This window comes from Gordonia prachuapensis, assembly GCF_036350515.1.
Taxonomy (GTDB): Bacteria; Actinomycetota; Actinomycetes; order Mycobacteriales; family Mycobacteriaceae; genus Gordonia; species Gordonia prachuapensis.
Map to the genome: position 1 here is coordinate 57,251 of NZ_JAZDUE010000004.1, position 115,343 is coordinate 172,593.

Annotated in this window: 98 protein-coding genes, 5 tRNA genes and 1 pseudogene (2 of these 104 running past the window's edge); 73 read left to right on the plus strand and 31 right to left on the minus strand. The window is 67.5% G+C overall.

Going from position 1 to position 115,343, the window contains the following annotated elements:
* Positions 1 to 8,449: the 3' portion of a fatty acid synthase subunit beta domain-containing protein gene (locus tag V1Y59_RS05950; protein WP_330503924.1), read on the plus strand. It extends 809 nt beyond the left edge of the window; the window shows 8,449 of its 9,258 coding nt (coding positions 810-9,258); its start codon lies off the left edge, out of view; it ends in the stop codon at positions 8,447 to 8,449.
* A 20-nt stretch (positions 8,450 to 8,469) separates the two neighbouring features.
* Complete coding sequence (gene acpS, locus V1Y59_RS05955; RefSeq protein WP_330504116.1) at positions 8,470 to 8,862, plus strand: holo-ACP synthase AcpS; 393 nt, start codon at positions 8,470 to 8,472, stop codon at positions 8,860 to 8,862.
* 103 nt (positions 8,863 to 8,965) lie between these two features.
* Here the strand turns inward: acpS and V1Y59_RS05960 are convergent, their stop codons facing one another.
* Positions 8,966 to 9,598, minus strand: coding sequence for a TetR/AcrR family transcriptional regulator (locus V1Y59_RS05960; RefSeq protein WP_330503925.1), 633 nt, complete (start codon positions 9,596 to 9,598; stop codon positions 8,966 to 8,968).
* Positions 9,599 to 9,622: 24 nt separating this feature from the next.
* Positions 9,623 to 10,096 carry a thioredoxin-dependent thiol peroxidase gene (gene bcp, locus V1Y59_RS05965; RefSeq protein ID WP_330503927.1) on the minus strand — a complete coding sequence of 158 codons (474 nt, stop codon included), beginning with the start codon at positions 10,094 to 10,096 and terminating at the stop codon, positions 9,623 to 9,625.
* A gap of 161 nt (positions 10,097 to 10,257) precedes the next feature.
* On the opposite strand from bcp, the gene V1Y59_RS05970 reads away from it, so the two are divergent.
* The 4 genes from V1Y59_RS05970 (at position 10,258) to V1Y59_RS05985 (ending at position 13,303) form a co-directional block, all read left to right on the plus strand.
* The gene (locus V1Y59_RS05970) at positions 10,258 to 10,479 is read left to right on the plus strand and encodes a DUF3618 domain-containing protein (protein WP_330503928.1); all 222 of its coding nucleotides are present in this window, start codon (positions 10,258 to 10,260) and stop codon (positions 10,477 to 10,479) included.
* 97 nt (positions 10,480 to 10,576) lie between these two features.
* Positions 10,577 to 10,649: transfer RNA gene (locus V1Y59_RS05975), tRNA-Lys, on the plus strand.
* 183 nt (positions 10,650 to 10,832) lie between these two features.
* Positions 10,833 to 12,050 carry a L,D-transpeptidase gene (locus V1Y59_RS05980; protein ID WP_330503929.1) on the plus strand — a complete coding sequence of 406 codons (1,218 nt, stop codon included), beginning with the start codon at positions 10,833 to 10,835 and terminating at the stop codon, positions 12,048 to 12,050.
* A 110-nt stretch (positions 12,051 to 12,160) separates the two neighbouring features.
* Positions 12,161 to 13,303, plus strand: coding sequence for an acyl-CoA dehydrogenase family protein (locus V1Y59_RS05985; protein ID WP_330503930.1), 1,143 nt, complete (start codon positions 12,161 to 12,163; stop codon positions 13,301 to 13,303).
* A 54-nt stretch (positions 13,304 to 13,357) separates the two neighbouring features.
* On the opposite strand, the gene V1Y59_RS05990 is transcribed toward V1Y59_RS05985, so the two are convergent.
* From V1Y59_RS05990 to V1Y59_RS06010, 5 genes are all read right to left on the minus strand, one after another.
* Positions 13,358 to 13,966 (minus strand): DUF8020 domain-containing protein, encoded by a 609-nt coding sequence (locus V1Y59_RS05990; protein ID WP_431309112.1) that lies wholly within the window; start codon positions 13,964 to 13,966, stop codon positions 13,358 to 13,360.
* A 105-nt stretch (positions 13,967 to 14,071) separates the two neighbouring features.
* Complete coding sequence (locus tag V1Y59_RS05995) at positions 14,072 to 16,120, minus strand: neutral/alkaline ceramidase (RefSeq protein ID WP_330503931.1); 2,049 nt, start codon at positions 16,118 to 16,120, stop codon at positions 14,072 to 14,074.
* A 56-nt stretch (positions 16,121 to 16,176) separates the two neighbouring features.
* Positions 16,177 to 16,797 (minus strand): TetR/AcrR family transcriptional regulator, encoded by a 621-nt coding sequence (locus V1Y59_RS06000; RefSeq protein ID WP_330503932.1) that lies wholly within the window; start codon positions 16,795 to 16,797, stop codon positions 16,177 to 16,179.
* Between the two features lie 29 nt (positions 16,798 to 16,826).
* Positions 16,827 to 18,302, minus strand: a complete 1,476-nt coding sequence (locus V1Y59_RS06005; RefSeq protein ID WP_330503933.1) for a flavin monoamine oxidase family protein — start codon at positions 18,300 to 18,302, stop codon at positions 16,827 to 16,829.
* Between the two features lie 203 nt (positions 18,303 to 18,505).
* The gene (locus V1Y59_RS06010; protein ID WP_330503934.1) at positions 18,506 to 18,667 is read right to left on the minus strand and encodes a hypothetical protein; all 162 of its coding nucleotides are present in this window, start codon (positions 18,665 to 18,667) and stop codon (positions 18,506 to 18,508) included.
* 290 nt (positions 18,668 to 18,957) lie between these two features.
* Between V1Y59_RS06010 and V1Y59_RS06015 the strand changes: the two genes are divergently transcribed.
* The gene (locus V1Y59_RS06015) at positions 18,958 to 20,346 is read left to right on the plus strand and encodes a nitrate/nitrite transporter (protein ID WP_330503935.1); all 1,389 of its coding nucleotides are present in this window, start codon (positions 18,958 to 18,960) and stop codon (positions 20,344 to 20,346) included.
* 51 nt (positions 20,347 to 20,397) lie between these two features.
* Here the strand turns inward: V1Y59_RS06015 and V1Y59_RS06020 are convergent, their stop codons facing one another.
* The 8 genes from V1Y59_RS06020 to V1Y59_RS06055 form a co-directional block, all read right to left on the minus strand.
* Entirely contained in the window at positions 20,398 to 20,559 is a 162-nt protein-coding gene (locus V1Y59_RS06020) for a hypothetical protein (protein ID WP_330503936.1), read from the minus strand.
* An 81-nt stretch (positions 20,560 to 20,640) separates the two neighbouring features.
* A tRNA-His gene (locus V1Y59_RS06025) sits at positions 20,641 to 20,713 on the minus strand.
* 103 nt (positions 20,714 to 20,816) lie between these two features.
* Positions 20,817 to 21,416 carry an oligoribonuclease gene (gene orn / locus V1Y59_RS06030; RefSeq protein WP_330503937.1) on the minus strand — a complete coding sequence of 200 codons (600 nt, stop codon included), beginning with the start codon at positions 21,414 to 21,416 and terminating at the stop codon, positions 20,817 to 20,819.
* A gap of 82 nt (positions 21,417 to 21,498) precedes the next feature.
* Positions 21,499 to 23,139, minus strand: coding sequence for an HNH endonuclease signature motif containing protein (locus V1Y59_RS06035; protein ID WP_330503938.1), 1,641 nt, complete (start codon positions 23,137 to 23,139; stop codon positions 21,499 to 21,501).
* A gap of 72 nt (positions 23,140 to 23,211) precedes the next feature.
* Complete coding sequence (cmrA, locus tag V1Y59_RS06040) at positions 23,212 to 24,021, minus strand: mycolate reductase (protein WP_330503939.1); 810 nt, start codon at positions 24,019 to 24,021, stop codon at positions 23,212 to 23,214.
* A 128-nt stretch (positions 24,022 to 24,149) separates the two neighbouring features.
* On the minus strand, positions 24,150 to 26,213 hold the full coding sequence (locus tag V1Y59_RS06045) for an NADPH-dependent 2,4-dienoyl-CoA reductase (protein ID WP_330503940.1): 2,064 nt from the start codon (positions 26,211 to 26,213) through the stop codon (positions 24,150 to 24,152).
* Between the two features lie 47 nt (positions 26,214 to 26,260).
* Positions 26,261 to 26,806: a PadR family transcriptional regulator gene (locus V1Y59_RS06050; protein WP_330503941.1), complete on the minus strand. Its 546-nt coding sequence runs from the start codon at positions 26,804 to 26,806 to the stop codon at positions 26,261 to 26,263.
* 68 nt (positions 26,807 to 26,874) lie between these two features.
* Positions 26,875 to 28,554, minus strand: a complete 1,680-nt coding sequence (locus V1Y59_RS06055; protein ID WP_330504118.1) for an ABC transporter ATP-binding protein — start codon at positions 28,552 to 28,554, stop codon at positions 26,875 to 26,877.
* Positions 28,555 to 28,964: 410 nt separating this feature from the next.
* Between V1Y59_RS06055 and V1Y59_RS06060 the strand changes: the two genes are divergently transcribed.
* Both V1Y59_RS06060 and V1Y59_RS06065 read left to right on the plus strand, forming a co-directional pair.
* On the plus strand, positions 28,965 to 30,257 hold the full coding sequence (locus V1Y59_RS06060; RefSeq protein WP_330503942.1) for a uracil-xanthine permease family protein: 1,293 nt from the start codon (positions 28,965 to 28,967) through the stop codon (positions 30,255 to 30,257).
* A 199-nt stretch (positions 30,258 to 30,456) separates the two neighbouring features.
* Positions 30,457 to 30,777, plus strand: a complete 321-nt coding sequence (locus V1Y59_RS06065; RefSeq protein WP_330503943.1) for a hypothetical protein — start codon at positions 30,457 to 30,459, stop codon at positions 30,775 to 30,777.
* 116 nt (positions 30,778 to 30,893) lie between these two features.
* Here the strand turns inward: V1Y59_RS06065 and V1Y59_RS06070 are convergent.
* Positions 30,894 to 30,967, minus strand: a tRNA-Arg gene (locus V1Y59_RS06070).
* A gap of 55 nt (positions 30,968 to 31,022) precedes the next feature.
* Between V1Y59_RS06070 and V1Y59_RS06075 the strand changes: the two genes are divergently transcribed.
* Both V1Y59_RS06075 and V1Y59_RS06080 read left to right on the plus strand, forming a co-directional pair.
* Positions 31,023 to 33,050, plus strand: a complete 2,028-nt coding sequence (locus V1Y59_RS06075) for a bifunctional copper resistance protein CopD/cytochrome c oxidase assembly protein (protein ID WP_330503944.1) — start codon at positions 31,023 to 31,025, stop codon at positions 33,048 to 33,050.
* A gap of 123 nt (positions 33,051 to 33,173) precedes the next feature.
* Positions 33,174 to 33,611, plus strand: a complete 438-nt coding sequence (locus tag V1Y59_RS06080) for a single-stranded DNA-binding protein (protein ID WP_330504119.1) — start codon at positions 33,174 to 33,176, stop codon at positions 33,609 to 33,611.
* A 4-nt stretch (positions 33,612 to 33,615) separates the two neighbouring features.
* On the opposite strand, the gene V1Y59_RS06085 is transcribed toward V1Y59_RS06080, so the two are convergent.
* Complete coding sequence (locus tag V1Y59_RS06085) at positions 33,616 to 33,804, minus strand: three-helix bundle dimerization domain-containing protein (RefSeq protein ID WP_330503946.1); 189 nt, start codon at positions 33,802 to 33,804, stop codon at positions 33,616 to 33,618.
* A gap of 281 nt (positions 33,805 to 34,085) precedes the next feature.
* On the opposite strand from V1Y59_RS06085, the gene ettA reads away from it, so the two are divergent.
* The 5 genes from ettA to V1Y59_RS06110 all read left to right on the plus strand — a co-directional run bounded on the left by ettA (position 34,086) and on the right by V1Y59_RS06110 (position 44,313).
* The gene (ettA, locus tag V1Y59_RS06090; RefSeq protein WP_330432388.1) at positions 34,086 to 35,759 is read left to right on the plus strand and encodes an energy-dependent translational throttle protein EttA; all 1,674 of its coding nucleotides are present in this window, start codon (positions 34,086 to 34,088) and stop codon (positions 35,757 to 35,759) included.
* Between the two features lie 150 nt (positions 35,760 to 35,909).
* The gene (locus tag V1Y59_RS06095; protein ID WP_330503947.1) at positions 35,910 to 40,733 is read left to right on the plus strand and encodes an NAD-glutamate dehydrogenase; all 4,824 of its coding nucleotides are present in this window, start codon (positions 35,910 to 35,912) and stop codon (positions 40,731 to 40,733) included.
* 86 nt (positions 40,734 to 40,819) lie between these two features.
* The gene (locus tag V1Y59_RS06100; RefSeq protein WP_330503948.1) at positions 40,820 to 43,045 is read left to right on the plus strand and encodes a molybdopterin-dependent oxidoreductase; all 2,226 of its coding nucleotides are present in this window, start codon (positions 40,820 to 40,822) and stop codon (positions 43,043 to 43,045) included.
* A 114-nt stretch (positions 43,046 to 43,159) separates the two neighbouring features.
* Positions 43,160 to 43,621, plus strand: a complete 462-nt coding sequence (locus V1Y59_RS06105) for an acyl-CoA thioesterase (protein WP_330503949.1) — start codon at positions 43,160 to 43,162, stop codon at positions 43,619 to 43,621.
* Positions 43,618 to 44,313 (plus strand): DUF8010 domain-containing protein, encoded by a 696-nt coding sequence (locus V1Y59_RS06110; RefSeq protein WP_330503950.1) that lies wholly within the window; start codon positions 43,618 to 43,620, stop codon positions 44,311 to 44,313. The genes V1Y59_RS06105 and V1Y59_RS06110 overlap by 4 nt, the downstream gene beginning before the upstream one ends.
* A gap of 18 nt (positions 44,314 to 44,331) precedes the next feature.
* Here V1Y59_RS06110 and V1Y59_RS06115 read toward each other — a convergent pair whose 3' ends face one another.
* Positions 44,332 to 46,386, minus strand: a complete 2,055-nt coding sequence (locus V1Y59_RS06115; protein WP_330503951.1) for an alpha-amylase family glycosyl hydrolase — start codon at positions 46,384 to 46,386, stop codon at positions 44,332 to 44,334.
* Between the two features lie 68 nt (positions 46,387 to 46,454).
* Complete coding sequence (locus V1Y59_RS06120; protein WP_330504120.1) at positions 46,455 to 46,895, minus strand: globin; 441 nt, start codon at positions 46,893 to 46,895, stop codon at positions 46,455 to 46,457.
* A gap of 154 nt (positions 46,896 to 47,049) precedes the next feature.
* Here V1Y59_RS06120 and V1Y59_RS06125 point away from each other — a divergent pair, with 154 nt between their 5' ends.
* The 3 genes from V1Y59_RS06125 to V1Y59_RS06135 all read left to right on the plus strand — a co-directional run bounded on the left by V1Y59_RS06125 (position 47,050) and on the right by V1Y59_RS06135 (position 48,582).
* Positions 47,050 to 47,715 (plus strand): HNH endonuclease, encoded by a 666-nt coding sequence (locus V1Y59_RS06125; protein ID WP_431309113.1) that lies wholly within the window; start codon positions 47,050 to 47,052, stop codon positions 47,713 to 47,715.
* 134 nt (positions 47,716 to 47,849) lie between these two features.
* A complete protein-coding gene (gene ctaJ, locus V1Y59_RS06130) occupies positions 47,850 to 48,098 on the plus strand; it encodes an aa3-type cytochrome oxidase subunit CtaJ (protein WP_330432380.1) in 249 nt (82 codons plus the stop codon).
* Positions 48,085 to 48,582, plus strand: coding sequence for a DUF5130 domain-containing protein (locus tag V1Y59_RS06135; RefSeq protein ID WP_330503952.1), 498 nt, complete (start codon positions 48,085 to 48,087; stop codon positions 48,580 to 48,582). Before ctaJ ends, V1Y59_RS06135 begins: the two co-directional genes overlap by 14 nt.
* A gap of 74 nt (positions 48,583 to 48,656) precedes the next feature.
* Here the strand turns inward: V1Y59_RS06135 and V1Y59_RS06140 are convergent, their stop codons facing one another.
* Positions 48,657 to 50,078 (minus strand): cation:dicarboxylate symporter family transporter, encoded by a 1,422-nt coding sequence (locus V1Y59_RS06140; RefSeq protein ID WP_431309114.1) that lies wholly within the window; start codon positions 50,076 to 50,078, stop codon positions 48,657 to 48,659.
* A gap of 142 nt (positions 50,079 to 50,220) precedes the next feature.
* Between V1Y59_RS06140 and V1Y59_RS06145 the strand changes: the two genes are divergently transcribed.
* Together V1Y59_RS06145 and V1Y59_RS06150 are read left to right on the plus strand one after the other, a co-directional pair.
* Positions 50,221 to 51,855, plus strand: a complete 1,635-nt coding sequence (locus tag V1Y59_RS06145; protein WP_330503953.1) for a sensor histidine kinase — start codon at positions 50,221 to 50,223, stop codon at positions 51,853 to 51,855.
* Entirely contained in the window at positions 51,852 to 52,550 is a 699-nt protein-coding gene (locus tag V1Y59_RS06150) for a response regulator (protein WP_330503954.1), read from the plus strand. Before V1Y59_RS06145 ends, V1Y59_RS06150 begins: the two co-directional genes overlap by 4 nt.
* 13 nt (positions 52,551 to 52,563) lie before the next feature.
* On the opposite strand, the gene pepN is transcribed toward V1Y59_RS06150, so the two are convergent.
* Entirely contained in the window at positions 52,564 to 55,170 is a 2,607-nt protein-coding gene (gene pepN, locus V1Y59_RS06155; protein ID WP_330503955.1) for an aminopeptidase N, read from the minus strand.
* A gap of 120 nt (positions 55,171 to 55,290) precedes the next feature.
* Between pepN and V1Y59_RS06160 the strand changes: the two genes are divergently transcribed.
* On the plus strand, positions 55,291 to 55,920 hold the full coding sequence (locus V1Y59_RS06160; protein WP_330503956.1) for a DsbA family oxidoreductase: 630 nt from the start codon (positions 55,291 to 55,293) through the stop codon (positions 55,918 to 55,920).
* Positions 55,921 to 55,933: 13 nt separating this feature from the next.
* On the opposite strand, the gene V1Y59_RS06165 is transcribed toward V1Y59_RS06160, so the two are convergent.
* A complete protein-coding gene (locus V1Y59_RS06165) occupies positions 55,934 to 56,959 on the minus strand; it encodes a M48 family metallopeptidase (protein WP_330503957.1) in 1,026 nt (341 codons plus the stop codon).
* 22 nt (positions 56,960 to 56,981) lie between these two features.
* Here V1Y59_RS06165 and V1Y59_RS06170 point away from each other — a divergent pair, with 22 nt between their 5' ends.
* From V1Y59_RS06170 to sthA, 4 genes are all read left to right on the plus strand, one after another.
* A complete protein-coding gene (locus V1Y59_RS06170; RefSeq protein WP_330503958.1) occupies positions 56,982 to 57,458 on the plus strand; it encodes a ribose-5-phosphate isomerase in 477 nt (158 codons plus the stop codon).
* A 22-nt stretch (positions 57,459 to 57,480) separates the two neighbouring features.
* Positions 57,481 to 58,305, plus strand: coding sequence for an Fpg/Nei family DNA glycosylase (locus V1Y59_RS06175; protein ID WP_330503959.1), 825 nt, complete (start codon positions 57,481 to 57,483; stop codon positions 58,303 to 58,305).
* Between the two features lie 85 nt (positions 58,306 to 58,390).
* A complete protein-coding gene (locus V1Y59_RS06180; RefSeq protein WP_330503960.1) occupies positions 58,391 to 59,323 on the plus strand; it encodes a PE-PPE domain-containing protein in 933 nt (310 codons plus the stop codon).
* Between the two features lie 488 nt (positions 59,324 to 59,811).
* Positions 59,812 to 61,263, plus strand: coding sequence for a Si-specific NAD(P)(+) transhydrogenase (sthA, locus tag V1Y59_RS06185; RefSeq protein ID WP_330503961.1), 1,452 nt, complete (start codon positions 59,812 to 59,814; stop codon positions 61,261 to 61,263).
* Positions 61,264 to 61,411: 148 nt separating this feature from the next.
* Here the strand turns inward: sthA and V1Y59_RS06190 are convergent, their stop codons facing one another.
* The 3 genes from V1Y59_RS06190 to V1Y59_RS06200 form a co-directional block, all read right to left on the minus strand.
* A complete protein-coding gene (locus V1Y59_RS06190; RefSeq protein ID WP_330503962.1) occupies positions 61,412 to 62,131 on the minus strand; it encodes a L,D-transpeptidase in 720 nt (239 codons plus the stop codon).
* Between the two features lie 354 nt (positions 62,132 to 62,485).
* The gene (locus tag V1Y59_RS06195) at positions 62,486 to 62,671 is read right to left on the minus strand and encodes a hypothetical protein (RefSeq protein ID WP_330503963.1); all 186 of its coding nucleotides are present in this window, start codon (positions 62,669 to 62,671) and stop codon (positions 62,486 to 62,488) included.
* 80 nt (positions 62,672 to 62,751) lie between these two features.
* Positions 62,752 to 62,825, minus strand: a tRNA-Gly gene (locus V1Y59_RS06200).
* Positions 62,826 to 63,039: 214 nt separating this feature from the next.
* On the opposite strand from V1Y59_RS06200, the gene V1Y59_RS06205 reads away from it, so the two are divergent.
* From V1Y59_RS06205 to proB, 16 genes are all read left to right on the plus strand, one after another.
* A tRNA-Pro gene (locus V1Y59_RS06205) sits at positions 63,040 to 63,113 on the plus strand.
* 80 nt (positions 63,114 to 63,193) lie between these two features.
* Positions 63,194 to 64,546 carry a trigger factor gene (tig, locus tag V1Y59_RS06210; RefSeq protein ID WP_330503964.1) on the plus strand — a complete coding sequence of 451 codons (1,353 nt, stop codon included), beginning with the start codon at positions 63,194 to 63,196 and terminating at the stop codon, positions 64,544 to 64,546.
* A 247-nt stretch (positions 64,547 to 64,793) separates the two neighbouring features.
* Positions 64,794 to 65,405, plus strand: a complete 612-nt coding sequence (locus tag V1Y59_RS06215) for an ATP-dependent Clp protease proteolytic subunit (RefSeq protein ID WP_330503965.1) — start codon at positions 64,794 to 64,796, stop codon at positions 65,403 to 65,405.
* Positions 65,406 to 65,458: 53 nt separating this feature from the next.
* Positions 65,459 to 66,163 (plus strand): ATP-dependent Clp protease proteolytic subunit, encoded by a 705-nt coding sequence (locus tag V1Y59_RS06220; protein WP_330503966.1) that lies wholly within the window; start codon positions 65,459 to 65,461, stop codon positions 66,161 to 66,163.
* A gap of 355 nt (positions 66,164 to 66,518) precedes the next feature.
* Positions 66,519 to 67,799 (plus strand): ATP-dependent Clp protease ATP-binding subunit ClpX, encoded by a 1,281-nt coding sequence (gene clpX, locus V1Y59_RS06225; protein ID WP_330432364.1) that lies wholly within the window; start codon positions 66,519 to 66,521, stop codon positions 67,797 to 67,799.
* Positions 67,800 to 67,887: 88 nt separating this feature from the next.
* Complete coding sequence (gene mobA, locus V1Y59_RS06230; protein ID WP_431309120.1) at positions 67,888 to 68,490, plus strand: molybdenum cofactor guanylyltransferase; 603 nt, start codon at positions 67,888 to 67,890, stop codon at positions 68,488 to 68,490.
* A 26-nt stretch (positions 68,491 to 68,516) separates the two neighbouring features.
* Complete coding sequence (locus V1Y59_RS06235; RefSeq protein WP_330503968.1) at positions 68,517 to 71,165, plus strand: valine--tRNA ligase; 2,649 nt, start codon at positions 68,517 to 68,519, stop codon at positions 71,163 to 71,165.
* A 113-nt stretch (positions 71,166 to 71,278) separates the two neighbouring features.
* Positions 71,279 to 72,718: a bifunctional tetrahydrofolate synthase/dihydrofolate synthase gene (gene folC / locus V1Y59_RS06240; RefSeq protein WP_330504123.1), complete on the plus strand. Its 1,440-nt coding sequence runs from the start codon at positions 71,279 to 71,281 to the stop codon at positions 72,716 to 72,718.
* On the plus strand, positions 72,715 to 73,116 hold the full coding sequence (locus V1Y59_RS06245; protein ID WP_330503969.1) for a DUF4233 domain-containing protein: 402 nt from the start codon (positions 72,715 to 72,717) through the stop codon (positions 73,114 to 73,116). The genes folC and V1Y59_RS06245 overlap by 4 nt, the downstream gene beginning before the upstream one ends.
* 119 nt (positions 73,117 to 73,235) lie before the next feature.
* Positions 73,236 to 73,718, plus strand: a complete 483-nt coding sequence (locus tag V1Y59_RS06250) for a hypothetical protein (RefSeq protein ID WP_431309115.1) — start codon at positions 73,236 to 73,238, stop codon at positions 73,716 to 73,718.
* Positions 73,719 to 73,766: 48 nt separating this feature from the next.
* Positions 73,767 to 74,183, plus strand: a complete 417-nt coding sequence (gene ndk, locus V1Y59_RS06255; RefSeq protein WP_330432359.1) for a nucleoside-diphosphate kinase — start codon at positions 73,767 to 73,769, stop codon at positions 74,181 to 74,183.
* Between the two features lie 412 nt (positions 74,184 to 74,595).
* On the plus strand, positions 74,596 to 77,892 hold the full coding sequence (locus V1Y59_RS06260; protein ID WP_330503971.1) for a translation initiation factor IF-2 N-terminal domain-containing protein: 3,297 nt from the start codon (positions 74,596 to 74,598) through the stop codon (positions 77,890 to 77,892).
* A gap of 353 nt (positions 77,893 to 78,245) precedes the next feature.
* The gene (rplU, locus tag V1Y59_RS06265; protein ID WP_330432357.1) at positions 78,246 to 78,557 is read left to right on the plus strand and encodes a 50S ribosomal protein L21; all 312 of its coding nucleotides are present in this window, start codon (positions 78,246 to 78,248) and stop codon (positions 78,555 to 78,557) included.
* A 35-nt stretch (positions 78,558 to 78,592) separates the two neighbouring features.
* The gene (gene rpmA, locus V1Y59_RS06270) at positions 78,593 to 78,856 is read left to right on the plus strand and encodes a 50S ribosomal protein L27 (protein WP_330432356.1); all 264 of its coding nucleotides are present in this window, start codon (positions 78,593 to 78,595) and stop codon (positions 78,854 to 78,856) included.
* Between the two features lie 110 nt (positions 78,857 to 78,966).
* Positions 78,967 to 80,439: a GTPase ObgE gene (gene obgE, locus V1Y59_RS06275; protein ID WP_330503972.1), complete on the plus strand. Its 1,473-nt coding sequence runs from the start codon at positions 78,967 to 78,969 to the stop codon at positions 80,437 to 80,439.
* Positions 80,436 to 81,551 (plus strand): glutamate 5-kinase, encoded by a 1,116-nt coding sequence (gene proB, locus V1Y59_RS06280; protein ID WP_330503973.1) that lies wholly within the window; start codon positions 80,436 to 80,438, stop codon positions 81,549 to 81,551. Before obgE ends, proB begins: the two co-directional genes overlap by 4 nt.
* Before the next feature lie 18 nt (positions 81,552 to 81,569).
* Here the strand turns inward: proB and V1Y59_RS06285 are convergent, their stop codons facing one another.
* The 5 genes from V1Y59_RS06285 to ectA form a co-directional block, all read right to left on the minus strand.
* The gene (locus tag V1Y59_RS06285) at positions 81,570 to 83,228 is read right to left on the minus strand and encodes a CotH kinase family protein (protein ID WP_330503974.1); all 1,659 of its coding nucleotides are present in this window, start codon (positions 83,226 to 83,228) and stop codon (positions 81,570 to 81,572) included.
* 93 nt (positions 83,229 to 83,321) lie between these two features.
* On the minus strand, positions 83,322 to 84,227 hold the full coding sequence (locus tag V1Y59_RS06290) for a Sir2 family NAD-dependent protein deacetylase (protein WP_330503975.1): 906 nt from the start codon (positions 84,225 to 84,227) through the stop codon (positions 83,322 to 83,324).
* Between the two features lie 89 nt (positions 84,228 to 84,316).
* Positions 84,317 to 84,754 (minus strand): ectoine synthase, encoded by a 438-nt coding sequence (locus V1Y59_RS06295; RefSeq protein WP_330432351.1) that lies wholly within the window; start codon positions 84,752 to 84,754, stop codon positions 84,317 to 84,319.
* Positions 84,751 to 86,022 (minus strand): diaminobutyrate--2-oxoglutarate transaminase, encoded by a 1,272-nt coding sequence (gene ectB / locus V1Y59_RS06300; RefSeq protein ID WP_330503976.1) that lies wholly within the window; start codon positions 86,020 to 86,022, stop codon positions 84,751 to 84,753. The genes V1Y59_RS06295 and ectB overlap by 4 nt, the downstream gene beginning before the upstream one ends.
* A 122-nt stretch (positions 86,023 to 86,144) precedes the next feature.
* Entirely contained in the window at positions 86,145 to 86,672 is a 528-nt protein-coding gene (gene ectA / locus V1Y59_RS06305) for a diaminobutyrate acetyltransferase (RefSeq protein WP_330503977.1), read from the minus strand.
* A 187-nt stretch (positions 86,673 to 86,859) separates the two neighbouring features.
* Here ectA and rsmD point away from each other — a divergent pair, with 187 nt between their 5' ends.
* The 31 genes and pseudogenes from rsmD to V1Y59_RS06460 all read left to right on the plus strand — a co-directional run bounded on the left by rsmD (position 86,860) and on the right by V1Y59_RS06460 (position 114,897).
* Positions 86,860 to 87,462 (plus strand): 16S rRNA (guanine(966)-N(2))-methyltransferase RsmD, encoded by a 603-nt coding sequence (gene rsmD / locus V1Y59_RS06310; RefSeq protein ID WP_330503978.1) that lies wholly within the window; start codon positions 86,860 to 86,862, stop codon positions 87,460 to 87,462.
* Positions 87,449 to 88,516, plus strand: a complete 1,068-nt coding sequence (locus V1Y59_RS06315) for an NAD(P)H-dependent flavin oxidoreductase (RefSeq protein ID WP_330503979.1) — start codon at positions 87,449 to 87,451, stop codon at positions 88,514 to 88,516. Before rsmD ends, V1Y59_RS06315 begins: the two co-directional genes overlap by 14 nt.
* Positions 88,517 to 88,597: 81 nt before the next feature.
* The gene (coaD, locus tag V1Y59_RS06320; RefSeq protein ID WP_330503980.1) at positions 88,598 to 89,086 is read left to right on the plus strand and encodes a pantetheine-phosphate adenylyltransferase; all 489 of its coding nucleotides are present in this window, start codon (positions 88,598 to 88,600) and stop codon (positions 89,084 to 89,086) included.
* Positions 89,087 to 89,217: 131 nt separating this feature from the next.
* The gene (locus V1Y59_RS06325) at positions 89,218 to 90,036 is read left to right on the plus strand and encodes a DivIVA domain-containing protein (protein WP_330503981.1); all 819 of its coding nucleotides are present in this window, start codon (positions 89,218 to 89,220) and stop codon (positions 90,034 to 90,036) included.
* A 69-nt stretch (positions 90,037 to 90,105) separates the two neighbouring features.
* The gene (locus V1Y59_RS06330) at positions 90,106 to 90,750 is read left to right on the plus strand and encodes a YceD family protein (protein ID WP_330504124.1); all 645 of its coding nucleotides are present in this window, start codon (positions 90,106 to 90,108) and stop codon (positions 90,748 to 90,750) included.
* A 24-nt stretch (positions 90,751 to 90,774) separates the two neighbouring features.
* Complete coding sequence (gene rnc, locus V1Y59_RS06335) at positions 90,775 to 91,521, plus strand: ribonuclease III (RefSeq protein WP_431309116.1); 747 nt, start codon at positions 90,775 to 90,777, stop codon at positions 91,519 to 91,521.
* Between the two features lie 12 nt (positions 91,522 to 91,533).
* A complete protein-coding gene (gene mutM, locus V1Y59_RS06340) occupies positions 91,534 to 92,586 on the plus strand; it encodes a bifunctional DNA-formamidopyrimidine glycosylase/DNA-(apurinic or apyrimidinic site) lyase (protein WP_330503982.1) in 1,053 nt (350 codons plus the stop codon).
* Positions 92,587 to 92,664: 78 nt separating this feature from the next.
* Positions 92,665 to 92,898, plus strand: a complete 234-nt coding sequence (locus V1Y59_RS06345; protein WP_330503983.1) for a FitA-like ribbon-helix-helix domain-containing protein — start codon at positions 92,665 to 92,667, stop codon at positions 92,896 to 92,898.
* Positions 92,895 to 93,317, plus strand: coding sequence for a type II toxin-antitoxin system VapC family toxin (locus V1Y59_RS06350; protein WP_330503984.1), 423 nt, complete (start codon positions 92,895 to 92,897; stop codon positions 93,315 to 93,317). The genes V1Y59_RS06345 and V1Y59_RS06350 overlap by 4 nt, the downstream gene beginning before the upstream one ends.
* Before the next feature lie 88 nt (positions 93,318 to 93,405).
* On the plus strand, positions 93,406 to 93,864 hold the full coding sequence (locus V1Y59_RS06355) for an OsmC family protein (RefSeq protein WP_330503985.1): 459 nt from the start codon (positions 93,406 to 93,408) through the stop codon (positions 93,862 to 93,864).
* A 5-nt stretch (positions 93,865 to 93,869) separates the two neighbouring features.
* Positions 93,870 to 94,154, plus strand: a complete 285-nt coding sequence (locus V1Y59_RS06360; RefSeq protein ID WP_330503986.1) for an acylphosphatase — start codon at positions 93,870 to 93,872, stop codon at positions 94,152 to 94,154.
* A gap of 75 nt (positions 94,155 to 94,229) precedes the next feature.
* Positions 94,230 to 97,835 carry a chromosome segregation protein SMC gene (gene smc, locus V1Y59_RS06365; RefSeq protein ID WP_330503987.1) on the plus strand — a complete coding sequence of 1,202 codons (3,606 nt, stop codon included), beginning with the start codon at positions 94,230 to 94,232 and terminating at the stop codon, positions 97,833 to 97,835.
* Between the two features lie 24 nt (positions 97,836 to 97,859).
* A complete protein-coding gene (gene ftsY / locus V1Y59_RS06370) occupies positions 97,860 to 99,458 on the plus strand; it encodes a signal recognition particle-docking protein FtsY (RefSeq protein ID WP_330503988.1) in 1,599 nt (532 codons plus the stop codon).
* 255 nt (positions 99,459 to 99,713) lie between these two features.
* Positions 99,714 to 101,060 carry an ammonium transporter gene (locus tag V1Y59_RS06375; protein ID WP_330503989.1) on the plus strand — a complete coding sequence of 449 codons (1,347 nt, stop codon included), beginning with the start codon at positions 99,714 to 99,716 and terminating at the stop codon, positions 101,058 to 101,060.
* 49 nt (positions 101,061 to 101,109) lie between these two features.
* Positions 101,110 to 101,448, plus strand: coding sequence for a P-II family nitrogen regulator (locus V1Y59_RS06380; protein ID WP_004572306.1), 339 nt, complete (start codon positions 101,110 to 101,112; stop codon positions 101,446 to 101,448).
* Positions 101,445 to 104,097, plus strand: a pseudogene (locus V1Y59_RS06385) ([protein-PII] uridylyltransferase). Before V1Y59_RS06380 ends, V1Y59_RS06385 begins: the two are co-directional and overlap by 4 nt.
* A 51-nt stretch (positions 104,098 to 104,148) precedes the next feature.
* Positions 104,149 to 105,726 carry a signal recognition particle protein gene (ffh, locus tag V1Y59_RS06390; RefSeq protein ID WP_330503990.1) on the plus strand — a complete coding sequence of 526 codons (1,578 nt, stop codon included), beginning with the start codon at positions 104,149 to 104,151 and terminating at the stop codon, positions 105,724 to 105,726.
* Between the two features lie 8 nt (positions 105,727 to 105,734).
* Entirely contained in the window at positions 105,735 to 106,823 is a 1,089-nt protein-coding gene (locus tag V1Y59_RS06395) for an amidohydrolase family protein (RefSeq protein ID WP_330503991.1), read from the plus strand.
* A 434-nt stretch (positions 106,824 to 107,257) separates the two neighbouring features.
* Complete coding sequence (rpsP, locus tag V1Y59_RS06400; RefSeq protein ID WP_330503992.1) at positions 107,258 to 107,755, plus strand: 30S ribosomal protein S16; 498 nt, start codon at positions 107,258 to 107,260, stop codon at positions 107,753 to 107,755.
* On the plus strand, positions 107,752 to 107,994 hold the full coding sequence (locus tag V1Y59_RS06405) for an RNA-binding protein (protein ID WP_330432333.1): 243 nt from the start codon (positions 107,752 to 107,754) through the stop codon (positions 107,992 to 107,994). The genes rpsP and V1Y59_RS06405 overlap by 4 nt, the downstream gene beginning before the upstream one ends.
* 16 nt (positions 107,995 to 108,010) lie before the next feature.
* The gene (gene rimM / locus V1Y59_RS06410) at positions 108,011 to 108,529 is read left to right on the plus strand and encodes a ribosome maturation factor RimM (RefSeq protein WP_330503993.1); all 519 of its coding nucleotides are present in this window, start codon (positions 108,011 to 108,013) and stop codon (positions 108,527 to 108,529) included.
* Positions 108,530 to 108,531: 2 nt separating this feature from the next.
* A complete protein-coding gene (trmD, locus tag V1Y59_RS06415; RefSeq protein WP_330503994.1) occupies positions 108,532 to 109,236 on the plus strand; it encodes a tRNA (guanosine(37)-N1)-methyltransferase TrmD in 705 nt (234 codons plus the stop codon).
* Positions 109,237 to 109,313: 77 nt separating this feature from the next.
* Positions 109,314 to 109,652, plus strand: a complete 339-nt coding sequence (locus V1Y59_RS06420; RefSeq protein ID WP_330503995.1) for a YbaB/EbfC family nucleoid-associated protein — start codon at positions 109,314 to 109,316, stop codon at positions 109,650 to 109,652.
* A 20-nt stretch (positions 109,653 to 109,672) separates the two neighbouring features.
* On the plus strand, positions 109,673 to 110,032 hold the full coding sequence (locus V1Y59_RS06425; RefSeq protein WP_330503996.1) for a hypothetical protein: 360 nt from the start codon (positions 109,673 to 109,675) through the stop codon (positions 110,030 to 110,032).
* Entirely contained in the window at positions 110,029 to 111,093 is a 1,065-nt protein-coding gene (locus V1Y59_RS06430; protein ID WP_330503997.1) for a hypothetical protein, read from the plus strand. The genes V1Y59_RS06425 and V1Y59_RS06430 overlap by 4 nt, the downstream gene beginning before the upstream one ends.
* Positions 111,090 to 111,533: a hypothetical protein gene (locus V1Y59_RS06435; RefSeq protein WP_330503998.1), complete on the plus strand. Its 444-nt coding sequence runs from the start codon at positions 111,090 to 111,092 to the stop codon at positions 111,531 to 111,533. The genes V1Y59_RS06430 and V1Y59_RS06435 overlap by 4 nt, the downstream gene beginning before the upstream one ends.
* 23 nt (positions 111,534 to 111,556) lie before the next feature.
* Positions 111,557 to 112,546 (plus strand): hypothetical protein, encoded by a 990-nt coding sequence (locus V1Y59_RS06440; protein WP_330503999.1) that lies wholly within the window; start codon positions 111,557 to 111,559, stop codon positions 112,544 to 112,546.
* Between the two features lie 80 nt (positions 112,547 to 112,626).
* On the plus strand, positions 112,627 to 112,968 hold the full coding sequence (gene rplS / locus V1Y59_RS06445; protein WP_330432325.1) for a 50S ribosomal protein L19: 342 nt from the start codon (positions 112,627 to 112,629) through the stop codon (positions 112,966 to 112,968).
* Between the two features lie 18 nt (positions 112,969 to 112,986).
* On the plus strand, positions 112,987 to 113,871 hold the full coding sequence (gene lepB, locus V1Y59_RS06450) for a signal peptidase I (RefSeq protein ID WP_330504000.1): 885 nt from the start codon (positions 112,987 to 112,989) through the stop codon (positions 113,869 to 113,871).
* A gap of 32 nt (positions 113,872 to 113,903) precedes the next feature.
* Complete coding sequence (locus V1Y59_RS06455; protein ID WP_330432323.1) at positions 113,904 to 114,596, plus strand: ribonuclease HII; 693 nt, start codon at positions 113,904 to 113,906, stop codon at positions 114,594 to 114,596.
* Positions 114,586 to 114,897, plus strand: a complete 312-nt coding sequence (locus tag V1Y59_RS06460; RefSeq protein WP_330432322.1) for a DUF2469 domain-containing protein — start codon at positions 114,586 to 114,588, stop codon at positions 114,895 to 114,897. Before V1Y59_RS06455 ends, V1Y59_RS06460 begins: the two co-directional genes overlap by 11 nt.
* 48 nt (positions 114,898 to 114,945) lie before the next feature.
* Here the strand turns inward: V1Y59_RS06460 and V1Y59_RS06465 are convergent, their stop codons facing one another.
* A protein-coding gene (locus V1Y59_RS06465; RefSeq protein ID WP_330504001.1) for a DUF3558 family protein crosses the window boundary here: on the minus strand, positions 114,946 to 115,343 show its 3' portion. Its footprint extends 253 nt past the window's final position; the window shows 398 of its 651 coding nt (coding positions 254-651); the start codon falls outside the window, past its right edge; it ends in the stop codon at positions 114,946 to 114,948.

Below are 115,343 nucleotides of genomic sequence, written 5' to 3' on the forward strand. Positions count from 1 at the left end.
GCGCAAGGTCACCGGTGGTGCACCGTTCGCCCCGAAGTTCGACGATCTCAATGTCAGTGTCGCGTTCCATCATCCGACGATGGCCGAGGCCGTCGACCTCGTCGCACGCTGGGCGGAGGAGTGCGGGATCGACCGTGACACCGCCGTGACGCATGCGCGTGCGGTGCTGGTGGACCCGGTCGACTGGGTCGCGACCGTCGACGACGTCGTCGCGTCCGGTGCGACGTGGATCCTCGACTTCGGCCCCGGCGACCTGGCGACCCGCCTGAGCTCGGCGCTGGTCCGCGGCCAAGGCGTCGGCCTGGTGCCGGCCGCACTGCGGGTCGGACAGCGAAACCTCTTCAGTCCCGGCGGTATCCCGGAAATCGCCCGGCCGTGGCATCAGTTTGCGCCGCAGCTGATCGCACTGCCGAACGGGCGGACCGCAGTGGACACCGCCTTCACCCGACTCACCGGCCGTTCGCCGATGCTGCTCGCGGGAATGACCCCGACGACCGTCGACCCGGCGATCGTCGCGGCCGCCGCCAACGCCGGCCACTGGGCCGAACTCGCCGGCGGCGGGCAGGTCACCGAACAGATCTTCGCCGACAACGTCGCGCGCCTCACCGACATGCTCGACGACGGGCGGCAGGCGCAGTTCAACGCGCTGTTCCTGGACCCGTATCTGTGGAAGCTGCAACTCGGCGGCAAGCGTCTCGTGCAGAAGGCGCGCGCCCAGGGCGCCCCGATCGACGGCGTGGTCGTGTCGGCGGGCATACCCGAACTCGAGGACGCCGTCGCCCTCGTCGACGAGTTCGTCGAGGCCGGACTGCATTACGTCGCTTTCAAGCCCGGCACCGTCGAGCAGATCCGCGCGGTCGTGCGCATCGCGGCCGAGGTCCCGCATCACCCCGTGATCGTCCAGATCGAGGGCGGGCGCGCCGGCGGCCACCACTCGTGGGAGGACCTCGACGACCTGCTGCTGGCCACCTACGGTGAGCTGCGGGCCCGCGACAACGTCGTCATCTGTGTCGGCGGCGGGATCGGCACCCCGGAACGTGCCAGTGAGTATCTGACCGGCACCTGGTCGGCGGTCTACGGCTACCCGGCCATGCCGCTGGACGGCATCCTGGTCGGCACCGCCGCGATGGCCACCAAGGAGGCCACCACCGCACCCGAGGTCAAGCAGCTGCTCGTCGACACCGTCGGGTGCGACGGCTGGATCGGTGCAGGTCACGCCACCGCCGGAATGGCATCCGGGCGTAGCCAACTCGGCGCCGACATCCACGAGATCGACAACACCGCATCGCGCTGCGGCCGACTGCTCGACGAGGTCGCCGGCGACGCGGACGCCGTCGCCGAGCGCCGCGACGAGATCATCGCCGCGATGGAGGGCACCGCCAAGCCGTACTTCGGCGACATCGCCGACATGACCTACCGGGAATGGCTCGACCGCTACGCGACCCTCGCCGTCGGCGACGGACGCTCCGATCAGATCCCGTGGGCCGACATCACCTGGCAGCAGCGGTTCGTCGAGATGCTGCAACGCACCGAGGCCCGCATGAACCCGGCCGACTCGGGCGAGATCCCGACCATGTTCGCCGAGATGGGTTCCACCGACGACCCGCACTCGGCCATCGACGCCATCGGCAGCGTCTACCCGCAGATCGAGACCGATGTGCTGCACCCGGCCGACGTGGCGTTCTTCCTCGAGTTGTGCCGGACCCCCGGCAAGCCGGTGAACTTCGTGCCCGTCATCGACAAGGACGTGCGCCGCTGGTGGCGCAGCGACTCCCTGTGGCAGGCCCACGACGCCCGCTACCCGGCCGACGCCGTGTGTGTGATCCCGGGCCCGGTCGCCGTCTCCGGTATCACCCGGGTCGACGAGCCGGTCGGCGACCTGCTCGACCGTTTCGAGGCGCAGGTCGTGACCGACCTGCACAACACCGGCGTCGAGGCCCTGGCCGTGGACTCCCGCAAGCGGGTCGGTCTGGTCGGCGACGAGGGCGCGATCGTCGCGGTCCTCGAGGCCGAGGACGTGGACTGGGCAGGTCGGATGGTGTCGAGCCCGATCGCTCTGCTCGGCGACGTAGACCGCTGGGACGTCGTCGATCCCGGCCGCGCAGAGCACGAGCCGACCGGCTCGGTCCTCGAACGCGTCGCGGGCGCGCCCGACCAACTCGACGGCTCACGCTTCGACCTCGTCACCCCTATCTCCGGATCCTCGGTGCGTATCCCGCTGCACATCGATGCCACGATCCTCGACGGCGGCAGCCCTCGGGTCGGCATCGACGAGGCGTCGGCCGCGATGACCGAGATCCTCACGGTGGCCGCCGGTGGCGCCCTCGCCGAGGTCACCGACAAGGTCTCCACCACGACCGTGGCGTGGGACCCCGACGGCGTCGCCGACCACGCGGCGGTCACCGGCTACACCATGCCGGCCCACCTGCGTCCGACGACCCCGACCGCGCCGTTCGGCTTCGCGGTTCCCGACACCCTCGTCGGTGCGTCCTGGCCGAGCGTGTTCAGCGTCATCGGCGCGGCCCGTACCGATGACGGAAGGCCCGTCGTCGAGGGGCTGCTGGACCTGGTCCACCTCGATCACGCGATCCACATCGTCGGCGAGATCCCTGCCGACGCCACCGAACTGACGGTGACCGCCCGCTGCGGGGCGGTGACCGACACCGAGGTCGGCCGGGTCGTCGAGGTGAGCGTGGACATCGCGGGGGCGACCGGTCCGGTCGCGACCCTGGCCGAGCGATTCGCCATCCGCGGACGACTCGGTGCGGCGGAGCTCGCCGATCCCGCCCGCGGCGGCGGCGCCACCGACGACGAGACGTCGGCGACCCGAAAGCTGCTGCGCCAGGCCACGATCACCGCGCCGAGCCGGATGACCGGCTTTGCCGCGGTGTCGGGCGACCGAAACCCCATCCATACCGATGCCGCCGCCGCGAAACTCGCCGGTCTGGGCGAGCCGATCGTGCACGGGATGTGGCTGTCGGCAGCCGCACAGCAGGTGGTCACGGCCACCGACGGCAAGCAGCCGATCCCGTCGCCCCGCCCGCTGGTCGGCTGGACCGCACGGTATCTGGGCATGGTGCGGACCGGCGACGAGATCACCGTGCGGGTGGACCGTGTCGGGCTGGACGCGGGCCGCGAGGTCGTCGAGGTCAGCGCCAAGGTCGGCGATGACCTCGTGATGAGTGCGACCGGTCTGCTGGTCGCGCCGCGCACCGTGTACGCGTTCCCCGGTCAGGGCATCCAGAGCAAGGGCATGGGCCTCGACGCCCGGTCGCGCTCCAAGGCCGCCCGCAAGGTGTGGGATCGCGCCGACAAGCACACCCGTGCAGCGCTCGGGTTCTCCATCCTCGCGGTCGTGCGCGACAACCCGACCACGCTGGTGGCGAACGGGACCACCTACAACCACCCGGACGGCGTTCTCTACCTGACGCAGTTCACCCAGGTTGCGATGGCCACGTTGGGCGTCGCCCAGATCGCCGAACTCAAGGAGTCCGGCGGATTCGTCGAAGGCGCCATCACCTGCGGACACTCGGTCGGTGAGTACAACGCGCTCGCCGCCTGCGCAGGCGTCCTCCCGCTGGAGGCTGTGCTCGAGGTCGTGTTCCAGCGTGGCGAGGCCATGCATCACCTGGTGCCGCGAGACGAGTTGGGCCGCAGCGACTACCGGATGGCCGCGATCCGTCCGAGCCAGTTCGGACTCGCCGACGCCGACGTCACCGGCTTCGTCGCCGATGTGGCCGCCTCGGTCGGAGAGTTCCTCGAGGTCGTCAACCTCAACCTGCTCGGCTCCCAGTACGCGATCGCCGGAACGGTCCGCGGCCTCGAGCACCTCGAGGACGAGATCGAACGTCGCCGACTGGAGTTCGGCGGGAAGCGGTCGTTTATCCTGGTACCCGGCATCGACGTCCCGTTCCACTCCAGTGTGTTGCGCGCCGGTGTGCCGGAGTTCCGCTCGAAGCTCGAGGATCTGCTGCCCGAGCACTTCGATCCGGCCATCCTCGTCGGCCACTACATCCCGAACCTGGTGCCGCGGCTGTTCAACCTCGGACGTCCGTTCGTCGAGGAGATCGCCGCGCTGGTCCCGTCCGATCCGCTGAACGCGGTTCTCGCCGACTGGGATTCGTGGGCGGCCAAGCCGAGCGACCTGGCCCGTGTCATCCTCATCGAGCTCCTGGCGTGGCAGTTCGCCAGCCCGGTGCGCTGGATCGAGACCCAGGAACTGCTCTTCGCCGGCCCGGAACGCGGCGGACTCGGCGTGCAGCGGTTCGTCGAGATCGGCCTCAAGGGCGCCCCGACGCTCGCCGGTCTGGCGACCAACACGCTGAAGCTCGACGACTACTCCGCGGCGACCACCGAGGTGGCCAACGTGGAGCGCGACTCCGACCTGATCCTGGCCAAGGACTCCGGCCCGGAACCCGAGGACGACGTCGACGAAACCGTTGCCGAGGCCCCGGCCGCACCCGAGGCGCCCACTGCCACTGCGACACCGGCGGCTCCCGCCCCGGCGCCGGCAGCCGCGGCGGGGCCGCGTCCGGACGACATCGCCTTCGGTCCGGCCGACGCGGTCAAGTCCGTGATCGCCCTGTGGACCAAGATGCGCACCGACCAGATCGGCTCCGCCGACACCATCGAGGCGTTGTGTGACGGCGTGTCGTCGCGCCGCAACCAGCTGCTGCTCGACATCGGTGGCGAGTTGGGTCTCGGTGCGATCGACGGTGCCGCGGAAGCGGACATGACCGCACTGTCGTCCACCGTCGACACCCTCGCCCGCGGATACAAGCCGCTCGGCCCGGTGCTGACCGACGCTGTGGGAGACCAGATCCGCAAGGTGCTCGGCCCGGTGGGCAAGCGTCAGTCCTACATCACCGATCGCGTATCGAACGTCTGGCAGCTGGGTCCGGGCTGGGGTCTGCACACCACGGTCGCCGTCGCACTCGGTACCCGCGACGGTGCCAGCGTGCGCGGTGAGGACCTCGGCAACCTGCTCGACGGGCCGCTCACCAACGCCGACTCGCTCGACGCGCTGATCGACCGCGCGGTGACGACCGTGGGTGCCGCGCGCGGCATCTCGGTCGCCAAGCCGGCCGCCGAGGGCGGGGGCGGCGCGACCGTCGACGCCGCGGCGCTCGGCGAGTTCACCGAACAGATCACCGGACGGTCCGGGGCACTGGCCTCGGCGGCCTACACGGTGCTCGCCAAACTCGGCCTGGCCGACGAGGTGTCGACCGCGGAGATCGTCGAGGACCCGAATGCGGCGGTGGCCGAGCGGGTCAGCACCGAGCTCGGTTCCGATTGGGCGCGTACGGTCGCACCTGCGTTCGACGTCGCGAAGGTCGTCCTGGTGGACGACCGGTGGGCCACCAGCCGCGAGGACCTGGTCCGGCTGTGGTTGGCCGACGAGCATGATCTCGACTCCGACTTCGACAGTGTCGTCGGCCGTTTCGACGGTGCCGGTCGTACCGTCGCCCAGCACGCGACGTGGTGGCAGGGCAAGGCGCTGGCCAACGGAAATGCGGTGCACGCCCGGACCTTCGCGGCGATCGCCGAGGCAGCCGAGAAGCCGGCTGCGGGTGAGTACGCCGACGACATCGCGGTCGTGACGGGTGCGGGCAAGGGATCGATCGCCGCATCGGTGATCGGCGGCCTGCTGGCCGGCGGCGCGACCGTCATCGCCACCACCTCGCGGCTCGACGATGCGAAGCTCGCGTTCTACAAGAAGCTCTACCGGGAGAACGCGCGGTTCGACGCCGCTCTCTGGGTGGCACCGGCCAACATGGCGTCGTACACCGACGTCGACGACCTCGTCGAGTGGATCGGCGCCGAGCAGACCGAGAACCTGGGTGGCACGACGTCGGTGATCAAGCCGGCCATGAAGCCCACCCTGCTGTTCCCGTTCGCGGCGCCGCGCGTCGCCGGTGACCTCACCGATGCCGGTGGTCGCGCAGAGCTGGAGATGAAGGTCCTGCTGTGGTCGGTCGAGCGGATGATCGCCGGACTCGGCGAGATCCACGCCGATCACGACATCGCCGCCCGCGTCCACGTCGTCCTGCCCGGATCCCCGAACCGCGGCATGTTCGGCGGCGACGGGGCCTACGGCGAGAGCAAGGCCGCACTGGACGCGCTCGTGACCCGTTGGGCCGCAGAGGAATCCTGGAGCACGAAGATCACTCTCGCCCATGCCCTGATCGGCTGGGTGCGTGGTACCGGACTGATGGGCCACAACGACGGCATGGTCGACGCCGTCGAGGCTGCGGGTGTCCGGACCTGGAGCACCGAGGAGATGGCCGACAACCTGCTCGGCCTGTGCACCCCGGAGCACCGCGCCGGCGCACGCAGTGAGGCCATAGTCGCCGACTTCACCGGCGGGCTCGACCCGTCCGTCGACCTCAAGGCGCTCGCCTCTGCTGCCGCGGATTCCGCGGTCGCCGAGGACGAGGAGTCCGAGACGCAAGACGTGGCAACGGTGTCGGCGTTGCCGGCCCCGGCTCGCGCTCCGCAGGGGATGACCCCGCAGTGGCCGTCGATCGACGCGCGCCCGGAGGATCTCGTCGTCATCGTCGGCGCCGGTGAACTCGGGCCGTACGGCTCGGCGCGCACCCGCTTCGAGATGGAGGTCGACGAGAAGCTCTCCGCCGCAGGCGTCGTCGAGCTCGCCTGGAACACCGGCCTGATCCACTGGGACACGGCACCGAAGCCCGGTTGGTACGACACCGAGACCGGAGACCCGGTGCCGGAGAGCGAGATCGCCGAGCGCTACCACGACGAGGTCGTCTCCCGCTGCGGTATCCGCCGCTACGCCGACGACGGCGCCATGGTGGACAACACCTCGCCGCTGCTGACATCGGTCTTCCTCGATGAGGACCTCACCTTCACGGTGAGCTCCGAGACCGAGGCCCGCGCATTCGCCTCGGCGAACCCGGAGAAGACCCGCGTCGCCGAGAACGCGGAGACCGGCGACTGGCAGGTCACCCGACTGGCCGGCACGGAGATCCGTGTGCCGCGGCAGTTCTCGCTCACGCGGACCGTCGGCGGGCAGATCCCGACCGGATTCGACCCGACACGCTGGGGTGTGACCCCGGACATGGCCGAGTCGATCGACCGGGTGGCCCTGTGGAACCTGGTTGCGACCGTCGACGCGTTCCTCTCGTCGGGCTTCACCCCGTCGGAACTGATGCGGTGGGTGCACCCCGGTCTGGTGGCCAACACCCAGGGCACCGGCATGGGCGGCATGACCTCGATGCGTGAGCTGTACATCAACACCCTGCTCGGGGAGTCGAAGGCCAACGACATCCTGCAGGAGGCGTTGCCGAACATCGTCGCCGCACATGTCGTGCAGTCCTACGTCGGCAGCTACGGTGCGATGATCCACCCGGTCGCCGCGTGCGCCACAGCGGCGGTGTCGGTCGAGGAGGGGGTCGACAAGATCCGGCTCGGCAAGGCGATGTTCGCCGTCGCCGGCGGCTTCGACGATCTCGGTATCGAGGGCATCGTCGGATTCGGTGACATGTCGGCGACCGCGGACTCGGCCAAGATGGCCGAACGTGGCATCGATGAACGCCGGTTCTCCCGGGCGAACGATCGTCGCCGCGGTGGATTCGTCGAATCCGCCGGTGGCGGAACGATTCTGCTCGCCCGCGGTGACGTGGCCGCACAGATGGGTCTGCCGGTCCTCGGTGTGGTCGCGTGGGCGCAGAGCTTCGGTGACGGCGTGCACACCTCGATCCCGGCTCCCGGGCTCGGCGCATTGGGCGCGGCGCGCGGCAACGATGCCTCACCGCTGGCTCTGTCGCTGAGCGCGCTGGGAGTCACCGCCGACGACGTCGCGGTGATCTCCAAGCACGACACGTCCACGCGGGCCAACGATCCCAACGAGTCCGAGTTGCACGAGCGGATCGCGTCGGCCATCGGCCGCGGCGACGGTGCACCCCTGTTCGTGGTGTCGCAGAAGACGCTGACCGGTCACGCCAAGGGCGGCGCTGCCGCCTTCCAGCTGATCGGGCTGTGCCAGCTGCTCCGTGACGGCGTGATCCCGCCGAACCGCAGCCTCGACTGTGTGGACGAGCAGATGCGGGAGTACCCGCACCTGGTGTGGCCGCGGGAGACCCTGCATCTGGGTGAGCGGTTCCCGCTCAAGGCGGGTCTGCTGACCAGCCTCGGCTTCGGCCACGTGTCCGGGCTGATCGCCGTGGTCCACCCGGAGGCGTTCGTCGCGACCCTGGACGCCGAGCAGGCCGCGCAGTACCGGCGGGTGTCCGCCGAGCGCGCTCGCAAGGGCAACCACCGTCTCCTGGAGGCGATGTGCGGTGTCGAGCCGGCCTACCGGCGCCCGGCCAACCGTCGCTTCGACGAGGCCGTCGACGAGCACGATGCCGAGGCAGGCCTGCTGCTCGATCCGGCGGTCCGTCTGGCCGCCGACGGCAGTTACGGCCGCGCAGGCGAGGTGGTGTGACCGCCGGGGCAGATGCGGCGATGAGCGTTCTGGGTGTGGGCATCGACATCGTGTCGATCCCTGAGTTCGGCGAGCAGTTGCGCCAGCCCGGCACGACGTTCGCGGATCGGTTCACGGTCCGCGAACGTCGCGACGCCGCCGCCGGGACCGGTGACGAGGCCCGTCATCTCGCCGCTCGCTGGGCCGCCAAGGAAGCCGTTGTGAAGGCATGGTCGGTGAGCCGGTTCTCCCGTCAGCCGCTGCTGCCGCTGATCCGGCACAGCGACATCGAGGTGGTCACCGACAACTGGGGTCGTCCGGCCATCCGCCTGGGCGGCGAGATCGGCGAGATCCTCGTCGACACCCGAGTCCACATCTCGTTGACCCACGACGGTGACACCGCCGCCGCCGTCGCGATCCTCGAAGGCGTCTGACGCCTTTTCGCGCCCGCCGGCTGCGGGAGAACGCGGTTCGGCGTGGCTCCCGCGGCCGACCCGCGTCGGCTGGCCAGACCCGCGTGACGGCGCGAACGGGGGTTCAGTCCTCGGCCGTCGTCTCTTCGAGCAGCAGATAGCCGGCGAGCATCCGTTTCAGCTCGGCGACCGACTGATCGTGGTCGTGGCCGTCCTGCACCGAGAAGCTGAGCACCGAGTAGGCCGTGTGCACCAGCACCTGCGACATCATCTCGCGGCGGGTGCGCTGGGTCGGGGTCAGCGGCGCCAGGATCTTCGCGACCTGGTCGGCGAGCACCCGTTCGTTCTCCGAGGCCGTCGCACGCGTCGCGGGAGTCGACTGCACGGCCAGCCAGACCGCCCGGCGCGACGGATCGTCGCGCCACAGGGCGGCGAGATGGTCGAGGAACTTCTCCAACAGGTGGGGCCATTCGAGCGACGGGATCTCCGAGGCGAACGCGGCGAGTTCCTCGCGCACCCCGACCGTGTCCTGACGGTCGAGCTCGCAGACGATGACGTACTTGTTCGCGAAGTACTGATACAGGGTGCCGATCGGCACCTCCGCCCGCGACGCGATCTCCTCGCACGTCAGGGATTCGAAGCCGACCTCGGTGAGCAGGTCGCGCGCGGCGGCCAGCATCGCCGAGAACTTCTTCTTGCTGCGCTCCTGGGTCGGCCGCTTACGCGGGACGAGGGGCTCGGCGAGCGGCGCGGACATCGTCGTCGGACCTGCGGACGACACTCACACCGACAAGTCGCGTCGGAGCTTGGCGACGTGGCCGGTGGCACGGACGTTGTACTGGGCGGCGGCGATCTTTCCGTCCTCGTCGACGAGGAAGGTCGACCGGATCACCCCGGTCACCGTCTTGCCGTACATCTTCTTCTCCCCGAACGCCCCCCACTCGGAGAGCACCTGCTTGTCCGGGTCGGACAGCAACGGGAAGGTGAGGCCCTCGTTCTCCACGAACTTCGCCAGCTTCGCCGGCTTGTCCGGGGAGATGCCGACGACATCGATCCCGGCGTCGTTGAGTTCGGCGAGATTGTCGCGGAAATCACACGCCTGCTTGGTGCAGCCGGGCGTCGATGCCGCGGGATAGAAGTAGACGATGACCTTCCGGCCGGCGTAGTCGGCCAGCGATACCGGGTTGTCTGCGGCGTCGCTGAGGGTGAAGGTGGGGGCGGGGTCTCCGACGGACAGCCGCGTGGGTGCTGGCATACCGTCAGGCTAGTCGATTGACTCACGGGACCCGAGTGCACTCACGGGACCCGAGTACGCGGGCCGACATGCCGTACGCTCGGAAGGTCGAGTCACGCTGTCGTTGACACGTCGAGACACTCTGTCGTCATGTATGTCGTCAAAGCGCTGGGAGGAACCACGTGTCCGGGGATACCGAACGGATCGAGCAGGAGATCGCGCAGGCGCGAGAGGACCTCGCCAAGACCCTCGACACGCTGGCCGAACGAACCAGCCCGCAGCGGCTGGCGGCAGACGCGAAGGGCAAGGCCGTCGCCACCCTGAGCAAGCCGGCGGTCAAGTACGCTCTGGCCGGTGTCGGGGCCGTGGTCGTCGCACTGGTGGTGCGAAAAATCCTGCAGTGACGGCCACGATCGCGACACGTTCGTGTGCGATGACGGCCGGTCGGGGCGATTTCACTTCTGTCGTCCCGACATGTAAGGTTCCTTCTCGCACCGGCAAGCGCCATTAGCTCAATTGGCAGAGCAGCTGACTCTTAATCAGCGGGTTCGGGGTTCGAGTCCCTGATGGCGCACAGGATTCCGAAAGACGCCCCGCGGCATGTGGGGCGTCTTTCGTGTTCGGTCGGGTGTCCGACCGACTCGGACAATCCGGTCGTGAGATGTCTCGTACACTTGTGGCCAGCCGTGCGTAACAGGGGGAGTCTCCTCGACGACATCGCATGGTGAGTTCTTCGGCGTTTCCAGGATGGAGGATCATGCGGATCGGTCGTACCCGCGCAGGCGCTCGTTCGCCGCTCGCGATCATCGGCATTCTTGTCGCAGTAGTCGCCATGGTGTCGGCCTGCTCGCAGGAACCCACCTACTCGTCGAATGTCAGTAGTTCCAACCTCTTCGACGACATGCTGCGGCCCGGGATGGTCACCGAGGTGGGCAACCAGCCGCTCAACGACCAGACCATCGGCGTGCAGCCGGGCGCCCCGATCAAGGTCGCAGCGACCGAGGGGTCGATCACCGGGGTCCGGATCGACAAGTCGGACGGCAAGCCGGTCAAGGGTGTTCTGTCCGAGGACGGCACGACGTGGACCAGCGCCGAGCCGCTCGGCTACAACCGCACGTACACGTTGCAGGCCGACGCCGTGGGCATCGGTGGGCGGACCACCAAGCGCGTGTCGTTCACCACGCAGGCACCGAACAATCTGACGCTCGCCTACCTGACTCCCTCGCCGGGCGAGACAGTGGGCGTCGGCCAGCCCGTCGCCATCAAGTTCGACGAGCCGATCCCGAACCGCCGGGCCGCGCAGGACGCCATCCGGGTCACCACCGATCCGCCGGTCGAGGGCGCGTTCTACTGGATCAGTGACTCCGAGGTCCGGTGGCGCCCCAAGGATTACTGGCAGACGGGCACCAAGGTCGACGTCGCCGTCAACACCTACGGCATCGACCTCGGGGACGGTCTCTTCGGTCAGGAGAACTCGAAGACCAACTTCACCATCGGCCGGTCGATGGTCATCACCGCCGACAACAACACCAAGCAGGTCACGTTCAACCGGGACGGCAACGTCATCCGGTCCATGCCGACGTCGATGGGCAAGCCCGGCCACGACACGCCCAACGGCGTGTACCTGGTGTCGGACAAGCACGAGCACATCATCATGGACTCGTCCACCTATGGCGTGCCGATCAACGCCGCCGAGGGTTACCGCACCCCGGTCGACTACGCGACCCGGATGTCCTACAGCGGCATCTTCTTCCACTCGGCTCCCTGGTCGGTGTGGGCGCAGGGCAACACCAACACCAGCCACGGATGCCTGAACCTCAGCCCGAACGACGCGCTGTGGGTCATGCAGAACACGCTCCGAGGCGACCCGGTGATCGTGAAGAACACCGCCGGCGAGACGTTGTCCGGCGTGGACGGGCTCGGTGACTGGAACATCTCCTGGCAGGAATGGTCGAAGGGCAACGCGGACGCCTGACCTGGCGTCGTTCGACGGTCGGTCTCGACCGTCGGCGCTCGCGTCCAGACGTTGACATCAGCCACTGTTACGATCGTCGGTGAAATGAACGCCGACCGTAAGGGTGCCAGATGACCGACCGCTCCTCGTGGGAAACCGACGACCTCACCGCATTGCGCGATCTCGCCCGCAGCTTCTGCGAGAAGGAGATCAAGCCGAACATCGAGAAGTTCATCGAGCAGCATCATGTCGACCGCGACCTGTGGAACAAGGCCGGTGAGCTCGGTCTGCTGTGTATGTCGATCCCGGAGGAGTACGGCGGGGGTGGCGGAACCTTCGCGCACGAAGCCGTCCTGATCGAGGAGCAGGCGCGGATCGCCGACTCGTCGTGGGGAGCGAGCCTGCACAACGGCATCGTCGCGCACTACCTCCTCGAGTACGGCTCCGAGGAGCAGAAGCAGACCTGGCTGCCCAAGATGGCAAGCGGGGAAGTGGTCGGGGCCATCGCGATGACCGAGCCGGGCACCGGGTCGGATCTGCAGAACGTCAAGACCAAGGCGGTTCGCGACGGCGACGACTATGTCATCGACGGCGCCAAGACCTTCATCACCAACGGCGGGCAGGCCGACCTGATCATCGTCGTCGCCAAGACGGACGTCGGCGAGGGCGCCAAGGGGATCTCACTGATCCTGGTCGAGGGTGACCGCGACGGCTTCCGGCGCGGACGTGTCCTCGACAAGGTGGGGCAGCGCGGCCAGGACACCTCCGAACTGTTCTTCGACGGTGTCCGGGTGCCCACCTCGAATCTTCTCGGTGCCGAAGAAGGCCAGGGATTCATCCAGCTGATGCAGCAACTGCCGCAGGAACGCCTGATCATCGCCGTCGCATCGGTCGCCGGGATGGAGACCGCGGTGGCACAGACGATCGAATACACCAAGGACCGCACGGCATTCGGGCGACCGATCTTCGGCTTCCAGAACACCAAGTTCAAGTTGGCCGAGGCGGCCACCGAGACCCGGATCGCGCGGGTCTTCGTCGACGACTGCATCGTCAAGCATCTCGACGGCGCCCTCGACATCCCCACCGTCGCGATGGCCAAGTGGTGGACCAGTGATCGTGCGATGGTCGTCGCCGACGAATGCCTGCAGCTGTTCGGCGGGTACGGCTACATGAACGAGTACCCGATCGCGCGGATGTGGGCCGACAACCGGGTGCAGAAGATCTATGCGGGTACGAACGAGATCATGAAGGAGATCATCGCGCGTTCGCTGTGAACAGACGACAGACGGGTCGGAGTCCGCGGATCGCGGACTCCGACCCGTCCCGTATCACGGGGTGTTGATCCAGTTCAGGATCGCCTGGCCGGCCCGGGGATCGCCGTTGTTGATCCCGACGACGGCTCCGATCGCGGCGCCCACACCGGCGCCCCAGATGCAGCCCACGATCACCAGGCAGCCGACGATCAGTCCGACGATCGCACCGACGGCGGTGGCGACGCCGCCGCCACGGTTCCATCCGTTGTTGATGTGCCAGATCATCCGGTTCCAGGCGCGGTCCTTCTGGGCGGACGCGGGGTGCATGCCTGCGGCGATCGCGGCCCGCATCTCCGGGCTGATCATCGGCGTCAGGGTCGCGGTCGACCGATCGGCACTCACCTCGGCACGCAGCGGTACCTGGACCCCGTTGAGCGGGATGGACAGCCCGACGCTGTCGATTGTCCGGCCGTTGTCGTCGACCACGGTCAGGGCGTTCGCGTCCCGGGCCACGAAGGACGCGTTCTGCAGCACCGACGTGATGCTCATCCCGCCGGGTGACGCCGAGGTCAGATGAGACGGGGCGGTCGATACCGGCGCGCCGTGCGCGGTTGCGGTCGACACGGTGAGGAGCGCGGTGACGACGCCGGCGAGCGTCAAGAGGGTGAGCCTGAGCAGCTTCATCGTTCTTTGTTCCGATCTTCGAGTTGCGTTCTCAGCAGGGGCAATCCCGTCTGACCTTATCGTTGCCGGGCGTTGTGGTGATTGCGGCCGTGAGAATTACAGCGATCAGCCGACGACGAACGCGGGGGACACCCCGACGATCGCGCGGACGGCCCCGTCCGCGGCGCGGCTGTCGCCCAGGTAGCGGATGCGGAAGCGTCCCGAGGTTCGTTCCGGAATCGTCCATTCGATGCGGATCACGGACGCGTCGCCCTGGCCCGGCGGGCGCCGCCACTGTAGGACGGTTTCCCAGTCGTTGTCGTCGGCGACGGTCTCCCACCCGGTGGCCGTTCGGCGCTGCACTTCGAGATACGTTCCACCGGTCCGGAAGTCATTGATGGGATGCGCCCCGACGAACTCGACCACCGCCACCTGACCCGCCCGGTAGCGGGCTCGCGGCGCCGCCAGCACGTCGCCGTAGGCGTATCCGGCGAGTGGCCGGTCCGCGGGGACGGGCGGCAGCAGGTCGGGCTGGAACCCCGACTTGTCGAGCGGCGCCGGGCCTCGCCCCGGCGCCGACCCCTTCGCCATCGCCGATGCGAGGGCGTGGAACTCCTGCATGTATGCGGAGAGAGTCCAGCGGCCGAACATCGTCGCGCCGCCCTCGTACTGCTGCGAGTCGTACTCTTCCGGCGTCGTCACGTACTGGGTGAACGCGTTCGAATATCCCTGTACCAGAACGTTCTCGGGGCCTGTCCGGAGAGCATCGGCGACCACCGTCCGCAGCCGCAGTCCCGCGACGATGGTGACCTCCGCCGGCACGGCGACCAGGACGAGTTCGCCGATGCGCAGTACCTGCAGTGGGACGACGTGCGGTATCCACGGGGAGGGCGGCAACAGCCCCAACGGAAAGGCGATCAGCTTGGGTGCCTGCATGTCCCGTATCCATGGCGAGACCGGGGGATGACGATCGCCGCCGAGCGCGGTGACGAGCGGATTGGTGGTGCCCTCCTGGAGGAACCCGAGTTGCGAGCGCCAGTTGTCCTCGGTGCTGGTCGCCGCGGCCGCGGCACCCATCATCGCCGGCGTCGTCGCGGCCGGACGGCCCTCCGGTGTGTAGGCCCCGTCGATCCGCACCGACGACATGTCGACATAGCGCACGACGGAGTCCACGCCGCCGCGGGTCATCGGTCGGGCGGCGTCGAATGCCGCTCGGCCCGCCCGGTACTGACGTTCGCCGATGATCTCGCAGTTGGTCTTGTTGTCCGCGGTCGGTCCGCCCGGCTGCATCTTGACAAGGTTGAGGTTGGGCGTCATGTCGCCACTGTTGGTTTGTGGGAATGCCGCGACGAAACCGGGTGCGGTGCGCTCCCAGCGATAGCTCGCATAGCCCTTGTTGTCACCTGCGATGAGTTTGTTGCGGTCGGTCAGCGACGTGCCGTGCGTCGGGAACCACGTGATCGCCCCGACGTCTGTACCGCCCTGGCGGAATCGCAACACGGTGACCGACGGATCGATCGAGGCGGGAAAGTGTCGACGGTCGGATGCCGGGTTGAGATCGAATGCGGTCTGCGAGCGGTTGCGGCTGGCATCGTGCAGCTCGCCGCGGCCGATCGAGATCGTTCCCGGAGCGAGGTTCTCGTGGGCACGGACGATCGCGGTGTAGATACCGTCGACTTCGGCATCGTAGGAGTTCTTCTTGAAACCGTAAGCCGCGAGCGAATAGGCGAAGTCCCAGGCGGTACCCCCGCATGACGCGTGCGTGTGGGTGGCATTCAGGTTGACGTTGCGCTCGGTGTAGAGCGCGCCGAATCGTCGGCGAAGCCGCGGCACCACGCCCATGTGGTGCGACTGGAACAGACAGGCGACGTCGCTGGTGACGAACACGACCCGCTCACCGGTCGCCCGGTCGACGACGATGTAGGCGCGTGCCCAACACCGTTGCAGCAGACCGGCCGCCACCTGTTCGGCATCGGAGTAGCCCATCATGCCCTGACCTGCGATCGCGCCGGTCATGTCGGCACGACCACACCCGACGAGATAACCGTCCGATGCCGGCGGCGCTGTGCCATCCGGCGTCGCACCCGCCGTCGGTTGACCGGCGACGAGTGCGACGCCGCCCCCGACGGCGGTCGCCGCTGCTCCGGTGAGCAGGTGTCTGCGTGATACCCCCATGGTTTTGTCCCCCTGATCGTGAGGCGACACCGTCGTCGCGGGTGAAACGTCGTCCGCTACCTGCGGACGACGTGGCCGAGCAGCAAGGTGACCGTGGCGTCGGCGATCCGGTCACAGATCGCGCGGTCGCGGGTGTTGAGGTAGGCCAACGTGATCCCGTCGGTCGCAGCCACGACCAGCGGCGCCAACTCCTCGACCGGGCGAGACCACTCGACGTGTGCCTGCGCTGCGGCCAGGGCGAGCCCGTCCGCGATTGCGGCATAGTAGCGGTGGTACATCTCCGCGCCCAGCCACGCGAGCCCGGTGGTCTGGCGCGCGTACTGGTTGAGCGAGATCATCGCCTGCTCCCGCTCGGGATTGGCGACGACGCCGTCGATATAGCCGAACAGGCTCTCCCGCAACATGACCCGGACGCCGTCGAAACCACCCACCAGATCCTCGGCTGCGGCGGTCAATGCTTCGGCGATCACGGATATCTCGTTGTCGGTGCCCCGCTGGACCAATGCCGTGAGCAGTTCCTCGCGCGAGGCGAAGACGTAGTGGAACGTCGACAGGGTCATGTCCGCCTCGGCGCTGATCGCCCTGGTGGTCGCGGCATCGACACCACCGCGAGCGATGACGCGGAATGCCGCGTCGAGCAACAGGTCTCGGCGCTTCTCGACCGGCATTCGGGCCATCGTCGTTCCTCTGTTCGGTTCGAGCAGGTTCAGCGCAGGGCGCCGAGCACTTCGCGTGCCGCGCGCTTGCCGGAGCGGACAGCGCCGTCCATGTAACCGGTCCAGTAGTCGGCGGTCTCGGTGCCGGCCCAGTGGATCGGGCCGACCGGTGCGCGCAGCGCAGGACCGTACCTGGTCAGAGTGCCCGGCGACGACACGGCCACCGGCCCGCCCTGCGCCCAGGGATCGAGATCCCATTTGTAGATGCCGTAGTCGATGAAGTCTCGGGCCTCAGGTCCGAAGTAATCGACGAAGTTGTCGATGCACTCACGCACGATCTGCGATTCCGGTGCCGGATCGAGCCGCCGCATCGCATCTGCGGAGATGAACCCCATCAGGATGTGTCGATCCTCGGCATAGCTCTCGAAGGTGACGTCGATCGGTCGGCCGTTGCCGTACACCTGCCCCGACAGCCCCTTCTCGCGCCAGAACGGCCGGCGGTAGAGCGCGGCGAACTTGGAGACCGCGCCCATGTGATACCCGTTCGTGAGGCCGACACGGGCGGCCGGGAGACCGGGTGCGTAGCGAATCCGATCACTGATCGCCGGCGACATCGCGACGATGACCTTGCGGGCGTGGAAAGTACCCGCCCCGCTGACGATCTCGGCCCGGCCGTCCGACCAACTGATCGACCGTACCGGAGCGTTGTAGACCATCCGGTTGCCGAGCGCGCGGGCCATCCGGATGGGAATGAGCGCTGCGCCGCCCTCGAACAGGCTCTCCTGGGCCCCGTCGTCGGTGCTCAGGAGGCGGATGAGGGTGCCGGGGTTGTTCTCGTCCCCGGACGCCGCGATGTAGTTGAGGAAATAGAGCGCAGACACCTCGTCGGGCCGAACCGACAGCGGTGCGGACATCGCGACCTGCATCAGCGCCCGTCCGGTGGGCGTGGATGCGATTTGTCGGCTGTACTGCCCCCAGGTCAGCGAGTCCAGGTATCGCGCGTTCGGGTGCTTCCAGGGTTCGCCGACGGGGAAGCCCGCGAGCGCCTCGATCTGGGCCCGACCCAGACCCGCTCCGGCCTCCAGGGTTTCGGCCTGCAGGGGTAATGGCACGGCAGCGGGCATGCGGGTCAGGTTGCCGCTGTTCCAGAACACGCTGTCGCCCTGGTTGTAGGTGGGAATGGTACGAACGTCGTACTCGCGGGCCAGGGCAGCGATGTGATTCTGCGTCGGCCCGATGAACTCGGCGCCCGCATCGAGGGTGGCGCCGAGTTTCGGTGACTTGATGTTGTGCACGCGTCCGCCGGGCCGGTTGCGCGCCTCGAGCACCGTCACCGACGCCCCCGACTCGACGAGAGTCTTCGCAGCGGCCAGCCCGGACAGGCCTCCACCCACGACGACGGCGTCCACCGTGTCGCCCGGAGCCGCGGACGCACGGCCACCGCCGAGGGTGGCGGCCCCAACCGCCGCACCCGCCGCGGCAAGTCCGGTACCGAGGAACAGGCGACGCGAGAAGTCTTGGGTCATGGAGGCTTTCCGTCCTGCCGTGGACCCGTGGGTCCGGGGTGATGCGTCGAACGCTATCGGTCCAATGTTTAGGTCATTTGACCTGAAGTAACGGCATGGTAACAGCGAATGTGGCGTGTGTCCTTGGAACGGGAGCTACACGCCGGGATCACAACACCGTGGTCGCGGGCGGGGGCGATGACACGGTGAGGGTGGCGGCAGGGTCAGGAGTGGGCGGCGATGATGGACGCGGCCTCGCTCGCGTCGACATCCATCGCGATCAATGCGGCGGTGTTGGCCTTTCGGATGGAATACCGTCCGTTGTTCGTCGTGGCCGCGACGTGCAGTCCGGCCTTCTTGGCGGCCTTGTTGAGATTTTCCAGCATGTCGGGATGGTACGACATGGACCCGCTTGTCTCATTCCGGGCGCCGGAACAACTCCCGGTGGATGGTCGCAGCTTCGCATTGGTGATGAAATATGTTTGAGCGCAATGATTTTCGAGAGAGGTCTGGCTGCGAATCCGAATCTCACAGCCCGGGACCGTAGGTGTGCGGGCACCTTGACTGTCGTGTAACGGGATGATGCGCGCAGCGTAACCGGACGTTCATAGCTTCATCGCGTACTTCATGGGCAGCGCCGCCCGGTTCCGTCGCAACTCTCGACGAAAGCACTGAGATGACAACAACCCTGGAGCACACGCGTACCTCCGACCAGGTCCTGCTCGACCAGGAGGGCCATTGGATTCGCAACTGGCAACCCGACGATCCGACATTCTGGAACAAGGTCGGCAAGAAGGTCGCCTTCAAGAACCTCTGTTTCTCGATCTTTGCCGAGCACATCGGATTCTCGGTGTGGCTGTTGTGGAGCATCGTCGTGGTCCAGATGACGGCGAACGCCGACGGTACCGCTGCCGCATCCGGATTCGCGCTGTCCACGACGGAGGCATTGTGGTTGGTCGCGGTGCCCAGTGGCGTCGGCGCGTTCCTCCGCCTGCCCTACACGTTCGCGGTACCGGTGTTCGGCGGTCGCAACTGGACGGTGATCTCGGCGCTGCTGCTGTTGATCCCGTGCCTGGGACTGTCGTGGGCGGTGTCGAACCCGGACATCCCGTTCGCACTGTTGCTCGCGATCGCGGCGACCGCGGGATTCGGCGGTGGCAACTTCGCGTCGTCGATGGCCAACATCTCCTTCTTCTATCCCGAGAAGGAGAAGGGATGGGCGCTGGGGCTCAATGCGGCCGGCGGCAACATCGGTGTCGCGGTGGCACAGAAGATCGTCCCGTCCATCGTGGTGATCGGTGGCGGTCTGACCCTGTCCTACGCGGGGCTGTTCTACGCGCCGCTGGCCGTGGCCGCCGCAGTGCTCGCGTTCCTGTTCATGAACAACCTCTCGGAGGCCAAGGCCGACGTGAAGCCGGTGTGGGAGTCGTTGCGGCACCGGGAGACGTGGGTGATGTCGTTGCTGTACATCGGCACATTCGGTTCGTTCATCGGGTACTCGGCCGCGTTTCCCAGCCTCCTCAAGGCGGTGTTCGACCGTGGTGACATCGCGCTGGCCTGGGCATTCCTGGGGGCCGGCATCGGCTCGATCGCACGTCCGCTCGGTGGCAAACTCTCCGACGTGATCGGGGGCGCCCGGATCACCGCGTTCAGCTTCGTCGCCCTCGCGGCCGGCGCGGCCCTCGCGCTGTGGTCGGTGAAGGCCGAGAACCTGCCGTTGTTCTTCACTGCGTTCATGTTGCTGTTCGTCGCGACCGGCATCGGGAACGGTTCCACGTACCGGATGATCTCCAAGATCTTCCGGGTCAAGGGTGAGGACGCGGGCGGCACCCCGGAGATCATGACCAACATGCGTCGTCAGGCCGCGGGCGCCCTCGGCATCATCTCGTCGGTCGGGGCCTTCGGTGGATTCATCGTCCCGCTGGCCTACGCCTGGTCCAAGAGCGCCTTCGGCAACATCGAACCCGCCCTGTGGTTCTACGTGTTCTTCTTCATCGCGCTGCTGGGCGTCACCTGGTTCAACTACATCCGGCCGAGCACCCGGATGGCTCAGGCAGGGGTCTGACCCGACCCGGCGCGCAGGCCCCGCATGCCATCGCATGTGGGACCTGCGCGCTCAATTGTGCTTCTTGATGAGTTTCTCGACCTCGTCGGCGTCGACGTTCTTCGCGAGGAGTTTCCCGTTCTTGGCCTTGCGGACCGAATAGAGACCCGACTTCTTGGCGGCGGCGACGTGCAGGCCGGCCTTCTTTGCGGACTTGTTGAGATCCTCGAGCATGCCGGGATGGTACGCACCGAAGATGAACAACCGGGGCCGACGAGAACGGCCCTCCGCGTGTCCGCGGAGGGCCGGTGTCGGGGTGGATGACGGGACTCGAACCCGCGACAGCCAGGATCACAACCTGGTGCTCTACCAACTGAACTACATCCACCATCGGCGTCCGTCACCCAGGGTTTCTCACCGGGTCCCAGAGCCAGGGACTAACTCTAGCGGGTGAAGGCGCCCGAACTCCAATCGGTTGCCGATCCGCGTGTTCACGCAGGTCCGAGGTCCTTCACGATCGTGGCCAGTTGGTCGGCGTCCGGACCCGGGGCCGGGACGAATGCGGCCGCACGGTAGTACTTCAGCTCCCGGATCGACTCACGGATGTCGGCGAGAGCCCGATGGGCCAGCCCTTTCTCGGGCTGCCCGTAGTAGACCTTCGGGTACCAGCGACGACAGAGTTCCTTGATGGAGCTCACGTCGACCATCCGATAGTGGAGGTAGGCGTCGAGTGCAGGCATGTCCCGGGCGATGAAGCCCCGGTCGGTGGCGATCGAGTTGCCCGCGAGGGGGACGGCGCCGGAGGTCGTCACCTGGGTGCGGATGTAGTCGAGTACCTGTTTCTCGGCCTCCGCCACTGTGGTGGTCGACGCTCGCACCTCCTCGGTGAGCCCAGAAGCCGCATGCATCTTGGTGACCACATCCGGCATCGCGGCCAGCTCCTCGTCGGATGCGTGGATCACGATGTCCACGCCGTCCCCGAGCACGTTGAGCTCGCTGTCGGTGACCAAGGCGGCGATCTCGATCAATCTGTCGGACTCGACCCGCAGACCTGTCATCTCGCAGTCGATCCACACCAGTTTGTCCTGCACGCGCTCAACCTTAGCCGCCGGTCGACGGACAGTATCGCGTCACCGGAGTCCTCGGCTCCGGCCGCACCAGGCGGACAGAACCTCAGAACGGTGGTGGGTTCTGCTCGTTCCAGCGGTCCATCGCGCGTTTGTCGGCGCGTTTCACCGACGCCGAGCGTTTGGTGCGGATGGTGTCGATGCGTTGACGGGCGGGATCGTCGGGAGGTCGAGTGCTGCGGGAAAGCGAACCGAACAGGTCGCGTCCGGTGAAGGCGTTGCCCAGGTAGGTGTGCCCGGTCGGTGATTGGAAGAACACCGTGCCCAGTGGGTCCTGGTAGTCGCGCCAGCCGGTGGCGAAGGTCTTGATTCGGTGATGAAAACGGCACAGCGGCTTCAGATTTCGCTCGTCAGTGGCGCCGCCCTCGGCGTGTGGGACGGAGTGGTCGATGTCGGCGTGATACGCGCGGTTGTTACACCCGGGAAAGCTGCAGCACAGTTCGCCGGCCCGGATGAGGTCGGCGAGCTTCTTGGATGGGGCGTAGCGGTCGACGTGTGCGCGGTTGGCGCTTTCGGCAGTGATGTAGCAGCGTCGGGCCTCGGCGACCAGCGCGCGGGCGGCGTCGGCGTCGATGACGCCCTGCCCGTCGAGGAACGCCGGATCATCGTCGTGGCCGAGCAGGGTGCTCAGGTTGACCACGATGTGGAAGGTCGGGCGCGTTGCGCAGTCGGTTGTGACGGTATCGGCCGATGGGGTCGGGTCGTCGGTCTGCTCGCCGCTGATCTCGGACTCACCGGTCACGGCGATGTCGGTCGCGGTTGCATCGTTCTCGGGTTCGTCCTGACCGGTCGTCACGTCGGGTTCACCGACCACCTCGCCGACAGCGTCGGAGTCGCCATCGTCGGTGCATGTCCCGCACTGGCAGGCGAGACGGCCGGCACCAGAGGCCAAGGCGACCAGCGCGTCGGCGCGACGCTGTCCGGCGGTGCGCGGGTCGTCGGGATGGACCGAGGCGGCCATCGCCGCCAGACGCGCGTCGACTGCGGCGGCCTGCTCGGCCGGCAGCGCGCCACCGATGCGGGACTGGCCCGGAGTGTGGCGGTCAGGGCGCACGCTGATGTTGCGATCGGCGTCGACCTGCTCACGTTGGCGTCGAACCGCGGCCGGATCGATCTTCGCGATGAGTGTGTCGATCATCGTGGTGAACCGGGTCATCGACATCGGTTCGCGGGACTCGATGGCCGTGGCGATGTCTTTGTCGAGCTGATCGAGTATCTCGGGCGTGCACAGGGCGGTGCGGCGTACCACCACCAGGAACCGGGGCAGGTCGATGCGCCCGGAGCCGAGGGTGGCACCGGTGAACGGGAGTTGGTGTCGCAGGACGCTGCCGGCTTCGATGAACTCACGCGCCCGCGCCGGCGGCACCGTCAACGCGGCACCGACCTCGGCGATCGCAGCCTCCAACCCGGTTGGTCCGAAGCGGGCGCGAGGATTCTCGCCGGCAGCGGCGCGGATGGCGAGGCGTTCGAGATCGGCCAGGGAGGTGGATTCCTCACCGAGTTCGGCGGCCAACCGCACCAGGTGGTCCTGTTCACGCTCCTCATGGATCAGGCTGGCCGCCTGCAACATTCGATAGTCGGCCGAAGCGCGCACCGCGTTGCAGTGATGGAGCACCTCGACCAACTCAGTGGCCGAGTGCTGCTCATCGTCGGCCATCTGGGCCAAGGCGGGTGCGCTCGATTGCATGACACCAAGGTATCGGCACCCACCGACAAGATTCGTCGGTGCAGTTCAGGGCCGGTTGGGGCTGTGGATGATTCAGCTGTCGTCGCCGAGCTTCCGATAAAACGTACCGACGATCGGCGCGACCACCGCGCGTGGGCTGTATCCGCCGGCGACCGACATCGCCTTCGACAATGTTCCGGGCACGACGCGCATCTTGTTGTGCTCCAGTGCGTCCAGGCTCATCTCGGCGACCTTGGCGCTGGAATGCCAGAGGAAGTCGGGGACCATCCGATCGACGATGGAGGCATCGTCGGGGGCGGGAGTCTCGGTACGTACGGGTCCGGGGGCCAACAGCGTGATGTGCACTCCCTGTGCCGCGACCTCGCCACGCAGGGATTCGCTGAACGAGTTGACGAAGGCCTTGCTGGCAGCGTAGGTCGCGTTGTTCGGGATCGGCATGTTGCCGGCCGCGGACCCCACCATCAGGACACCGCCTGACCCCCGATCGACCATCTGGGGCAGCACGGCAAGGGTCAGGTCGTGCACGGCGGTGACGTTGAGACGTACCTGCGCGCGTTCGTACTCGGGGTCGAGGTCGCGGACCGGGCCGAACGTGGCGATGCCCGCGTTGTTGCAGAGAATCGACACCTCTCGGCCGGCGAGTTCGGCCGACAGCACTTCCAGTGCACAAGGATCGGACAGGTCAACGGGGCGGACCTCCACCTGCACCTGGTGGGTGGCGCGCAGTTCGACGGCCAGGTTCTCGAGAACGTCGCCGCGCCGGGCGACGAGGATCAACGAATGCCCACGCGCGGCCAACGCCCAGGCGAGAGCCATCCCGATCCCTGAGGACGCGCCGGTGACAACGGCACGGGAGGACTCGGTCGGCGACGGGACACCCATGTCTGACGATCCTAGTCGGGGGGTCGGGGGGATCTCGATACACCGGCTCGCTGCGCTCGCGCGGTTACTCGATCTGCGGTGGGATACACCCGCTGCGCTCGTCGAAATCGAGACCTCCCCGGTCGCGGTCAGGCGATGCCCGCGGCCACCTCGGTGCCCTGCCGGATGGCACGCTTGGCGTCGAGTTCGGCGGCCAGGTCGGCGCCACCGATTACGTGCGTGGTCACCCCGGCGACGGTCAGCGGGTCGACGAGTTCGCGCACCGACTCCTGACCGGCACACACCACCACGTTGTCGACTTCGAGGATGCGGGTGTCGGTGACCTTCCCCTCGTCGTCGTGGAAGCTCAGGTGCAGCCCCTGGTCGTCGATCTTGTCGTAGGTGGCGCCCGAGATCTGTTCCACGCCCTTCATCTTCACCGTCGCGCGGTGCACCCAGCCGCTGGTCTTGCCGAGTGTCTTGCCCTGCTTACCCGGCTTGCGCTGCACCAGGTAGACCTGACGGATCGCCGGCAGCGGACGGGGTTTGGTGACGAATCCGGGCTTGTCGCCGTCCTCGGTGACGCCCCATTCCTGCTCCCATTCCTTGAGATTCAACGATGGGGACTCGTCGGTGACAAGGAACTCGCTGACGTCGAAGCCGATTCCGCCGGCGCCGATCACGGCGACGCGCTTGCCGATCTCGCGGCGCCCGAGGACGGCGTCGGCATAGGACATGACCATCGGGTGGTCCACGCCGGGGATGGTCGGGATGCGCGGGGTGACACCGGTCGCCACGATCACGTCGTCGTAACGGCCCTCGATGATCTCGTCGGCGGTGACGCGCTTGTTCAGCACCACGTTCACACCGTTGATCTCCAGCTGACGGGTGTAGTAGCGAATCGTCTCACTGAACTCCTCCTTGCCCGGGATGCGGGAGGCGATGGAGAACTGGCCACCGATGCTGGGACCGCCTTCATAGAGATCCACCTTGTGGCCGCGTTTGGCCGACGCGACCGCGGCCGACAACCCGGCCGGTCCGGCGCCGATGACCGCGACCCGCTTGGCGCGGCGCGTCGGTCCGAGCAGCAGCGTCGTCTCGCGGCCCGCCTGCGGATTGACCAGGCAGGAGACGTGCTTGCCGACGAACGCGTGGTCGAGGCAGGCCTGGTTGCAGCCGATGCAGGTGTTGATCTCGTCGGCCCGACCCTCGCGGGCCTTGTTGGCGATCTCGGGATCGGCGAGGAACGGGCGCGCCATCTGGACGGCATCGACGCGTCCGCGTTCCAGGATCTCCTCGGCGAGTTCGGCGGTGTTGATGCGGTTGGCGGCGATCAGCGGGATCGACACCTGGTCGCGCAGACGTTCGGTGAACTTCACGAACGCGCCGCGGGGCACCGAGGTGACGATGGTGGGCACCTGTGCCTCGTGCCAGCCGATGTCGGTGTTGATCGCATCCACCCCGTGCTCTTCGGCCTTACGGGCCATGAGCGCGACCTCGTCCCACGTCTGCCCGTTGCGGATGAGGTCGGCGATGGACTGGCGCAGGATGATCGGGAAGTCACGCGGCACCTGGCGGCGCATCTCCTTGATGACCTCGACGAGAAACCGCTGCCGGTTCTCGGTGGAACCGCCCCACTTGTCGGTGCGATCGTTGGTGTGCGGGCAGAGGAACTGATTGATCAGGTAGCCTTCGCCGCCCATGATCTCGACCGCGTCGTAGCCGGCCTGCCGGGCCAGCTTCGCCGACCGGCCGAAGCTGCGGATGACGTGCCGGATGATCGGCTCGTTCATCTTGAGGTGTTTGAACGGGTGGATGGGCGACGGCTCGGAACCGGCGGCGACCTTGAACGGGTTGTAGCCGTAGCGGCCGGCGTGGATCAGCTGCATCGCGATCTTGCCGCCCTCGTCGTGCACGGCCTTGGTGACCCGCTGATGTCGCTTGACCTCGAGGACGTTGGTCATCTTGCCGCCCGCGATGGACAGCACACCGGTACGGCTGGTGGCGAATCCGCCGGTGATGATCAAACCGGCACCGCCCTTGGCGCGCTCGGCGAAATACGCGGCGAGTTTGTCGATGTCCCACACCCGATCCTCGAGACCGGTGTGCATCGAACCCATGATGAGTCGGTTCGGGATGGTCATCCCGCCGATCTGCAATGGTTCGAACAGATTGGGGAACTGTTGATTTCGCTCGGCCGTGTGGGCTGACATGGCGTTGCCTCTCGTGTCGGGGTCGTTGCGGGCAGGTGATCGTGGGGTCAGGTGGACAGTTCGCGTTCGAGGGCGTCGATGACCTCATCGCACCAGTCGACGAAGCCCTGCTCGGATCGAATTCCGCCGCGCAGCACCAGATACTGGTGAAGTTTGCGGCCGGTCAGGGTGTCGGGAGCGGGGTAGTACGCCGCCTCGAAGCCGTTGAACAGGGTGAGTTGGGCGAGATGTTCGTCGCGATGTGCTTTGAGCTCGCCGATGATGGTCGCCAGATCGCCGAACTCGGCGGCGCGCAACTTGACTCCGAGGTCGTTGCGCAGGGGCTGCAGCGGCGTCGGACTCATCGCCCATTCCGCCAGCACATTCCGGCCCGCGTCGGAGACCGTGTAGACCTTCTTGTCGGGTCGACCGTCCTGGGGAATCGATTCGAAACTCACCAGGCCGTCGGCGTGCAGCTTCTTCAGGGTGCGGTAGATCTGCTGATGGGTCGCCGACCAGAAGTAGCCGATGGATCGGTCGAACTGCTGGCCGATCTCATAGCCCGTTCCGGGCCGTTCGGCCAGCGACACCAGGATCGCGTGTTCGAGCGCCACGAGCTCAAAATAGCACTGCACTCGTGCACTATGCAACCAAGTTCATATGCACTGAGTTGCGTATGTGGTCACGCGACTCCGACGACGCGATTCCGGGCCGAAAGGTGTCCGTCACGCAGTTCGAGAACCTCGTCGGCGATTGCGATGACCTGGGCGTCATGTGTGATCAGCAGTGTCGAGCGGCCGGCCGCGAGACGACGCAGCGGTTCGAGAATGCGCTGCGTGGTCGCGTCGTCGAGTCCGGACGTCGGCTCGTCGAGGATGAGGACCGGGGTGTCGCGAAGGACCGCGCGCGCGATCGCGATGCGCTGGCGCTGTCCGCCGGACAGGGTCAGGCCATCCTCGCCGAGGACGGTGTCGTAACCGTCCGGCAGGGCCGAGATGAACGCGTCGGCGTCGGCGGCGACCGCTGCCTGCACCACCGACGCGCGATCGGCGTCGGGCCGACCATAGGCGATGTTGTCCGCCACCGACGCGGCGGTGATGATCGGTTGCTGCGGTAACAGGGTGATGTGGTCGCGGATCGACGCGCCGGTCAGATGCGTGAAGTCGTTGCCGCCCAATGTGATCTGCCCGTGGCTCGGCCGCTCGAACCGGCACAGCAGCGACGCGAGAGTCGACTTTCCCGCACCACTGGGGCCGGCCAGCGCCGTGATCACACCCGGCCGCAGTTCCAGCGACACCCTGTCTAGGACGGTTGTCTCGCCGCGTCGGAGGCTCACCTCGCTGACGACGATCCGGTTGTCGGTGCCGACATGGGGAGCGGCATCCGGTTCGTCGGCGTCGGACGGGCCGAGATCGAGCAACTCGACCAGACGTTCCGCACTCACCGCCGCGGAGGCCAGGGCCAACCGGACCTCGGCGAGTTCCTGCATCTTGGGGTAGAGCATGCCGAGGTAGCCGGTGAGCGCGAGTAGTTCGCCGACACTCAGGCCACCGGAACGAACCTGCCACACGCCGGCGACGGCGATGGCCAGCGTGACGACGACCTGCCCGAATCCCATGACCGCGCCGAAGCCCGCCTCGATCCGGGTTTGCGTCATCCGGGCGCCCAGCCAGGTGACGCCATGCCGGTGCAGGCGGGCGTGCTCGCGGTCCTGCTGGTTGTAGGCGACTGCGGTCTCGTGGCCGGCCAGCGCCGCCGTCACCGCTTTCGCGATGTCGGCGTTCGCGATCCGTTCGTCACGGGTCACCAGTGTCTGTCGGCGGCCATAGGCCGCCGAAACCACCCACAGCACCGGGACCGCGGCGAGCGCCACCAGTGCCACCTGCCAGCTCATCACCAGCGCGGCGATGACCAGACCCGTTGTGTTCACCGCGGCGACGACGAACTGCATCACGCCGGAGCCGACCAGGTATTCGACGGCTTCGAGATCGCTCGAATGGCGCACGGCCAGGTCGCCGATCCCGAAGCGCCGGTGGGTCACCGGAGCGAGTCGCTGGACGTGTGCGAACAGCTGATCACGCAGTCGCAGGACGACGCGCTCGGAGATCCCGATCGCACAGACCTGCCCGTGGTAGTCGGCGGCGGTCGATGCCGCGGTGATCAGCAGCCAGAGGGCCGCCAGTTCGACGAACTGCTCGACGCCGTCTGCCGACAGGGCGCCGTCGATGACATCGGAGAGCACGAAGATCGCCATGATCTCGCATACCGTGGCGAACAGCAGAAGTATTGCAGCCCAGGCGAATCGAACGAGTTCGCCGGACAAGAGGGGGGAGAAGCGGCGAAAGGCGGCGCGGGCGGTCAACTGTGGGTATCCGATCAGCACGGGGAGGCCCCGGGTCGTGATTGGGGGTGTCACGACCCGGGGCGCGGGATGGGTCAGCGCGAAAGCGTGCCGCTCAGAACCACAGCCAGTTCCAGCGGCGCAGCCGAGGGTCCCATGCGCGACGACGTCGGCGTTGCGGTGCGGCCTGCTGCCGAGCGCGTGAGGCGTTGGGCTTCGGTGTCGGTTGGGCCATGTGGTTCTCCTTTGTTCCGTTGTCGGCGGTGATGCCGACCCGATGAAACCTATGGCCCGTTTCTGCCGGGTGGCTGCCCCGGAACTGGGAGACGCCTGTCAGGCGTGCGCCCGCTGCGCAGCGGGCGCGGGAGTGGGCGTCGAAGCGACACCCGTTGCGGCAGCGAGGCGACCCGCGATGCCGCACACTGATTCCCATGGCGACTCCGGAAACGCGATCGGGTGGTTTCTTGTCCTGGCGGCAGGTCGACGGCGGAGGGGTGATCGCCCCAGACGAACGACTGAGTTGGTCGCGGACGGTCGGGATCGGATTGCAACACGTCGTCGCCATGTTCGGGGCAACGTTTCTCGTGCCGGTCCTCACCGGCTTCCCGCCGTCGACCACCTTGCTCTTCTCCGGGATCGGCACCCTGCTGTTCCTGATCATCACGCGCAACCGGCTGCCGAGTTACCTCGGTTCCAGTTTCGCGATCATCGCCCCGGTGCTGGCTGCCACCGCATCCAACGGCCAATCCGCCGCGCTGGGCGGGATCGTGATCGTGGGTGCGCTGCTGGTCGTCATCGGAGCTATCGCGCATTTCGCCGGCACGGGCTGGATCGAGGTGATGATGCCGCCGGTGGTCACCGGGACGATCGTCGCATTGATCGGACTGAACCTGGCGCCGGCGGCGAAGGACAACTACGAGCAGGACGCGGTCATCGCGACGATCGTGCTGGTTCTCCTCGTCGCGTCGGTGGTGCTGTTCCGGGGTCTGTTGGGCCGCTTGGCGATCTTTCTGAGCGTGATCATCGGCTATGTGATCTCGCTGATCTTCGACAAGGTCGATACGAGCGGGATCGGCGACGCGGCGTGGATCGGGCTACCGGACTTCCAGGCTCCGAGCTTCCATCTCTCGGTCATCCCGATGTTCCTGCCCGTCGTCCTCGTCCTGCTGGTGGAGAACATCGGTCACGTGAAATCGGTCGCCACGATGACCGGCATCAACTACGACCGCAGAATCGGCCGTGCCCTGGCGGCCGACGGCCTGGCGACGGTCATCTCGGGCAGCGGCGGCGGCACGGCCACCACCACCTACGCGGAGAACATCGGCGTGATGGCGGCCACCAAGGTGTACTCGACGGCGGCCTACTGGATCGCCGGAGTGGCCGCGGTGCTGCTGGGGCTGTCGCCGAAGGTGGGTGCGGTGATAGCGGCGGTACCGCCCGGGGTCCTCGGCGGAGTCACCACGGCGCTCTACGGCCTGGTCGGCATCCTCGGCGTCAACATCTGGGTCTCCAACCGGGTCGACTTCGGCCGACCCATCAACCAGTTCACCGCGGCGATTCCACTGATCATCGGAATCGCCGACTACACGTGGGTGGTGGGGGACCTCAACTTCGGCGGCATCGCGCTCGGCGCCGCCGCCGCGCTGCTCATCTACCACTCGATGGCGGTGATCGGGCGGTGGCGCGGGACGGTCAGCGCTGAGGAGGGGCGCGGGACGGTTTAGTCCTTGCTGCCCGGAATCCCCACGAAGAAACCGATTCCGATGATCACACACGAGACGAAGGCCACAGCCGGCATCACCCACATGAATTCCATGCGCAGGATGCTACGAGGGTTCCGGCGCATATGTCGGGTTTCGGAGTGGCGAAGGGACTTTCGTCCTCTCTCAGCAGCATCGCCCGCCACGGCGGTACGGTCCGGGCATGCGGGGAATGAATGACGACGCCACGCGCGGTGGTGGCGACGAGGTCGAGGTCAGCGCACTGGCGATCAACGTCGCGATTCCCGGACACCTGCAGTGGACCGACGTGCGGCGCGACGTCGAGTTCCGCCTGACCACGCTCAACGTCCGCATGCTGTCGGACGGTCGGCTCGCCGCCAGGGCCTACGGAAGGCCGACGGCTGGGGGCCGAGGGGCCTACACCTCGTTTCGGGTCCCCGACGATCCCGAGATCGCCGAGCTGATCGAGCATGCCGCGACCCGCGCGGCCACGATGTGGGCGGGCCATCGCGGCCTCGGGTGAGGTGCGCGCCCCGAGCGAACGCGGGAAGTCGGCTTATTGCGGCGGTGCCCCCGCGTGAATCTCTTTCAACCACACAGTGGGGGCACACCGACCGGAGGTCGGCAGGGATGTCACGGTGCCCCCGGCAGGACTCGAACCTGCGACCTAGGGATTAGAAGGCCCTTGCTCTATCCACCTGAGCTACGGAGGCTGGTACCGCTCCGGGCGGCAGCGAGGGCGAGTATATCCCGTCCTACAGTTGATCCATGACCAGCGCAACGCCGAGAGCTCCGGCCGACCCCGGCCGCGACTCGATGCACGAGCATCGCGGTGTCGTCGCGGGTCTCGCCTGGGCGGTGGGTTGGGCGGCCGCCCTCGTGGCGATCGCGGCCACGGCGTTGTCGGCGGCCTCAGCGATCGAACTCGCCGGAGTCCCCGATCCGGGATGGCCGACCACATACGGCGTCGCGGTCGTGACCGTGGTCGGACAGATCGGTGCGGCGATCGCCGTCGGATCGTCGATGTTCGCGGCGTTCTTCGTCCCGCCACAGGCCGACGGAGTCCTGGACGTGGGTGGCTATCGGGCGATCCGGATTGCGTCGACCGGGTCGCTGGTGTGGGCGGTCTGCGCGGTGCTGATGATCCCGTTGTCGATCTCCAATGTGAGCGGACAGCCGTTGTCGGAGACGCTGCGGCCGTCAAATCTCATCACGGCATATCCGCAGGTCGCCGACGCGACCACCTGGCTGTGGACCGCGATCTTCGCCGTGGCCGCCGCCGCGTTGGCGCGGATCGTCCTGCGCTGGGGCTGGACGGTCCCGGTCCTCGCCATCGCACTTCTCAGCCTGATGCCGCTTGCGCTCGCCGGTCATTCGTCGACGGGCGGCAACCATGATCTGGCGACCAACAGTCTGATCCTGCACATCGTCGGCGCGACGGTGTGGATGGGTGGCCTGTTCGCGGTACTCGTGTACGCGTTCGCCGGCGGTCGGTGGCGGACGCTGGCCGTGCGCCGGTTCTCCCGCGTGGCGTTCTGGGCGATCATCGTCGTCGGCGTCAGCGGCGTCATCAACGCATTCGTGCGGATGTCCCTGTCGGATCTGTTCACCGACGTGTACGGCGCGCTGGTGCTCGCCAAGGTGGCGGCGCTGGTGCTCCTCGGTGCGCTCGGCTGGTGGCATCGGCGGGCCACGATCGCGCGTCTCGAGGACGGTCCGGCCGAGCGCTCGCTGTTCGTCCGGTTCGGCGTCGTCGAGTTGTTGGTGTTCGCGGTCACCTTCGGTGTGGCGGTGGGACTGTCCCGGACGCCACCGCCGATCGGGGAGATCGCCGACATCAGTGCGGTCGAGAATCAGATCGGCTATCGCATCGACGCACCGCCCACACTCGCGCGAATCGCCTTCGACTGGCGCTTCGACATCCTGTTCGGGACCCTCGCGCTCGTTCTGGCGATCGTCTACCTGCGCGGGGTGATCCGGCTGCGCCGACGTGGCGACGCATGGCCGGTCGGACGCACCGTTGCCTGGATTCTCGGGTGTGCGCTGCTGCTGTTCACCACGTCTTCGGGGCTCGGTCGCTACTCGCCAGCGATGTTCAGCGTGCACATGATCGCGCACATGTCGATGTCGATGATGGTCCCGGTGCTGCTCGTTCTCGGCGGTCCGGTCACCCTCGCCCTGCGCGCGCTGCCGCCCGCGGGACGGGGTAATCCGCCCGGACCGCGGGAATGGATCCAGTCGGCCCTGCACAGCGCGCCGTCGCGCTTCGTCACCCACCCGGCCATCGCGGCAGTGCTGTTCGTGGGCAGCTTCTACCTGCTCTACCTGAGCGGGCTGTTCGAGACCGTCGTGCCGTACCACGCCGCACACCTGCTGATGAACGTGCATTTCATCGTGAGCGGGTACCTTTTCTACTGGCTGGTGATCGGCATCGACCCGGCGCCCCGCCAGGTGTCCCCGGTGGCGAAACTCGGAATCGTCATGGGGTCATTGCCATTTCACGCGTTCTTCGGTGTCGCGTTGATGATGACGAGCGCCGTCATCGCCGAGGGCTACTACCTGGGTCTCAACCTGCCGTGGGAGTACACGCTGGCCGACGACCAGCGGGTCGGTGGTGGCATCGCCTGGGCCACCGGCGAGATCCCGCTCGTCGTGATCATGCTGGCGTTGTTCGTCCAATGGCGTCGCCAGGACGAGCGGCAGGCGCAACGGCTGGATCGTCGCGCCGATCGCGATCATGACGCGAACCTCACCGACTACAACGAGATGCTCAGAGAACTCAACAAGAAACGCTGATCGACCCGACTCGCGGCGTGTTGTCCACAGATCGTCTGCGGATCGGCTACGCAGCCGCGCGATGCCGGATGCTGTCGGCAGTCACGGAGAACCGTGGCGCTCGACGAGCCGGAGGAGCCGATCATGTACGAGACCTACACGACCGTCATCGGGACAGTGGTGTCCGATCCGCGTCATCGCGAGACCACCACCGGCGAGCCGGTCATCTCGTTCCGCGTGGCCTGCAACTCACGGCGCATCGACAAGCGCAGCCAGGAATGGGTCGACGGCCCCACGCTGTACCTGACCGTGAGTTGCTGGCGACGTCTGCTGGCGGGGGTCTCGCAGGCCGTGGCGAAGGGCCGACCCGTCATCGCACACGGGCAGATCAAGACCAATGAGTACGTGACCGCGGACGGGGAGAGACGTGCCGACCTGGAGATGACCGCGAGTGCGGTCGGGCTCGACCTGAGCCGATGCGTGGTGACGTACACGGGGGTGGCGGACCACGGTCGGGCGTCCGCGGACACGGCGGCCATCGGCGCGGACGGAGGTCACGAAAGGCGCCCGGCGGCGGCGTGAACGCCTAGAATTCGAGGCTTGCCCGCACGCGGCGCTCGACGAGGAGCGGCACGAAGTCACGGACACGTGCGGTGTCGAAGTCACGGACCACCGTGTCGAATGTGCGGCGGACCTCGTCGGGCGAGCGGTTGGGGTAGGCGGCCTGGATTCGACCGGCGACTTCGTCGAGAACTCGTTGCTCATCGGTGGTCATACCAAGAATGGTACGTTCCAAGCCGGTTGTTCCATTGAGCAGAAAGTCCTGATCAGGTCGTGATTTCGACCACCCTGACGCCCAGTGGGCGAGGGAAGTGTGAACGGTACGTCGACAGGGCGGGGGGCGCGCCCCGGTCGGGGCGTCAGACCATTAGGCTTGGAGCGAGTTGTGGCAGTCCGCCGCATGGCCGGAGCCGCGTAGGGATTTGCTCGAGAGAGCCCATCGGTGGCAACAAGATGCGTGGCAACGAAAACCAGGGTCCGAAGGAGATTTCGTAAGTGGCTGAGTTCATCTACACCATGAAGAAGGTGCGCAAGGCGCACGGCGACAAGGTCATCCTCGACGACGTCACCATGTCCTTCTACCCGGGAGCCAAGATCGGCGTCGTCGGCCCCAACGGCGCCGGCAAGTCGTCCATCTTGAAGATCATGGCCGGTCTGGACCAGCCGTCGAACGGCGAGGCCTTCCTCGACCCCGAGGCGACCGTCGGCATCCTGCTGCAGGAGCCGCCGCTCAACGAGGAGAAGACGGTCAAGGAGAACGTCGAGGAGGGCATGGGCGAGATCAAGGTGAAGCTCGACCGCTTCAACGAGATCGCCGAGCAGCTCGCCACCGATTACTCCGACGAGCTCATGGAGGAGATGGGCAAGCTCCAGGAGGATCTGGACAACGCCGATGCATGGGACCTCGACTCGCAGCTCGAGCAGGCGATGGATGCGTTGCGTTGTCCGCCCGGGGATTCGCCGGTGACCCATCTCTCCGGTGGTGAGCGCCGCCGGGTCGCCTTGTGCAAGCTGCTGCTGCAGAAGCCGGACCTGTTGCTGCTCGACGAGCCCACCAACCACCTCGACGCGGAGAGCGTCCTGTGGCTCGAGCAGTTCCTCGCCGCATACCCCGGCGCGGTCCTCGCGGTGACACACGACCGCTACTTCCTCGATCACGTCGCCGGCTGGATCTGCGAGGTCGACCGCGGCCAGCTGCACCCGTACGAGGGCAACTACTCGACCTATCTGGAGAAGAAGGCCGAGCGGCTCGAGGTGCAGGGCAAGAAGGACCAGAAGCTGCAGCGTCGGCTCAAGGAAGAACTGGCGTGGGTGCGCTCGGGAGCCAAGGCGCGACAGACCAAGAACAAGGCCCGACTCGCGCGGTACGAGGAGATGGCGGCCGAGGCGGAGAAGACGCGCAAGCTCGACTTCGAGGAGATCCAGATCCCCACGCCGCCGCGTCTGGGCGACGTGGTCGTCGAGGTCTCCCACCTCGACAAGGGGTTCGAGGGTCGGGTGCTGATCAAGGACCTGTCGTTCACGTTGCCGCGCAACGGCATCGTCGGCGTGATCGGTCCCAATGGTGTCGGCAAGACGACTCTGTTCAAGACGATCGTCGGACTCGAGGAGCCGGATTCGGGGTCGGTGAAGGTGGGCGAGACGGTCAAGCTGAGCTACGTCGACCAGGGCCGCGCCAACATCGACCCGAAGAAGACGGTGTGGGAGGTCGTGTCCGACGGCCTCGACTACATCGAGGTCGGTCAGAACGAGATGCCGTCGCGTGCCTACGTGAGCGCGTTCGGCTTCAAGGGCCCGGACCAGCAGAAGCGCTCCGAGGTGCTCTCCGGCGGTGAGCGCAACCGCCTCAACCTCGCGCTCACCCTCAAAGAGGGCGGCAACCTGATCCTGCTCGACGAGCCGACCAACGACCTCGACGTCGAGACTCTCGGCTCACTGGAAAACGCGCTCGAGCAGTTCCCCGGATGCGCCGTGGTCATCTCCCACGACCGGTGGTTCCTGGACCGGACCTGTACCCACATCCTGGCGTGGGAGGGCAACGTCGAAGAGGGCAAGTGGTTCTGGTTCGAGGGCAACTTCGAGGCATATGAGGCCAACAAGGTCGAGCGCCTCGGTGCCGACGCCGCGCGACCGCACCGCGTGACGCACCGTCGCCTGACCCGCGACTGAACGAATCGTCGCGTCCTCGCGGTCGGAGGACACGCGGCGATCGATCCCGGGCCGCGCAGGCGTGAGGATCACTACCATCGCACACAGGGAGGTACACCCGGAGATTCCGGGTTCCTGCCTCGCCGCGATGGGGTGAGTGCCGTGACGAACATGACATCGCTTCTGCCGCAAGCGATTGCGCGCTACTTCGGCACGGCATCGGCCTTCGCGGATGACACCCGGCTCCCGGATCCCGACTCCTTCGACGACGAGGAAGTGGGCCGGGTGCGGCGTCACCTCGAGCTGGCCGAAACCCGCGCCCCTGGTCGAACGCTCGTCGACGTCGCGGCCACCGATTCCGGTGGTATCGAGGTCGTGGTCGTCAACGACGACATGCCCTTGCTGGTCGAGGCCGTGCTGGCCACCGTCGAGGCGCACGACCTGGTGGTCAGCCGGATCGACCATCCGGTGATCCCGGTCCTGCGCTCGGCGGATGGTGTGCTCGTCGATTTCGCGCCGGATGATCCGAGTGCGGTCGAGTCGTGGATCTTCGTCGTGGCGCTCTCCCGGCAGCCGGAGTTCGACGCCGACGCCCTCGCCGGGGAGCTCACGGAGGTCATCGGTAGGGTCGCCGACGTCGACGAGGACGTCTCGATCATGCGGGAGAAGCTGACCCGTCTGGCGGCCGAGTGCATGTCACCACCCCCGTCCGCCGAGAGCGGTCTGCTCGCGGGCGAGCGCCAGGAGTACGCACGACTGCTCGAGTGGTTCGCCGGCAACCACTTCCTGCCACTCGGGTACGTCCGGGCGACCGACGAGACGACATCCACCGATCGCCTGGGTATCTGGCGCACCGAACAGGTGTCGTCGGCGTTTCCGACGGCGGTGCAGGCGCCGCTGCTGCCCGTGGTGTCACGGGTCTACCTCGAAACCGGTATCCAGCGTTCGGATTTCCCCACACTGCTGCAGATCCCGGCCTTCGGCGACGACGGCGCACACGTCGGTGAACATCGCTTCGTCGGTACCTTCACCTCGTCGGGATTGCATCAGACGGTGCTCGACGTCCCCGTCCTGCGAGCCAAGGTGCACGGTGTGCTCGGCCGCGCGAAGGTCGACGAAGACTCGTTCGCCGGGCAGTCGATGCTGGAACTGCTGCAGAACTATCCGCTCGTGGAGATGTTCGCGGCGTCCGACGAAGAGCTCGGCCGGCGGGTGGACGAACTGCTGGACGCGGTCGCCACCCGGTCGCTGCGCTTGTTCGTCCGCACCGATCTGGCTGGTGAGATGGCCTCCGCGCTGGTCTATCTCCCGCGTGACCGCTACAACACGAAGACACGTCTGGAGCTCCAGTCCCATCTGCTGCGCGCGCTCGGCGGTTCCGCGATCGAGTACACCGCTCGGGTCAGCGAGATGCCGCTCGCGTTGTTGCAGGTGCTGGTGCGCGTGGATGGCGACGTCGCACGCTCGCTCGGCGCCCTCGACACCGGCAGCTATGCACAGCGCAGGATGCAGGCGCAGCTGGCCGACGCGATCCGCAGCTGGGACGAGCGGGTACGTCAACTGGCGCGCGCGGTCGACGTGCAGGAACCGGCCGCGGCATGGCCGGAGGGTGGCGCCGACGCGGTTCTGCGGATGCTGCCGTCGTTGTCCGACGACTACAAGGAGCAGCGCAGCCCGCGGGACGGTCTCGCCGATCTCGTTCATGTCACCGGGCTGGCGCCCGGGGACCTGACGGTCACCCTCGGTCGTCCGCTCGGCGACGAGGAAGCCGAGGACACCCCTCCGATCGTGGGTATCGGCGGCACCGACGACGGTCGCCGGCTGCGTGAACAGCGCTGGACGTTCACCCTCTACCTCTGCGATGAGGCAGCCACCCTCACCGACGTTCTGCCGGTTCTGCAGAGTCTGGGGCTCGACGTCCTCGACGAACGCCCGTATCACCTCCGTCGCAACGACGGATCATCTTGCTGGGCATACGAATTCGGTGTCCGGTTGAGCGAGGGCATGACCATCGACACCGGCTCGCTCGACGACCTCGAACATCGCTTCACCGACGCGTTCCGGCAGATCTGGCGGCGCAGCGCCGAGATAGACGCGGTGAACGAACTCATCATCCGCTGCGGCCTCACCTGGCGAACCGCCGCGATGCTCCGCGCCTACGGCCGCTACCTCCGCCAGTGCGGATTCGCCTACACCACAACACATGTGGCGTCTGTTCTGGGCGATCACAAGGCCGTGACGCAAGGTCTGGTCGAGCTGTTCGCGGCCTCGTTCGACCCGGAATCCGCGGACGAGACCCGGCGGCGAACCGCCCTGGAGGCGCTGCGCAGCGAGATCGGAACGGTCATCAGCCTGGATGCCGACCGGATCCTGTCGGCATTCGCGGCGGTGGTCACCGCGACGTCGCGGACCAACTTCTTCGTCACCGACCCCGACGGCGTCCGGCAGCCGGTGATGTCGTTCAAGCTGCGACCCAACGACATTCCACAGGCGCCACAACCCAGACCCATGCACGAGATCTTCGTGTACTCGCCGCGAGTCGAAGGGGTGCACCTGCGGTTCGGCATGGTCGCTCGCGGCGGGCTGCGGTGGTCGGACCGGCGGGAGGACTTCCGTACCGAGATTCTCGGCCTGGTCAAGGCGCAGGCGGTCAAGAACGCGGTCATCGTCCCGGTGGGGGCCAAGGGCGGCTTCGTCGTGAAGCGGCCGCCCGCTCCGACGGGCGAACCCGCCGCAGACCGTGACGCCCATCGGGCCGAAGGGGTCGCGTGCTACCGCGCATTCATCGCGGGACTGCTCGACGTCACCGACAACATCGACCGGCAGACCGGGGTCGTGGTGCCCGCACGGTCGGTGGTCCGACGCGACTCCGACGATCCGTATCTGGTGGTCGCGGCCGACAAGGGAACGGCCGCGTTCTCCGACATCGCCAACGAGGTCGCGGCCGACTACCGCTTCTGGCTGGGCGACGGTTTCGCATCCGGCGGCTCCGCCGGGTACGACCACAAGGAGATGGGCATCACCGCCCGCGGTGCCTGGGAGTCGGTGAAGCGGCACTTCCGGGAGATGGGTGTCGACACCCAGACACAGGACTTCACGGTGGTCGGCATCGGCGACATGAGCGGCGACGTGTTCGGCAACGGGATGTTGCTGTCCGAGCACATCCGGCTCGTCGCCGCATTCGATCATCGCCACGTGTTCATCGACCCCGACCCGGATGCCGCCACCGCGTTCCGCGAACGGGCACGGCTGTTCGCGCTGCCGCGGTCGTCCTGGGACGACTACGACACGTCCTTGATCAGCCGCGGCGGCGGCGTGTGGTCGCGCCATCAGAAGTCCATCCCGGTCAGCGCAGAGATGCGTGACGCGCTGGGAATCGAGAACGATACGACCGAACTCTCGCCCCCCGAGCTGATCCGGGCAGTGTTGCTCGCCCCTGTCGACCTGCTGTGGAACGGCGGGATCGGCACGTACATCAAATCGTCTGCCGAATCCGATGCGGATGTCGGTGACAAGGCGAACGACCCGATCCGGGTCAATGGTGATCAACTGCGGGCCAGGGTGATCGGGGAGGGCGGAAACCTCGGGGCGACGGAACGCGGGCGCATCGAGTTCGATCTCTGCGGCGGACGGGTCAACACCGACGCGATGGACAACTCCGCGGGTGTCGATTGTTCCGACCATGAGGTCAACATCAAGATCCTGCTCGACTCCGCGGTGTCGACGGGCGACATCGGCGGCGTCGAACGGACCGAACTGCTCGACTCGATGACCGCCGAGGTGGCGGACCTGGTGCTCGCCGACAACGTGTCGCAGAACTCCGAACTCGGCTATTGCCGGACGTTCTCGCGGGACCGCGTCGACGTCCACGTGCGGCAACTCGCCGACCTGGCCGACACCTACGGGGTGGATCTCCACCTCGAGGCCCTGCCGGAACCGGCGGAACTACGCAAGCGATTCGACGTCGAGCCACACCGCGGACTCACCTCACCCGAACTCGCCACCTTGATGGCCCACGTCAAACTGGCGACCAAGTCGGATCTGCTGGCCACCGACCTGCCCGACAACGACGTGTTCGACGAGCGGCTCGGCCGCTACTTCCCGGTTCCGCTGCGCAACCGGTTCGCCGACGGAATCCGCTCCCACCGCCTGCGGCGCGAGATCGTGACGACGACGTTGGTCAACGACGTCGTCGACAAGGCCGGGACCACCCACCTGTTCCGGCTGCGTGAGGGGGCCGGCGCGTCCACCGACGAAGGCGTCCGTGCCTACGTGGTCGCATCGGCCGTGTTCGGGATGGACGAACTGTCCGAGCGAATCCTGCACGCACCGGCGGCGGTCGGCGTCATCGACGAGATGACCCTCTACGCACGGCGGCTGCTGTTCCGGTCGTCGCGCTGGCTGCTGGCCTTCCGGCCGCAGCCGTTGGCGATGGCGGCCGAGATCACCCGCTACCGTGAGCGTGTCGCAGAGCTGACCGCCTTGCTCGACAGCTGGCTCGGGACCAGTTCGGCCCTCGACGTGGACCAGCGGGTCGAGCACTATCGGTCGTGCGGTGTACCGGAGGACCTGGCGCATGGCGTCGCGGTGAGCCTGCACAGGTTCTGTCTGCTCGACATCATCGACGCCGCCGAGATCGCCGATCACGATCCGGTCGAGGTCGGCGAACTCTACTTCGGTGTCATGGAGCATTTCCGCATCGAGGAACTGCTCACCTCGGTGTCCGATCTCGATTACGGCGACCGATGGCATGCGCTGGCGCGCTTGGCTCTTCGCGACGACATGCACGGTGCGCTGCGCGCGATCACGTTGAAGATCCTGGAGATCGGGGAGCCGGACGAGACGGCGGCGGAGATGATCGGCGAGTGGGAGTCCTCGCATTCGTCGCGGTTGTCGCGGATGCGGGCCATGCTCGCCGACATCAACGATCTCGTGGACCCCGATCTCGCGACGTTGTCGGTGGCCGCCCGGCAACTCCGCAGCGTCATCCGCTGACACGTCACGCAGCATGGCGGGACACCAGTGCCCCGGGTCGGCGCGATCGCTGGCCATGACCCGGGTCGATCGGTCTATCGTGGGGCATGACCCGGACTGCGCTGCGAATTTGTCCGCTGTGTGAGGCCACCTGCGGACTCACCGTGACCGTCGACGACGACGGGCGGCTGCTCACCGCCCGCGGGGACGCCGACGACGTGTTCAGCCACGGCTACATCTGTCCCAAAGGGGCGAGTCTGCCCGATCTCGACAACGACCCCGACCGCCTGCAGCGGCCGCTGGTGCGCCGTGACGGAGAACTGGTCGAGACCGACTGGTCCGACGCATTGACCACGGTCGTGGAGCGCCTGGGCGGCATCATCGGCGATCATGGCGGCTCCGCTGTCGGTGTCTACCTGGGGAATCCGACCGCGCACACGGTCGCGGGCGCGCTGTACGCGCCGGTTCTGGTCAAGACCCTCGGCACGTCGAATCTGTTCAGCGCGAGCACGCTGGACCAGATGCCCAAACAGATCGCCCTCGGGTACCTCTTCGGCAACCCATACGCCTTCTGTGTGCCCGACCTCGACCGCACCGACCACCTCGTCGTCATCGGCGCGAATCCCGTGGTCTCCAACGGGAGTGTCACCACTGCGGCCGATTTCCCCGGCAAACTGGCCGCCCTGCGCAAGCGCGGGGGGCGCTTGACGGTCATCGACCCGGCGCGCACCCGGACCGCGAAGTTGGCCGACACCCACCTGGCGCCGCGCCCGGGCACGGACGCAGCCCTGCTCTTCGGCGTGGTGCACACCTTGTTCGACGAGGATCTGGTGGCTCCCGACCTCGGCGGTATCGCGCGTCACGTCACCGGAGTCGACGTTCTGCGCGCGCAGGCCGACGACTTCGCGCCCGAGCGTGTGGCCGCCTACTGCGGAGTGTCCGCAGAGGCGATCCGCGACCTGGCCCGGTCGATCGCGGCGGCCCCCTCGGCAGCGGTGTACGGCCGGATGGGTACGACGACGGTCGAATTCGGCACGGTCACCAGCTGGCTCATCGATGCGGTCAACATCCTCACCGGCAACCTCGACCGCCCGGGCGGCGTGATGTTCCCGACCCCACCGACCGCGCCGGCACCGCGACCGCCGCGACCGGGCCGCGCATTCCGGACCGGCCGCTGGCGCAGCAGGGTCTCCGGACATCCCGAGGTCGCGGGCGAACTTCCGGCGATCGCCATCGCCGAGGAACTCGACACACCCGGCGACGGCCGCATGCGTGCGTTGATCACCGTGAGCGGCAACCCGGTCCTGTCGGCGCCGGACGGAGACCGGCTCTCGCGGGCTCTCGACGGTGCCGAACTGGTGGTGTGTATCGACCCGTACCTGAACGAGACGACCCGGCACGCCGACGTGATCCTGCCGCCGCCACCGCCGTCGCAGAGCCCGCACTTCGACTTCATCCTCAACAATCTCGCCGTACGGGCGACGGCACGATACTCACCGCCCGTCACGCCGACCGACGGCCGCCCCGGGGAATCGGAGATCATCTGCCGGATCGTCCTGGGACTCGGAGGGTTCGGTGTCGACGCCGACCCGGCCCTGGTGGACGAGCAGGTGATCGCGATGACACTGGCGAAGGAGGTCGCCGACCCGCATTCGCCGGTCGCGGGCCGCGACGTCGCATCGCTCGTCGAGATGCTGCCCGACGCCCCGGGACACGAACGGCGACTGGACATGATGCTTCGGTTGGGGGCCTATGGCGACGCGTTCGGCGTCCGGCCCGACGCTCTCACCCTTGCCCAGGTGCTCGCCGCGCCGCACGGTGTCGACCTGGGCCCACTGCAACCCCGCCTGCCCGGGGTGCTGCGGACCGCGTCGGGCACGGTCGAGCTGGCCGCCGACGACCTCATCGCCGACGTCGAGCGGCTTCGGTCGGCGCTGCACCGCACCTCCGACGGCCTGGTCCTGATCGGGCGGCGGAACCTGCGGTCCAACAACAGCTGGATGCACAACCTGACTGCGTTGTCCGGGGGCACGAACCGCTGCACGCTGTACGTGCACCCCGACGACGCCGCGCGCCTCGGGCTCGATGACATCGCCATCGTGCGCGGTCCCGGCGGCGAGCTGAAGGTCCCCGTCGAGATCAGCGCCGACATCCTGCCGGGTGTCGTGTCCCTGCCGCACGGGTGGGGGCACGATCTGGCCGGCACCCGGATGGCAGTGGCCGCCGCGGCACCCGGCGCCAACGTCAATCAGCTCAACGACGGAACGCGGATGGACCCGCTGTCCGGGACGGTCACCCTCAACGGGCTGCCGGTGGAGATCATCCCCGCCTGATCACGAGGCCGTGCGGTCGCGGGGAGAGTCCGGGACACGTGGTGCGTAGGGTGGACCGCGATCATCCACTGCCGCGGCCGAGCCGCGACCGTGTCGACGTCAGAGAGGAGCCACGTGCTCTACGAGGACGAGGGAACCAGAACCGAGGCCGGCTATGTCGTCAAGGTTCCGGTCCGGTGGTCGGACATGGACGTCTTCGCCCACATCAACCACGCACGCATGGTGACGCTGATCGAAGAGGCCCGCATTCCGTGGCTGTTCTACGACGAGCGGCCGACGGCGGCTCTGCGCCGGGGGTGTGTGGTCGCCGACCTGCACGTCCGGTACCGGGAGCAGGTGCGTCACGACGAAGGGCCCATCGAGGTCACGATGTACGTCGAGCAGTTGCGTGCCGTGGACTTCACCGTCGGATACGAGGTACGGCGCAACGGCGACGGCCCGGACGCCAAGCCCGCTGTCACGGCGACCACGCAACTCGTCGCGTTCGACGTCGACGCGCAACGTCTGCGCCGAATCACCCCGGCGGAGAAGGAGTACCTCGCCTCGTTCCGACGAGACCGGACGGCGAACCGATGACCGAGAGCGAGCGGCACATCACCCTGACCGGTCCGGCCGACCGGGCCGACGCAACGGCATTCCTGGGTCGGGCGCTGCGCCTCGACGACGCCGCCGTGATCCGGGTTGCCGCGCGGGCGGACGGTCTCATCGGGCTCTGGGCTGCCACCGGATTCGACGTCCTCGCCGGCCGGTCGGTGTTCGGCACCATGCGCCCTGACGACATCGTCTGTGACGCAGCGACATTGCGAAGCTCACTGAGCGCGGCCGAACCCGGGACCGAGGTCGATCCCGGATTCGCCCTCGCCAGCGCATGGCGAGGTGCGTTGCCGGCGATGACCGGCTTCACCCAGCTCGACGACGTCCCGGCCCGTACCGTCGTCGAGTTGTCGCGCGGCGGAGCACATCTCGCACGCACCGAGGGAAGCGCGCACGGCCCCGCGACCGGGCTGCTCGACCAGGACGTACTGGACGTGGCGTCCACCGACGGCGGTGAACAAGCGTCGGTGTCGATGCGTTCGCTGTTCGCACTCACCGCGATGGGGTTCATCCGCGACGCCGAGGGACATGAGGTCACCGAGTCGTCGCCGATCGAGAAGATCAGCGAGTCAGAACCGGTCCGGATCCGGTTGTCCGGCGCATGGATACGCATCGACGCCCGATTCGGCTCGGTGTTCCAGCGTCGCGAACGCATCGCGATGATGACGCTCTGAGCGCGGCCGACGCCGACGTCAGACCAGCCAGGCCGCCGAGTTCGGTGCGAGCTGACCGTCGATGAGCGGATAGCTGGACAGCAGGACCTCACCGGGCGGCAGCGGGACCGGGACGTCACTGGTGTTGAGTGCGCAGATCAGGTGTCCGACGGACCTACGGAACGCGAGACAGCCTTCGGGTGCCCCGTACCATTCCACCGTGTCGCCGTCGAATTCGGTTCGCTGATACCGCATCTCGATCGCCTGCCGGTAGAGCGACAGCGTGGAGCCGACGTCCTCGAGCTGCGCCTCCACGGTGAACCGAGTCCAGTCGTCGGGGATCGGCAGCCAGGTGTCGGGAGTGGTGCTGAACCCGTAGGGCGGTTCGAAACCCTCCCACGGCAACGGAACCCGGCATCCGTCGCGGCCGCGCTCGGTGTGTCCGGAACGCTCCCACACCGGGTCCTGCAGGGCCTCGTCGGGTAGTTCGGCATTCGGCAGACCCAATTCGGCGCCGTTGTAGATGAAGACCGTGCCGGGCAGTGCCAGTTCCACCAACAGCATCGCTCGCGCACGCAAGATGCCGAGATCGACATCGACATCGACGCCGTCGGTACCATCGCCGAGGCGCCCGTAGCGGGTGACCTCGCGCTCGACGTCGTGGTTGGACAGGGTCCAGGTGGGTGTCCCGTCCACCGAGAGCACCGACTCCAGCGAGTTCTCGATGGCGTCGCGGATCGACTTGGTGTCGAAAGCGGCCTTGGCGAGCCGGAAGTTGAACCCGAGGTGCAGTTCGTCGGGGCGAAGGTACTCGGCGAAGCGCTCGTTGTCGTCCACCCAGATCTCACCGACGTTGGCCGCGCCGGGGTAGTCGTCGAGCACGGTACGGATCTTGCGATGGATGTCGTGTACCGCGTAGTTGTTGAACCGCGGGTCATCGTCCGAATTCTGCAGCAGGCCTGCGGATTCGACGTCCATGTCGGGCAGGTCGGCAGGCTTCGCCATCCCGTGCGCGACGTCGATGCGGAAACCGTCGACACCCCGGTCGAGCCAGAAACGCAGCGTCGTCTCGAGGTCGTCGAAGACCTCGGGATTCTCCCAGTTCAGATCCGGCTGCTCGGCCGCGAAGATGTGCAGATACCACTGACCGGGGCTGCCGTCGGGATCGGGCACCCGTGTCCAGGCCGGCCCACCGAAGACGCTGTGCCAGTTGTTCGGTGGCTCGTCACCGTTCTCCCCGCGGCCATCGCGGAAGATGTAACGGGCACGTTCGGCGCTGCCGGGTTCGGCTGCCAGCGCGGCGACGAACCACGGGTGCTGATCGCTGGTGTGGTTGGGCACCAGGTCCATCGTGACCCGGATGTCGCGGTCGTGGGCCTCGGTGATCAGCTCGTCGAAGATCGCGATGTCTCCGAAGAGCGGGTCGATGTCGCGCGGATCGGACACGTCGTAGCCGTGGTCGGCCATGGGGGAGCGCATGATCGGGCTCAGCCAGATGGCATCGACACCGAGGAGTTCGAGGTAGCCGAGCTTGTCGATCACACCGGCGAGGTCGCCGACCCCGTCGCCGTTCATGTCGGAGAACGACCGGGGATAGATCTGGTAGAAGATCGCGGACTTCCACCACGTGGTGTCGGCCGGATCGAGCTGGGTTGCGGTCGAGGCGGGGACCACCGCGAGCTCGTCCTCTGGCGGTTCGGAGTCCTCGGTGGTGTCGGTGTCAGGGGCGTCGGTGACCTCACTGTCGGCGCCCTCGGGGTCGGCGGGCTCGGGGTCGGCGAGCACCGCGCCCGTGTCCTCGTCCGCGTGGGTGTCGTCGGCAGGGCTGTCGTCCGCCGCGGCCTCGGCCTGCTCATCCTGCTCAGCGGCTTCATCCTGCTCGGCGGTGTCGGTCGCCGCGACGGCGTCTGCCGCCGTCGGATCGTCGTCGCCGTCTTCTGCATCCGTGTCGGAGCCGGCTGCGGGGTCCTCGTCGATCCCCGCATCCGACGGTGTCGCGGCGTCGTCGACACCGGTCTGGGAGGCCTGGTCTGCGTCCTCAGGTTCCGGTTCGGCGGGGACAACCTTCGATGTCTCGTCGCTCACCGTCGTCATTGTGCCTTACCAGTGTTTTCGACGAGACGTCCAGGTCATCTCGGCGCGTCGGTTCGCCGTTCGGCGTGTCAGACAGGCGAGTTCATCATCGAATTCGCCGCCATCTCCATGTAGTCGACGAGCACCCGACGGTGCGGATCGTCCAGGGTGTCGGAGTCGATGGACGCGATCGCGATGTGCATGCACCGCAACCATGCGTCGCGCTCGATCGGTCCGATCCGGAAGGGGTGGTGGCGCATCCGCAGCCGTGGGTGACCCCGCTCGTCGGAGTACGTCCGCGGGCCACCCCAGTACTGCTCGAGAAACATGCGGAGGCGGCGTTCGGCCGGGCCCAGATCCTCCTCCGGGTACAGCGGTCGCAGCACCTCGTCTGCGGCGACCTCCTCGTAGAATTTGGCGGTGAGCTTATCGAACGTCTCCGCGCCGCCGACCTCGTCATAGAAGGTTCGCTGCGTCGCGGGTGTACTCGGCTGGATACCGCCTGGGACCTCACTGCTCACGACCACCATTGTCCTGACCGCCGGCGAACTCATCAACATCACTGGTCGGCGGCGGGTGCGTCATCCGTTGTTCACGTGGTCGACCTGCGTTGACACGCAGAATTGTCGTGCAAACAGGGGTGTTCCGTGGTCAACTTGACCTCGTCGAATGTTCAGGTGGGAGATGCGTATGAAGGCCAGGTCCGCAACGAAGGTGACCTCGGCAGATGGCGCGCGGCAGCGCGTCCACGCACTCACCACGGTGCCCGGTGGTCGTGAGTCGGATTCGGTGGGCGCCGGCCACCCTGTCGTCGGCGTGCCGTCGGCGTCGCTGTGGGGCCGCCGACGGGTGCTGCTGCTCAACGCCACCTACGAGCCACTCACCGCGGTGTCCCTCCGCCGCGCGATCGTCCTCGTCCTGCGGGAGAGAGCCGACGTCGTCCACGCGGACGACGCGGGCCTCGTCGTGCACTCGGCGGATCTGTCCGTGCCGGTGCCGTCGGTGATCCGGCTTCGCTCCTTTGTGAAGGTGCCCTACCGTGCGGTGATCCCGATGACGCGTGCCGCGCTCATGCACCGCGACCGGTTCCGCTGCGGGTACTGCGCAGGCAAGGCCACCACGATCGACCACGTCGTACCGCGCAGCCGCGGCGGGGCGCATTCGTGGGAGAACTGTGTCGCGTGTTGCGCGAGTTGCAACCATCGCAAGGCCGACCGGTTGCTCAGTGAGCTCGGCTGGAAGCTGCGGGTCACCCCGTCCGCGCCGAAGGGGCGCCACTGGCGTCTGCTCGCGACGATCAAGGACATCGACCCCGTCTGGACCCAGTACATCGACGCCGGCGCCGCGTGAGTGCGGCATCCCGCGCCGTCTACGACGCGGTGTAGGGGTCGTCGCCCGCGACGTCGAGCGGTGGGCTAGATTGATCACACGACCTGCACCGCAGTCGCATGCAGGGCTCAGCACCAACCGATCGAAAGGGTGGCATGGAAGACCTGATCGTCCCCATCGGAGTGCCGGTCACGATCCTGACCGTTCTGTCCGTCGTGGCATGCGTCGTCGCGATGGCGTTCACGCGCGGTGTCAAGTACCCGAAGGTGCAGAACTACACCCTCGATCAGGAGTGGCAGCACAAACCGCTGCTGTTCAGCGCCACCGACATCGAACCGATGGCCCTGGCACATCACGCAGAGGCGAGCGACACGGACGGAGGTTCGGCAAGTGGCAAATGGTGACGTGGTCCCAGGACAGCACGGCGATGTGTCCGTCTCCTCGGCGGCGACGACGGCACTGCCGGTCGGCACGGTGGTCACCAACAGCGGCCGGGTGTCGGCCACCCGCTTCCCGGGGCAGGCGCCCACGACACCGCCGTTCACGCGTGAGGAACTCATCGGTCTCGACGAGGCGCTGAAGGCAGCCAGCGAGAAGGCGCTCATCCGGTTCTCGGTGTTCATCGGCGAACTGGGTTCCGACGCCGTCGCCGACGCCCGGGCCGTTCTGCTCCGCGCCCCCGAACCCGCCCACGGCACCCTGATCGCGGTCTCGCCGAACACCCACGACGTCGTCGTCGTGTCCGGCACGAAGGTCGCCGACCGGGTGAACGACCGGGTGGCGCAACTCGGCGTCACCGCCGCGGTCACGAGCTTCCGCCAGGGCGATCTGATCGACGGGCTGATCGCCGCGTTGCGTGTCATGTCAACCGCCGCCGCGGTGTCCTGACGACCCGAGAATCCACCACATCGGCCGCTCACCATTTCGGTGAGCGGCCGATGTCTATGTGCTGCCGGCTCCGGTCAGTGCGCCAAGGCCGGTTGCCGCGGCTGCGGCGTCGGCTCATCGGGGACCTGGTCGATGGGGTCGTCATCGACCATGTCGGACTCGTCGAACGGATCGTCGCCGCTCAGGACGGAATCGACCCGACCACGATCCATCGTGGACGTCCATGAGCCCACGAGCAGGGTGGCCACCGCGTTGCCGGAGAAGTTGGTGACCGCGCGTGCCTCGGACATGAACCGGTCGATGCCGACGATCATGCCGACGCCGTCGAGCATGTCGGGTCGGTGCGCCTGCAATCCACCTGCGAGTGTTGCCAATCCGGCGCCGCTGACGCCTGCGGCGCCCTTCGAGGCGATGATCATGAAGGCCAGCAGCCCGATCTGTTCGCCGATCGACAGCGGGTCGCCCATCGCATCGGCGATGAAGATGGACGCCATCGTCAGGTAGATGGCGGTGCCGTCGAGATTGAACGAATAGCCGGTCGGCACAACGACTCCGACCGTCGTCTTCTCCACGCCGAGATGCTCCATCTTGGCGATGAGCCGCGGCAGCGCCGACTCCGATGAGGATGTCGCGAAGATCAGCAGGTATTCACGGGCGAGGTAACGCACGAGCCGGAAGATCGACACACCGGCCACGGTGCGCAGCAACACGCCGAGCACCCCGAAGACAAACACGAGGCAGGTGAGGTAGAAGGCGAGCATCAGGATGAGCAGCTGCTGGACTGCGGCCCAACCTGTCTGGCCGACGACGTTGGCGATGGCGCCGAAGGCGCCGATCGGGGCGACCCACAGGATCATGGACAGCACCTTGAAGACCAGCTTCTGGAAGTACGACACCGCGGTGAGGATGGGTTCGCCACCACGTCCCATCGCCTGGATCGCGAAGCCGACGAGGAGCGCGACGAACAGAGCCTGCAGGACATTGCCCTCGGTGAGGGCACTGAGCAGCGAGGTCGGAACGATGCCCTCGATGAACTCCCACGTCCCACCGGATTCGTGTGCCTGTTCGGCCAATTCGGCGCCCTTGCCTGCGTTCGCCGAGACGTTCAGTCCCTCACCCGGGTTGATTACGTTTCCGACGACCAGCCCGATTCCGAGTGCCACGGTGGACATCGCCAGGAAATAGACGAAGGCCAGGCCGCCGACCTTGCCGACCGTGGCCGCCTTGCGGACCGACCCGATGCCGAGCACGATCGTGCAGAAGATGACCGGTGCGATCATCATCTTGATCAGGCTGACGAACATCGTGCCGAGTACACCGAGGTCCTGGCCCAGTTCCGGCCACACCATGCCGACGAGGACGCCTGCCACCACGGCGCCGATCACCGCGATGTAGAGCCAATGCGTACGGTCGCGTTTCCGGGCTTGCATCGGCATGTCCGCCGTGGCGCCGGGCGAGGGGTCACCCCTGCGGCCGGCCCGTGATCTGAGGTTCATCGGATTCCTTTCGTCGCGCGCCACCGTGCGCGTCGGGTTTTTGTGTCGTGTACGAATTGTTGGGGTATCCCGTGACATGGGTCACGATTGAGTTCATTTCGTTCACGCCGGGCGTCGACCCGCACACATCCGAGGAAGACCGATGACGAGCGTCGTGCCACGTACCCTCGCCGGGCAGGCCGTCGCCTGGCTGCTCGCCCTCGTCGCGGTGATCGTGGTCGTGGGCGGGGTCCTGGCAGCGGTCGATGCCCGCCTGGACGGCGATCGGGCCGCACGACAGGAAGTGACCGCCGTCGCGGTGAGTCTTGCCGACGCTCCGTCGACCGCCGAGGCCGTGATGTCGCCGGACCCGGCCGCACTCCTGCAACCGGTGACCGAACAGGTGCGGCAGGCCACCGACATCGCGTTCATCACGATCATGGACCCCGCCGGACGCCGTTTCACGCACACCGATCCCGAGATGATCGGCGGCTCGTACCTCGGCAGCCGCGCCGAGGCATTGCGCGGCGAGGTGCACACGGAGACCTACACCGGAACGCTGGGGCCGTCGATCCGAACCATCGCGCCCGTGCGTGCCACCGACGGGCAGATCGTCGGCCTGGTCGCGGCGGGGATCACCCAACAGACATTGTCCGACGCGTGGACGGCTCAGCTGCCTCTCATCGCGACCATCGCGGCCCTGGTGCTGCTGTTCGCCGGCGCCGGATTGTGGTTGATCCGCAGGCGCCTGCTCCGACAGACCGGCGGGCTCGCACCTGCGGAACTACGGCTCATGTACGAGCACCACGACGCCGTCCTCCATTCGGTCCGCGAGGGCCTCGTCGTCACCGAGGCCGGGCGGCCCGCACTCGTCAACGACGAAGCCCGACGACTGCTGGACCTCGACGGTGACCACGTGCCATCGGAACCCGAAAGCGCGCCCGTCCCTGAGTTTCTGGACGGCAGCCGAACGCCATTGGTGGACGAACTCTATGCGCAGGGTGGCCGGACACTCGTGGTCAGCCGTTCCCCGGTTCCGGGCAGTCGGGACTCTGCGGTGGTGACCATCCGCGACCGCACCGAACTGTCGGAAGCGCTGGGGGAGTTGGACAGCATGACCAGCTTCGCCGAGGCGCTGCGGTCCCAGGCGCACGAGACCGCGAATCTGCTGCACACCATCGTGGCGATGATCGAGATGGGCCGCGGGGCCGAGGCCGCCCGGCTCGCGACCTCCGAACTGCAACTGTCGCAGCGCCTGATCGACGAGTTGAGCGAATCGGTCGCCGAACCCGCCCTGGCCGCCCTGCTGCTCGGCAAGACCGCCCAGGCGGCCGAACGCGGTGTCGCACTGACTCTGACGGAGGACTCACTGCTCGTCGACGCCGCGACCCAGCTGCTCCCGGCGGGTGAGATGATCACCGTCGTGGGCAATCTCGTCGACAACGCGCTCGACGCGGCGGACCCGGCTGATCCGTGGGTGGAGGTGACCGTCATCGGCGACGCTTCCGAACTGACGGTGGTCGTCGCCGACAGCGGCCCCGGCATGGCCCCCGACGTGTTCCGTCGAGCGCGGATGCGTGGATTCTCCACCAAGTCGGGTGGCGATGCGGCCGGACGCGGCCTCGGTCTCGCGCTGGTCGCGCAGATCATCGCCCGCCACGGTGGGACGTTGACGGCCGAGACCACGTACGGGTCTGTCGTCACCGCGACGGTGTCCGCGGTGGCGACGCGAGAACCGGGAACAGCCGAGGCGGAAACCGGAGAGGCGGCGGTACCGAGCGTGGGGCAGGACCGATGATCCGTGTACTGATCGTCGAGGACGAACCGTTCATCGCCGAGGCGCACCGCGAGTTCCTGCACCGGGTGGGCGGTTTCGAGGTCGTCGCCGCCGTGGGCACGGCCCAGCAGGCCATGCGCGCCGTGCGGTCCGCGGCAGAAGCGGATGCGCCGGTCGACCTGGTGCTGCTCGACCTCGGGCTCCCCGACGCGCGTGGTGTCGACCTCGCCTCCGCGTTGTCCGGGATCGGTCCGGATCCCGACATCATCGCGATCACCGCACAACGCGATCTGGCCACGGTGCGCAACGCGATCTCGCGCGGAGTGCTGCTGTACCTGTTGAAGCCGTTCACGTTTGCCGCGTTCCGGGAGAAGATCGAGCAGTACCTGCGGTATCGCGATGCCCTCGGGTCGGGCGCCGATGCGGTCAGCCAGCGTGAGGTGGACCGCGCCGTCGCAGCGCTGCGGACAACCGACACCCGATCGACCGCGGCGAAAGGCGCGGCCCCCGACACCCTCGATGCGGTGGGGCGGGCGGTGCGGGACAGCGAGAGTGGTATGACCGCGTCGGAAGTGGCCGTGGCGCTCGGTAGTTCGCGGGTGACCGCGTGGCGTTACCTGGAACGTCTCGCCGACGACGACACCGTCGAGCGCATCACCGAGTACGGGAACACCGGCCGCCCCCAGGTGCGCTACCGCTGGCGGTCGCGCACCTGAGGTCCTGCCGACGTCAGGACGCCGATTCGGCGTCGAACCGGCGGGCGCGTAGCGACCGGGCCACCGTGTCACGCCCCTCGGAGATCAACCGTTTGAGCGCCGGCGGATGATCGCCGGCCAGGAATGCATCCGCCGCAGCGAGTCCGTCGTCATCGATGGCCCAGTGTGGATAGAGACCCACCACCACCGTCTGCGCGACCTCGCTCGATCGCCGCGCCCAGAGATCGGGCACCGCGGCGAAGTACTTCGCGACGTACTCGCCCAACATCCCGGACTGGCCGGGGCGTGCGAATCCCTCGATCATCGTGCGGGTGTAGATGTTCGACAACGAGTCGTCCTCGGTGGCCTGCGTCCACGCCTCCGCCTTGGCCTCGGGAAGTGGTCGGGACGAGCGCGCGGCGGCCGCCTGTCGCTGCCCGGTGGCGGTGTTGTCACGTGCCGCCTCGGCGTCGATCACCGGCGAACTCGCGGGATCGGTGTCGATCGCACCGGCGGTTGCCAACGCGCGCACCAGCTTCCATCGCATGTCGGTGTCCACGACGAGTCCGGGCAGCCCGTGTTCGGCGGGGTCGGCCTCATCGAGCAGGGCCTGTGCGACAGGGATCTGGTCCTCGTTCAGGCGACCACCGAGCAGGGTGTTGACGAAGGCCAACTGATGATCCGATCCCGCCTCCGACGCGCGGGCGAGCTCGAGCATCCGGGCGCTGAACGACGGCCGACCCGTCGCCGCCACCCATTCCGGATCGGCATAGGCCTCCAGTGCGCTCGTCGCCTGCATGAGTACGCGCTGCACGACGCCGATCTCGGACTCCGCGGCGATACCGCGCTGTACGAGCTCGATGAAGTCACGGGCCGCCATCTCGGCCTGCCGCGTCATCTCCCACGCCGCCGACCACACCAGGGTGCGGGGCATCGGGTCGACGATGTCACCGACCCGTGAGGTCGCGGTGGCCAGCGAGTCCGGGTCGAGGCGCACCGAGGCGTAGGTCAGGTCGTCGTCGTTCAACAGGATCAGCGCGCCGCGGGGGACACCGACGAGGTCGGCGACGTCGGTCCGCTCGCCTTCGACATCCAGCTCGACGCTCTGTGTGCGTTCCAGTGCGCCGGAGCCGTTGTCGTCGTACACGCCGACGCGGAGCCGGTGCACCCGGGTCTCGCCCTCACCCGGCCGGGCGCCATCCTGCACGATCGTGAAGCGCGTGAACCGGCCGTCGTCGTCGACCTCGAAATCCGGGCGGATCACGTTGATGCCGGTGGTCTTGAGCCACTGGGTGCCCCAGTCGGACAGGTCACGTCCCGACGACTTCTCCAGTGCGGTCAGCAGATCCGAGAACGTGGCGTTGCCGAACTCGTGCGCGGTGAAGTAGTCACGCAGTCCCGCCAGGAAGTCCTCGAGGCCCACGTACGCGACCAACTGCTTGAGGACCGAGGCGCCCTTGGCGTAGGTGATCCCGTCGAAGTTGACCTCGACCGCGGCGATGTCGGGGATGTCGGCGGCAACCGGATGCGTGGACGGCAGCTGATCCTGTCGGTACGCCCACGACTTCTCGACGTTGGCGAAGGTGGTCCACGCGTTGGTGTACTCCGTCGCCTCCGACTGGCAGAGCACGGATGCGAACGTGGCAAAGGACTCGTTGAGCCACAGGTCATCCCACCACTGCATGGTGACGAGATCGCCGAACCACATATGGGCCATCTCGTGCAGGACGGTCTCCGCGCGACGCTCGTAGAGGTACTTCGTCACCCGCGACCGGAAGACGTAGTCCTCGAGGAAGGTCACCGCGCCCGCGTTCTCCATGGCTCCGGCGTTGAACTCCGGGACGAACAGCTGGTCGTACTTCCCGAAGGCATATGGGATACCGAAGTTTTTGTGGTAGAAGCCGAATCCCTGCTTGGTCTCGGTGAACAGGCGCTCGGCGTCCATGTGCTCGGCGAGGGACGTGCGGCAGTAGATACCGAGCGGGATGGTGCCGTGGTCGTCGCTGTAGGTGTCGGTCCACTCCGCGTACGGACCGGCGATCAACGCGACGAGATAGGTGCTCATCAGCGGGGTCTCGCGGAACCTGTGAACAGTGCCACCGTTCGGTCCGGTCTCGGCCTTGAGCGTGTTCACCACCGCGGCATTGGAGATCACCTTCCAGTCGTCGGGAGCGGTGACGGTGACCGTGTAGGTGGCCTTGAGGTCGGGCTGGTCGAAGCACGCGAACATCCGCTTGGCGTCTGCGGTTTCGAACTGCGAGTAGAGATAGACCGCGTCGTCGGTCGGGTCGACGAACCGGTGCAGGCCCTCGCCGGTGTTGGAGTAGGCGCAGTCGGCGACCACGGTCAGGGTGTTGTCCGCGGCGAGGTTCGGCAGCGGGATCCCGGCCGACTCGTCGAAGTCGGACACGTCGAGCTCGGTGCCGTTGAGGGTCGCCGAGATCAGCGTCGGGGCGACGAGGTCGATGAAACTGGATGCGCCCGACGTCGCGGTGAAGGTCACCGTGGTCACCGACCGGAACGTGTTCAGGCCCGGGGCGCCGTCGCCGTCGGTGAGGTCGAGTTCGATCGCATAGTTGCCGACGTCCAGCGTCGCGGCGCGTTCCTTCGCCTGGTCGCGGGTCAGATTGGGAGCAGTCACAGTCCGTCCATCACCTCTCGATTCGTGGTCCGGTGGCCAGCTTAACGGGAATGTTCGGAGCGCAATCTGGTTGCAGTTGTCGAGCAGGTCGATCCATGCACCAGAGCGGAAGGGCAGTCGATGACGACGACGCAGACATCGGAACAGCAGCGCGATCGGGTGGATTTCTGGTTCGACCCGTTGTGTCCGTGGTGCTGGATCACGTCCCGGTGGATTCTCGAAGCCGAGCAGGTCCGGCCCATCGACGTGAACTTCCACCTCATGAGCCTCGCCGTGCTCAACGAGAACAAGGACATCCCCGACGAGTACCGCGAGAAGCTCGCGCAGGCCTGGCGTCCGGTCCGGGTGATCGCGGCCGCGGTGGCCCAGAAGGGTGACGAGATCCTCGCGCCGATCTACACCGCGATGGGCACGCGCATCCACAACAAGGGCATCGGTGATCTCGACCAGGTCATCGCCGAGACGCTCGACGAGCTCGGGCTCGACCCGGCTCTGGCGTCAGCGACCGACACCGACGAGTTCGACGAGTGGATTCGTACCAGCCACCACGAGGGCATGGACAAGGTCGGCGACGACGTCGGGACACCGACCATCCACGTCAACGGTGTCGCGTTCTTCGGGCCGGTGCTGTCACGCATCCCGCGTGGCGAAACCGCCGGCACCGTGTGGGACGGGGCCGTCGCCCTCGCGTCCTACCCGCACTTCTTCGAGCTCAAGCGCTCCCGGGACGAGGCCCCTCAGTTCGACTGACGGAGTTGAGGCACTAGACCTTGGGCGGCATCGACAACCCGTTCGGTAGTGATCCCGGCGCCACGGCTGCCGGATGCGGTGGCGGCGGCACCGGGGCCACGTTTCCGCTGCCGACCCCGCGGACGATGGTGCGCGGCCGGAAGAGCATGGCGCCCGGACGGGTGCGGTCTCGCAGGGCCGCGGCCCGCCAGGTGAGCACGGGGTGTGACGCCAATGCGTTGACCGCCCAGGTGAAGAATCCACGTTCGTGGGTGGCGCGGTCGGCGAACTGGTCGAAGTCCACGGCCGACAGCATGTACTTGCCGGACGAGAGCACACCCACGACGCCGGGGGCCCCGGCGGGCCGGGTGTAGTAGCCGTAGTTGTCGGCGGTGTACTCCTGGGCCCGGGACAATGCCGCACCGACGAAGGGGATGTTCATCCCGACACTGGTCGCGAGCTGCCGCCAATAGGACGTGTGGCCGGCGGCGATGTGGCCGATCTCGTGGCCGATGATGAACTCGAGTGCCTCGGGGTCGCGGGCGCGTCCGCCGATCTCGAACAGATCGGAGTAGACGACGATGTACCGCCGGAACCCGTGGCCCGAGGCGAAGGCGTTGACCATGCCGTTGCCGAGCACCACATACGCGTCCGGCACGTACTCGAGCCCGTAGCGGGCCGCTGCCTCGACGACCATGCGGTATCCCTCGGCGAACTGCGTGGGCGTCATCTGTACACCATTGACGCGCGGCCCCGCATAGGTCAGACCGCGGATGAGCAGCAGGATGAGGGGCAGTGCCAGCAACAGCAGGAAATAGTCACTGAACTGGCCCAGGATCACCAGCCAGACGATCGCGAGATAGCCCACGAGCGTGGCGGCGATGACGAGGATCAGCATCGGGATCTCCCACGGATGCAGCCGCGGCCGGGCCGCAAACCGGGCCGGGGGCAGCCAGAATGTGCCCGCCGCGGGCTCGCCGTCTGCGGGAGGTCGGTCGCCGCTGTGCGATGCCGCGTCGGCGATGCCGGGAACGTTGGGTATCGGCGAATGAGCGTCCACGCGACCAATCTATAGTGGCGCCATGCGTGTCTACCTCGGTGCCGATCATGCCGGATTCGAACTGAAGAACCTCATCGCCGACCATCTGCGGTCGTCCGGCCACGAGGTCGTCGACTGCGGAGCCCACGAGTACGACGCTCTCGACGACTACCCGGCGTTCTGTATCGACGCCGCGACGCGGACCGTCGCCGATCCCGGCAGCCTCGGGATCGTGCTGGGCGGCAGCGGCAACGGTGAGCAGATCGCCGCCAACAAGGTGCCGGGAGCGCGGTGTGCGCTGGCCTGGAGCGTGGAGACCGCGCAGCTCGCGCGCCAGCACAACAACGCCCAGCTGATCGGCATCGGCGGCCGGATGCACAGCACCGACGAGGCATTCGCCATCGTCGATGCGTTCGTTGCAACGGCCTGGTCGGACGAGCCGAGGCATCAGCGTCGGATCGACATCCTCGCCGAGTACGAGCGAACCGGCGAGGCGCCGGCGGTCCCTGGCAACAGCTGATCGCGCCTGATCCGACGACACGGTGCCCGAAGGTCATACCCTGCACCGGTTGGCCCGGCGCCAGCAACGGGTTTTCGCCGGTCAACAGGTTCATGTCACCAGCCCACAGGGCAGGTTTCTCGACGGTGCCGCCGCGGTCGACGGCATGGTGTTCGCGCGGGCGGAGGCGTGGGGCAAGCATCTGATCCAGCATTTCCGGCCGGCGCACGCCGCGGGCCGCGGGCGCGCCGGGCGACGGATGATCCATGTGCATCTCGGTTTGTACGGGGCGTTCACCGAATCGCCGGTGCCGATGGATGCACCGGTGGGACAGGTACGGATGCGGATCGAGGGTGCCCGGGTCGGCGTCGACCTGCGGGCCCCGACCGCGTGCGAATTTTTCACGCCTGCCGACCTCGACGAACTCGTCGCGCGCCTGGGGCCCGACCCGCTGCGTCCCGACGCCGATCCGACCCGTGCCGTGTCGGCGATCGGCCGCTCCCGGCGCCCGATCGGTGCGTTGCTGATGGATCAGAAGGTGATCGCGGGCGTCGGCAACGTCTACCGTGCCGAGTTGCTCTTCCGCGCCTCGATGAACCCGTACCGGGAGGGACGGTCGGTGCCCCCCGACTCGGTCGAGGCGATGTGGGCGGACCTCACCGCATTGATGCGGGTGGGCGTGCGACGTGGCCGCATCCACGTCGTCCGTCCGGAGGACGACCACGGCCCGGGGTCCTACGCACCCGACCGGCCCCGGACCTATGTGTACCGCCGTGCGGGCGAGGCCTGCCGGGTGTGTGGTACCACGATCCGGGTCGCGGAACTCGAGGGGCGGAACCTGTACTGGTGTCCCACCTGCCAGCCGTAGCCGATTCGCCGCCGACAGTCATCGTCACAGCCGACACTCAGCGTGGCGCAGTGATTTTCTCATCCTCGACCCGCACCATGGACACATGGCTGATGCGGAGACCGGACCCGCCGACCGGCCGCGCGTGACCCTCTTCGCGGTGGGCGGCACCGGCGAATCCTATGCCGGTGACGAGCGATCGGAGGTTGCGGGTCTGCTACGCGCGGTCACCACGCACCTCGACGAGCGATTCACCTGTCGATGGGTCGGCTATCCGGCCAGCTACGGCCCGGCTCCACGTCTGGTCGGCATGAGCTACCGCGACAGCCTCGAAATCGGCACCCGCGAACTGCGCCGTCGTCTGCGGGAGGTCGATGGCCCGATCGCACTGATCGGCTATTCCCAAGGCGCAGTTGTCATCCGCGACACCCTCACCGAATTGTCCGACGCCGGCGACCCGATCGTCGACCGCGTGCTCGCGGTCGGTCTCGTCGCCGACCCACACCAACCGCCCGGCGCCGTGACCGGGTGCGCGGGCTGGGGAGTCGCCGGTCCGGGCCGACCGATGCCGGCCCGTGTGCCGACGTACTGGGTCGGTGCGCCCGACGACATGATCTGCAACGCGACCGCGGACTCGTTTGTCCGCGACATCGCGGACCTCACCGCGGCGCTGGCCTTCGGCGGCATCGGACGATGGGTATCGCAACTGTGGACAGTGCTGCGTACCAACAGTTTTCAGAATGCGTCGCGGACCTCGCCCGGGTTCGAACAGGTCCGCCGCGACCTCGGGCGGATGCGAACGGCGATGCGCGAGATCGCCGGATACCTGCCCGGGACACTCCGCTGGCATTCTGTGGCGGTGCGCAATCCGCGCGGCGGGCGGCACACCTCGTATGCGCGCGAACCCTATCGGCGCGCGCCGGTCACGGACCCCGACACCACGGGATGCCAGGCCCTCGCCCGGTGGCTCCAGGTGCAGGCGACGTTCTCTCCGGTCGGTTGCGCCGGCAGCGCCCTGGACACCGAACTGGCCGCGTGACCTCCGCCGGTCGAGCCACCCCCAACCGCTGACTGTATTCAGATCCACTGCCATCGAACGGGATCTCGATACGACCTCCGCTAGCGCTCCGGTCTACTCGATCAGCGGGGGAAGCCCCAAACCGCTGGTCGAGACATCCCTGAAGGCTTGACATCAAACCTTCAGGGATGTCTCGATCGACGGGGGAAGCCCCAAACCGCTGGTCGAGTAGGTCGAGCCGCTAGGCGAGACCGTATCGAGATCCTCTGGCACCGTACGGGATCTCGATACGACCTCCGCTAGCGCTCCGGTCTACTCGATCAGCGGGGGGTTGCGCTGCGGTCTACTCGATCAGCGGAGGGTCACGCTCCGCCCGCGGTCGATTGATTCGGCGGTGTTAAATCCCGTGGAACAGTGTGCTGCTGCGGCTTCGGCGGAGATCGGTGAGGGTGACACTGAGCGCAGGGTGTGGTGCGCCCAGCGCATCCGGATCGAGTGGAGACAGCACCGTGGATCATTTCGACATCGTCGTGATCGGCTCCGGGCCGGCCGGGCAGAAGGCCGCGATCGCCGCGGCGAAGCTGGGTAAGCGGGCCGCGATCGTCGAACGCCGCCACATGGTCGGCGGTGTGTGCATCAACACCGGCACCATCCCCTCCAAGACGCTGCGTGAGGCCGTTCTGTATCTGACCGGACTCAACCAACGCGAGCTCTACGGCCAGTCCTACCGCCTGAAATCCGACATCACCGTCGGTGACCTGTCGGCGCGGACGATGCATGTGGTCGGCAAGGAGATCGATGTCATCCAGAATCAGCTGGCACGGAACTCCGTCACGATGCTCATCGGGAACGCGTACTTCGTCGAACCGCACGAGATCGCCGTGGAGGATGCGACCGGCGACCTGAAACGTGTCAGCGCCGACCACTTCGTGATCGCAGTCGGCACCCGGCCGGCCCGGCCGTCGACGGTCGAGTTCGACGGCATCACCGTGGTCGACTCCGACCAGATCCTGGCCATGGACCGGGTGCCGGGGTCGATGGTGGTCGTCGGTGCCGGCGTGATCGGCATCGAGTACGCGTCGATGTTCGCTGCCCTGGGGACCAAGGTGACCGTCATCGAGCAGCGGCCCACGATGCTGGACTTCTGTGACCGGGAGATCGTGGAGGCGTTGCAGTACCAACTGCGCGAACGAGGTGTCACCTTCCGATACGGCGAGCACGTGCGGACGGTGGAGAACCATCCGTCGGGCACTCTCACCATCCTGGAATCGGGCAAGAAGATCCCGGCCGACACCGTCTTGTACTCCGCAGGCCGACAGGGGGTCTCCGACGAACTGCGGGTGGAGGCCGCCGGGCTGACCGCCGATGCCCGCGGCCGCCTGAAGGTGGACGAACATTTCCGCACGGCCGTCGACCACATCTACGCGGTCGGCGACATCATCGGGTTCCCGGCACTGGCCGCGACCTCGATGGAACAGGGACGACGGGCCGCCTACCACGCCTTCGACGAGCCGGTGGGTGCGACAGACGCGGACCTGCAGCCGATCGGCATCTACGCGATTCCCGAGATCAGCTTTGTCGGACGGACCGAGGACCAGCTCACCACGGCCAACATCCCGTTCGAGGTCGGGGTGGCCCGCTACCGGGAACTGGCCCGCGGCGCCATCATGGGTGACTCGTATGGTCTGCTCAAACTGCTGGTCCACGCGGAGGAACGGACCCTGCTCGGTGTCCATGCGTTCGGCAGCAACGCCGCCGAACTGGTCCACATCGGCCAGACCGTGATGGGGTTGTCCGGCACCGTCGACTATCTGGTCGACGCCGTGTTCAACTATCCGACCCTGGCCGAGGGGTACAAGGTTGCGGCATTGGATGCGGTGAACAAGATGCGTGCGATCGCCCGCGTGCGCGCCGAGGGCCACCGCCTGGATCTGGATGCGGGAGAGCCGGCGGTCGGCTGACGGAGATGCTCGGCCGCTGACCGCATCGGGTTTCGTGCGAACGGATCCGACACGGGTCGAGACCCGCACCGACGCAAACACTCCCGCACCGACGCAAAAACTTCGGGCCCGGACATGCATGTCCGGGCCCGAAGTGAAAGGCGTTGCGTCAGCTACCGGGGATGTAGTCCGGGCCGATGGTGCCACGCACGACGATCGGCGTGTCACGCGGAATCGTGTTGAACACCCACTTGCCGTTCTCGGTGCTGATGTTGATGCAGCCGTGGCTCACGTTGCTGCGGCCCTGCTGCTCGACCGACCAGGGCGCGGCGTGGATGAAGATGCCGTCCCACGACATGCGCGTGGCGTACTCGACATAAGTCCGGTAGCCCTCCGCGGAGTCGACCGGCACACCGTACGTGGACGAATCCATGTACATGTCGCGGTACTTCTCCTTGGTGTAGTACACACCGTTGGGAGTCGGGTGCTTGTCCGAACCCATCGAGATCGGCATGGTCTTCACCTGGTTGCCGTTGTGCCACCAGGTGATCTGGTGCGTGGCGTCATCGGCCATCGCGATCCAACCCGTCGAGGTCTTCACATTCGGGATCGCCGGGCCCTTCGGGGTCTCCGTGGTCGTCGGGGGAGGCTCCGGAGTCGTTGTCTTCGGCGTCGACGGAGCACCGGGGATCTGCGGCACGCCCGGGACCTCGGGGATCTCCCACCCCTCGGGAACCTCCACCGGGGGGAGGCCCGGGATGACGGTCACGGGTGCGGCGCCGGCGGTCATCGGCAGCATGAGCGTCACGGCGGCTGCACCGATGATGGTGGCCACCACACGTCGCGTCGCGCCCTTGCGCGCGCGACGAGAAGGCTTCGATGTGAACACAGAGAGACCTTTGCAGTTTGAGTTACTGAAGCGCATCCCCCGGAGCGCTGAACCATCGTTACACAAACGTTGCCATCGGGCCAAAGTCGCATCGGCGAACAACAGGCCAACAGACCCCATGCGCGAGGGCGTTGAACGGAACTGCGTGGTGAGCGGGTCGGTCGACCCAGACGGTGTGAGAACCGTCACACAGACCAGGGTGGCGGCGGGTTGTGCTGCCGCGATCGGACCGTGACCGAGTGGTCAATCCGGGGGCCGGTGACCCGGCTCAGCTCAAGGGGCGGAACGGGAGTCGTCAGGCCACGCCGACCTCGCGCGCACGACCGGCGGCGTGCGAGCACTAGGAAGCAGAGGTCAGGCGGGCTGCGGATGTTCGGTGCGCAGGTGGCGTGCCGGCTCGATGCACGCCTCGTCGCGGCAGACCAACATCACGTCCACCCGGCCGTGGCCGGCGTCCGACTGCGCGACATCCTTGCGGACGTACAGATTTGCCCCGCAGCTCGGACACTTTCGCTGACTCTTGGTGTGGCTGGAAGACATGCCCCAACCCTACGCCTGAAGTGGCGTGGATCACAGGAGGTGGACCCGAACACGGCAGGGGAACACGGAACGGCCCGGGATGGAGCGGGTGACGGGAATCGAACCCGCGTAGCTAGTTTGGAAGACTAGGGCTCTACCATTGAGCTACACCCGCGTGCCGCGTCACCTGTGGGATCGCCACCGGCGTCGCGTGCGTCCAAGACTGTACCCAATGCGATGTCGGAACCCGAAATCGGTGTCCGGTGAGTCGTACTCATGTGGGCTGGTGCCCACCCGTTTAGGTGGTGGGCAAGGGCCCACGTACTATCTTCTGTTGGCCCTGCTCTGCGTTGTCGCCGGTCGGCGAAGCGTTCGTCGATCAGGGTCGCCGGGATGTGGCGCAGCTTGGTAGCGCATCCGCTTTGGGAGCGGAGGGTCGCAGGTTCAAATCCTGTCATCCCGACTCGTGTGGCGGCGGTATGACCGCTCCGGCCCCGCAGAGACAATGACACCGAAGCAGAAATGCAGATGTAAGGAGCAGGCGTGAAGAGCACCGTCGAGCAGCTCGGCCCGACCCGGGTGAAGCTCAATGTCGAAGTACCGTTCGAGGAGCTGTCCGGCGAGTTCGACCGGACCTACCGGTCGTTGGCGCAGCAGATCCGAATCCCCGGCTTCCGCCCGGGCAAGGCGCCCGCCAAGCTGATCGAGGCCCGCGTCGGCCGCGACTCCATCCTCGCGCAGGTCGTCAACGACGCGCTGCCCGGCAAGTACTCGCAGGCAGTGGCCGAGACGGAGACCAAGGCGATCGGCCAGCCCGAGATCGACCTGGCCGATCTCGTCTACGGCGACCCGATCACCTTCACCGCCGAGGTCGACGTCCGGCCGGAGATCGAACTGCCCGACTACTCGACGCTGGCCGTCGAGGTCGACGCCATCGAGATCGATGACGCCGAGGTCGAGGAGCAGGTCGAGGGTCTGCGCGCGCGTTTCGGCACGCTCAAGGGTGTCGACCGCGGCGCCGAGAACGGCGACTTCGTGTCCATCGACCTGGCCGCCACGGTCAACGGTGAGGCCGTCGACGAGGCATCCACCGAGGGCCTGTCGCACGAGGTCGGTTCCGGGCAGCTGATCGACGGTCTCGACGAGGCGCTGATCGGCGTGAAGGCCGGGGAGACCAAGGAGTTCACCACCACGCTGGTCGCCGGCGAGCACGCCGGTGACGAGGCGCAGGTCACCGTGACCGTCAACTCCGTCAAGGAACGCGAACTGCCCGAGCTCGACGACGAGTTCGCCCAGATGGCCAGCGAGCACGACACCGTCGCCGAGCTGCGCGAGAGCCTGGTCGACCGCGTCAAGCAGTCCAAGAAGATGGAGCAGGCCAACGCGATCCGCGACAAGGTGCTCGAGGAGCTGATCGCCAAGGTCGAGATCCCGCTGCCGGAGAAGGTTGTCGCCGAAGAGGTCGAGGGGCAGCAGCACCAGATCGTGCATGCGCTCGGCCACGACGACGAGCAGGTCGCGAAGTTCCTCGAGGCGCAGGGCAAGACCCGCGAGGAGTGGGACGCCGAGGCTCGCGAGGAAGCGGAGAAGTCGGTCAAGACCCAGCTTCTGCTCGATGCGATCGCCGACCAGCAGGACACCGAGGTCAGCCAGGACGAGCTGACCCAGCAGATCCTGTTTCAGGCCCAGCGCTACGGCATGCAGCCGCAGGAGTTCATCCAGCAGCTGCAGAGCGCCGGACAGGTCGGCGCGGTGTACGCCGACGTGCGACGCGGCAAGGCGCTCGCCGGGATCGTGTCGGACGTGACCGTCACCGACAGCAGTGGCGAGACCGTGGACACCGACGAGTTCTTCGGAACCCCCGACGACGAGTCGGACGAGAACGACGAGAGCTGACACACGTCAGTACGAGATTGGCCGAACAGCCGGAGCCGGGTCGCCGTACCCGTCGCCGGCTGTTCTGCTCTCAGCGAATAGCGGGGTCGTCGGGACTGTCCGCCCGACCCCATTGGTTAGGGTCGAAGAGGACCTTGCGACGAATCCCGCGGACTTTCGGATTCGTCTCCGGAGACACGCTGGACCGAGAAACCGGTTGACGCGGTCGTGAGACCGCACGTCACCACGACAGGCAAAGGTAGGAACAGTGACTGAGCCGACCATCCACACCCCGACACTGAGTTCGGGCGTGGCCGGGCTGAACTTGACCGATTCGGTGTTCGAACGACTGCTGCGTGAGCGCATCATTTTCCTCGGCACCCAGGTCGACGACGACATCGCCAACCGGTTGTGTGCGCAGATCCTGCTGCTCTCGGCCGAGGATCCGACCCGCGACATCAACCTCTACATCAACTCGCCGGGTGGCTCAGTCACCGCGGGCATGGCCATCTTCGACACGATGCAACTCGCGGAGTGCGATGTGGCGACCTATGCGATGGGCATGGCGGCGTCGATGGGGCAGTTCCTGCTCGCCGCCGGCGCCCCGGGCAAGCGTCACGCGCTGCCGCACTCGCGCATCATGATGCACCAGCCGTCGGCGGGCATCGGCGGTACCGCAGCAGACATCGCCATTCAGGCCGAACAGTTCGCGGCGACCAAGAAAGAGATGAACCGGCTCAACGCCGAGTTCACCGGACAGCCGCTGGAGAAGATCGAGGCCGACTCGGACCGCGACAAGTGGTTCACCGCGCAAGAGGCGCTCGAGTACGGGCTGGTCGACCATGTGGTCACCCGCGCCGGGTCGGTGACCCCGTCCTGAGCGCCGTCCACGTACCGCAAGCACGAGGCCACATCTCACCAACGGAGCAGAAGATGACCAATTCACGCATCCTCGACGCCCTGCCCGCCGACGTCGCCGCCGGCATCCCGTCGTCGGCGCTCGCCATCAAGAGCATCGAGGCGCGCTACATCCTCCCGCAGTTCATCGAGCACACCCCGAACGGTCAGCGGCAGTACGACCCGTACGCCAAGCTGTTCGAGGAGCGCATCGTGTTCGTCGGCACCCCGATCGACCAGACGGTCGCCAATGACGTGATGGCGCAGCTGCTGGTGCTGGAGTCCCAGGACCCCGACCGCGACATCACCATGTACATCAACTCGCCGGGCGGCAGCGTGCCCGACATGCTCGCCATCTACGACACCATGCAGTACGTGCACTGCGACATCGTCACGGTGTGTCTGGGCGAGGCCGCCTCGGCGGCGGCCATCCTGCTGGCCGGTGGAACTCCGGGCAAGCGTGCCGCGCTGCCGAACGCGACCGTGCTGATCCACCAGCCGCGGACCGGTGGCGCCTACCAGGGTCAGGTGTCCGACCTCGAGATCCAGGCGGCCGAGATCGAGCGGATCCGTAATCGGCTCGACGAGATCCTGTCTCGCCACACGGGGCAGGACACGGACAAGATCCGCAAGGACACCGACCGCGACAACATCCTCTCGGCGGATCAGGCAAAGGAATACGGCATCGTCGACGAGGTGTTCGAGTACCGCAAGAAGTCGTTCAAGAAGGCCAGTCACTGACCGACGGGCACGCACCTCGTCCCGACACGCCGGGCCGAGGTTCGTGCCGAACATCGGGCGCGGCAGTCATCCTTGACGTCTGCGCCGGTGTAGATCGGGCAGGGTGTAGATCGGGCAGGCAGCCCGGTGCCGGCGGCATCCGACACAGCGGGTGGCGACAGGCACGACAATCGGATAGATGGACGGCGACCGAAACTTCGGGTACGACATTTGCCTTTATCGGTCGAAGTTCGAGCGGCACGCGGGTACCGTCGGGTTATTGGGCGATTCGACTGCCGAACAGTGACCCATGCCCGGCTGCGCGCGGTGACGGTGCGTCGAATCGACCGGAGCAACAGGAAGGTACGTACACGAGATGGCACGAATCGGAGACGGTGGCGACCTGCTGAAGTGCTCGTTCTGCGGAAAGAGTCAGAAGCAGGTCAAGAAGCTGATCGCCGGGCCCGGCGTGTACATCTGTGACGAGTGCATCGACCTGTGCAACGAGATCATCGAAGAGGAACTCGCCGAGAACGGTGACGTGAAACTCGACGAGCTCCCCAAGCCGGCCGAGATCCGCGACTTCCTCGAGAACTACGTCATCGGGCAGGACACCGCCAAGCGGACCCTGGCCGTGGCCGTCTACAACCACTACAAGCGCATCCAGGCGGGGGAGAAGAAGGACTCGCGCAGCGGTGAGGTCGTCGAGCTGGCCAAGTCCAACATCCTGATGCTCGGCCCGACCGGCTGCGGCAAGACCTACCTGGCGCAGACGCTCGCCAAGATGCTCAACGTTCCGTTCGCGATCGCCGACGCCACCGCGCTCACCGAGGCGGGCTATGTCGGCGAGGACGTCGAGAACATCCTGCTCAAACTGATCCAGGCGGCCGACTACGACGTCAAGCGTGCCGAGACGGGCATCATCTACATCGACGAGGTCGACAAGATCGCCCGCAAGAGCGAGAACCCCTCCATCACCCGCGATGTCTCGGGCGAAGGCGTCCAGCAGGCGCTGCTCAAGATCCTCGAGGGCACGCAGGCATCGGTTCCGCCGCAGGGTGGTCGCAAGCACCCGCATCAAGAGTTCATCCAGATCGACACCACCAACGTGCTCTTCATCGTGGCCGGTGCCTTCGCCGGGCTCGAGAAGATCGTGTCCGAGCGGATCGGCAAGCGCGGCATCGGTTTCGGCAACGAGGTCACCAGCAAGGATGAGGTCGACACCACCGACCACTTCGCCGAGGTGATGCCGGAGGACCTGATCAAGTTCGGTCTGATCCCCGAGTTCATCGGACGTCTTCCGGTCGTCGCATCGGTGACCAATCTCGACAAGGAGTCGCTGGTCAGCATCCTGTCGGAGCCGAAGAACGCGCTGGTGAAGCAGTACACGAAGCTGTTCGAGATGGACAACGTGGAGCTCGAGTTCACCAAGGACGCGCTCGAGGCCGTCGCCGACCAGGCCATCCACCGTGGCACCGGCGCCCGCGGACTGCGCGCGATCATGGAAGAAGTGCTGCTGCCGGTGATGTACGACATCCCGAGCCGCGACGACGTGGAGAAGGTCGTCGTGACGGGGGAGACGGTGAGCGACAACGTCCTACCGACGATCGTGCCGCGCAAGGCCAGCCGCGACGAGCGTCGCGACAAGAGCGCCTGACCCATTCGTCCCGGACTCCCGGAACCACGGATCGCTTTCCGTGTTTCCGGGAGTTTTTCGTCTGCGGTGGGTGAGACTGGTCTGCATGATGCAACAACAGGATTCGCAGGTCGCGGGAATCGTGCTGGCGGGCGGACGGTCCCGGCGGATGGGCCGCGACAAGGCGGCGCTCGAGTGGGAGGGGGAGCCGTTGCTCGCCCGCGTCGTGCGGATCGTCGGCCGCCGGTGCGACCCGGTCCTGGTCGTCGCCCCCGAGGAGTCGGCGGCCTACCGGGCGTTGTACGGCACCGGCGGTCCCGAGGCGCGGTGGGTGACCGACGAGACCCCCGGCGCAGGACCGCTCGGCGGCCTCGCGGTGGGTCTGGCGCACGCGGCCGACACCGGGGCCCGGTGGGCGTTCGTGTGTGCCACCGACATGCCCCTGATCACCCCCGAGCTCATCGACGAACTCCTACGGGGCGTCACCGAATCCACCCAGGCGGTGATCGCCAGCGACGCCCAGCGTGATCATCCGATGGCAGGTCTGTACCGCACCGACGCGGCCGGTGTGATCGCCGACCTCACGGCAGGCGGCGAGCGCCGCATGCTCGCCGCGTTGGACGCGCTGACCACTCATCGCGTCGCCGTCGGCAATCCGGATTGGCTGACCAACGTCAACGCGCCCGAGGACCTGCACCGGCTCCATGTCTAGGACGTGACGTTTCCTAAGATTGTGGGGTGAGCACACCCGATCCGAGCCACGAGCTACCGAAGTCCTGGGACCCCGCCGAACACGAGGCGCAGCTGTATCAGGGCTGGGTCGACGCGGGCTACTTCACGGCGGACGCGGCCAGTGACCGGCCTGCGTTCTCCATCGTCATCCCGCCGCCGAACGTCAACGGTTCCCTGCACATGGGTCATGCCTACGAGCATGTGCTGATGGACACCCTCGCGCGACGGCGGCGGATGCAGGGCTACGAGGTTCTCTGGCTGCCCGGCATGGACCACGCGGCCATCGCGATGCAGACGATGGTGGAACGCAAGATCGCCGCCGAGGACGGTCTGACCCGCGACGACCTCGGACGTGACGCGTTCATCGAGCGCGTGTGGACGGAGAAGGCCGAGATCGGCGACAACATCGGCACCCAGATGCGCCGCCTGGGCGACGGTGTGGACTGGACGCGGGAACGCTTCACGATGGACGACGGCCTGTCGCGGGCCGTCCAGACGGTGTTCAAGCAGATGTACGACGAAGGGCTCATCTACCGGGCCGAACGTCTGGTCAACTGGTCGCCGGTGCTCAAGACGGCGATCAGCGACATCGAGGTCAGCTACTCCGATGTGGAGGGCGAACTGGTCAGCTTCCGATACGGGAGCCTCGACGACGATCAGCCGCACATCGTCGTGGCCACCACCCGGGTCGAGACGATGCTCGGCGACACCGCGATCGCCGTGAACCCCGACGACGAGCGCTACGCCCACCTGGTCGGCACCACGCTCGAGCACCCCTTCCTCGACCGGCGCCTCCCGATCATCGCCGACGACCACGTCGACCCCGAATTCGGCAGCGGCGCCGTCAAGATCACGCCGGCCCACGACCCGAACGACTTCGCCATCGGGCAACGCCACGACCTGCCGATGCCGAGCATCATGGACGACGAGGCACAGATCGTCGGCACCGGGACGCCCTTCGACGGCATGGACCGGTTCGAGGCGCGGGTGAAGGTGCGCGAGGCGTTGGCCGAACAGGGGCGCATCGTCAAGGAGGTCCGTCCCTACCTGCACAGCGTCGGGCATTCCGAGCGGACCGGCGAGCCCATCGAGCCGCGGCTGTCGATGCAGTGGTGGGTGAAGGTGGAATCGCTGGCCAAGGCGGCCGGTGACGCCGTTCGCACCGGGGAGACGGTGGTGCACCCGACGTCGATGGAACCCCGCTGGTTCGGCTGGGTCGACAACATGCACGACTGGTGCATCTCCCGGCAACTGTGGTGGGGACACCGGATTCCGATCTGGTACGGACCCGACGGTGACGTCGTGTGTACCGGCCCCGACGAGGCGGCGCCCGAGGGCTACGTGCAGGAGACCGACGTCCTCGACACCTGGTTCTCGTCCGGCCTGTGGCCGTTCTCCACCATGGGCTGGCCGGAGGAGACCGCGGACCTCGAGAAGTTCTATCCCACATCCGTTCTCGTCACCGGCTACGACATCCTGTTCTTCTGGGTGGCCCGCATGATGATGTTCGGCACCTACGTCGGTGAGCAGATGGGTGAAGGCCGGACGGTGCCGTTCCACCACCTGTTCCTGCACGGGCTGGTGCGTGACGAACACGGCCGTAAGATGTCGAAGTCGAAGGGCAACGGCATCGACCCGCTCGACTGGGTGGAACGCTTCGGCGCCGACGCGCTGCGCTTCACGCTGGCCCGCGGCGCGAACCCGGGCAGCGACATATCGGTGGGGGAGGACCACGCGCAGTCGTCGCGCAACTTCGCCACCAAGCTCTACAACGCGACGAAGTTCGCTCTGATGAACGGTGCCGACCCGGGTGAACTGCCGGACCGTTCCGAGCTCACCGAGGTCGACCGATGGATCCTGGACAGGCTCGACACGGTGCTCGCGGAGGTGGACGCCGGCTTCGAGGCCTTCGAGTTCTCGAAGGCATGCGAGGCCCTGTACCACTTCGCGTGGGACGAGGTGTGCGACTGGTACCTGGAGCTGGCGAAGGTGCAGTTCGCCGAGAACGACGAGACTCGCTCCAGGGCAACATCTCTGGTTCTCGGAACCGTTCTCGACAAGCTGCTTCGTGCGCTGCATCCGGTGATGCCGTTCGTCACCGAGGTGCTGTGGAAGGCGCTGACCGGTCGAGAATCGGCGGTCATCGCCGAATGGCCGCACGTGCAGGGCGACGCCACCGACCCCGTCGCCGCGCAACACGTCGACGACCTGCAGCGCCTGATCACCGAGGTCCGGCGTTTCCGCAGCGACCAGGGACTGCGCCCCGGACAGCGCGTCGCGGCCGAGGTCGACGGCCTCGACGCAACAGGTCTCGCGCCGTCGCGGCCGTACCTGGACTCCCTGGCGCGCCTCGAGCGTGCCGACGACGGGTTCGCGGCCACGGCCACCATCGACGTCCGACTGTCCGCTGCCACCGTCACCGTCCGGATCGACACCTCCGGGACGGTCGACGTCGCCGCCGAACGCAAACGCCTGGCCAAGGACCTGGCCGCGGCGGAGAAGGAACTCGCCGGCACCACCGGGAAACTCGGCAACGAGCAGTTCCTCGCCAAGGCGCCCGAACACGTCGTCGCGAAGATCCGCGAGCGACAGAAGGTGGCGACCGAAGAAGTCGAACGACTCGGTGGCGCCCTCGCCGCGTTGGGGGGCGCGTGAGCCCCCGCGACCACGGCCACCGGTCCGACGACGATCCGATCGACGATCTGGATCGCGATCACCTCGGCCCCGACGGGCCCGTGTCAGATGACCTCGGTGCGCTGCTCGACGAGATGGACGCACGCGATCCCGACGAGGACGAGGCCGCCCCCGCCGAGCCAGGGGACGACGCGGCGACCCTGGCCGAACTGGCCGAGGTGGAGGCCGAACTCGACACCCGGTGGCCCGAGACGAAGATCGAGCCCTCCCTGACCAGGATCTCGGCTCTGATGGATCTTCTCGGATCGCCGCAGCACGGCTACCCGGCGATCCACATCGCCGGCACCAACGGCAAGACCTCGGTGGCGCGCATGGTCGATGCGCTGCTGATCGCGTTGCACCGGCGAACCGGCCGGATCACCAGTCCGCATCTGCAGCGGGTCACCGAACGTATCTCGGTGGACGGCAAGCCGATCAGCGCGCGGACCTACATCGACACCTACCGCGAACTCGAGCCCTACATCACCATGGTCGACGACTCGTCGACCGCGACCGGCGGTCCGCGGATGAGCAAGTTCGAGGTGCTGACGGCCATCTCCTACGCCGTCTTCGCCGAGGCGCCCGTCGACGTCGCGGTGGTCGAGACCGGGATGGGGGGACGGTGGGACGCCACCAATGTGGTGGACGCGACGGTCGCCGTCATCACCCCGATCGCAATGGATCACGCCGACTATCTCGGTGACACCCTCGCCGAGATCGCCGGAGAGAAGGCCGGGATCATCAAGAAGGCCGCCGACGAGTTGGTGCCGACCGATCCCATCACCGTCATCGCCCCGCAGGAACCCGAGGTGATGGACGTGCTGCTCCGCGAGACCGTCGATGCCGGCACCATCGTGGCGCGCCAGAACTCGGAGTTCGCGGTGCTCGATTCGATCACCGCGGTGGGTGGGCAGATGTTGCAGATGCAAGGCCTCGGCGGTGTGTACGACGAGGTCTACCTACCACTGCATGGCGCGCACCAGGCCGCGAACGCGGCATTGGCGCTGGCCGCCGTGGAGGCGTTCTTCGGTGCCGGGCCCGATCGGCAGCTCGACATCGACGCGGTCCGCGCGGGCTTCGCCGCGGTCGCCAGTCCCGGACGGCTCGAGCGGGTCCGCAATGCCCCGACCGTGTTCGTCGACGCCGCCCACAATCCGCACGGCGGCGAGGCGCTGGCCCGCGCGCTCGCCGAGGAGTTCGACTTCCGCCGGCTCGTCGGGGTCGTCGGCATGCTCGGCGACAAGGATGCCGAGGGATTCCTCGAGGCCGTCGAGCCCGTCTTCGATCACGTCGTCCTCACCAACAACGGTTCGCCGAGGGCACTCGACACCGAGGCGTTGGCCGAGATCGCGCTGCCGATCTTCGGCGAGGACCGCGTCGTGGTGAAGCCGTTCCTCCCCGACGCGGTGGAGACGGCGATCGGGCTGGCCGAGGAGTCCGACGGTGAACCCGTGGCGGGTGCTGGGGTGGTGATCACCGGTTCGGTGGTCACCGCCGGCGCGGCCCGCACCCTGTTCGGCAAGGAGCCCTCATGAGCGAGCCTGCGCGTTACACTCCGCCGACCACGGATCCCTGGAAGGGGCTCCGCGGGGTGATGGCGGGCACGCTGATCCTCGAGGTCATCGTCATCGGCCTGGCCTTCCCGATCGTCGCCAACCTCGGCCCCGGTATCACCTGGCTGACCGGCGGATACCTCGGGCTGGTCGTCGTGGCCTTCATCGCCGCCGCCGGGATGCAGGGGCGGCCGTATGCCCTGCGCCTGGACCTGGGGCTTCAGGCAGTCGTGATCGCCGGCGGATTCCTGCACTGGTCGGTGGCCGTGGTCGGGGTGATCTTCCTCTGCGTCTGGGTGTACATCGCGTACATCAAGCGCGATGTCGAGCAGCGGATGGCGAAGGGCATGCTGGCCGGGCAGGAACCGCTCGACGATTGACCGCCGGATTTTCGGCACGATGGATGTGCACTTCGTCGGCTGCAACAGGTGATGCGCGACTGTGACCCGGTGCCTCTCGCCTGTGGCCGCAGATGCTGTGAGAATGTCGCTGCCGGGGGATGAGCAGAAGTGGGCGTAGCCACCGAATCCAGCCGCAAACCCCTGGTGCCACCCATGACGTGAGGAATAGTTTGTCTGTCATCTCCAGTCTTCGCCGCCCTTGTGCCGCCGCCGCATTCGCGTTGGCCGTGATCGGATCGTCGGTCGGCGGTGCGTCGGCCCACGCAACGCCGGCACCCGAAGACGGACCGGTGGCCGGCGCACCGATGCCCACCGCGGACGGCGAGTTCAGCTACCTCGCCACCCACGACGTCACCGAGCAGGCGGCGTCGCTGGCGGTGCCCGACGCGGTGGCGTCGCTGCCGGTGCCCCAGGAGTACCGGCCCGCGAACCTCGCGCTGGCCGCCCAGTTCGACATGGCACTCGCCGCCGCGCTGAAGTCGCCGGGCGGGTGCGTCCAGGTCGTCGTCGATCCGCAGGCGCGCGACGGAAGCCTGTTCAACTACGGGTTCTTCCCGGTCGCCGGCGAACATTGCTCGTGACCCCGCCGGTCCGCGACCGCGCCGCTCGCTTCTCGCTAAGGTGTGCACGTGACTGAACGGACCCTGGTACTCATCAAGCCCGACGGCGTGGCGCGCTCGCTCGTCGGTGACATCCTCAGCCGAATCGAACGCAAAGGCCTCACGCTCGTGGCGCTGGAGCTGAAGACCGTCAGCGACGACGTGGCCCGCGGCCACTACGCCGAGCACGAGGGCAAGCCCTTCTACCCGTCCCTGCTCGAGTTCATCACCTCGGGACCGCTCGTCGCCGCGGTGCTGGAGGGACCACGTGCGGTGGCCGCATTCCGGCAGATCGCCGGCGGAACCGACCCGGTCGAGAAGGCCGTGCCGGGAACCATCCGCGGCGACTTCGCACTGAGCACGCAGAACAATCTGGTCCACGGTTCGGACTCGCCGGAGTCGGCCGAGCGAGAAATCGCATTGTGGTTCCCTGACCTGGGAGTCTGACCCGAGCTCTTCCTCCTCGTTCCCCGTCACACCTGCCGCTGGATCTGTCAAAAGTGCGTGGTGTGCGGGGAACGACTCGTTGTGTGGGATACTTGCACAGTTGTCGACGGCACACTTTGTCGTTGGCAGCCGGATGACGATTCCGGAATCGGACACCCCGATTCGCGCGTCTTCCCCACCGGAACCGGCAGTGGGTATCAAAACCGGCACCGTCGGTCCTCCTGGTGGTGTGGAAGACGCCGACCGGTCGAGGTCATCGACAACGCAAGGCGCCGCCTCGCGATCCGGGACGACTCAGATCGCAGAGAACGCGCGAAGACCACACAACACCGGTCCTCGCAGACCGGGACAGACAGAGAAGCCCTCGCGTGGCCGCGTCAGCCCGACGCGCCCGGGGGCTCGAGGAGATTGAGTGACCGACAACGGGTCGCCGGCTGACGCGAACGCAGCGTCGGAATCGGCGGAGGAGTTCCCCACCAGGCTTCGAGTGCACGCCCTCGCCAGGACGCTGGGACTGACCAGCCGTCAGGTGTTGGCGCATCTCGCGGATCTGGGCATCGAGACACGTAGCCCGCAATCGAGCATCGACCGGGAGACCGCCGAGGCGGTGGCCGCCCGCGTGCGTGAGCACGTCGCGGTCGACGAATCCGCGGCGGAGGCCGTGGACGACGCCGCGGACACGGCAGGCGTCGCGGAGCCGTCGGCAGCGGAGCCGTCTGGCGGGGACGCGCAGGCGGACCGCCCCGAGGGTGCCAACGCCCCAACGGAGACATCGCCGGAGGCGGCCGCCGAGGCGTCGGCTTCCGACTCGGACTCGGACACGCCCACACTTTTCTCGGCCGTCGACGACACCCAGCACCAGCCGGTGCGGCAGACCGTCGAGGACGTCGATGCCCAGCCACTGTTCCTGTCGCCGCAGGCCGTCGAGGCGGCGCGCCGCCCCTCTCGGTCGAGATCCGACTCCGGGGACGACAGCAGGGGCGACAACAGCAGCACAGACGACACAAGCCGGGACGACACCAGCCGGGACGACACCAGCGGGGACGACAAGAGCAGCCGCTCCGAGGACGGACAGGCTGACGGCGAGCGCGGATCCCGCCGCCGTCGCCGTGGACGCCGAGGCCGGGGCCGCGGGCGTGGCGATCAGGGTGACGGCGGCAACGACGAGCAGGCGAGCGACGACTCGACCGACAACGCCGACAACTCGACCGACAACGCTGACGACTCCGACGACGACTCGCGCCCATCCGGCAAGAAGAGCAAGAAGGGCAAATCTGACAGGTCCAAGTCCAAGAAATCCGACGACGACGCCAAGAACCAGGGTGCCGACGCCGGCAGCGGGGACAAGGACGGCGGGGACAAGGACACCGGGGACAAGGCCGGCGCGGACGCCGACGCCGAGTCGTCCGGGGACGCGGACGAATCAGCCTCGTCCGACGACGCCGAGCAGGGGTCGTCGAAGCGCCGCCGCCGTCGTCGTCGTCGCAAGGGTGGCGCCGACGCCGACGCCGACGACAGTTCGCCGGACGATCCGCCGAACACCGTCGTCCACGAACGTGAGCCGCGCAGCAAGAAGGCCCGCGACGAGGTCCAGGGGATCTCGGGTTCCACGCGTCTCGAGGCCAAGCGCCAGCGCCGACGGGATGGTCGCGATGCCGGTCGGCGCCGACCGCCGATCCTCAGCGAATCGGAGTTCCTCGCCCGGCGCGAAGCCGTCGACCGGGTGATGGTGGTCCGCGAGCGCGGAGCCAACAGATCGATCAGCGAGCCCGGTTCCGCCGGGCACGACCACGCGGTCCCGATCGAGGACTACACGCAGGTCGCGGTCCTCGAGGACGGCGTTCTCGTCGAACACTTCGTGACCACCGAGACGTCGTCCTCCATGGTCGGCAACATCTACCTCGGTCGGGTCCAGAACGTCCTGCCCGGCATGGAGGCCGCCTTCGTCGACATCGGCCGTGGCCGTAACGGCGTGCTCTACGCCGGCGAGGTCAACTGGGATGCCGCTGGACTCGACGGCGGCTCGCGCAAGATCGAGCAGGCCCTCAAACCGGGCGACAGTGTGCTCGTGCAGGTCAGCAAGGACCCGGTGGGTCACAAGGGTGCCCGGCTGACCACCCAGATCTCGCTCGCCGGCCGCTACCTCGTCTACGTGCCCGGTGGTTCGTCGACCGGGATCAGCCGCAAGCTGCCGGACGTGGAGCGCAAGCGACTCAAGAGCATCCTCGGCAAACTCGTCCCCGACGACGCAGGCGTCATCATCCGCACCGCGTCGGAAGGCGTGAGTGCCGACGAACTCGGCGCCGACATCGCGCGGCTGGAAGCGCAGTGGAAAGAGATCGACGCCGCGGTGGCGACGGCCAAGAAGGGTTCCGGGTCCAACGGGCCGAAGGCGCTCTACGAGGAGCCCGACCTGCTCGTGCGGGTGGTTCGTGACCTCTTCAACGAAGACTTCCGCAAGCTCGTCGTCGAAGGGCAGAAGGCCTGGGACCTGGTCGAGCGTTACATCAGTTCGGTCGCCCCGGATCTGATGGACCGCGTGGAACGGTTCGAGAAGTCGCACGCCGACGCGCCGGATTCATTTGTCGTGCACCGCATCGACGAGCAGCTCGCGAAGGCGCTCGACCGCAAGGTCTGGCTGCCGTCGGGCGGCACGTTGATCATCGAACACACCGAGGCGATGACCGTCGTCGACGTCAACACGGGCAAGTTCACCGGTTCCGGCGGCAACCTCGAGGAGACCGTCACACGCAACAACCTCGAGGCGGCCGAGGAGATCGTGCGGCAGATGCGTCTGCGCGACATCGGCGGCATGATCATCGTCGACTTCATCGACATGGTCCTCGAATCCAACCGCGATCTGGTGCTTCGGCGTCTGACCGAGGCACTCGCGCGGGATCGGACGCGACACCAGGTGTCGGAGGTGACCTCGCTCGGGCTCGTCCAGATGACCCGGAAGCGACTCGGCACCGGCCTGCTGGAGGCATTCTCCACACCGTGCACCCACTGCGGCGGCCGCGGCATCATCGTGCACGCGAACCCCGTCGAGGCCCGTCCGGACGATTCCTCGCAGAATGACGGTGGGGGATCGAAGCGGTCGCGGCGCAATCGGCGCAAGGCCGAACCCGCGGCGGAACAGCACAAGCCGGCGCAGAACCCCGCGGAGCATCCGATGTTCCGCGCGATGGCGGCGCATTCCCACGATCACGACGCGGAGACCGGAACCGACGCGACGGAAGCCCCGGCCACCGAGGCCCCGGCGACGGAAGCCCCGGCCACCGAGTCCCCGGCGACCGAGGCCCGTGCAACCGAGGCCGACGCGACCGAGACAGCGACAAGCGTGACCGAGACCGCGGACGAGTCGTCGGTTCCCGACAACGCTCCCTCCGCCACCACGGATCAGGAAGGCGAGGCGCCGACTGCCGATGCGCCTTCCGAGCAGCAGGCGGAAGAGCAGCAGGCACCCGAGTCCGAGCCGGCCGCGCCTGCGCCGAGGCGTCGTCGTCGCGTGGTGCGGCAGGCCGCGGCCCCGCCGTCGTCGTCGGAGCCCGTGGTGCTGACCGGTGACGGTGACGCGCCCTCGGCACCGTTGACCACGTTCGGACCCACCGATTCGGCCGGCCCCGCCGACGCCGCGGTCGCGGTGCGGCGTCGGCCTCGGCGCCGGACCGCCGGACGACCTGCCGGCCCGCCACCCGGCGACCAGTGATCGACGGTTGCCGACCGGCGGTCGGGCCGACGAGTAGCGGGGCCGACGAGCGGGGCCCAACGAGCAGGTGGGGCGCGGTCCGGGCGAGTTTGACCCGACCGGCGGCAGTCCCGTAATCTTGATTGGTCGCCTTCGGCGGAGGGTCTGCGCTGTGCCCGGAACGTCCAGGAAACTGGATCGCACCGATCAGCCGCGCGGAACCGCCGACAGGCCCTCTGGAGTGATCCGCAGTGACCACGGCTCATCGGCCGAGCGTCGCCTGCAGCCCACACCAGTAATGACGCACCACCCACCCACCCGGTGCGCGAACCAGCGCCCAGGGTCCGACAGACGAGTTAAAGAGGACAGCTTCGATGGCAACGTACGCGATCGTCAAGACCGGCGGTAAGCAGTACAAGGTCGCAGAGGGCGACCTTGTCAAGGTCGAGAAGATCGACAGCGATCCGGGCAGCAGCGTCAGCCTGCCGGTGGCGTTGGTCGTCGACGGCTCGACCCTCACCACCGATGCGGACAAGCTGGCGAAGATCTCGGTGACCGGCGAGGTCGTCGAGCACGTCAAGGGTCCCAAGATCCGCATCCACAAGTTCAAGAACAAGACCGGCTACCACAAGCGCCAGGGCCACCGTCAGAACCTGACGGTCCTCAAGGTCACCGGTATCAAGTAACTCGATTCCCGCACCTACTCAGGAGGACTGCAGAGATGGCACACAAGAAGGGCGCGTCCAGCTCGCGCAACGGTCGTGATTCCAACGCCAAGCGCCTCGGCGTGAAGCGCTTCGGTGGTCAGCAGGTCAGCGCCGGCGAGATCCTGGTCCGTCAGCGTGGCACCAAGTTCCACCCGGGCGTCAACGTCGGCCGCGGCGGCGACGACACCCTGTTCGCCCTGGAGACCGGCTCGGTCGAGTTCGGCACCAAGCGTGGACGCAAGACGGTCAACATCGTCCCGGAGACCACCGCGGTCTGACCCGGACGGTCTCATCACGCACAGCTCTCACAGGGCGGGCAGGGTACAGATGAACCCTCCCGCCCTGTTTGCTTTTCCCCGGCTGCGCAGTCCAGAGAGGAAGTACCCCGATGTCCCGGTTCGTCGACCGCGTGACGATCCACGTCGCGGCGGGTAACGGCGGCCACGGCTGCTCGTCGGTCCACCGCGAGAAGTTCAAGCCGCTGGGTGGTCCCGACGGCGGCAACGGTGGCAACGGCGGCTCGGTGCGCCTGGTGGTGGACCCGCAGGTGCACACCCTGCTCGACTTTCATTTCCGGCCGCACGCGAAGGGCTCCAACGGCAAACCGGGGATGGGCGACAACCGCGACGGCGCCACCGGCGAGGATCTGGTGCTGAAGGTGCCCGACGGCACCGTGGTGCTGGACAGCAACGGTTCGATCCTGGCCGATCTGGTCGGCGAGGGGACCACGTTCGAGGCCGCCCAGGGCGGCCGTGGCGGCCTGGGCAACGCAGCGCTCGCATCCAAGGCGCGCAAGGCGCCCGGCTTCGCGTTGCTCGGTGAGGAAGGCCAGCATCGCGACCTCGTCCTCGAACTGAAATCGGTCGCCGACGTCGGTCTCGTCGGGTTCCCGTCGGCCGGTAAATCGTCGCTGGTGTCGGTGCTGTCGGCGGCCAAGCCGAAGATCGCGGACTACCCGTTCACCACGTTGGCCCCCAATCTCGGTGTCGTGCAGACCGCCGGGGACGTGTTCACCGTCGCCGACGTCCCCGGGCTGATCCCCGGCGCATCCACCGGTCGGGGCCTCGGGCTGGAATTCCTGCGACATCTGGAACGCTGCGCCGTGCTGGCCCACGTCGTCGACTGCGCCACCCTCGAGCCCGGGCGCGACCCGTTGTCCGACATCGACGCACTCGAGGCCGAGCTCGCGGCCTATCAGCCGGCTCTCGACGCCGACCACGGCCTCGGCGACCTCGCCGAACGTCCCCGCGTGGTGATCCTGAACAAGATCGACATCCCCGATGCCGCCGATTTGGCCGATCTCGTGGAACCCGAACTGGCGCAGCGTGGTTGGCCGGTTTTCCGGATCTCCGCGGTGAGCCATGAGGGTTTGCGGGAGCTCACCTTTGCGCTGGCGAGGATGGTCGCGGAGTACCGCGAACGTCATCCGAAGCCACAGCCGCGTCGACAGGTCATCCGCCCCAAGGCGATCGACGAGGTGGAGTTCAGCGTCGTCCCGGACCCGGAAGTCGACGGCGGGTTCATCGTCCGCGGTACCCGGCCGGAACGGTGGATCGCGCAGACCCAGTTCGACAACGACGAGGCGGTCGGCTACCTCGCGGACCGGTTGAACCGTCTGGGCGTCGAGGACGAACTGGTGCGCCTCGGCGCCGAGCCCGGCGCTCCGGTGACGATCGGAGAGGTGACGTTCGACTGGGAGCCGATGACCCCGATGGGCGACGACGTGCCCGTGACCGGTCGTGGCACCGACGTCCGACTCGATCGCAACGAGCGGGTCGGGGCAGCCGAGCGCAAGCAGGCGCGGCGACTCCGCCGAGGTCTGCCCGACCTCGACGAGGAGTCCGAACAGGACATTCCGTGAGCGACGTCCGCGAACGCATCGCCCGTGCGCGAAGCGTCGTGGTCAAGATCGGGTCGTCGGCGCTCACCGACCTGCACGACGGCCTGGATCGGGCACGGCTCGACCGACTCGCGGACGCGCTGGAGGCGCGGATGCGCGCCGGGTCGGACGTGATCGTGGTGTCGTCGGGAGCCATCGGCGCCGGCATCGCCCCGTTGCGGCTCAAGAAGCGTCCGACCGACCTCGCCACCAAACAGGCCGCGGCGAGCGTCGGACAACTCGCTCTCGCCCATGCGTGGGGCACGTCGTTCGGCCGCTACGGGCGGACTGTCGGCCAGGTCCTGCTCACCGCCGACGACGTCTCCAACCGCGCACATCATGCGAATGCCCAGCGCACCCTGGATCGGCTGCGCTCGCTCGGCGCGGTGGCCGTGGTCAACGAGAACGACACCGTCGCCACCACCGAGATCCGCTTCGGCGACAACGACCGACTGGCCGCGCTCGTCGCGCATCTCGCCGGCGCCGACGCGCTGGTCCTGCTGTCCGACGTCGACGGCCTCTACGACGGGGATCCGCGTCGCGTCAACGCCGATGGCAGCCGCGCGCGACTGATCCCCGAGGTACACGGGCCGGAAGATCTCGACGGCGTCATCGCCGGGTCGGGGGGCGCGCTCGGTACCGGTGGAATGGCGTCCAAGCTCGCCGCTGCGCGGCTGTCGGCGGATGCGGGTGTTCCGGTGTTGCTCGCCGCTGCCGAACAGGCCACGCAGGCGTTGGCGGATGCATCGGTCGGCACTGTCTTCGCCGCTCGCGACGAGCGGTTGTCCGCCCGGCGGTTCTGGGTCCGGCACGCCGCCGACGCGCGTGGACAGATCGTCCTCGACGACGGCGCCGTCGCTGCCGTGTCGAGGCGGCGCCGCTCGTTGCTCGCCGCGGGCGTGGTCGGGGCCCACGGCCGGTTTCATGCCGGCGACGTCGTGGAGCTCGTCGACACCGGTGGAGTGGTGTGCGCCCGTGGCGTCGCGGCCTACGATTTCGACGACGTCGCCCGCATGGTCGGCCGGTCGACATCGGAGCTCCCGGCGGAGTTGCGCAGACCGGTCATCCACGCCGACGATCTGGTGGCGGTCTGACCGTCAGCAGAAAGACCTTCAGGAGAAGAAGAGCGTCGATCCGGTCGGTGACTGGTGCACGCGCCGGGCACCGGTCGGCGTCTTGTCCGTACCGAACGTCGCCGCCGCACCGGTCCGCACGCTCACGAGCGTGAAGTATCCGCTGTGGGTGTACTCGTCCGGGGTGTCGACCGGTCGGACCTCGAACTCGTCCGCGTGGTCGGTGTTGTCGCCGGCGCAGGTGTACAGCAGCTTCTGGCCGGCAGCGGTGGCGAACGCCCTGCTGGCGTGCAGGACGTGTCCGGTCGCCTTGTTCACCAACGACTTTCCCGTTCCGAGGTCGGTGAAGGACCACAGGTACTCGTCCTCGACAATCGTCGGGCGGGGTCTGTGGACGACCTCGAAGTTCGCCGGGTCCGGCGCATCCGCGGGAATCCCCTCCTGCGTGGTCCGCATGCACTCGTTGGTCGCGTCGTCGCGGATGTAGACGGGAACGGACGCGTTCGGCAGACCGCCGAGCAGGTGGCCGGCCGAACCGGCCAGACGCAACTGCTTGCGCACCGCGCCGATCTCGGTCGGAAGGTTCGGTACCCGAAGGCCGCCGAGGATGTCCTCCATCGTGTCGATCATGGGGATCAGCTGCGACTGCTGGGTCTCGCGCCCGAAGATGCCGACCCGCCATGACCGGATCTGATCCATCAACTGCTCGCGGCGATCAGGATCCTTGCGCACCAGCTTCGCCAGCAGACCGTCGTCGCCGAGCGTGAAATGCCGGTGTGACTGCAGGATCTGATCGAGACCCCAGGGGACCATCCGGAAGTTGACGTTGTCGACGCCGGGATTCGCGACGGCGTCGACGTCATTGAAGATGTAGGTGTTGTTGGTGTTCCGTGAGTAACCGTCCCAGTGCTTCAGGAAGAAGTCCATGGCGTAGCAGCGGATGAACTGGTCGAGATCGACAACCTCGGCGGCGCCGGCCAATCCGTTCGTCGTGATGCGGTCGATCGCCAACCGCAGGTCCGCCTTGTCATCGAACTCGGACAGGTCCTCGACGCTGATGCGGTCGAACCTCGCGTCGATGAAGTCGTCTTCGTGCTCGAGTTCGTACAGGTTGCCGTTCCGGTCGCCGAAGTTGCGCTCGATGTAGCGCGGCATGATCGGCTCCACACTCACGTAGACGCCGGGACCGTTGACATTCGGCAGGCCCTGGCCGACGGGCTTCCCGTTCACGAACACCCGAGCGAAATTGCAGCGCGACCGGGGGAGTCCGGCCAGTTCGAACAGCTTGTAGCCCAGCGGTTGTCGGATAAAGGACCGGTCCTGGACCGAATTGTTCAGGGTGATGTAGCGCGACCCGATCAGCCCCTCGATCAGCGGACGGTTCGGCCGGTTGTCCTTGCCGAAGTCGATGTGCAGGCTGGGTTTGGAACTGCTGATGGAACCGCAGAACGACTTCTTCTTGATCCCGACGTCGGTGAAGGTGGTCTTCGCCGGGAAGCGGGTACCCGAGATCTCGACGGACGAGGCCCGGTGCCAGGTGTAGCGCGCACCGCCGGTCCAGTCGAAGTTGCACACCCCGCCCTTGGGTTGCTGGTTGCGTACGGCCTCCCATTCTGCCGCCGGCAGCGAGATCCTGATCGTCAGGACGTTGTCGATCGCGTACAACGCATCGAGTGCCTGTTGCTGTTCGATGGTCATCGACCCTCCCGAGCGACGGTCTGTGTGACCGATAGTGCCTGTGGTGACGACCTAGTCTGTCCGCCCATCGGTCGTTCGGGCACGAGTAGCCGGCTACGCGAATCCGTCCGCCGGGACGTCGTCGGGTGCCGCCAGCCGCGGCAACACCACCGACGCGAGGTGGTCGATCTTCAGGTCGGCCAGATCGTCGGCACGCGTCGCGCCGCGGTTCACGATGACGAGGGCCTTGCCGGTGCGGTGGGCATGCCGGGCGAAACGCAGGCCGCTCATCACGGTCAGCGACGAGCCGACCACAAGTAGCGCATCCGCCCCATCCACCATCGAAAAAGCCTGCTGCACTGTCTGTTTCGGAACGCTTTCGCCGAAGTAGACGATGTCGGGCTTGACGATGCCACCGCAGCCGGGGCAATCGATCATGGTGAAATCGCTGGTGTCGTCGATGGCGGCGTCGGCGTCGGGTGCCACCTCGATGGCACCGCGACCGCGGACGCGGCGCGTGAAGCCGTCATTGAGGTGCTCCAGGTTCCGGGCGAGTTGATGCCTCGAGATCCGCCAGTCGCAGTTCAGGCACCGCACCCGCCCGTAACAACCGTGCAGTTCCAGAACCCGCCGCGTGCCGGCCTTGGTGTGCAGCATGTCGACGTTCTGGGTGATCACGCCGGTGAGTCGGCCGGCACGCTGCAGGGCGGTGAGGGCGTGATGGGCGTCATTGGGTTGCGCGGCATCCATGTGCCGCCAGCCGAGATGGTTGCGGGCCCAGTAGTGCCGGCGGAACTCGGGGGACGAGAGGAACATCTCCAGCGTCATCGGGGTCCGAGCCGGGGCTCCGGGGCTGCGGTAGTCGGGGATGCCGGAATCGGTGGAGATCCCGGCCCCGGTCAACGCGACGATCCGCAACCCGTCGAGCAGGGTATGAGCGCGACGGATCTGCTCATCGACGTCGTCATCGAGCGGCGTCGGTTCGGCCGGGGTCCAGCCGATCTGCAGTCGCGTACGCACCTTGTCCAGGGTAGCGGTGCCGGACAGACCACCGGCCCGGCAGAACGCGGGGTTCTGCCGGGCCGGAGTTCACCATCGACGGCGGCCGGTCAGTCGGCGGCCACCGCCTCCGGAGTATGTTTCCCGGTCGGCTCGGGGACGGCGACCAACGGGTAGACGCCGTTCTCGTCGTGCACCTCGGTGCCGACGACCGGGGGATTGAAGACGCACAGCATGCGCATCTGGGTGTCTGCGGTCACGGTGTGCCGTTCGTGGCCGTTGAGCAGGTACATGCTGCCCGGGCCCAGCGGGTACGTCTCGCCGGTCTCGCGGTCGAGCAGGGTGCCCTCGCCCTCGACGAGCCACACCGCCTCGATGTGGTTGGCGTAGTGGAACTCGTTGACCGAACCGGCGTTGATGGTGGTCTCGTGGAACGAGAAACCGACCCGATCGCCACCGAGGACGATGCGCTTGGAGACCCAGTTGCCCTTCGGGTCGGCGACCTCGCGCTCGGTACCCGTGATCTCCTGTGTGGTACGGACGATCATCCGATCACCTCCTTGACGGATTCAGCAATGATGTCGAGGCCGCGGTCCAGGTCCTCGTTCGAAATGGTCAGCGCCGGAAGAAGTTTGACGACCTCGTCGGACGGGCCGGCGGTCTCGACGATCAGTCCTGCACCGAACGCGGACGCACTCACCTTGCCGGCCGCTGCGGCCTCGTCGAACACCAGACCCTGCGCCATCCCGCGACCGCGGGTGGAGATGCCGCTGAACTTCTCGCACAGCTCGGTGAAGCGGGCGTGGATGCGGTCGCCCTTCGCGTGGACGTCGCGGGTGAGCGCGTCGTCGCTCCAGAAGTGCTCGAGCGCCTTGGTCCCGGTCACGAACGCGGGGTTGTTGCCGCGGAAGGTGCCGTTGTGCTCGCCCGGCGTCCACACGTCGAGGTCGGACCGGAAGAGCGTCAGCGCCAGCGGCAGGCCGTAGCCGCTGATGGACTTCGACAGCGTCACGATGTCGGGCTTGATGCCCGCGGCCTCGAAGGAGAAGAACTCGCCGGTGCGGCCGCAACCCATCTGCACATCGTCGACGATGAGCAGGATGTCGCGACGCTGACACAGCTCCGAGAGCGCCTGCAGCCACTCGGCGCGGGCGACGTTGATACCGCCCTCGCCCTGGACCGTCTCGACGATCACCGCGGCCGGTCGGTTGAGACCGCTGCCGGAGTCGTCGAGCACACGCTCGAACCAGTTGAAGTCCTCGACGACACCGTCGAAGTAGTTGTCGAACGGCATCGGGGTCGCATGCACCAGCGGGATTCCCGCACCGGCACGCTTCATCGAGTTGCCGGTCACCGCAAGCGATCCCAGCGTCATGCCGTGGAAGGCGTTGGTGAAGCTGATGATGGACTCACGGCCGGTGACCTTGCGGGCCAGCTTGAGTGCGGCCTCGACCGCGTTGGTGCCGGTGGGGCCGGGGAACTGGATCTTGTAGTCCAGTCCGCGCGGCTGCAGGATCTTGCCGTGGAAGGCCTCGATGAACTTACCCTTGGCGACAGTGGCCATGTCGAGGCCGTGGGTGATCCCGTCATCCGAGATGTAGTCCAGCAGAGCCGATTTCATCACCGGATTGTTGTGGCCGTAGTTCAAGGAACCGGCGCCGGCGAAGAAGTCGAGGAAATCCCGGCCGGTCTGGTCGGTGATGTGCGAGCCGCTGGCGCGAGTGAACACCGCGGGCCAGTTGCGGCAGTAGCTGCGCACCTCGGACTCGTGCTGGGTGAAGACGGAATCGTCGATTGACTGATCGAGAAGTTGCATTGGTAACTTCCCCCTTTACTTATTGACGATTGGTGGTTGACCTGTCGCACACGGCGTGCGCCGACATCAGCCAGATGTCGGCGCCGCAGCCGGTGTGGTGGTCGGTTATTGAGTTATGGGTTTCAGGGTTCGATGAGTTCGGGCTCGAGGAGATAGAGATCCTCGGGCTCGTGCGCGTCCGGGAACTGATCGGCGGCGAAGAGATCGCGACGCTCGAAGCGCAGACCGCGGGCATTGGCGACCGACTCGAACAGGCGCTGGGAAGCGACGTTGTCCGGGCTGATCGTGGTGTGCATCGCGACGACACCGGAGCGCTGGCACCGGTCGAAGAGACGGTGCAGCATGGTGCCGGCGACGCCGTGGCCACGACAGACGTCGTCGACCGCGACCTGCCACACCATCAGCGTGGACGGATCGGTTTGGCGTCGATAGCCGGTGACGAAACCGACCGGACGCCCATCGACTTCGGCGACGATCGATGTGGAAGCGAAATCATGGCACCACAAGACATAGGAATAACTCGAGTTGACGTCGAGAACCTTTGAGTCCGAGGCGATTTCCCACAATCTTTCGCCGTCGTCGGCGGTGGGCTGCCGGTAATCGACAGCAAGGGCAGTTGTTGGGGCCGTACTTGTTTGGATCGGGCTCATGACCTTTTCGACGTTAACAACGCATGTCCCCGAAGTCATGCGCCTGAGCAAATCGGACACCGAAACCCCCGCCAATCCCCTGCTCAGCCACTGTTTGTGAAGTGGGTCACAAAGTATTGCGTGACGGGGGAGTAGGTGGGACAAGGGGTGGTCGTCGCGCGATCCGGATGCCGCACAATGGTGGGTGATGACCAGGATAATCGCAGGTGAACTGCGCGGACGCAGGCTCACGGTTCCCGACGCCGGGACTCGACCGACCTCGGATCGAGTCCGTGAAGCGATCTTCAACATCGTCGCGGCGCGCGCTGACCTCGACGATGCGGACATCCTCGACCTCTATGCGGGGACCGGTGCCCTGGGCATCGAGGCGCTCTCGCGCGGCGCCACCCACGCCACGTTCGTCGACTCACGACGGCGGGCGACGTCGGTGATCTCTGCCAACATCGCGGCCTGTGGTCTCGGTGCGTCGGCGACCGTCGTCACGCGGCCGGTCGCGACGTTTCTGTCGTCGGGTACCGGCGAGGTCGACATCGCCTTCCTCGACCCGCCCTATGACCTACCGGACGACACGATGACGGCAGATCTGGCCGCCGTCGCGGCGCGATGGATCGTCCCGGGCGGGCTCGTGATCGTCGAGCGTGCTGCACGCGCCCCGGAAACGCAGTGGCCTGATGCGCTGATCGTGCAGGTCCGCAAGACCTACGGAGACACCCGGGTCGAGGTGGCAACCCATGGCGGGTCAGACGACGCGGGACCGGAGAGCGGAGGATCGTCCCATGCGGATCGGTGAACTCGAGGTTCCCGTGCCCATCGTCTGCGCCCCGATGGCCGGTGGCCCGACCACGCCGGCGCTGGTGGCCGAAGTCGGTGAGGCGGGTGGGCTCGGCATGCTGGCGGCCGGATACCTGACCGCGGACGCGCTCGAGGAACTGGTGATCGACGTCGAGGGTCGCAGCGGTCGACCCTACGGCGTGAACATCTTCCTGACCGGTATCGACCCGTGTGCCGGACCGGGTGGTGCCGACACGTGGGGAGCCGTGCAGCGTTATCGGGGGGACCTCGCCGTCGAGGCGCGTCGGCACGGGGTCGAACCGGGCCAGCCCCGATTCTCCGACGAGGCCGTCGACGCGAAGATCGATGCGTTGGCCCGGCATCGACCCGGGCTGGTCAGCTTCACATTCGGTGACCCCGGGCGCGCGCTGATCGACCGTATCCATCGTGAGATCGGTGCGCCGGTCGCGGTGACCGTCACGTCCATCGACGAGGCGCAGACCGCCGCGCGGTCGGGGGCGGATGCGCTGATCGCCCAGGGGATCGAGGCGGGCGGTCACCGAGGGCTGTGGTTCGACGACCCGGCCGTCGTCGCCGGCGGTCCGGCGATACCGACCGCGGAACTCGTCCGCACGGTGGCAACGGCCGTGGGTCTTCCGGTGATCGCAGCCGGTGGTGTCACCGACGGCGAGGCCGTGCGCTCGATGATCGCGCTCGGAGCGATCGGCGCCCAGCTCGGGACCGCGTTCCTCTGTGTCGACGAAGCGGGAACCGTCGCCGCCCACCGCACGGCACTGCTCGACCGGACCTACCGCGACACGGTGATCACGCGAGCGTTCTCCGGACGGTCGGCGCGGTCCCTGCGCAACGGCTTCGCGAAGCGCCACGCCGACGCCCCGGCCGCCTACCCGCAGGTCCATCACATGACGAAGCCGATCCGCGCGGCTGCAGGCGGCGCGGGTGTGGCCGACGACATCAACCTGTGGGCCGGTACGGGATGGCGCGCCGTCTCGCCGGGCTCGACATCGGATCTGATGGCCCGGCTGATCGCTGAGTTCGACGACGCCCCCTGACCCGGGGCGCCCGGTTGCCCGCGGTGCGCCCCTGAAGCGGTGCACACGGTGTCCGGCCGGCGCGCTGGGTAGATTTCGGGCATGACCGCTGCAGTGTTTCCCGGATCCTTCGACCCGTTCACCGTCGGCCACCGCTACATCGTCGAGCGTGCCGCGGCCCGATTCGACTCACTCGTCGTCACCGTCGTGGTGAATCCGAACAAGCAGGGCATGTTCGGGGTCGACGAACGCATCGCCCTGATCCGCGAGGATTGCGCGCACCTGCCCAACGTCCGGGTTGAGCGGTGGACCGGACTGCTCGTCGACCACCTGCGCCAGGAAGGGATCGACACGATCGTCAAGGGACTGCGCTCCGGTACCGACTTCGACTACGAGACACCGATGGCGCAGATGAACCGCGAACTGGCCGACGTCGAGTCGATGTTCCTGCTCACCGATCCCCGCTACGCGCACGTGTCGAGTTCGCTGGTCAAGGAGGTCGCCAAACTCGGCGGCGACGTGACGCCGTTCCTGTCCCCGCACATCCACGAACGCCTGATGGCGCGACTGGCAGGGGAGCGACGGGTCTGACGGTCCAGTAGTCGCGACAACCGGACCCGCGACACACCCTTGGCACCTCATCAATCACAGCCACCCCATTCGGCACAATAGTCACAGTTGTTTCAGGCAGACCGAAGGCCACCAGCCGGATTGGGGTAGCTGTGTACCGGGTATTTGAAGCGCTCGACGAACTCGCCGCGATCGTCGAGGAGGCGCGGAGCGTCCCGATGACCGCGGGCTGCGTCGTTCCGCGAGGCGACGTCCTCGAACTCGTCGATGACATCAAGGACGCGATCCCGGGCGAGCTCGACGACGCCCAGGACGTCCTCGACCAGCGTGACTCGCTGGTGGGCAACGCCCGCGACCATGCCGAGGCCGTGATCAGCAAGGCCGATTCGGAGTCGGAGGCCGTCGTCGCGCACGCACGGGCCGAGGCCGACCGCATCCTGTCCGAGGCGAAGGCGCAGGCCGACCGGATGGTCGACGAGGCGAACGGGCATGGACGTCAACTCGTCGACGACGCGACCGCCGAGGCGCACCGGCTCTCCACCAGCGCCGCGCGCGAGTTCGAAGCCGTCACCGGGCGGGCACGCGCCGAGGCGCAGCGCACGATCGATTCCGCGAACAATTCCTACGACAAGTCCGTTGCCGACGGCATCGCCGAACAGCAGCGCCTCGTGTCGGAGACCGAGGTCGTCGCCGCGGCCAAGTCCGAGGCCGAGCGGATCATCGACGCCGCACATGCCGAGGCCGATCGCCTCCGCGGCGACTGCGACGTCTACGTCGACGAGAAGCTCGCCCAGTTCGAGGAGATCCTCACCGGGACGTTGCGGTCGGTGAATCGCGGTCGGCATCAGCTGCGCACCGGAGCGGGCATGCACGACTATGTCGAGTACCCGCGCAGCGTCGACGAGCCGCCGGCGCCGCGGGGCAGCCAGAGCCGCGACCGCGACGATCAGGGCTCACCGCTCGCCGTCTGATCGGTCACTGCGGAGTGGTTCGAAGACTCTGCAGGTCGGGCGTATCGTGCAACTGTGACAGATCGAGCAATGAGTCGAGGTGTCGCGGCCGGCGGAACCGGGCCCGGCGACACCGGTGACAAGCAGCGCGAACCGTTCGTCCTTGACGTCCGGTCATTGGGGCGTCGCGCCGGCACCATGGCGGAGGTCCATCGAACCGTCGTGACGCCGGAGCGTGTCGGACTCGACATGCTCGCCATCCCGGCGGGGTCGGAGGTGGATCTCGACCTGCGGCTGGAGTCGGTCACCGAAGGTGTGCTGGTCACCGGAACCGTCTGCGGTGAGACCGAAGGGCAATGTGCCCGGTGTCTGGAGCCGATAGAGAGCACCGTCACCGTGTTCCTCACGGAGCTGTTCGCCTATCCCGACAGCGAGACCGAACAGACCACCGACGCCGACGACGTGCACCGCATCGTCGACGACCGTATCGACCTCGAGCAGTCGATCATCGACGCCGTCGCGCTCGAACTCCCCATGTCGCCGTTGTGCTCCGACGACTGCCCGGGTCTGTGCCCGGAATGCGGCATACGTCTCGCGGTGGCCGAGCCGGGCCACGATCACGAGGTCATCGACCCGCGGTGGGCTGCGCTGCGCGAGAAGTTCGGTTCGGTCGGCGACTCCGGGGACGGCGGTTCGCAGGCGGACGGCGTGCGCCAGGACAAGGACGGTGACTGAGCCGACGTGGCCGAAGGACCAGGCGTGACCGAAGACACCGCGGGACCGGTCGTTCCGGCCGATCCGGAACAGGAGAAGTTCGCCGACCTGCTCGACGCTCTGCACACGCGGCTGTCGACCGAACTGCTCGTCCTCGCGCTGACCCATCGGTCCTACGCGTACGAAAACGGGGGCCTGCCCACCAACGAGCGCCTCGAGTTCCTCGGCGACTCGGTACTCGGGGTCATCATCACCGAGCGTCTGTACCTGCGATACCCCGACCGGTCGGAAGGTGAACTGGCGAAGATCCGGGCCAGTGTCGTCAACATGCACGCGCTGGCCGAGGTGGCCCGCGGACTCGGCGACGGTGGGCTCGGGCGCCACCTCTACCTCGGGAGAGGGGAGGAACTGACCGGCGGGCGCGACAAGGACTCCATCCTCGCCGACGGCCTCGAGTCGATCTTCGGTGCCCTGTACCTCGAGCACGGGCTCGCCGTCTGCAAGGAGATCATCCTCGGTTTGTTCGACGAGATCATCGGTCGCGCAGGGCATCTCGGTGCAGGTCTGGATTGGAAGACCTCGCTGCAGGAGCTGTCGGCGGAAGGTGGCCACGGGCCGCCGCACTACCAGATCACGTCGACCGGACCCGACCACAACAAGCACTTCACCGCCGTTGCGGTGGTGGCGGGCGAGAGCCTCGGCGAAGGCAGCGGCCGGACCAAGAAGGAGGCCGAGCAGAAAGCCGCGGCCTTGGCCTGGCAGGCACTGACCGACCGCGCCGCATCGCGTTGAGCGTGTCCTGACGTGCCGGAACTTCCCGAGGTGGAGACCGTCCGCCGTGGTCTCGCCGATCATGTCGACGGTCGCCGGATCGCCGGTGTCGAGGTGCTGCACCCGAGGTCGGTGCGCCGACATCTCGGCGGCGGCGCGGATCTGGTCGGGCGCCTGACCGGCAAGCAGGTCGGCGGGGTGTACCGGAGGGGGAAGTACCTCTGGCTCGACATCGTCGACGGCGCCGTGGATCGAGGTTTCGATACGCCCTCGCCTAGCGGCTCGGGCTACTCAACCAGCGGGAGGCGCGGCTCGGGCTACTCTTCCGCGAACGGAGTGAGTGGCGCAACCCCTCCCGCTGATCGAGTAGCCGCGAACGGAGTGAGTGGCGTATCCGCCGGATCGAGCTTGTCGAGATCGAGATCGAGCCCAGACAGCTTTCCGCTCGTCGTCCACCTCGGCATGAGCGGTCAGATGCTCATCAGTCCGGCCGGTGCCGAGGACCATATCCACCTGCGTGTCCGCGCGTCGCTCGACGACGGCAACGAATTGCGTTTCGTGGATCAACGGACGTTCGGTGGCTGGCACGTCGACGAATACGTCGACGTGGGTGGAGATCTCGGGGGTCGTGTGCCGGAATCCATCGCACATATCGCACCGGACCCGTTCGACCCAGTCTTCGACCCGACTCGGGTCGTCACCGCGATCCGCGCCCGGCACACCGAGATCAAACGCGCTCTGCTCGACCAGACCGTGCTGTCCGGGGTGGGCAACATCTACGCCGACGAGGCCTTGTGGCGCAGCAGGATTCACGGGTCACGGATCACTGACGGCATCAGCCGGGCCAAGCTGGTCGACCTGATCGCGTCGGTCACCGACGTCATGCGGGACGCACTCGTCGTCGGCGGCACGTCGTTCGACTCCCTGTACGTCAACGTCAACGGCGAGTCGGGATACTTCGAACGTTCCCTCAACGCCTACGGCCGCGCGGGCGAACCGTGCCGGCGGTGCGGTGCGATCATGCGCCGCGAACAGTTCATGAACCGGAGCTCGTACTTCTGTCCTCGGTGCCAACGCAGGCGCTGAGTCCGCTCGATGTAGTCGGCGACCGGCCGTCGAGAACGAATGCTATCGTTGGTGATATCACTGGTGGGAGGTGTTGTGATGTCGTCGATCATCGTGCGCGGGCTTGACGAGTCGGTCAAGGAGCGACTGGCTGAACAGGCCAGGGAACACGGCCGGTCCATGGAGGCCGAGGTTCGTGACATTCTGACCAAGGCTGCGAACCGCCCCCACATCGGACTCGCCCTCATGCAGGCCGCGCAGGACGTGGGCGGTATGGACGACCTGCCGATACCGCCGCGGTCCGACATCGCGCGAGCCGTGGAATTCGAATGATCGTCTTGGACACCAACGTGGTATCCGAAGTCCTTCGATCGCGACCCGATCCACAGGTCGCGTCGTGGCTCGAATCGCTGACGGGGGACGTGGCGATCACCGCCGTCACGCTTGCGGAATTGTTGGCCGGGGTCCGCAGACTTCCCGCGGGTCGGCGCAGTCGCGCACTTGCCGCGCGCATCGACGCCGCCATCGAGCCGTATCTGTCCGATCGGTCGGTGCTCGCATTCGACCATGTTGCGGCGGCGCAGTACGCCGATGTCCTCGCTGCGCGGGAGTCCGCGGGACTGCCGATCGCCATGGCCGATGCCCAGATCGCCGCGATCTGTCGCGCGCGCAATGCCACCTGTGCGACCCGGAACACGAAGGACTTCGCGCACACCGGCATCGACGTCGTGGACCCGTGGACTGACATATGAGTGTGGCCCCGTCACGGAAGCAATCCGGCCCTGCCGGTGTTGTGGGGACCGAGTCCCAAATCGACCAGAGAATCGAACGAAAGCGATCATGACCACCGATCAGCAGACAGCTCAGACCGCCGCAGCCACCGCATCGCCGAGCACCGAGCTCTGGGTGGAACGCACCGGAACGCGTCGCTACACCGGCCGCAGCTCCCGCGGAGCCGAGGTACTGGTCGGCTCGGAAGACGTCGAGGGCGTCTTCACTCCCGGTGAACTCCTCAAGATCGCGCTCGGAGCGTGCACCGGCATGTCCTCCGACCGACCGTTGTCCCGCCGGCTCGGTGACGACTACGACGCCACCATCCGCGTCAGCGGGGCCGCCGACCGGGAGAACGAGGTGTATCCGGTCCTCGACGAGGTCCTCGAGATCGATCTGTCCGAACTCGACGAGGACGCGGCCCAACGACTGCTGGTCGTGGTCGAGCGTGCCGTCGACGCGGTGTGCACGGTGGGTCGGACGCTCAAGGCCGGGACCACCGTGAACCTCGCCATCGAGACGGACTGACCGCGATGGCCGGCGACGACACCGTGCGTCTGACCGCCCACGTCCACGGACTGGTGCAGGGCGTGGGATTTCGATGGTGGACCCGGTCACGGGCGCTCGAACTCGGACTGGTCGGGTCTGCCACCAACCTCGCCGACGGACGGGTGCTGGTGGTCGCGGAAGGACCTCGCGACGCCGCCGACGCACTGCTCACCGCGCTGCGATCCGGCGAGACGCCCGGTTCGGTCGACGTGGTGGTGGAACGATACGACCCACCCCGCAACGATCTGCAGGGATTCGTCGAGAAATAGGGGTATCCCGGACGGTCGTCCACAGGACCGCGTGGTGCCGCCGTCCCCGCGCGATGGTGAGTACTCTTTACCGTCGTGCACCTCAAGAGCCTCACCCTGAAGGGCTTCAAGTCGTTTGCGTCGTCGACGACGCTGCGCTTCGAGCCCGGGATCACCTGTGTGGTGGGGCCGAACGGGTCGGGCAAATCGAACGTCGTCGACGCTCTGACCTGGGTGATGGGGGAGCAGGGCGCCAAGGCGCTGCGCGGCGGGAAGATGGAGGACGTCATCTTCGCCGGCACCTCGGGCCGTCCGCCACTGGGACGCGCCGAGGTCACCCTCACCATCGACAACGCCGACGGCGCACTGCCCATCGAGTACTCCGAGGTGTCGGTCACCCGCCGCATGTTCCGCGACGGTGCCGGCGAATACGAGATCAACGGGAACTCCTGCCGACTGATGGACGTGCAGGAACTGCTCAGCGACTCCGGCATCGGGCGCGAGATGCACGTCATCGTCGGGCAGGGCCGCCTCGCCGCGATCCTGGAGTCGCGACCGGAGGAACGCCGCGCCTTCATCGAAGAGGCGGCCGGCGTCCTCAAGCACCGCAAACGTAAAGAGAAGGCGGTGCGCAAGCTCGACTCGATGCAGGCCAACCTGGCCCGCCTCACCGACCTCACCGCCGAGCTCCGACGGCAACTCAAGCCGCTGGGGCGTCAGGCGGAGGTCGCCCGCCGTGCCCAGACGGTGCAGGCCGACCTGCGCGATGCCCGGCTGCGGCTGGCCGCCGACGACCTGGTCACCCGGCGCGCAGAGATGGCCGAACACACCGCCGTCGAGGACCAGGTGCGTCTGCAGCAGGACGAGGTCACCGCCCTGTTGGATCGCGCGAACGACGAGCTGCGCGAGCACGAACGACATCTCGCGGAGGTCGCCCCGGCCGCCGCGGCCGCCGGACAGACCTGGTTCCGGCTGTCCGCACTGGCCGAACGCGTGGACGCCACCAGCCGGGTGGCCACCGAGCGCGGTCGTTACCTCAGTGAACCCGTGGCCGCCAACACCGGGACCGACCCGGAAGAACTCGACCGCCGCGCCGAGGAGGCCGCCGAGACCGAGGCCGAGCTCGATGCCGCGGTCACCGCGGCCGCCGAGTACCTCGAGTCCGCGCGGGAGGAACTCGCTCACCACGAAGGCGTCGCCGCGGAAGCCGAACGTGCTCACCTCGCGGCCGTTCGAGCGATCGCCGACCGTCGCGAGGGCCTCGCCCGGCTGGAGGGTCAGGTCGACAACCTGCGCACCCGATCGGAATCCGTCGATGCGGAGACGTCGCGGCTCACCGCTGCCATCGCCGCCGCCAACGAGCGCGCCGAGGCCGCCCAGACCCGGCAGGACGCCACCGCCGCCACACTCGGTGAGTTCGAAGCGGCCGAGCACGGCCTCGACGACCACCATGAGCGATCGGTCACGGCGCTGAACCAGGCCAACGAACGTGTCGCCGCGCTACAAGCGGAGCAGCGAGAGACCGAACAACGAATCGCCTCGCTGAGCGCGCGCATCGAGGCGCTCGAACTCGGCCTCGAACGCAACGACGGCGGCGCGTGGCTGATGGAGAACGCGCCGGACGGGCTGCTGAGTCCGATGTCGGAACTCCTCACCGTCGATGCCGGTTACGAGACCGCCATCGCAGGCGCGCTGGGAACCATCGTCGACGGCATCGCGACCGTCGACGCGGCGGCCGCGGTGCGTGCCCTCGACGCCCTGAAGTCCGGCGACGGAGGTCGCGCCGCGCTGATTCTCGGCGGATTGTCGACCTCAGAGTCGCGCGGCGACGTCGCGCTGCCATCCGGCGCGTGTTGGGCGGCATCGGTGGTGACGTGCCCGGCGTCGATCCGCGGGGCCGTGGATCTGGTGCTCGCCGACACCGTCGTCGTCGAGACCGCCGAACTGGGACTCGAGATCGCCCAGCGCCACCGGGTGCGTACGGTCACCCGCGACGGCGACCGCATCGGTCCGGGTTCCGTCGAGGGTGGATCGTCACATCGGCCGTCGACTCTCGAGGTCCAGTCCACGATCGATGCCGCGGCCACCGATCTGGCCGCATCGCGGCGCAGATCCGAGGAGATCGAGGCGGCACTCGATGGTGCCCTCGCCGAACAGGTCACCAGGCGCGAGTCCGCGGAGGAGGCCCTGGCCGCCCTGCACGAATCCGATGCGAACGTCGGTGGGACCTATGAGGAGATGGCCCGACTGGGTCACGAGATCCGCGCCGCGCACGCCGAGGCCGAGCGCCTGACCCGTCAGCGGGCCAAGGCCGAAGAGGGCCGCGCCGACATGGTGGAGTCGCTGCGGGAGCTCGAGGAGCGGCTGCGGCTGGCGCGCGACGAATCCGACGAGACGCCGGCACAGGCCGGCGACGACGAACCGCGGGCGGCCGCCGCCGCGGCGGTGACCGCGGCCAGGTCGGCCGAGATGGAGGCGCGGCTGGCGTTGCGTACCGCCGAGGAGCGGCTGGCGTCGGTGAAGGGACGTGCGGACTCGCTGCGTCGGGCGGCAGCTCGCGAACGCGAGGCTCGGATTCGTGCCGAGCGTCAGGATCGCGCCCGACGCCACGCCGCATCGGTGGCCGCGGCGGTGGCAGAGGCGGCCCGCGACGTCTCCGAGCGGTTGCAGTTGTCGGTCCAGGACGCGCAGGCCGGGCGCGACGAACTCGAGCAGATGCGGGTGGAGCGGACTGCCGCCGTCGACGAACTCAAGAAGCAGGTCGGCGAGCTCACCGCACAGCTCGACCGGCTCAAAGACGCCGTTCACCGCGACGAGGTGGCCAAGGCGCAGGCCGCATTGCGGATCGAGCAACTCGAGGAGCAGATCCTCGAGTCGTTCGCGGTGGCCCCAGACGATCTGGTCGCCGAATACGGCCCGGACGTACCCATGCCGCCGTCGGCGCTGGAGATGCAGGAGTACGAGCAGGCCAAGGAGCGCGGCGAACCCGTGGTGGCGCCGGCCCCAATGCCGTTCGACCGGGCCGCCCAGCAGGCGCGGGCGAAGAAGGCGCAGAAGGACCTCAACACACTCGGCAAGGTCAACCCGCTGGCCCTCGAGGAGTTCGCCGCACTCGAGGAGCGCTACAACTTCCTGTCGGCCCAACTCGAGGACGTCAAGGCCGCGCGGCGGGATCTGCTGGCGGTCGTCGACGAGGTCGATGCCCGCATCCTGCAGGTCTTCACCGAGGCCTACGCGGATGTCGAGCGCGAGTTCACCGAGGTGTTCCGTACGCTGTTCCCCGGCGGCGAGGGACGGCTGGTACTCACCGAACCGGGCGACATGCTGACCACCGGAATCGAGGTGGAGGCACGCCCACCTGGCAAGAAGGTCAAGCGTCTGTCCCTGCTGTCCGGTGGTGAGAAGTCGCTGACCGCCGTGGCGATGCTGGTTGCGATCTTCCGGGCTCGGCCGTCACCGTTCTATGTGATGGACGAGGTCGAGGCGGCGCTCGACGACACGAACCTGCGGCGGCTGATCTCGTTGTTCGAACAGCTCCGGGAAAGGTCGCAGCTGATCGTCATCACACACCAGAAACCGACCATGGAGGTCGCCGACGCCCTGTACGGCGTGAGCATGCGCGGCGACGGGATCACGACGGTGATCTCGCAGCGGCTGCGGGGAGTCGACATCCCCGTGGGTCAGCAGCCCGACGCGACCTGACGACAACCAAGAAAGCGAAGCGGAGTGGACACCCAGATCATCATCGCCATCGTCATCGCGGTCCTCGTGCTCATCGCACTGGTCGCGGGCGGAGTCGCACTGACGCGGCGGCGGCGCATCTCGCTCTCCGACGATTCGGGCGCACAGCGTCCGGTCGACGGTACGACCCCGCAGGTCGACAAGTCCGGCGGATACAAGGCGGGATCCGGGTTCTCCTTCAGTCAGGGCGGTGGCAGCGGGGTGGGCCTCGCCGTACCGCCCGAACCCCCGAGCACCACACCCCAGACCACCGAGCCCCCGACCACCCAGCCGCCGACCGGTGAGCGGACCGAGGTCGATGGTCAGCCTGGTGTCGGCGACGACGCGTCGGTGCCGCGCGACTCGGTAAGGCGTGGCATCCAGAACGTCGACCTTCCCGCCGACGACGTCCTGACCGACGACGTGCCCGACGACACGGTGTCCGAGGTGGAGAGTCCCGACGCCACCGCCGCCCGGTCGACCTCCGACACCCGCTCTGCCCCCGACACCACGGTCGAGGTGCCCGAGACCCCCGCCGAACTCTTCGAGGCACCCGCACCGGACGCCGACACGCTGCCGGACACCGAGCGTCCCGCCGAAACCGCGGCCACCACGACCGCGCCCGTCGAACCCGAGACGGCACCCGCGGTCGAGGAAGCCGCCGCTCCGGCGCCGATCGACGAGATCGCGCCGACGGCGGGACGCCTCGGGCGCCTGCGTGGACGGTTGTCGCGCTCGCAGGGCGCCATCGGCAAGAGCATGCTCGGTCTGCTCGGCGCCGGCGACCTCGACGAGGAGAGCTGGGAGGAGATCGAGGACACGCTCCTGATGGCCGACCTCGGCACCGCGTCGACGATGGCGGTCGTCGAGCGACTGCGCACCGAGCTGGCCACCGGGAGTGTCCGGACCGCCGATCAGGCGCGCGCGGTGCTGCGGCACGTCCTGGTGCAGCAGCTGCGCCCGGACCTCGATCGTTCCGTTCGCGCGCTGCCACACGCCGAGGGACCCGCCGTGGTGCTCGTCGTCGGCGTGAACGGCACCGGCAAGACCACGACGACCGGCAAGCTCGCGAGGGTGCTCGTCGCCGACGGTCGCCGCGTGTTGCTCGGAGCCGCGGACACCTTCCGCGCCGCCGCGGCCGACCAGCTGCAGACCTGGGGCGAACGCGTGGGTGCCGACATCGTCCGCGGTAAGGAGCAGGCCGACCCGGCGTCGGTCGCCTTCGACGCGGTTGCCAAGGGCATCGACACCGGCGTCGACGTGGTCATGATCGACACCGCCGGACGGCTGCACACCAAGACCGGGCTGATGGACGAACTCGGCAAGGTGAAGCGCGTCGTCGAGAAGAAGGCGCCGGTCGACGAGGTCCTGCTGGTCCTCGACGCCACGGTCGGCCAGAACGGGCTGACCCAGGCGCGGGTGTTCGCCGAGGTGGTCGACATCTCCGGTGTGGTCCTCACCAAGCTCGACGGCACGGCCAAGGGCGGCATCGTGTTCCACGTCCAGGAGGAACTCGGCGTGCCCGTGAAGCTGGTCGGGCTCGGCGAGGGCGCCGACGACCTCGCGCCGTTCGAGCCCGAGGCGTTCGTCGACGCGCTGCTCTGATCCTGCGTGATCGACGGCGACAGCCGCTTTGCTGTCGTGGGATCGATGATCCGACACCGCGAAAGCGGTATCGGAGATCCTTCGCGGAGGCTGAGAACCTCCTGAGGCGTGACCTGCGTTGTTACGTGCAGGAAATATAAAACGACCACTGGTTCACACGTCGGAAACCTCAGGGCACCACGGCCGAAACCGTCTGCAGCCAGAGTCTCTGTGCAGGCGTCGAGCCGTCGGCGCACTCTGAGGAGGTTTCACAAAGTGGTTTTGGCACTGCCAGAAGAAGTTTTTGGCGAAGTCAACCCCGGTGATACGGCGTGGATGCTCGCCGCCGCGGGTTTGGTGTTGCTGATGACTCCGGGGCTCGCCTTTTTCTACGGGGGGCTGGCTCGGGGCAAATCTGTCCTGAACATGATGATGATGTCGTTCGGCTCGCTGGCCACGGTCAGCGTTGTCTACGTGTTGTGGGGATTCTCGATGTCGTTCTCCGACGGCATCACCGGCAACAGTGACATTCTCGGCATCTTCGCCAATCCGTTCGCGCTGTTCGGTTCCGACCAGCTGATGAACACCGCGGGCACCGAGGACGCGCCGACGTATGTCACCGCGGGGATGACCATCCCGGCGATCGTCTTCATGGGATTCCAGTTGACCTTCGCGGTCATCACGGTCGCCCTGATCAGTGGCGCGTTGGCGGAACGCGTGAAGTTCTCGACCTGGCTCCTGTTCACGGTGCTGTGGTCGACCATCGTCTACTTCCCGCTCTCGCACATGGTGTGGGGCGGTCTGGTCGGCGGCGGCGGTCTCCTCGGTGGGGGCGAGGACAGCATCGCCGGCTGGATGTTCGGTACCACCGACGGTGAGGCCGACGTTGCGCCGATCGACTTCGCCGGTGGCACCGTGGTGCACATCAACGCCGGTATGGCGGCCCTGGTGCTCGCGCTGATCATCGGTGCGCGTTCGGGCTTCGGTCGCACCGCCTACCGTCCGCACAACATCCCGTTCGTGATGCTCGGTGCGGCACTGCTGTGGTTCGGCTGGTTCGGGTTCAACGCGGGCTCGGAGTTGGCGGCCGACGCCACCGCCGGTCTGGTGTGGGTCAACACGACCGCCGCCACCGCCGCCGCGATCATCGGCTGGCTCACGGTGGAAGTCATCCGCGACAAGCATGCGACCAGTGTCGGTGCCGCGTCCGGTATCGTCGCCGGCCTCGTGGCCATCACCCCGGCCTGTGGCTCGCTGACCCCGGTGGGATCGCTGATCCTGGGTGTCATCGCCGGTGCACTCGCCGCTCTCGCCATCGGTCTGAAGAACAAGTTCGGCTACGACGACTCGCTCGACGTCGTCGGCGTCCACCTCGTCGCCGGCCTGTGGGGCACGATCGGTGTGGGCCTGCTGGCCAAGGACGTCGGCCTGTTCTGGGGCGGCGACTACAAGCAGGTCGTGGTGCAGATCGTGATCGCCGCATTCGCCCTCGTGTTCACCGGTGTGCTGACCACGATCATCGCGCTGGCGCTCAAGCCGCTCGGCTGGAAGATCAGCCAGGAGGACGAGCACAACGGCATCGACGAGGCGGAACATGCGGAGACGGCCTATGAACTGGCATGAATCCCTGCACGTTCGCTACTACGCTGATTCCTGTGGAGAGGGATAACTCATGAAGCTGATCACCGCAATCGTGAAACCGTTCACGCTTGAGGACGTCAAGGCCGGACTGGAGCAGGCCGGAATCCTGGGTATGACCGTCAGCGAGGTCCAGGGCTACGGTCGTCAGAAGGGCCACACCGAGGTCTATCGCGGCGCCGAGTATTCGGTCGATTTCGTGCCGAAGGTCCGCGTCGAGGTCGTCGTCGACGATGCGGCCGTGGACAAGGTCGTCGACGTGATCGTCGAGGCGGCACGCACCGGCAAGATCGGTGACGGAAAGGTGTGGGTCTCGCCGGTCGAGTCGGTGGTCCGGGTCCGGACCGGGGAGCGCGGCGGCGACGCGCTCTGACCAAGGGCACGAGCCCTTTTCGATCACAGCCACACGGCCCCGCGTCTGACGAGTCAGGCGCGGGGCCGTGTCCATCACTGAAGGAAGTGCGAAAACCCCGTGGCAGCAACAGATCTCGCGGCGACCCGCCGACAGCTCCTGGAGTCGGGGAGATCGGGGAAGCTCGACGCCGCCGGCCTCCGGCAGGTGCTCGTCGACCTGCACGAGTTCTGGTTGACCAGCAAGGGTGCCGAACTCGGGGTGCGGCCGCAGAGTGGCTACGCGATCGTCGCGGTCGGTGGCCTCGGTCGCGGTGAGTTGCTTCCGTTCTCCGATCTGGACCTGATCCTGCTCCACGACGGGATGCCGCCCGACGAGGTCGCCGAGGTCGCCGACGGACTCTGGTACCCCCTGTGGGACGCCAACATTCCGCTCGACCACAGCGTCCGCACCGTTCCACAGGCCCTGCAGGTCGCGGCCGAGGACGTCAGTGCCGCACTGGGTCTGCTCGAGGCCCGCCACATCGCCGGCGACGAGGATCTGTCGACGCTGCTCATCAGCGGCGTCCGGCAGCAGTGGCGCATGGAGATCCGCGATCGGTTCCCCGCGGTCGTCGCCCACGCACAGGATCGCTGGCGGCGAGGCGGTGACATCGCCCATCGCGCCGAACCCGACCTGAAGAGCGGCCGCGGCGGCCTGCGCGACGTACAGCTCATGGGCGCGTTGGCGATTGCGCAGCTCACCGACGGGATGGCCAGTCTGCGACCCGATTCCCCGGGTGCCGGGCCGCAGGTCGCCTACGGTCGGTTGCTCGACATCCGCACCGAACTGCATCGCATCGCGGGACGGCCGCGCGAGCAGGTGCGCGCACAGGACGCCGACGAGATCGGCGCGGCACTGCGTATCGGCCACCGGTTCGATCTCGCGCGTGTCATCAGCGACGCCGCCCGCACCATCAGCTACTCGACCGACGTCGGCCTGCGCACCGCAGGCAACGCGCTGCCGCGGCGCGGTCTGGCCAAGCTACGGAGGTCGCCGATCCGGCGCCCCCTCGACGAGGGTGTCGTCGAGCACAACGGCGAGATCGTCCTGGCGCGCAACGCGATTCCCAGCAAGGACCCGGGCCTGATCCTGCGCGTGGCGGCCGCGTCGGCGCGCACCGGTCTGCCCATCAGCGCGTCGACGCTTTCTCGACTCGCCGACTACGCACCCGAACTGCGCGAGCCCTGGCCGGCCGAGGCGCTCAGCGATCTGCTGGTGCTGCTCGGAGCGGGCCACCACATGGTCGACCCGATCGAAGCGCTCGACCGGACCGGCCTGTGGGGACGGCTGCTGCCCGAATGGGGCGCGGTGCGTGACCTCCCCCCGCGTGATGCCATCCACACGTGGACTGTCGACCGCCATCTCGTGGAGACCGCTGCGCATGCCGGATCGATGACCACCCGCGTGTCCCGGCCGGACCTGCTCGTCCTCGGCGCGCTGCTGCACGACCTCGGCAAGGGGCGCGGCGCGGACCACAGCATCGTCGGCGCCGACCTGGCCGTCCAGATCGGCAACCGGTTCGGGCTGTGGCCGCAGGACGTGACGGTGTTGTCGGACATGGTTCGCCACCACCTGCTGCTCCCCACCATCGCCACGCGACGTGACCTGGACGATCCGGCGACCGCCGAGTACGTCGCGGATACCTTGGGCCACAACCGGGTGCTGCTCGAGTTGCTCGCCGCGCTGGCCGAAGCGGACTCGCTCGCCACCGGACCCGGTGTGTGGGGGGAGTGGAAGGCGTCGCTGATCAACGAACTCGTGCGCCGTGCCTTTCGGCTCATCGACGGTGGCGCGTTGCCGCGGCCGGAAGCCCTCACACCCGAGCAGGTCGCGCTCGCGGACAAGGGCGGGTTCTCGGTGGACATCGTGCCCGCCGACGGGGCCCACACCTTCCGCGTCACCATGGTCGCGCCCGACGACTCGGGGCTGTTGTCGAAGATGGCCGGTGTGCTGAGCCTCAACGGACTCCGATCGCATTCGGCCACGGTGCAGAGTCACGCCGGGAGCGCGGTGAACACCTTCGTGGTGGTCCCGCTGTTCGGTAGTCCGCCCGAGGCCGGACTGATGCGCCAGCAGCTCATGGCCGCGGTCGAGGGCAAGGTGGACGTACTGGCCCGCCTCGATGCCCGCGAGGCCGAGTCGCCGATCCCGACGATCGCGTCCGTGACGGCTGCGCCCGGGGCCGCCGCGTCGGCCGGCAGCACCGATCCGGCGATCGACGGCGCCGGTCACCCGAAGAACGCGGTGCCCGCGCTGTTCGCGGTGGCGCCGCCGCGGGTCATCTGGGTGCAGCCCGACGTCGACGCCACCGGCCCGGATCCCGGACCCGATCCGGGCGAGGTCCTGATGGAACTGCGCACCGACGACCGGATCGGGCTGCTGAGCCGGGTCAGCGCGGTTATCGAACGCCACGGCGCTCTGGTGCGTTGGGCCAAGGTCACGACGTTGGGCAGTACGGTCGTGGACACGTTCTGTCTCCAGATGCCCGACGGGGGTGAGGCGGCCCGCACGGCCCTCGCCGACGACGTGATCGGCGTATGTCCGCCGCCGCAGCCGCGTTCCGACGACGACGGCAACGGCCCCGACGCGTACGGCGGCACCGCTCGGTCCGGAGTGCCGATCAGCTGATCGGCGGGCCACGCGCAGAGCACATCAACCCGGGCATGGAAGACTGGAAGAATGTTCGATTCGCTTTCCGATCGGTTGGGCGACGCCCTCAAGGACCTTCGCGGCAAGGGGCGCCTGTCCGATGCCGACATCGACCGCACCTGCCGGGAGATCCGGCTGGCATTGCTGGAGGCCGATGTCTCACTGCCGGTGGTGCGCGGCTTCATCGCCAAGGTGAAGGAGCGCGCCAAGGGCGCAGAGGTGTCCGGGGCACTCAACCCTGCCCAGCAGGTCGTCAAGATCGTCAACGAGGAACTCGTCGGCATCCTCGGTGGGGAGACGCGGCGGATCGCCTACGCCAAGAAGCCGCCGACGGTCATCATGCTGGCCGGCCTGCAGGGCGCGGGTAAGACGACCCTGGCCGGAAAGCTCGGCAACTGGTTGAAGAAGCAGGGGCATCAGCCGCTGCTCGTCGCCTGCGACCTGCAGCGTCCCGGTGCGGTGTCCCAGCTGCAGATCGTCGGTGAGCGGGCCGGGGTGAAGGTGTTCGCGCCCGACCCGGGGACCAGCATCGGCCAGACCGGGGAGCTGGGCACCGTCAGCAAGGGCGACCCCGTCGCCGTCGCCCGCGAGGGCCTCGCGGAGGCAACCGCCCAGCACTACGACGTCGTCGTGATCGACACCGCCGGTCGCCTCGGCATCGACGAGGAACTGATGCGTCAGGCCTCCGACATCCGCCAGGCCACCGATCCCGACGAGGTGCTGTTCGTCGTCGACGCGATGATCGGTCAGGACGCCGTCACCACCGCCGAGGCGTTCCAGTCCGGTGTCGGATTCACCGGTGTGGTGCTGACCAAGCTCGACGGTGACGCCCGCGGTGGCGCCGCGCTGTCGGTTCGTGAGGTCACCGGCCGCCCGATCATGTTCGCGTCGTCGGGCGAGAAACTCGACGACTTCGACGTGTTCCATCCGGACCGGATGGCCAGTCGCATCCTCGGCATGGGCGACGTCCTGTCGCTGATCGAGCAGGCCGAGCAGCATTGGGATGCGCAGCAGGCCGAGGCCGCGGCCGCCAAGATCACCCAGGGCGAGCTCACCCTCGAGGACTTTTTGGATCAGATGCTGATGATCCGCAAGATGGGTCCGATCGGCAACATCCTCGGCATGCTGCCCGGCGCCGGTCAGATGAAGGACGCCATCTCCCAGGTCGACGACAAACAACTCGACCGCGTGCAGGCGATCATCCGCGGCATGACACCCGCGGAGCGGGACAACCCGAAGATCATCAACGCGTCCCGCCGCCTGCGTATCGCCAACGGCTCGGGCGTCACCGTCAGCGAGGTCAACCAGCTCGTCGACAGGTTCTTCGAGGCACGCAAGATGATGGCGCAGATGTCCGGCCGGATGGGCATGGGTGGCGGCGGCCGCAAGAACAACCGCAAGAAGGGCAAGGGGCGTAAGGGCAAGGGCGGCAAGAACCGTGGACCCACCCCGCCTAAGGTGCGGGGCGGATTCCCGGGCATGGCCGGGATGCCCGGCATGCCGGGAGGGTTCCCGGACCTGTCGAACATGCCCGCCGGTCTCGACGAACTGCCGCCCGGCCTCGAGGGCATCGACGTCTCACAGTTCCAGAACCCGAAGAAGAAGTAGGGAGGCCCGTGCCGGCACCGAGCGAGGAACCACGCCACTATCGGGGCATCGACCCGTTCACCGACGAACAGATCGACCTGTGGGTCGTCGATGGAGTCATCACTCGTGAGCCGGTGGCCGCCGCCCGGACCGCGGTCGACGGTGGCTGGATCATCCCGGGGATGGTCGACGCGCACAATCACGTCGGCATCGCACCGGGTCTCGGCGTGACCATCGAGCAGGCCCGCGGGTACGCGCACCAAGACGTGCGCGCGGGCACCCTGCTCATCCGTGAGGTCGGCTCGCCGCTGGACACCCACCGGCTCGACGGCGATCGCAGTTGCCCGCGTTTCATCCGCTCCGGTAAGCACATCGCGCGACCCAAGCGGTATCTGCGCGACTACGGCGTCGACCTCGAGAATCCCGACGACCTGGCGGCCGAGGTCACCCGGCAGGCCCGCGACGGCGACGGGTGGGTCAAGCTCGTCGGCGACTGGATCGACCGTGAGGTCGGCGACCTCGCCCCGCTGTGGACGCGAGGTCAACTCGATGCGGCGGTCACCGCCGCGCACGCCGAGGGGGCGCGGATCACCGCGCACGTGTTCGGCGCCGATGCCCTGCCGGATCTCATCGCCGCCGGCGTCGACTGCATCGAACACGGCACCGGGCTCACCACCGACCTGATGGACGCGATGGTGGAGCGTTCGATCGCGTTGGTGCCCACACTCATCCAGGTCGAGAACTTCCCCGGCATCGCCGACGGGGCCGACCGATTCCCGACCTATCAGGCCAACATGCGCAAGCTGTACGACAACGCCGCGGCCGTGTTCGCGGCGGCGCGGGAGGCCGGCGTGCCGATGTTCGCGGGCACCGATGCGGGTGGCTTCGTCGAGCACGGGCGGATCGTCGACGAGGTCGAGGCGATGGCCGCCGTCGGGTTCGGTGCCCGCGACGCGCTGTACGCGGCCACCGTGGCCCCGCGTGAATGGCTCGGGGCCGGACTGCTCGGCGAAGGGGACCGCGCGGACTTCCTGGTTCTCGACGAGGATCCACGCGTGGATCTGACCGCGCTGCGGCGGCCGCGCGAGATCGTTTGCTCGGGGCTAACGGTCACGTAGTCGCCGCTTCGGCAAAATCCCAGGTCATCGATATATGAGTGACCGATTCGTGTGAGGTAACCCACGTTCGTCCGGCTGTTCCGCTAACTTACTGGCTGGTAATGTAACCGCTGCGTAGCAGGGTTCGCGACGTCTGAGCCCACGTCCACGCCATGTCGATGCCGGTCAGGGGAGGGCCGCCGACCCGCGCGGGGACGTCGGAGCGTTCATTGGTCGAGTGCGCGACATGTGGTTACCTTCAGCGGGGTGGGTAACCACATGTCGGACCCGTTCTCGCGGATTTCCGCTCACACCGCCTCATCTGGCAGAATGGCATGCCGGTTCGTCGGACCCGGTTACGTACCGACCGACGGTCACACCGGAACAGATCGCAAAACCGGGTCCGTCCTCCTGGCGGGCTGCTGAATTGCGCAGTGACCACTGAAAGAGAAGACATGTCTGTCAAGATCAAGCTCACGCGGCTCGGCAAGATCCGCAACCCCCAGTACCGCATCGTCGTCGCGGACTCTCGGACCCGCCGCAACGGCCGGGCGATCGAGACCATCGGCAAGTACCACCCGAAGGAAGAGCCGAGCCTGATCGAGGTCGACTCCGAGCGCGCGCAGTACTGGCTGGGTGTCGGCGCACAGCCGACCGAGCCGGTCGCGGCCATCCTGAAGGTCACCGGTGACTGGCAGAAGTTCAAGGGCCTGCCGGGCGCCGAGGGCACCCTGAAGACCCCGGCCGAGAAGCCGTCCAAGCTGGATCTGTTCAACGCCGCTCTGGCAGCCGCGGACAGCGAGCCCGTCGCCGAGGCCACCACCCCGAAGAAGAAGGCCGCCAAGAAGGCCGACGACGCTTCCGCGGAGACCCGTCCCGCCGAGGCGCCTGCTGACCAGGCCCCGGCCGATCAGGTGCCGGCAGCCGGCGGAGACGCCAAGGCGGACGCGTGAGCGCAGTGGTCGCCGACGCGGTCGAGCATCTCGTCCGCGGCATCGTCGCCAACCCCGACGACGTCCGGGTCGAACTCATCACCGGCCGTCGCGGCCGGCTGGTCGAGGTCCACGTCAATCCCGACGATCTCGGTAAGGTGATCGGCCGCAACGGCCGCACCGCCACCGCGCTGCGGACGCTCGTCGGCGGCATCGGTGGTCGCGGGATGCGTGTGGACATCGTCGACACCGACCGCTGACCGAGACGCCTCCGCGATGGATCTCGTGGTGGGCCGCGTGGCCAAATCGCACGGTGTGCGGGGTGAAGTCGTCGTCGATGTGCGCACCGACGATCCCGATGCCCGCTTCGCGTCCGGCACCCGGCTGCGCGCCCGCCTGCCGCGCGGTGGCGGCGAGCAGAATTTCACCGTGACAGCCGCCCGGCACCACGCCGGGCGGCTGTTGCTGTCCCTGGACGAGGTGTCCGACCGGACGGTCGCCGACACCCTGCGTGGGGCGTTGTTCCTCATCGACAGCTCCGACGTCGACTCCGGTGACGATCCCGACGAGTTCTACGAACACGAGCTCGAGGGAGCGCCGGTGACGACCGTCGACGGCGCCGCGGTCGGTGTCCTGACCTCGGTACTCCACATGCCGGGCGGCGATGTGCTCGCGGTGCGCACACCCGACGATCGAGAGGTGCTCGTGCCCTTCGTCCGTGAGATCGTGCCGACCGTGAGCGCGGCAGGGATCGTCATCGACCCGCCGGACGGCCTCATCGACGCCGAGGCGTGACGATGCGCGTCGACGTCGTCTCGATCTTCCCTGAATACCTCGAACCGCTGCGGGTTGCGTTGTTGGGCAAGGCAATCAGTGCGGGACACATCAGCGTTGACGTCCACGATCTGCGCAACTGGACCCACGACGTGCATCGCAGCGTCGACGACTCACCGTACGGCGGCGGCCCGGGCATGGTGATGAAACCCGAGGTGTGGGGGCCGTGCCTCGACGAGGTCTGTCCCGACGACGCCCTGTTGGTGGTACCCACCCCCGCCGGTGTCCCGTTCACACAGGCCACGGCCACGAGGTGGAGCACCGAGAATCATCTGGTCTTCGCATGCGGTCGCTATGAGGGGATCGATCAGCGCGTCTTCGACGACGCCTCCCGGCGGGTGCGGGTCGAGGAGGTCTCACTCGGCGACTTCGTGCTCATCGGCGGCGAGGTCGCCACGATGGCGATGATCGAGGCGACTGTGCGACTCATCCCCGGTGTCCTCGGCAATCCGCAGTCGCATCAAGAGGATTCGTTCTCCGACGGGCTACTCGAGGGGCCGAGCTACACGAGGCCGGTCTCGTGGCGTGGACTGGATGTCCCGCCGGTGCTGCTCAGCGGCGACCACGCAAAAGTCGCGGCGTGGCGGCGTGAGCAGGCGCTCGCTCGGACCCGGGACCGGCGTCCCGACCTGTTGCCCGGCGACGTCGCCGATCCAGGGACCGGCTGACACGGTTCGGTTCGCCGCGGTCTAGACCGTCCGACCCGGGTGCGGTCGCTAAGATCGACCGCACGGGAGGGGGTCTGATGTCGGATCGGTGGTCGGTCATGCTCGACGAGCTGGCGCGGCAGCGTGCCGAGTTGAGCAGGGTAGGGGATGCGATCTCCGGCCTGACGGCCCGCGCGACCAGCACCGATCGGCTGGTCTCGGTCACCGTCGACACCCGCGGGCTGCTGGTGGACCTCACCATCGACCCACGCGCGATGCGTCGCTACCGCGCCGAGCAGTTGTCGGCGCAGATCACCACGCTGGTCGCGGAGGCCGACCAGCGACTTCACGATCAGCGGAACCAGATCCTGTCGGCAGCCGTCCAACCATCACCGGACTACACCGACCTCCGCGAGGAGCGCCGGACGCGGTCGTGACACACGGGGGAGCAACAGATATGTCAGCAGGAATGTCGACGGGCTCGACGTGGCATCCGGACGCCGGCGGCGCGGAGCTACGAGCAGACCTGGATGCACTGTCCGAACTCTCCGACCGGGTGGGTTCGGCGCACACACAGATCGACCGGATCGTCGACGACGTCGTCGCGGTGTTGGCCGCCGCCGACTCCGCCGTCGGTGTCGACGACGGCGCACGGGCGTTCCGGGCGGGATTCGCGTCGTTGGCCGACGAGACAGCGCGGTCGGTTGAGGCTGCTGCCGCCGAGATCGCGCGTCATCGCGCGCTGATCGGACGCGGCGTCACCGAGATCGGCGAGGCCGACCACGACGTCGCGCTCACGCTGCGGGATCCGCGATGACCATCGACCGTCCAGAGCTCCTGCCCGTGCCGCCGGAGATCCGGGCTCTGGCAGAAGAACTCGCGCCGGGCAGGTGGCCGACCGCAGACGTCGTCGCGCTGCGCGATTCGGCCACGCGGTGCCGTGAACTGGCATCGCAGGTCGCCTCGGTCATTGCAGACCTGAATGCGGCGCACCGGCGCGGCGCGGCCGGGTCCGGAGCGTTCCACGACGGGATCGTCGTCGGTCACGGGCAGCTGGTCGACGGGTCCGACTCGGCGTTGGCGCGCACCGCCGGGCGACTCACGGCAGCCGCGGCGGCCTTGGACGCCTACGCGTCGACGGCCACCGCCGCCCACAACGAGATGGCCGTCATCACGTCCGTCGCCGATCGCGAGCGATTGCGAGCCGAACTGCTGTCCGGCCTGGGCGACGACTCGGCCCGGGTCGTCGCCGCCTCGGCCGGCCGGATGGCGATGACCGCGGCCGGCGACGAGTACACCATGCAGGCCGCCGACGACGGACAGCGGCACAACGACGACCAGCCGGCGCCCGCGGCCACCAGCGGCATGATGCCGTTCGCCGCGCTCGGGGGACTCGCCGCCGGCGCGGGTGCGCTGGCCGCCGGAGCGCACACACCGGCCGCGGCGAGCGTGGACGCGCACGGCATCAGTACGACGGACACGGATTGGCTGCAACTGCGTGCGGCGCAGCTGCAGTCCGCGCTGCCGGCATCAGTGGCCGGCTCGGTGCGGTTGGCGGTCGGACTCGGGCGCGGCCCGGATGGTGGGCGCACCCTCGTCGTCGGCACCGACGAGTGCTACCCGTACGAACGCGACGGCGTCGGCATCGCCGGCGGCGAGACCCTGGTCGGTGATGGGCGGGCGGCGGAACTCGCGATCGTCGACCACATGACCGGCCACGGAGTTCGCCCCCTGGCGATCGCCGCGGCCACCCCAGTCGCGCCGGACACGGTGACAGCGCTCGGGGACACCGACGCGGCGTTGTTCGCGCCGCGCGACGACGCGGCCGATGGTCACTGGATCTCCGAGGAGTCGGGTCCGGGAGGTGATCAGCCATGAGCCACCGGATCACGCGGCTGCACTCGGGGTTGGCCGACCTCGTCGAACGCGTCCCCGACGAGGACCTCGCTCCCTGCCTGTACTTTCTGGCCATCACGGTGATGTCGGCGGTCGAGGTCGGCGACAACACCGAGGTCACCACCGCCCTCACCGAGCTTCGGGAGCGCGGTGGGGTCGCGGCTACCGGACAGCTGCAGGTGAACAGTCTGTTGTCGCAGTATGAACAGCGCGCATTCGTTGCTCGGCGGCGCGGCGATGTGGTCGCCCGTGAGCGGGCGTTCTTCCAGGCCCGGGCGATCAACTGTGTCAGCCACGTCATCGGCGCAGGTCAAGCGGGTCGATCCGCGCGGGAGCGGTTGCGCGATGCGGCCTACGAGGCGGCCGTCGCCTTTCGCGGGCCGGGCCCGGTGGTGAGCGTGCTCGACCGCTACGCAGGGTGAGCGGTCCGCACTAATCTGAGCGTGTGCACCAATGGCTCTCCGATCGGGCCGCCGACTGGATCAACCACGACATCCTCGAGCGTGGGCGCCTTCCGCTGCTGGTGTTCTTCCTGGGGCTGATCATCGGGTTCATGGTGATCCGGATCAGTGTCCGGCTCATCCGCGCCGATGTCCGCTGGTGGTTCTCCAACGTGACCGCGGGCGACACCCACATTCACCATGTGGTGTTCGGTGTCGTACTGACGTTGCTCTCCGGCCTGGGGCTGATCGCGTTCTCCGTGAGCGGCGACCAAGCCGTGATGTCGGTGCTGGCCGCGCTGTTCGGGATCGGCGCCGCGCTTATCCTGGACGAGTTCGCGCTGATCTTCTACCTACGCGACGTGTACTGGTCCCATGAGGGGCGGACGTCCGTGGACGCGGTGTTCATCGCCCTCGCGGCGACCGGCATGATCTTGCTCGGTTTTCGCCCGCTCGACCTGTACTTCGACGCGCTCAACGACCTCCGGATCGGTCGGACCGTGGTCGTCGAGGTGGTCGCCGCGGCGGTGAATCTCGGTTTGGCTGCGGTCGTCGTGCTGAAAGGCAAGATCTGGACCGGCGTCATCGGTGTGTTCGCCTGGCCGTTGCTGCTGATCGGGGTGACTCGCCTCGCCCGGCCGACGTCGCCGTGGGCGCGCTGGCGCTACCTGTCGCGTCCGAGGAAGCTGGAGCGGGCGATGGAGCGCGAACGACGGTTGCGTCGACCGTTCATCCGGGCGAAGATCTTCATCCAGGATCTGATCGCCGGCCGACCCGATGTTCTGCCGCACGTCCGGTCGGCGACCGAGGATCGCCTGGACCAGATGGTGCATCCGGCACCTCCACCACCGGCGATTTCGCCGCACAGGGGTCTGTCTGGCACAATAGTCGGGTTGCCTGGCGACGATGTCTCGGACCGGAGGGGATCTCCGGACGGACCCGGCCCGGGTGCACACCATGACTCGGAGCACGAACCGGTCGAACCTCATACGTGACACCCGATCACTCGGGTGGTCATCCGTGGGGCCGCCAGGTTCCTCTGTTCACGCGAAAACGCCAGATTGGACCCACCACGATGAACACCCTCGACTTCCTCGACAAGCAGTCGCAGCGCGACGACATCCCCGACTTTGCACCCGGTGACACCCTCGACGTCCACGTCAAGGTCATCGAGGGCTCGAAGGAGCGCGTCCAGGTCTTCAAGGGCGTCGTGATCCGTCGCCAGGGCGGCGGCGTGCGCGAGACCTTCACCGTCCGCAAGGTGTCCTTCGGCGTCGGCGTGGAGCGTACCTTCCCGGTGCACAGCCCCAACATCGCCAAGATCGACGTCGTCACCCGCGGTGACGTGCGTCGCGCGAAGCTGTACTACCTGCGCGACCTGCGCGGCAAGGCAGCCAAGATCAAGGAAAAGCGCTGACCCGTCTACCCTGACGACGTGGCCGACTCTCACTCCTCGGGTAACGAATCCGATCCCGGTGCGCAGCGGTCGTCCGCCGAATCGTCCTCGCGTGCCGAGGACTACGGCTGGGACCCCGACAGCGAGCACCCCGACGAGCGCCCTTGGCGCAGCAAGACCGACAAGCCGGAGAAGCGGGGATCGCTGCTCCGCGAAGCGGTCATCATCATCGGCTGCGTTCTGCTGCTGACCTGGCTTCTGCAGACGTTCGTCGGACGTCAGTACGTGATTCCCTCCGAGTCGATGGAACCGACCCTGCACGGGTGCCCGGGCTGTACGAACGACCGGATCGTGATCGACAAGTTCTCGTACCGGTTCGGTGACCCTGCGCCCGGCGACGTGGTGGTGTTCAAGGCGCCGACCGAATCGTGGGACGGTGCGTGGCTATCGCCCCGTTCCGACAATCCGGTCGTGCACCAGATCCAGGACGTCGCGTCGTGGTTCGGCTTCGCGCCGCCGGACGAGAACAATCTGGTCAAGCGGGTGATCGCCACCGGTGGTCAGACCGTGGAGTGCCGCAACGCCGACGGCGTCGGCGTCACCGTGGACGGCAACCCGCTCGACGAGCCCTATGTGGATGAATCGCTGCAGGCCGCGGACGTCGCCGCCGGCAACGAACTCGCTGCCACTCCGGATGGACAGCCCAACGCGTGTTTCGGACCTGACTTCGGTCCGGTCGAGGTGCCCGAGGGCAACGTGTGGGTGATGGGTGACAACCGGGCGAACTCTGCCGACTCGCGCTTCCACATGGAGGACGAGTTCCAGGGCACGGTTCCTGTCGCCGACATCCGCGGCAAAGTCCGTTTCATCATCTATCCCTTCTCGCGGATCGGTGGTGTGTCCTCGGACAACCCGCAGTCATGACGTCGGAGAGCTGTGATGTGGGGGATTGACCGATGAGCCGGTGGCCGCCGAGGTTCCCGATCCGTCGGGCCGCCAGCCTGCGGACCTATGAGTTCGCGCTGCACCGCAACGGGCTCGGTCCGGTGGCGGGTGTGGATGAAGCCGGCCGCGGAGCGTGCGCTGGACCGCTCGTCGTGGCGGCGTGCGTCCTCAAACCGACGCAGCTCACGTCGTTGGCCGATCTCGACGACTCCAAGCGACTCACCGAGGCCACCCGCGAGCAGCTCTACAAGGCGGTCACCAAGTACGCGTTGAGTTGGAGCGCGGTGGTGATCCCGGCGGGCGAGATCGACCGCATCGGCATCCATGTCGCGAACATCCAAGGGATGCGGCGCGCGATCGCCGGTCTCGACGTGACACCCGGCTATGTCCTGTCCGATGGTTTCGTCGTCCCGGGGCTGACCGTCCCTTCGCTACCGGTGATCGGCGGTGACGGTGCGGCGGCATGTATCGCCGCGGCGAGCATCATCGCCAAGGTCACCCGAGATCGGATCATGGTGGCGATGGACGACGAACTGCCGGGCTACGACTTCGCAGTTCACAAGGGGTACAGCACAGCGCATCACATGGCTCGCATCGACCTGCACGGGCCGTCGTCGCAACACCGAATGTCCTACCGGAACGTCGCCTCCCGCGTGACCTCCGACTCCGACCCGACCACGATAGGCTTGACGAATGAGTGCTGAGGATCTCGAGAAGTACGAAACCGAGATGGAACTCTCCTTGTATCGGGAGTACAAGGACATCGTCGGTCAGTTCACTTACGTGGTCGAGACCGAACGGCGCTTCTACCTCGCCAACGCCGTGGAACTGGTGCCCCGCAACACCGAGGGCGAGATCTACTTCGAGCTCCGCATGTCCGACGCCTGGGTGTGGGACATGTACCGCCCCGCCCGCTTCGTCAAGCAGGTTCGTGTCATCACCTTCAAGGACGTCAACATCGAAGAACTCGAGAAGCCTGAGTTGAGGTTGCCTGAGGAGCCGTGAGGTTCCACGGTTCGGTAGTGGCGTAAGGGGTTTCGCTCTACCGGCTGGCTATTCGGGGATCTGGTCGATGGTTGCGCGGGTGAGATCAATTGCGCGGTCGCAGATTTCCCTTAGCGGCGGAATCGGTAGTGCCGAGAAATTCACTGCTGTCATGACACCGGAGTCCTGTGATTGTACGTACGAAAAGCAATGCCCATTGTTCAAGGAGCCAACGCCGATTGAGCGACCATTAAGATGCTGGTCGTCCATCCAATCAAACGATTCATTTCTGTTCTTGTAGTACTGGAGGCTTTCGTAGTCCGCTACCACCTGCGATATGGACCAATTGTCCATACCTTCCGCCGCATAGTGCCACTCGCAGCCCCGTAGTGTTTGGCCATCAACAGTTGCAGCATCAGCGATCGAATCAGGATCGAGTCCGAGTGACGATGCGATAGATGGTGTGA

Coding starts and splice junctions, on each gene's coding strand:
- acpS (WP_330504116.1), top strand. CDS start 8,470: ATGAGCGTTCTGGGTGTGGGCATCGACATCGTGTCGATCCCTGAGTTC.
- V1Y59_RS05960 (WP_330503925.1), bottom strand. CDS start 9,598: ATGTCCGCGCCGCTCGCCGAGCCCCTCGTCCCGCGTAAGCGGCCGACC.
- bcp (WP_330503927.1), bottom strand. CDS start 10,096: ATGCCAGCACCCACGCGGCTGTCCGTCGGAGACCCCGCCCCCACCTTC.
- V1Y59_RS05980 (WP_330503929.1), top strand. CDS start 10,833: ATGCGGATCGGTCGTACCCGCGCAGGCGCTCGTTCGCCGCTCGCGATC.
- V1Y59_RS05985 (WP_330503930.1), top strand. CDS start 12,161: ATGACCGACCGCTCCTCGTGGGAAACCGACGACCTCACCGCATTGCGC.
- V1Y59_RS05990 (WP_431309112.1), bottom strand. CDS start 13,966: ATGAAGCTGCTCAGGCTCACCCTCTTGACGCTCGCCGGCGTCGTCACC.
- V1Y59_RS05995 (WP_330503931.1), bottom strand. CDS start 16,120: ATGGGGGTATCACGCAGACACCTGCTCACCGGAGCAGCGGCGACCGCC.
- V1Y59_RS06000 (WP_330503932.1), bottom strand. CDS start 16,797: ATGGCCCGAATGCCGGTCGAGAAGCGCCGAGACCTGTTGCTCGACGCG.
- V1Y59_RS06005 (WP_330503933.1), bottom strand. CDS start 18,302: ATGACCCAAGACTTCTCGCGTCGCCTGTTCCTCGGTACCGGACTTGCC.
- V1Y59_RS06010 (WP_330503934.1), bottom strand. CDS start 18,667: ATGCTGGAAAATCTCAACAAGGCCGCCAAGAAGGCCGGACTGCACGTC.
- V1Y59_RS06015 (WP_330503935.1), top strand. CDS start 18,958: ATGACAACAACCCTGGAGCACACGCGTACCTCCGACCAGGTCCTGCTC.
- V1Y59_RS06020 (WP_330503936.1), bottom strand. CDS start 20,559: ATGCTCGAGGATCTCAACAAGTCCGCAAAGAAGGCCGGCCTGCACGTC.
- V1Y59_RS06035 (WP_330503938.1), bottom strand. CDS start 23,139: ATGCAATCGAGCGCACCCGCCTTGGCCCAGATGGCCGACGATGAGCAG.
- cmrA (WP_330503939.1), bottom strand. CDS start 24,021: ATGGGTGTCCCGTCGCCGACCGAGTCCTCCCGTGCCGTTGTCACCGGC.
- V1Y59_RS06045 (WP_330503940.1), bottom strand. CDS start 26,213: ATGTCAGCCCACACGGCCGAGCGAAATCAACAGTTCCCCAATCTGTTC.
- V1Y59_RS06060 (WP_330503942.1), top strand. CDS start 28,965: ATGGCGACTCCGGAAACGCGATCGGGTGGTTTCTTGTCCTGGCGGCAG.
- V1Y59_RS06065 (WP_330503943.1), top strand. CDS start 30,457: ATGCGGGGAATGAATGACGACGCCACGCGCGGTGGTGGCGACGAGGTC.
- V1Y59_RS06075 (WP_330503944.1), top strand. CDS start 31,023: ATGACCAGCGCAACGCCGAGAGCTCCGGCCGACCCCGGCCGCGACTCG.
- V1Y59_RS06080 (WP_330504119.1), top strand. CDS start 33,174: ATGTACGAGACCTACACGACCGTCATCGGGACAGTGGTGTCCGATCCG.
- V1Y59_RS06085 (WP_330503946.1), bottom strand. CDS start 33,804: ATGACCACCGATGAGCAACGAGTTCTCGACGAAGTCGCCGGTCGAATC.
- V1Y59_RS06095 (WP_330503947.1), top strand. CDS start 35,910: ATGACATCGCTTCTGCCGCAAGCGATTGCGCGCTACTTCGGCACGGCA.
- V1Y59_RS06100 (WP_330503948.1), top strand. CDS start 40,820: ATGACCCGGACTGCGCTGCGAATTTGTCCGCTGTGTGAGGCCACCTGC.
- V1Y59_RS06110 (WP_330503950.1), top strand. CDS start 43,618: ATGACCGAGAGCGAGCGGCACATCACCCTGACCGGTCCGGCCGACCGG.
- V1Y59_RS06115 (WP_330503951.1), bottom strand. CDS start 46,386: ATGACGACGGTGAGCGACGAGACATCGAAGGTTGTCCCCGCCGAACCG.
- V1Y59_RS06120 (WP_330504120.1), bottom strand. CDS start 46,895: ATGGTGGTCGTGAGCAGTGAGGTCCCAGGCGGTATCCAGCCGAGTACA.
- V1Y59_RS06125 (WP_431309113.1), top strand. CDS start 47,050: ATGCGTATGAAGGCCAGGTCCGCAACGAAGGTGACCTCGGCAGATGGC.
- ctaJ (WP_330432380.1), top strand. CDS start 47,850: ATGGAAGACCTGATCGTCCCCATCGGAGTGCCGGTCACGATCCTGACC.
- V1Y59_RS06140 (WP_431309114.1), bottom strand. CDS start 50,078: ATGAACCTCAGATCACGGGCCGGCCGCAGGGGTGACCCCTCGCCCGGC.
- V1Y59_RS06145 (WP_330503953.1), top strand. CDS start 50,221: ATGACGAGCGTCGTGCCACGTACCCTCGCCGGGCAGGCCGTCGCCTGG.
- V1Y59_RS06150 (WP_330503954.1), top strand. CDS start 51,852: ATGATCCGTGTACTGATCGTCGAGGACGAACCGTTCATCGCCGAGGCG.
- V1Y59_RS06160 (WP_330503956.1), top strand. CDS start 55,291: ATGACGACGACGCAGACATCGGAACAGCAGCGCGATCGGGTGGATTTC.
- V1Y59_RS06170 (WP_330503958.1), top strand. CDS start 56,982: ATGCGTGTCTACCTCGGTGCCGATCATGCCGGATTCGAACTGAAGAAC.
- V1Y59_RS06180 (WP_330503960.1), top strand. CDS start 58,391: ATGGCTGATGCGGAGACCGGACCCGCCGACCGGCCGCGCGTGACCCTC.
- V1Y59_RS06195 (WP_330503963.1), bottom strand. CDS start 62,671: ATGTCTTCCAGCCACACCAAGAGTCAGCGAAAGTGTCCGAGCTGCGGG.
- V1Y59_RS06220 (WP_330503966.1), top strand. CDS start 65,459: ATGACCAATTCACGCATCCTCGACGCCCTGCCCGCCGACGTCGCCGCC.
- clpX (WP_330432364.1), top strand. CDS start 66,519: ATGGCACGAATCGGAGACGGTGGCGACCTGCTGAAGTGCTCGTTCTGC.
- mobA (WP_431309120.1), top strand. CDS start 67,888: ATGCAACAACAGGATTCGCAGGTCGCGGGAATCGTGCTGGCGGGCGGA.
- folC (WP_330504123.1), top strand. CDS start 71,279: ATGGACGCACGCGATCCCGACGAGGACGAGGCCGCCCCCGCCGAGCCA.
- V1Y59_RS06245 (WP_330503969.1), top strand. CDS start 72,715: ATGAGCGAGCCTGCGCGTTACACTCCGCCGACCACGGATCCCTGGAAG.
- V1Y59_RS06250 (WP_431309115.1), top strand. CDS start 73,236: ATGAGCAGAAGTGGGCGTAGCCACCGAATCCAGCCGCAAACCCCTGGT.
- rplU (WP_330432357.1), top strand. CDS start 78,246: ATGGCAACGTACGCGATCGTCAAGACCGGCGGTAAGCAGTACAAGGTC.
- rpmA (WP_330432356.1), top strand. CDS start 78,593: ATGGCACACAAGAAGGGCGCGTCCAGCTCGCGCAACGGTCGTGATTCC.
- obgE (WP_330503972.1), top strand. CDS start 78,967: ATGTCCCGGTTCGTCGACCGCGTGACGATCCACGTCGCGGCGGGTAAC.
- V1Y59_RS06285 (WP_330503974.1), bottom strand. CDS start 83,228: ATGACCATCGAACAGCAACAGGCACTCGATGCGTTGTACGCGATCGAC.
- V1Y59_RS06295 (WP_330432351.1), bottom strand. CDS start 84,754: ATGATCGTCCGTACCACACAGGAGATCACGGGTACCGAGCGCGAGGTC.
- ectB (WP_330503976.1), bottom strand. CDS start 86,022: ATGCAACTTCTCGATCAGTCAATCGACGATTCCGTCTTCACCCAGCAC.
- ectA (WP_330503977.1), bottom strand. CDS start 86,672: ATGAGCCCGATCCAAACAAGTACGGCCCCAACAACTGCCCTTGCTGTC.
- rsmD (WP_330503978.1), top strand. CDS start 86,860: ATGACCAGGATAATCGCAGGTGAACTGCGCGGACGCAGGCTCACGGTT.
- V1Y59_RS06315 (WP_330503979.1), top strand. CDS start 87,449: ATGCGGATCGGTGAACTCGAGGTTCCCGTGCCCATCGTCTGCGCCCCG.
- coaD (WP_330503980.1), top strand. CDS start 88,598: ATGACCGCTGCAGTGTTTCCCGGATCCTTCGACCCGTTCACCGTCGGC.
- V1Y59_RS06330 (WP_330504124.1), top strand. CDS start 90,106: ATGAGTCGAGGTGTCGCGGCCGGCGGAACCGGGCCCGGCGACACCGGT.
- V1Y59_RS06345 (WP_330503983.1), top strand. CDS start 92,665: ATGTCGTCGATCATCGTGCGCGGGCTTGACGAGTCGGTCAAGGAGCGA.
- V1Y59_RS06350 (WP_330503984.1), top strand. CDS start 92,895: ATGATCGTCTTGGACACCAACGTGGTATCCGAAGTCCTTCGATCGCGA.
- V1Y59_RS06355 (WP_330503985.1), top strand. CDS start 93,406: ATGACCACCGATCAGCAGACAGCTCAGACCGCCGCAGCCACCGCATCG.
- V1Y59_RS06360 (WP_330503986.1), top strand. CDS start 93,870: ATGGCCGGCGACGACACCGTGCGTCTGACCGCCCACGTCCACGGACTG.
- V1Y59_RS06380 (WP_004572306.1), top strand. CDS start 101,110: ATGAAGCTGATCACCGCAATCGTGAAACCGTTCACGCTTGAGGACGTC.
- ffh (WP_330503990.1), top strand. CDS start 104,149: ATGTTCGATTCGCTTTCCGATCGGTTGGGCGACGCCCTCAAGGACCTT.
- rpsP (WP_330503992.1), top strand. CDS start 107,258: ATGTCTGTCAAGATCAAGCTCACGCGGCTCGGCAAGATCCGCAACCCC.
- rimM (WP_330503993.1), top strand. CDS start 108,011: ATGGATCTCGTGGTGGGCCGCGTGGCCAAATCGCACGGTGTGCGGGGT.
- trmD (WP_330503994.1), top strand. CDS start 108,532: ATGCGCGTCGACGTCGTCTCGATCTTCCCTGAATACCTCGAACCGCTG.
- V1Y59_RS06420 (WP_330503995.1), top strand. CDS start 109,314: ATGTCGGATCGGTGGTCGGTCATGCTCGACGAGCTGGCGCGGCAGCGT.
- V1Y59_RS06425 (WP_330503996.1), top strand. CDS start 109,673: ATGTCAGCAGGAATGTCGACGGGCTCGACGTGGCATCCGGACGCCGGC.
- V1Y59_RS06430 (WP_330503997.1), top strand. CDS start 110,029: ATGACCATCGACCGTCCAGAGCTCCTGCCCGTGCCGCCGGAGATCCGG.
- V1Y59_RS06435 (WP_330503998.1), top strand. CDS start 111,090: ATGAGCCACCGGATCACGCGGCTGCACTCGGGGTTGGCCGACCTCGTC.
- rplS (WP_330432325.1), top strand. CDS start 112,627: ATGAACACCCTCGACTTCCTCGACAAGCAGTCGCAGCGCGACGACATC.
- V1Y59_RS06455 (WP_330432323.1), top strand. CDS start 113,904: ATGAGCCGGTGGCCGCCGAGGTTCCCGATCCGTCGGGCCGCCAGCCTG.
- V1Y59_RS06460 (WP_330432322.1), top strand. CDS start 114,586: ATGAGTGCTGAGGATCTCGAGAAGTACGAAACCGAGATGGAACTCTCC.